At 57.2% G+C, this 105,982-nt stretch carries 105 protein-coding genes, 1 tRNA gene and 5 pseudogenes (1 of these 111 only partly in view); 63 read left to right on the plus strand and 48 right to left on the minus strand.

Annotated features, from left to right (window positions below; genetic code table 11):
- The 7 genes from TU84_RS11990 to TU84_RS12020 all read left to right on the plus strand — a co-directional run.
- On the plus strand, window positions 1-677 hold the 3' portion of the coding sequence (locus TU84_RS11990) for a hypothetical protein (protein WP_082148696.1). It extends 514 nt beyond the left edge of the window; the window shows 677 of its 1,191 coding nt (coding positions 515-1,191); its start codon lies beyond the left edge, outside the window; its stop codon occupies window positions 675-677.
- 398 nt (window positions 678-1,075) lie between these two features.
- Complete coding sequence (locus TU84_RS11995; RefSeq protein WP_048369394.1) at window positions 1,076-2,653, plus strand: sugar ABC transporter ATP-binding protein; 1,578 nt, start codon at window positions 1,076-1,078, stop codon at window positions 2,651-2,653.
- A gap of 1 nt (window position 2,654) precedes the next feature.
- Window positions 2,655-3,671 (plus strand): ABC transporter permease, encoded by a 1,017-nt coding sequence (locus tag TU84_RS12000; protein WP_088500386.1) that lies wholly within the window; start codon window positions 2,655-2,657, stop codon window positions 3,669-3,671.
- A gap of 30 nt (window positions 3,672-3,701) precedes the next feature.
- Window positions 3,702-4,757: a substrate-binding domain-containing protein gene (locus TU84_RS12005; protein ID WP_048369296.1), complete on the plus strand. Its 1,056-nt coding sequence runs from the start codon at window positions 3,702-3,704 to the stop codon at window positions 4,755-4,757.
- A gap of 120 nt (window positions 4,758-4,877) precedes the next feature.
- On the plus strand, window positions 4,878-7,262 hold the full coding sequence (locus TU84_RS12010; protein WP_048369297.1) for a TonB-dependent receptor plug domain-containing protein: 2,385 nt from the start codon (window positions 4,878-4,880) through the stop codon (window positions 7,260-7,262).
- 106 nt (window positions 7,263-7,368) lie between these two features.
- A complete protein-coding gene (locus TU84_RS12015; RefSeq protein WP_048369298.1) occupies window positions 7,369-8,739 on the plus strand; it encodes an APC family permease in 1,371 nt (456 codons plus the stop codon).
- Window positions 8,736-9,182, plus strand: a complete 447-nt coding sequence (locus TU84_RS12020) for a DUF3574 domain-containing protein (RefSeq protein ID WP_053225221.1) — start codon at window positions 8,736-8,738, stop codon at window positions 9,180-9,182. Before TU84_RS12015 ends, TU84_RS12020 begins: the two co-directional genes overlap by 4 nt.
- Here TU84_RS12020 and TU84_RS12025 read toward each other — a convergent pair.
- Complete coding sequence (locus TU84_RS12025; protein WP_048369299.1) at window positions 9,179-9,643, minus strand: DUF3574 domain-containing protein; 465 nt, start codon at window positions 9,641-9,643, stop codon at window positions 9,179-9,181. The genes TU84_RS12020 and TU84_RS12025 overlap by 4 nt on opposite strands.
- Before the next feature lie 299 nt (window positions 9,644-9,942).
- Between TU84_RS12025 and TU84_RS12030 the strand changes: the two genes are divergently transcribed.
- From TU84_RS12030 to argE, 4 genes are read left to right on the plus strand one after another with little or no spacing between them, the layout of a single operon-like run.
- Window positions 9,943-11,274, plus strand: a complete 1,332-nt coding sequence (locus tag TU84_RS12030) for a flavin-containing monooxygenase (RefSeq protein WP_162207686.1) — start codon at window positions 9,943-9,945, stop codon at window positions 11,272-11,274.
- A gap of 24 nt (window positions 11,275-11,298) precedes the next feature.
- A complete protein-coding gene (locus TU84_RS12035) occupies window positions 11,299-11,709 on the plus strand; it encodes a RidA family protein (RefSeq protein WP_047293191.1) in 411 nt (136 codons plus the stop codon).
- Between the two features lie 11 nt (window positions 11,710-11,720).
- Window positions 11,721-12,398 carry a DUF1028 domain-containing protein gene (locus tag TU84_RS12040; RefSeq protein WP_048369301.1) on the plus strand — a complete coding sequence of 226 codons (678 nt, stop codon included), beginning with the start codon at window positions 11,721-11,723 and terminating at the stop codon, window positions 12,396-12,398.
- Window positions 12,395-13,540, plus strand: a complete 1,146-nt coding sequence (gene argE, locus TU84_RS12045) for an acetylornithine deacetylase (RefSeq protein ID WP_048369302.1) — start codon at window positions 12,395-12,397, stop codon at window positions 13,538-13,540. The genes TU84_RS12040 and argE overlap by 4 nt, the downstream gene beginning before the upstream one ends.
- Window positions 13,541-13,629: 89 nt before the next feature.
- On the opposite strand, the gene TU84_RS12050 is transcribed toward argE, so the two are convergent.
- Window positions 13,630-14,541 carry a LysR family transcriptional regulator gene (locus TU84_RS12050; RefSeq protein WP_047294692.1) on the minus strand — a complete coding sequence of 304 codons (912 nt, stop codon included), beginning with the start codon at window positions 14,539-14,541 and terminating at the stop codon, window positions 13,630-13,632.
- A gap of 250 nt (window positions 14,542-14,791) precedes the next feature.
- Between TU84_RS12050 and TU84_RS12055 the strand changes: the two genes are divergently transcribed.
- A complete protein-coding gene (locus TU84_RS12055; RefSeq protein WP_047294695.1) occupies window positions 14,792-16,207 on the plus strand; it encodes a purine-cytosine permease family protein in 1,416 nt (471 codons plus the stop codon).
- A gap of 137 nt (window positions 16,208-16,344) precedes the next feature.
- Here the strand turns inward: TU84_RS12055 and TU84_RS12060 are convergent, their stop codons facing one another.
- Both TU84_RS12060 and TU84_RS12065 read right to left on the minus strand, forming a co-directional pair.
- Complete coding sequence (locus TU84_RS12060) at window positions 16,345-17,037, minus strand: pirin family protein (protein ID WP_048369303.1); 693 nt, start codon at window positions 17,035-17,037, stop codon at window positions 16,345-16,347.
- A gap of 73 nt (window positions 17,038-17,110) precedes the next feature.
- Window positions 17,111-17,551: a DoxX family protein gene (locus TU84_RS12065; RefSeq protein WP_048369304.1), complete on the minus strand. Its 441-nt coding sequence runs from the start codon at window positions 17,549-17,551 to the stop codon at window positions 17,111-17,113.
- A gap of 160 nt (window positions 17,552-17,711) precedes the next feature.
- Between TU84_RS12065 and TU84_RS12070 the strand changes: the two genes are divergently transcribed.
- Both TU84_RS12070 and TU84_RS12075 read left to right on the plus strand, forming a co-directional pair.
- Window positions 17,712-18,611 (plus strand): LysR family transcriptional regulator, encoded by a 900-nt coding sequence (locus TU84_RS12070; protein ID WP_048369305.1) that lies wholly within the window; start codon window positions 17,712-17,714, stop codon window positions 18,609-18,611.
- A 63-nt stretch (window positions 18,612-18,674) separates the two neighbouring features.
- A complete protein-coding gene (locus TU84_RS12075) occupies window positions 18,675-19,031 on the plus strand; it encodes a DUF488 domain-containing protein (protein ID WP_048369306.1) in 357 nt (118 codons plus the stop codon).
- A gap of 139 nt (window positions 19,032-19,170) precedes the next feature.
- Here the strand turns inward: TU84_RS12075 and TU84_RS12080 are convergent, their stop codons facing one another.
- The 5 genes from TU84_RS12080 to TU84_RS12100 form a co-directional block, all read right to left on the minus strand.
- On the minus strand, window positions 19,171-19,395 hold the full coding sequence (locus TU84_RS12080; RefSeq protein ID WP_048369307.1) for a hypothetical protein: 225 nt from the start codon (window positions 19,393-19,395) through the stop codon (window positions 19,171-19,173).
- 114 nt (window positions 19,396-19,509) lie between these two features.
- Window positions 19,510-20,247: a bestrophin-like domain gene (locus tag TU84_RS12085; protein ID WP_228392691.1), complete on the minus strand. Its 738-nt coding sequence runs from the start codon at window positions 20,245-20,247 to the stop codon at window positions 19,510-19,512.
- A 238-nt stretch (window positions 20,248-20,485) separates the two neighbouring features.
- A complete protein-coding gene (locus tag TU84_RS12090) occupies window positions 20,486-20,935 on the minus strand; it encodes an outer membrane lipoprotein (RefSeq protein WP_048369308.1) in 450 nt (149 codons plus the stop codon).
- A 132-nt stretch (window positions 20,936-21,067) separates the two neighbouring features.
- A complete protein-coding gene (locus tag TU84_RS12095) occupies window positions 21,068-22,027 on the minus strand; it encodes a tetratricopeptide repeat protein (RefSeq protein WP_048369309.1) in 960 nt (319 codons plus the stop codon).
- The gene (locus tag TU84_RS12100; RefSeq protein WP_157403797.1) at window positions 22,024-23,199 is read right to left on the minus strand and encodes a retropepsin-like aspartic protease; all 1,176 of its coding nucleotides are present in this window, start codon (window positions 23,197-23,199) and stop codon (window positions 22,024-22,026) included. Before TU84_RS12100 ends, TU84_RS12095 begins: the two co-directional genes overlap by 4 nt.
- 255 nt (window positions 23,200-23,454) lie before the next feature.
- Here TU84_RS12100 and TU84_RS25545 point away from each other — a divergent pair, with 255 nt between their 5' ends.
- Together TU84_RS25545 and TU84_RS12105 are read left to right on the plus strand one after the other, a co-directional pair.
- The gene (locus tag TU84_RS25545; RefSeq protein WP_082148698.1) at window positions 23,455-23,664 is read left to right on the plus strand and encodes a hypothetical protein; all 210 of its coding nucleotides are present in this window, start codon (window positions 23,455-23,457) and stop codon (window positions 23,662-23,664) included.
- A 20-nt stretch (window positions 23,665-23,684) separates the two neighbouring features.
- Window positions 23,685-23,891: a hypothetical protein gene (locus tag TU84_RS12105; protein ID WP_048369311.1), complete on the plus strand. Its 207-nt coding sequence runs from the start codon at window positions 23,685-23,687 to the stop codon at window positions 23,889-23,891.
- Between the two features lie 153 nt (window positions 23,892-24,044).
- On the opposite strand, the gene TU84_RS12110 is transcribed toward TU84_RS12105, so the two are convergent.
- A complete protein-coding gene (locus TU84_RS12110) occupies window positions 24,045-24,509 on the minus strand; it encodes a nuclear transport factor 2 family protein (protein WP_048369312.1) in 465 nt (154 codons plus the stop codon).
- Window positions 24,510-24,604: 95 nt separating this feature from the next.
- Between TU84_RS12110 and TU84_RS12115 the strand changes: the two genes are divergently transcribed.
- From TU84_RS12115 to TU84_RS12125, 3 genes are all read left to right on the plus strand, one after another.
- On the plus strand, window positions 24,605-25,018 hold the full coding sequence (locus TU84_RS12115) for a winged helix-turn-helix transcriptional regulator (protein WP_048369313.1): 414 nt from the start codon (window positions 24,605-24,607) through the stop codon (window positions 25,016-25,018).
- Between the two features lie 49 nt (window positions 25,019-25,067).
- Window positions 25,068-25,994, plus strand: a complete 927-nt coding sequence (locus tag TU84_RS12120; protein WP_048369314.1) for a LysR family transcriptional regulator — start codon at window positions 25,068-25,070, stop codon at window positions 25,992-25,994.
- A gap of 157 nt (window positions 25,995-26,151) precedes the next feature.
- A complete protein-coding gene (locus TU84_RS12125; protein ID WP_048369315.1) occupies window positions 26,152-26,907 on the plus strand; it encodes an SDR family oxidoreductase in 756 nt (251 codons plus the stop codon).
- Between the two features lie 70 nt (window positions 26,908-26,977).
- Here the strand turns inward: TU84_RS12125 and TU84_RS12130 are convergent, their stop codons facing one another.
- Entirely contained in the window at window positions 26,978-27,727 is a 750-nt protein-coding gene (locus tag TU84_RS12130) for a glucose 1-dehydrogenase (protein WP_048369316.1), read from the minus strand.
- A 192-nt stretch (window positions 27,728-27,919) separates the two neighbouring features.
- Between TU84_RS12130 and TU84_RS12135 the strand changes: the two genes are divergently transcribed.
- Window positions 27,920-28,825: an AraC family transcriptional regulator gene (locus tag TU84_RS12135; protein WP_048369317.1), complete on the plus strand. Its 906-nt coding sequence runs from the start codon at window positions 27,920-27,922 to the stop codon at window positions 28,823-28,825.
- Window positions 28,826-28,841: 16 nt separating this feature from the next.
- Here the strand turns inward: TU84_RS12135 and TU84_RS12140 are convergent, their stop codons facing one another.
- Genes TU84_RS12140 through TU84_RS12150 form a run of 3 tightly spaced genes read right to left on the minus strand, consistent with a single transcriptional unit; the run spans window position 28,842 to window position 30,979 of the window.
- Window positions 28,842-29,819, minus strand: a complete 978-nt coding sequence (locus tag TU84_RS12140) for a saccharopine dehydrogenase family protein (RefSeq protein WP_048369318.1) — start codon at window positions 29,817-29,819, stop codon at window positions 28,842-28,844.
- The gene (locus TU84_RS12145) at window positions 29,816-30,217 is read right to left on the minus strand and encodes a VOC family protein (RefSeq protein WP_048369319.1); all 402 of its coding nucleotides are present in this window, start codon (window positions 30,215-30,217) and stop codon (window positions 29,816-29,818) included. Before TU84_RS12145 ends, TU84_RS12140 begins: the two co-directional genes overlap by 4 nt.
- Before the next feature lie 18 nt (window positions 30,218-30,235).
- On the minus strand, window positions 30,236-30,979 hold the full coding sequence (locus TU84_RS12150) for an SDR family NAD(P)-dependent oxidoreductase (protein ID WP_048369320.1): 744 nt from the start codon (window positions 30,977-30,979) through the stop codon (window positions 30,236-30,238).
- Window positions 30,980-31,116: 137 nt separating this feature from the next.
- Between TU84_RS12150 and TU84_RS12155 the strand changes: the two genes are divergently transcribed.
- A complete protein-coding gene (locus TU84_RS12155) occupies window positions 31,117-32,004 on the plus strand; it encodes an AraC family transcriptional regulator (protein ID WP_048369321.1) in 888 nt (295 codons plus the stop codon).
- A 316-nt stretch (window positions 32,005-32,320) separates the two neighbouring features.
- On the opposite strand, the gene TU84_RS12160 is transcribed toward TU84_RS12155, so the two are convergent.
- Window positions 32,321-32,620, minus strand: coding sequence for an RcnB family protein (locus TU84_RS12160; protein ID WP_048369322.1), 300 nt, complete (start codon window positions 32,618-32,620; stop codon window positions 32,321-32,323).
- 447 nt (window positions 32,621-33,067) lie between these two features.
- Between TU84_RS12160 and TU84_RS12165 the strand changes: the two genes are divergently transcribed.
- A complete protein-coding gene (locus tag TU84_RS12165) occupies window positions 33,068-33,541 on the plus strand; it encodes a hemerythrin domain-containing protein (RefSeq protein ID WP_048369323.1) in 474 nt (157 codons plus the stop codon).
- Window positions 33,542-33,793: 252 nt separating this feature from the next.
- Here TU84_RS12165 and TU84_RS25235 read toward each other — a convergent pair whose 3' ends face one another.
- Complete coding sequence (locus TU84_RS25235) at window positions 33,794-35,371, minus strand: tyrosinase family protein (protein WP_053225222.1); 1,578 nt, start codon at window positions 35,369-35,371, stop codon at window positions 33,794-33,796.
- A gap of 535 nt (window positions 35,372-35,906) precedes the next feature.
- Between TU84_RS25235 and TU84_RS26460 the strand changes: the two are divergent.
- The 3 genes and pseudogenes from TU84_RS26460 to TU84_RS12185 all read left to right on the plus strand — a co-directional run.
- Window positions 35,907-36,065, plus strand: a pseudogene (locus tag TU84_RS26460) (tyrosine-type recombinase/integrase); the annotation flags it as partial.
- Between the two features lie 5 nt (window positions 36,066-36,070).
- A complete protein-coding gene (locus TU84_RS12180; RefSeq protein ID WP_153438652.1) occupies window positions 36,071-36,343 on the plus strand; it encodes a hypothetical protein in 273 nt (90 codons plus the stop codon).
- Between the two features lie 114 nt (window positions 36,344-36,457).
- Window positions 36,458-39,691, plus strand: coding sequence for a DEAD/DEAH box helicase (locus TU84_RS12185; protein ID WP_048369325.1), 3,234 nt, complete (start codon window positions 36,458-36,460; stop codon window positions 39,689-39,691).
- An 84-nt stretch (window positions 39,692-39,775) separates the two neighbouring features.
- On the opposite strand, the pseudogene TU84_RS12190 reads toward TU84_RS12185, so the two are convergent.
- Window positions 39,776-39,976, minus strand: a pseudogene (locus tag TU84_RS12190) (hypothetical protein); the annotation flags it as partial.
- A 224-nt stretch (window positions 39,977-40,200) separates the two neighbouring features.
- Here TU84_RS12190 and TU84_RS12195 point away from each other — a divergent pair.
- Together TU84_RS12195 and TU84_RS12200 are read left to right on the plus strand one after the other, a co-directional pair.
- A complete protein-coding gene (locus TU84_RS12195; RefSeq protein ID WP_048369327.1) occupies window positions 40,201-40,476 on the plus strand; it encodes a BrnT family toxin in 276 nt (91 codons plus the stop codon).
- On the plus strand, window positions 40,454-40,756 hold the full coding sequence (locus TU84_RS12200) for a BrnA antitoxin family protein (protein WP_048369328.1): 303 nt from the start codon (window positions 40,454-40,456) through the stop codon (window positions 40,754-40,756). Before TU84_RS12195 ends, TU84_RS12200 begins: the two co-directional genes overlap by 23 nt.
- A 3-nt stretch (window positions 40,757-40,759) precedes the next feature.
- On the opposite strand, the gene TU84_RS12205 is transcribed toward TU84_RS12200, so the two are convergent.
- Window positions 40,760-40,966, minus strand: a complete 207-nt coding sequence (locus TU84_RS12205; protein ID WP_048369329.1) for a tail protein X — start codon at window positions 40,964-40,966, stop codon at window positions 40,760-40,762.
- Window positions 40,941-41,063 (minus strand): annotated as a pseudogene (locus TU84_RS26465) (phage tail protein); the annotation flags it as partial. The gene TU84_RS12205 and the pseudogene TU84_RS26465, both read right to left, overlap by 26 nt.
- Before the next feature lie 140 nt (window positions 41,064-41,203).
- Here TU84_RS26465 and TU84_RS25555 point away from each other — a divergent pair.
- Window positions 41,204-42,277 (plus strand): RHS repeat-associated core domain-containing protein, encoded by a 1,074-nt coding sequence (locus TU84_RS25555; protein ID WP_082148703.1) that lies wholly within the window; start codon window positions 41,204-41,206, stop codon window positions 42,275-42,277.
- A gap of 10 nt (window positions 42,278-42,287) precedes the next feature.
- Here the strand turns inward: TU84_RS25555 and TU84_RS26470 are convergent, their stop codons facing one another.
- Window positions 42,288-42,464, minus strand: a complete 177-nt coding sequence (locus TU84_RS26470; RefSeq protein ID WP_241486406.1) for a tail protein X — start codon at window positions 42,462-42,464, stop codon at window positions 42,288-42,290.
- A gap of 23 nt (window positions 42,465-42,487) precedes the next feature.
- Window positions 42,488-42,640, minus strand: a pseudogene (locus tag TU84_RS26475) (phage tail protein); the annotation flags it as partial.
- 20 nt (window positions 42,641-42,660) lie between these two features.
- Here TU84_RS26475 and TU84_RS12215 point away from each other — a divergent pair.
- Window positions 42,661-43,237, plus strand: a pseudogene (locus TU84_RS12215) (tyrosine-type recombinase/integrase); the annotation flags it as partial.
- A gap of 79 nt (window positions 43,238-43,316) precedes the next feature.
- Here the strand turns inward: TU84_RS12215 and TU84_RS12220 are convergent.
- From TU84_RS12220 to thrS, 9 genes are all read right to left on the minus strand, one after another.
- Window positions 43,317-43,393 (minus strand) — tRNA-Pro (locus tag TU84_RS12220).
- A gap of 89 nt (window positions 43,394-43,482) precedes the next feature.
- Complete coding sequence (locus TU84_RS12225; RefSeq protein WP_019829202.1) at window positions 43,483-43,839, minus strand: MerR family transcriptional regulator; 357 nt, start codon at window positions 43,837-43,839, stop codon at window positions 43,483-43,485.
- A complete protein-coding gene (gene ihfA / locus TU84_RS12230; RefSeq protein ID WP_002553164.1) occupies window positions 43,820-44,122 on the minus strand; it encodes an integration host factor subunit alpha in 303 nt (100 codons plus the stop codon). The genes TU84_RS12225 and ihfA overlap by 20 nt, the downstream gene beginning before the upstream one ends.
- Before the next feature lie 3 nt (window positions 44,123-44,125).
- Window positions 44,126-46,504 (minus strand): phenylalanine--tRNA ligase subunit beta, encoded by a 2,379-nt coding sequence (gene pheT, locus TU84_RS12235; RefSeq protein WP_048369331.1) that lies wholly within the window; start codon window positions 46,502-46,504, stop codon window positions 44,126-44,128.
- 26 nt (window positions 46,505-46,530) lie between these two features.
- On the minus strand, window positions 46,531-47,547 hold the full coding sequence (pheS, locus tag TU84_RS12240; RefSeq protein WP_048369332.1) for a phenylalanine--tRNA ligase subunit alpha: 1,017 nt from the start codon (window positions 47,545-47,547) through the stop codon (window positions 46,531-46,533).
- A 107-nt stretch (window positions 47,548-47,654) separates the two neighbouring features.
- Entirely contained in the window at window positions 47,655-48,011 is a 357-nt protein-coding gene (gene rplT, locus TU84_RS12245) for a 50S ribosomal protein L20 (protein ID WP_048369333.1), read from the minus strand.
- Between the two features lie 30 nt (window positions 48,012-48,041).
- Window positions 48,042-48,236, minus strand: coding sequence for a 50S ribosomal protein L35 (rpmI, locus tag TU84_RS12250; protein WP_002553160.1), 195 nt, complete (start codon window positions 48,234-48,236; stop codon window positions 48,042-48,044).
- 60 nt (window positions 48,237-48,296) lie between these two features.
- Window positions 48,297-48,848, minus strand: a complete 552-nt coding sequence (gene infC, locus TU84_RS12255; RefSeq protein WP_173430611.1) for a translation initiation factor IF-3 — start codon at window positions 48,846-48,848, stop codon at window positions 48,297-48,299.
- Entirely contained in the window at window positions 48,848-50,770 is a 1,923-nt protein-coding gene (thrS, locus tag TU84_RS12260) for a threonine--tRNA ligase (RefSeq protein ID WP_048369335.1), read from the minus strand. Before thrS ends, infC begins: the two co-directional genes overlap by 1 nt.
- A gap of 361 nt (window positions 50,771-51,131) precedes the next feature.
- Between thrS and TU84_RS12265 the strand changes: the two genes are divergently transcribed.
- Together TU84_RS12265 and TU84_RS12270 are read left to right on the plus strand one after the other, a co-directional pair.
- Window positions 51,132-51,449 carry a hypothetical protein gene (locus TU84_RS12265; RefSeq protein ID WP_048369336.1) on the plus strand — a complete coding sequence of 106 codons (318 nt, stop codon included), beginning with the start codon at window positions 51,132-51,134 and terminating at the stop codon, window positions 51,447-51,449.
- 280 nt (window positions 51,450-51,729) lie between these two features.
- A complete protein-coding gene (locus TU84_RS12270; RefSeq protein ID WP_003179963.1) occupies window positions 51,730-51,942 on the plus strand; it encodes a cold-shock protein in 213 nt (70 codons plus the stop codon).
- Window positions 51,943-52,012: 70 nt separating this feature from the next.
- Here the strand turns inward: TU84_RS12270 and TU84_RS12275 are convergent, their stop codons facing one another.
- Window positions 52,013-52,324, minus strand: a complete 312-nt coding sequence (locus tag TU84_RS12275) for an I78 family peptidase inhibitor (RefSeq protein ID WP_048369337.1) — start codon at window positions 52,322-52,324, stop codon at window positions 52,013-52,015.
- A gap of 312 nt (window positions 52,325-52,636) precedes the next feature.
- Between TU84_RS12275 and TU84_RS12280 the strand changes: the two genes are divergently transcribed.
- From TU84_RS12280 to TU84_RS12295, 4 genes are all read left to right on the plus strand, one after another.
- The gene (locus tag TU84_RS12280; RefSeq protein WP_048369338.1) at window positions 52,637-52,837 is read left to right on the plus strand and encodes a hypothetical protein; all 201 of its coding nucleotides are present in this window, start codon (window positions 52,637-52,639) and stop codon (window positions 52,835-52,837) included.
- A gap of 304 nt (window positions 52,838-53,141) precedes the next feature.
- Window positions 53,142-54,221, plus strand: coding sequence for an asparaginase (locus TU84_RS12285; RefSeq protein ID WP_048369339.1), 1,080 nt, complete (start codon window positions 53,142-53,144; stop codon window positions 54,219-54,221).
- A gap of 204 nt (window positions 54,222-54,425) precedes the next feature.
- Entirely contained in the window at window positions 54,426-54,677 is a 252-nt protein-coding gene (locus tag TU84_RS12290) for a DUF1654 domain-containing protein (protein ID WP_048369340.1), read from the plus strand.
- Window positions 54,678-54,681: 4 nt separating this feature from the next.
- The gene (locus tag TU84_RS12295) at window positions 54,682-55,371 is read left to right on the plus strand and encodes an endonuclease (protein ID WP_048369341.1); all 690 of its coding nucleotides are present in this window, start codon (window positions 54,682-54,684) and stop codon (window positions 55,369-55,371) included.
- A 56-nt stretch (window positions 55,372-55,427) separates the two neighbouring features.
- Here the strand turns inward: TU84_RS12295 and TU84_RS12300 are convergent, their stop codons facing one another.
- The gene (locus tag TU84_RS12300) at window positions 55,428-56,273 is read right to left on the minus strand and encodes a GNAT family N-acetyltransferase (RefSeq protein WP_162207687.1); all 846 of its coding nucleotides are present in this window, start codon (window positions 56,271-56,273) and stop codon (window positions 55,428-55,430) included.
- Between the two features lie 321 nt (window positions 56,274-56,594).
- On the opposite strand from TU84_RS12300, the gene TU84_RS12305 reads away from it, so the two are divergent.
- From TU84_RS12305 to lpxO, 6 genes are all read left to right on the plus strand, one after another.
- On the plus strand, window positions 56,595-57,041 hold the full coding sequence (locus TU84_RS12305) for an NUDIX hydrolase (RefSeq protein WP_048369342.1): 447 nt from the start codon (window positions 56,595-56,597) through the stop codon (window positions 57,039-57,041).
- A 123-nt stretch (window positions 57,042-57,164) separates the two neighbouring features.
- Entirely contained in the window at window positions 57,165-57,887 is a 723-nt protein-coding gene (locus TU84_RS12310) for a GntR family transcriptional regulator (RefSeq protein WP_048369343.1), read from the plus strand.
- Entirely contained in the window at window positions 57,874-58,878 is a 1,005-nt protein-coding gene (locus tag TU84_RS12315; RefSeq protein ID WP_048369344.1) for an ADP-ribosylglycohydrolase family protein, read from the plus strand. The genes TU84_RS12310 and TU84_RS12315 overlap by 14 nt, the downstream gene beginning before the upstream one ends.
- Before the next feature lie 92 nt (window positions 58,879-58,970).
- On the plus strand, window positions 58,971-60,434 hold the full coding sequence (locus tag TU84_RS12320; protein ID WP_048369345.1) for a purine-cytosine permease family protein: 1,464 nt from the start codon (window positions 58,971-58,973) through the stop codon (window positions 60,432-60,434).
- Window positions 60,427-61,353 (plus strand): PfkB family carbohydrate kinase, encoded by a 927-nt coding sequence (locus TU84_RS12325; RefSeq protein WP_048369346.1) that lies wholly within the window; start codon window positions 60,427-60,429, stop codon window positions 61,351-61,353. Before TU84_RS12320 ends, TU84_RS12325 begins: the two co-directional genes overlap by 8 nt.
- 236 nt (window positions 61,354-61,589) lie before the next feature.
- Window positions 61,590-62,489, plus strand: a complete 900-nt coding sequence (gene lpxO, locus TU84_RS12330; protein WP_048369347.1) for a lipid A hydroxylase LpxO — start codon at window positions 61,590-61,592, stop codon at window positions 62,487-62,489.
- A gap of 93 nt (window positions 62,490-62,582) precedes the next feature.
- On the opposite strand, the gene TU84_RS12335 is transcribed toward lpxO, so the two are convergent.
- The 3 genes from TU84_RS12335 to copC form a co-directional block, all read right to left on the minus strand.
- Window positions 62,583-63,953, minus strand: a complete 1,371-nt coding sequence (locus tag TU84_RS12335) for a GntT/GntP/DsdX family permease (RefSeq protein WP_048369348.1) — start codon at window positions 63,951-63,953, stop codon at window positions 62,583-62,585.
- A 93-nt stretch (window positions 63,954-64,046) separates the two neighbouring features.
- On the minus strand, window positions 64,047-64,892 hold the full coding sequence (gene copD, locus TU84_RS12340; RefSeq protein ID WP_048369349.1) for a copper homeostasis membrane protein CopD: 846 nt from the start codon (window positions 64,890-64,892) through the stop codon (window positions 64,047-64,049).
- Window positions 64,893-64,896: 4 nt separating this feature from the next.
- The gene (gene copC, locus TU84_RS12345) at window positions 64,897-65,271 is read right to left on the minus strand and encodes a copper homeostasis periplasmic binding protein CopC (protein WP_048369350.1); all 375 of its coding nucleotides are present in this window, start codon (window positions 65,269-65,271) and stop codon (window positions 64,897-64,899) included.
- A gap of 113 nt (window positions 65,272-65,384) precedes the next feature.
- On the opposite strand from copC, the gene TU84_RS12350 reads away from it, so the two are divergent.
- Window positions 65,385-65,930 carry a histidine phosphatase family protein gene (locus tag TU84_RS12350; protein ID WP_048369351.1) on the plus strand — a complete coding sequence of 182 codons (546 nt, stop codon included), beginning with the start codon at window positions 65,385-65,387 and terminating at the stop codon, window positions 65,928-65,930.
- 113 nt (window positions 65,931-66,043) lie between these two features.
- Here the strand turns inward: TU84_RS12350 and TU84_RS12355 are convergent, their stop codons facing one another.
- Window positions 66,044-66,532 carry an Lrp/AsnC family transcriptional regulator gene (locus tag TU84_RS12355; protein ID WP_048369352.1) on the minus strand — a complete coding sequence of 163 codons (489 nt, stop codon included), beginning with the start codon at window positions 66,530-66,532 and terminating at the stop codon, window positions 66,044-66,046.
- 205 nt (window positions 66,533-66,737) lie between these two features.
- Here TU84_RS12355 and TU84_RS12360 point away from each other — a divergent pair, with 205 nt between their 5' ends.
- The 4 genes from TU84_RS12360 to lpdA are packed head-to-tail and all read left to right on the plus strand — an operon-like array spanning window position 66,738 to window position 71,708.
- Window positions 66,738-67,970: a 3-methyl-2-oxobutanoate dehydrogenase (2-methylpropanoyl-transferring) subunit alpha gene (locus TU84_RS12360; RefSeq protein ID WP_048369353.1), complete on the plus strand. Its 1,233-nt coding sequence runs from the start codon at window positions 66,738-66,740 to the stop codon at window positions 67,968-67,970.
- Window positions 67,971-67,974: 4 nt separating this feature from the next.
- Complete coding sequence (locus tag TU84_RS12365; RefSeq protein ID WP_048369354.1) at window positions 67,975-69,030, plus strand: alpha-ketoacid dehydrogenase subunit beta; 1,056 nt, start codon at window positions 67,975-67,977, stop codon at window positions 69,028-69,030.
- On the plus strand, window positions 69,031-70,317 hold the full coding sequence (locus tag TU84_RS12370; RefSeq protein WP_048369355.1) for a dihydrolipoamide acetyltransferase family protein: 1,287 nt from the start codon (window positions 69,031-69,033) through the stop codon (window positions 70,315-70,317).
- Window positions 70,318-70,319: 2 nt separating this feature from the next.
- Window positions 70,320-71,708, plus strand: coding sequence for a dihydrolipoyl dehydrogenase (gene lpdA / locus TU84_RS12375; RefSeq protein ID WP_048369356.1), 1,389 nt, complete (start codon window positions 70,320-70,322; stop codon window positions 71,706-71,708).
- An 81-nt stretch (window positions 71,709-71,789) separates the two neighbouring features.
- Here the strand turns inward: lpdA and TU84_RS12380 are convergent, their stop codons facing one another.
- Window positions 71,790-73,463 (minus strand): ABC1 kinase family protein, encoded by a 1,674-nt coding sequence (locus tag TU84_RS12380; RefSeq protein ID WP_241486407.1) that lies wholly within the window; start codon window positions 73,461-73,463, stop codon window positions 71,790-71,792.
- 155 nt (window positions 73,464-73,618) lie between these two features.
- Between TU84_RS12380 and TU84_RS12385 the strand changes: the two genes are divergently transcribed.
- Window positions 73,619-75,004, plus strand: coding sequence for a nucleobase:cation symporter-2 family protein (locus TU84_RS12385; RefSeq protein WP_048369358.1), 1,386 nt, complete (start codon window positions 73,619-73,621; stop codon window positions 75,002-75,004).
- Between the two features lie 153 nt (window positions 75,005-75,157).
- On the plus strand, window positions 75,158-75,418 hold the full coding sequence (locus TU84_RS12390; RefSeq protein WP_048369359.1) for a helix-turn-helix domain-containing protein: 261 nt from the start codon (window positions 75,158-75,160) through the stop codon (window positions 75,416-75,418).
- Window positions 75,419-75,428: 10 nt separating this feature from the next.
- Here the strand turns inward: TU84_RS12390 and TU84_RS12395 are convergent, their stop codons facing one another.
- The 5 genes from TU84_RS12395 to TU84_RS12415 are packed head-to-tail and all read right to left on the minus strand — an operon-like array spanning window position 75,429 to window position 79,863.
- On the minus strand, window positions 75,429-76,196 hold the full coding sequence (locus TU84_RS12395) for an ABC transporter permease (protein WP_048369360.1): 768 nt from the start codon (window positions 76,194-76,196) through the stop codon (window positions 75,429-75,431).
- Window positions 76,193-77,392 carry an ABC transporter substrate-binding protein gene (locus tag TU84_RS12400; protein WP_048369361.1) on the minus strand — a complete coding sequence of 400 codons (1,200 nt, stop codon included), beginning with the start codon at window positions 77,390-77,392 and terminating at the stop codon, window positions 76,193-76,195. The genes TU84_RS12395 and TU84_RS12400 overlap by 4 nt, the downstream gene beginning before the upstream one ends.
- A complete protein-coding gene (locus tag TU84_RS12405; RefSeq protein WP_048369362.1) occupies window positions 77,358-78,206 on the minus strand; it encodes an ABC transporter ATP-binding protein in 849 nt (282 codons plus the stop codon). The genes TU84_RS12400 and TU84_RS12405 overlap by 35 nt, the downstream gene beginning before the upstream one ends.
- Window positions 78,203-79,273 (minus strand): acyl-CoA dehydrogenase family protein, encoded by a 1,071-nt coding sequence (locus TU84_RS12410; protein WP_048369363.1) that lies wholly within the window; start codon window positions 79,271-79,273, stop codon window positions 78,203-78,205. Before TU84_RS12410 ends, TU84_RS12405 begins: the two co-directional genes overlap by 4 nt.
- A gap of 32 nt (window positions 79,274-79,305) precedes the next feature.
- A complete protein-coding gene (locus TU84_RS12415) occupies window positions 79,306-79,863 on the minus strand; it encodes a carboxymuconolactone decarboxylase family protein (protein ID WP_048369364.1) in 558 nt (185 codons plus the stop codon).
- A gap of 101 nt (window positions 79,864-79,964) precedes the next feature.
- On the opposite strand from TU84_RS12415, the gene TU84_RS12420 reads away from it, so the two are divergent.
- The 3 genes from TU84_RS12420 to TU84_RS12430 all read left to right on the plus strand — a co-directional run bounded on the left by TU84_RS12420 (window position 79,965) and on the right by TU84_RS12430 (window position 82,250).
- Entirely contained in the window at window positions 79,965-80,876 is a 912-nt protein-coding gene (locus tag TU84_RS12420) for an AraC family transcriptional regulator (protein ID WP_048369365.1), read from the plus strand.
- Between the two features lie 58 nt (window positions 80,877-80,934).
- The gene (locus TU84_RS12425; RefSeq protein WP_048369366.1) at window positions 80,935-81,273 is read left to right on the plus strand and encodes a DUF6388 family protein; all 339 of its coding nucleotides are present in this window, start codon (window positions 80,935-80,937) and stop codon (window positions 81,271-81,273) included.
- Window positions 81,274-81,758: 485 nt separating this feature from the next.
- Window positions 81,759-82,250 (plus strand): hypothetical protein, encoded by a 492-nt coding sequence (locus tag TU84_RS12430; RefSeq protein ID WP_048369399.1) that lies wholly within the window; start codon window positions 81,759-81,761, stop codon window positions 82,248-82,250.
- A 64-nt stretch (window positions 82,251-82,314) separates the two neighbouring features.
- Here TU84_RS12430 and TU84_RS12435 read toward each other — a convergent pair whose 3' ends face one another.
- Window positions 82,315-83,646 (minus strand): aminotransferase-like domain-containing protein, encoded by a 1,332-nt coding sequence (locus tag TU84_RS12435; protein ID WP_048369367.1) that lies wholly within the window; start codon window positions 83,644-83,646, stop codon window positions 82,315-82,317.
- Between the two features lie 98 nt (window positions 83,647-83,744).
- Between TU84_RS12435 and TU84_RS12440 the strand changes: the two genes are divergently transcribed.
- Window positions 83,745-84,656 carry a DMT family transporter gene (locus TU84_RS12440; protein WP_048369368.1) on the plus strand — a complete coding sequence of 304 codons (912 nt, stop codon included), beginning with the start codon at window positions 83,745-83,747 and terminating at the stop codon, window positions 84,654-84,656.
- A 291-nt stretch (window positions 84,657-84,947) separates the two neighbouring features.
- Window positions 84,948-85,754 (plus strand): lipopolysaccharide biosynthesis protein, encoded by an 807-nt coding sequence (locus tag TU84_RS12445; protein WP_048369400.1) that lies wholly within the window; start codon window positions 84,948-84,950, stop codon window positions 85,752-85,754.
- 5 nt (window positions 85,755-85,759) lie between these two features.
- Here TU84_RS12445 and TU84_RS12450 read toward each other — a convergent pair whose 3' ends face one another.
- On the minus strand, window positions 85,760-86,296 hold the full coding sequence (locus TU84_RS12450) for a tetratricopeptide repeat protein (RefSeq protein ID WP_048369369.1): 537 nt from the start codon (window positions 86,294-86,296) through the stop codon (window positions 85,760-85,762).
- Window positions 86,297-86,543: 247 nt separating this feature from the next.
- Between TU84_RS12450 and TU84_RS12455 the strand changes: the two genes are divergently transcribed.
- The 5 genes from TU84_RS12455 to cyoD all read left to right on the plus strand — a co-directional run bounded on the left by TU84_RS12455 (window position 86,544) and on the right by cyoD (window position 92,977).
- On the plus strand, window positions 86,544-88,817 hold the full coding sequence (locus tag TU84_RS12455; RefSeq protein WP_048369370.1) for an FdhF/YdeP family oxidoreductase: 2,274 nt from the start codon (window positions 86,544-86,546) through the stop codon (window positions 88,815-88,817).
- A gap of 131 nt (window positions 88,818-88,948) precedes the next feature.
- Window positions 88,949-89,893, plus strand: a complete 945-nt coding sequence (locus TU84_RS12460) for a COX aromatic rich motif-containing protein (RefSeq protein ID WP_048369371.1) — start codon at window positions 88,949-88,951, stop codon at window positions 89,891-89,893.
- Window positions 89,894-89,904: 11 nt separating this feature from the next.
- A complete protein-coding gene (locus TU84_RS12465; protein ID WP_409348704.1) occupies window positions 89,905-92,016 on the plus strand; it encodes a cbb3-type cytochrome c oxidase subunit I in 2,112 nt (703 codons plus the stop codon).
- Complete coding sequence (locus tag TU84_RS12470) at window positions 92,013-92,645, plus strand: cytochrome c oxidase subunit 3 (protein ID WP_048369372.1); 633 nt, start codon at window positions 92,013-92,015, stop codon at window positions 92,643-92,645. Before TU84_RS12465 ends, TU84_RS12470 begins: the two co-directional genes overlap by 4 nt.
- Window positions 92,642-92,977: a cytochrome o ubiquinol oxidase subunit IV gene (cyoD, locus tag TU84_RS12475; RefSeq protein WP_048369373.1), complete on the plus strand. Its 336-nt coding sequence runs from the start codon at window positions 92,642-92,644 to the stop codon at window positions 92,975-92,977. The genes TU84_RS12470 and cyoD overlap by 4 nt, the downstream gene beginning before the upstream one ends.
- A gap of 278 nt (window positions 92,978-93,255) precedes the next feature.
- Here cyoD and TU84_RS12480 read toward each other — a convergent pair whose 3' ends face one another.
- On the minus strand, window positions 93,256-93,771 hold the full coding sequence (locus TU84_RS12480; RefSeq protein ID WP_048369374.1) for a DUF1440 domain-containing protein: 516 nt from the start codon (window positions 93,769-93,771) through the stop codon (window positions 93,256-93,258).
- 212 nt (window positions 93,772-93,983) lie between these two features.
- On the opposite strand from TU84_RS12480, the gene TU84_RS12485 reads away from it, so the two are divergent.
- Entirely contained in the window at window positions 93,984-94,427 is a 444-nt protein-coding gene (locus tag TU84_RS12485) for a hypothetical protein (protein WP_048369375.1), read from the plus strand.
- Between the two features lie 59 nt (window positions 94,428-94,486).
- Window positions 94,487-94,969, plus strand: coding sequence for a DUF2867 domain-containing protein (locus tag TU84_RS12490; RefSeq protein WP_048369376.1), 483 nt, complete (start codon window positions 94,487-94,489; stop codon window positions 94,967-94,969).
- 59 nt (window positions 94,970-95,028) lie between these two features.
- Here the strand turns inward: TU84_RS12490 and TU84_RS12495 are convergent.
- A protein-coding gene (locus TU84_RS12495) for an IS3 family transposase (RefSeq protein WP_206541195.1) occupies window positions 95,029-96,212 on the minus strand; the annotation gives its coding sequence in 2 pieces (ribosomal slippage) (window positions 95,029-95,948 and window positions 95,948-96,212; 1,185 coding nt in all).
- An 89-nt stretch (window positions 96,213-96,301) separates the two neighbouring features.
- Complete coding sequence (locus TU84_RS12505) at window positions 96,302-97,609, minus strand: DUF2002 family protein (protein ID WP_053225227.1); 1,308 nt, start codon at window positions 97,607-97,609, stop codon at window positions 96,302-96,304.
- Between the two features lie 211 nt (window positions 97,610-97,820).
- On the opposite strand from TU84_RS12505, the gene TU84_RS12510 reads away from it, so the two are divergent.
- The gene (locus TU84_RS12510) at window positions 97,821-97,988 is read left to right on the plus strand and encodes a ribbon-helix-helix domain-containing protein (protein ID WP_228393816.1); all 168 of its coding nucleotides are present in this window, start codon (window positions 97,821-97,823) and stop codon (window positions 97,986-97,988) included.
- A 294-nt stretch (window positions 97,989-98,282) separates the two neighbouring features.
- On the opposite strand, the gene TU84_RS12515 is transcribed toward TU84_RS12510, so the two are convergent.
- Window positions 98,283-98,561, minus strand: a complete 279-nt coding sequence (locus TU84_RS12515) for a hypothetical protein (RefSeq protein WP_053225228.1) — start codon at window positions 98,559-98,561, stop codon at window positions 98,283-98,285.
- A 1,013-nt stretch (window positions 98,562-99,574) separates the two neighbouring features.
- On the opposite strand from TU84_RS12515, the gene TU84_RS12520 reads away from it, so the two are divergent.
- Window positions 99,575-102,322: a type VI secretion system Vgr family protein gene (locus tag TU84_RS12520; protein ID WP_053225229.1), complete on the plus strand. Its 2,748-nt coding sequence runs from the start codon at window positions 99,575-99,577 to the stop codon at window positions 102,320-102,322.
- The coding region (locus tag TU84_RS12525) for a DUF6531 domain-containing protein (RefSeq protein WP_048369380.1) at window positions 102,319-105,982 on the plus strand (3,664 nt) is incomplete at its 3' end. The genes TU84_RS12520 and TU84_RS12525, both read left to right, overlap by 4 nt.

Genomic DNA, 105,982 nt, shown 5'->3' on the forward strand with positions numbered 1-105,982 from the left:
TCGGGGCCCTGCTGGTCACACCTTGTTGCCTGCTGATGGTTAACTTCGTCTGTCTGCCGTTGGGGTTGCCCGTCGTGATTGGCAATGTACTGGGCATGGCGCTGGGCAGTGTGCTGGCTTTTGGCTTGTGCCGGTGTGTGCCAGTACTGGTCAAAAACCACGTCGAACCCGTCGTTGAGAAGCCCGCTGCCAGGCCCAAGCCTGACTACGGTGTGATCTGGACGTTACGCCGGGTATTGGCAGACTTTTCCGAAGCGCCTTTTTTTGGCAATGAGTGGGCCAGCCTGGGAATGTTGGCCGGGGTTTTACTGGCGTATGCATTGAACCCGTTGAGCCCTGCTTATGGTTCAGGCTTGCTGCTGCATTTGGTCGCAGCACAGGCATTCACCTCGTTAGTGGGCGTGATTATTTGGCGCAGCCAATGGCAGAAACTCGGCTGGTACCCCACGTATGTGCCGCTGGTGTCAGTGGTTCCGGCTGCGGTGCTGACTTACGGCGCCAGCGCGATGGTGATGATTGCCAGCGCTGTGCTGGGGGCTCTGGTCGCCCCGCCTTTGGCCCACGCCATTGCCCGGCGAATGCCCCAGTACATGCACCCTTACATTGGCAATGTGTTGTCGATGGCGATCAGCACGCTGCTGATTGTGCCGGTGATTGGCGTCTTGATGAATCTGTAGCAGTTGCCGCAGGCGACGTTCGAGTGCGAAGCGATCGTAAACTCAGACAATCCGGTTTTTCTGATGCACCGTGCAAGCCGGTTTGACGACTGCTTCGCACTCGAACGTGGCCTCGCGGTGCTCGTCAACTGCTACGAATGGGGAACACGTCGGGCAAGCAAACCTCGCCCAGGCTGAGGTTATTCATTGAATTTATGAGTGCGCGTGTGCGCTGAAGTTAAACATCCAACCCCCTCGTTTCATCCCCTCTGCGCCCGTCCGGGCGCATCCTCATATAACTAAAAGATATTTCATATTCGATACATATATTGGATTGTTCCTAGGGAAATGCTTTTAATCGCGGCCCCAACGTCTTGTGTTTGCTGATGTTTCAGCGACTTCTGTTTCGGTACTTTTTTATGAACGCGTCTGCCGCTGTGGCGCCTGATCCGCTGATTCGTGTGCGCGCTTTGAGTAAAGCGTTCGGGGCCAACCGTGCCCTGGATCGTGTGGACTTGCAGATTTACCCCGCCGAAGTCGTGGCGTTGTTGGGCGCCAATGGCGCGGGCAAATCGACGCTGGTGAAGATCCTCGCTGGCAGCCAGTCCCATGATGCGGGCGAGCTGTTGGTTGACGGGCAGTTGCAGCGCTTCAATTCGCCGCTGGCGGCGCGTGAGGTCGGGATTGTGGCGGTGCATCAGCACGTCAATGACGCGATTGCGCCGGGGCTGAGCGTGGCGGAAAACCTGCTGCTGGATGAGTTGTGCCAACCCGGTGCCGGGTTTTGGCTGGGGCGCAAACGCGTGTTGCAACGTGCCTCGGTAATCGCTGCCGGACTGGGGCTGAATCTGCCGCTGGAGCAGCCGATTGAGTACCTCGGTCAGGCAGAACGCCAATTGGTGGTGTTGGCCCGGGCTTTTGCCTTGCAGCCCCGTTTGTTGATTCTGGATGAGCCGACCGCCGCCCTTTCGGACACCGAAGCGCAGCGTTTGTTTGCCCTGGTCGATACCTTGCGCGAGCGCGGGGTGGCGATTGTTTATATCTCCCATCGTTTGTCCGATTTGCAGCGTCTGGCGGATCGCGCCGTGGTGTTGCGTGACGGCAGGCTGGCCGGTGAATTTGCTGCCGATCAACTCACCGAAGCGGTGTACGCCATGCTCGGTGAAGCGCCGGACACCCGGCCTTTTGAGCCGCGTGCGGGGGGCCGCGAGGTGTTGAGTTTGCGCGCAGCGAAGGTCACGGCGAACTCCGCTGAATTTGATTTGAACCTGCACGAAGGTCAGGTGGTGGCGCTAACCGGGCTGTTGGGCGCGGGCAAAAGTGAAATTGCCGAGGTGCTGTTCGGTTTGCGTCGCCCGGCTGCCGGAACGCTGCACGTGGAAGGCGTTGCCGGGCTGTTCAATTCGCCAGAACACGCAGTTAAAGCGGGAGTTTTTTACGCTGCCGAAGACCGCGCCAGTCACTCGTTGATTCCTGGCTTTTCGTTGCGCAAAACCCTGACCCTGCCCTTTTTGCAGCGTTTTACCCGCTACGGATTTATCAACACGCGGTTGGAGGCGCAGGCGGTAGAAGACGCCGTGACCGCGCTGGGGGTGAAGACTGCCGGTATCGAGTTGCCCATGGAGACGCTGTCTGGCGGCAACCAGCAGAAAGTCGTGCTGGGCCGCTGGCTGCTGGGCAACGGCCGTGTGTTGATGCTCGATGAGCCGTTCCAGGGTGTGGATGTGCGCGCCCGCCGCGAGATTGGCCATTTGCTGCGTAACAGCTGCGAAGGCCGGGCCACATTGGTGATTTGCACTGACGTTGACGAGGCCCTGGAGATCGCCGACAGAATTTTGGTGGTGCGTGATTTTGCCGTGGTCGCTGACTACGCCCGGGCCGGGTTGAACCGCGCCACGCTGGTGGCGCAGTTGGTGGGCAGTGACGCTCCATCCCCTTCCCCTTGCTCTTCCCCTTTAAACCGTACCGCAACGCCCGGGAGTAGTGCGCGTGGCTGATTTGATTTCCTCTTTGCCGGGCAGTGCCCCCAAGCCCAAGCGCGTGCTGGACGCGTTGATCCGTTATGGCCTGCTGCTGGTGCTGGCCGCCGTGGTGGTGTTTTTCAGCATTGCCGAACCGGCCTTTTTGCGGGTCAACAACCTGTTCATCATTTTGCAGTCAGTGTCCATCGTCGCCTTGCTGGCCCTTGGCGTGACCTTGACCATGGCCGTGGGCGGCCTCGATTTGTCCATCGGCGCGGTGGCGGCGATGAGCCTGATGATCGCCAGCTACGTGATGGTGGTGCTGGGCTGGGGCGCCGTGCCGGCGGTGTTGATCAGCCTGGCGGGCGGGGCTTTGGTCGGTCTTTTTAACGGCTGGCTGATCGTCAAAATGCGCGTGCCGGACATTCTCGCCACCTTGGGCAGCATGTTTTTGGTGATCGGTGTGCAACTGATTCCCACCGGCGGGCGCTCGATTGCGGTGGGCATGACGCTGCCCAACGGCGAAGAAACCGAAGGCGTGTTCAGCGCGGCTTTTCTGGCGCTGGGGCGCGGTCGGTTATGGGACACGGTGCCGGTTCCGGTGCTGGTAACCGCTGTCGCGGCGCTGGCCGTGTGGCTGTTTCTGGAGCGGGCGCGCATCGGCCGGTTGTTTTATGCCATCGGCGGCAACGAGCAAGCGGCGCACCTGGCGGGCGCTCCGGTGCATCGCTACAAACTGCTGGCGTACGTGCTGTCGTCCTTGCTGGCGTCAGTGGGCGGTTTGCTGCTGGCGGCGCGGCTGGGGCGCGGGGATGTCAGCTCCGGCAACGGGCTGGTGCTGGATGCACTGGGCGCAGCGCTGATTGGTTTTGCCGTGCTGGGCGCGAAGAAACCCAACGCGTTTGGCACGTTGATAGGCGCGTTACTGGTGGCCACCTTGCTCAATGGATTGACGATGCTCAACGCACCCTATTACGCCCAGGATTTCGTCAAAGGACTGGTGTTGGTGCTGGCGCTGATTTTTACCTTTGGTGTCGGACAGCGCGTGCGCTGATCTGGACGCCCTTACTTGCAAGGATCACCTATGTACACATCCATCAAAAGCGCCATTCGCCATGCTCTTGCCGGTGCGCTGTTGTCAGGCGCGGCTTTGGGCGTGCAGGCAGCCGGCTTACCGGGCGCCCCCGCGCCCTTCGACAAAGGCAATGTGCAGATTGCCATGGTCGGTTATCTGTTTTCCGGCGACTTCCCCGAGGCGTATCTGCAAGGCGTCGAGAAACAGACCAAAGCTCTGGGGGCGACGTTGCGAATTTTCGATGCGCGGCAACAGGCAGCCAGTCAGCGCGAGATGATCGAGCAGGCGATTGATCTGGGGGTCGACGGCATCATCGTGCAACTGGGCCTGGCCGAAACCCTCAAGGACTCGATCGATAAAGCCGTGGCCAAAGGCATCAAGGTGGTGACCTTTGACGTCGACCTGAACAACCCGAAAGTGACCCAGGTCGAGCAGGACCACCACGCATTGGCACGTCTGGCGCTGGAGCAGGCAGTCAAAGACAACGGCACGAAGTTCGACGCCGGGTATGTGTACATCAGCGGATTTACCCCGATGGAGTTGCGCAACGAGATCTGGACCCAGGTCAAGGCGGCCAATCCGGGCATTGTCGAGAAGGCTCGTTTTGGCACGCTCAACCCGCCGATTGCCAACTCGGTCGCCGACCAGGCCAGTGCCGTGTTGCGTGCCAACCCGGGCATCAGCGTGATATTCGCGCCGTTTGATGAGTTCGCCAAAGGCGCAAAAATTGCCGTTGATGAGGCGGGCCTGAGCTCCAAGGTGAAAATCTACAGCGCCGACATTTCCACGGCCGACATACAGATCATGAAAGAACCTGACAGCGCCTGGGTGGCGACCGCTGCGGTCAACCCGCAAGTGGCCGGGGCAATCAGTGTTCGCAGCCTGGCAATGCTGATTGCCGGCGAGAATCCGGGGCAAAAAGTATTGGTCCCGCCAACGCTGATTACCCGTCAGCAGTTGCTGGACCTTGATGTGAAGAACGTTCGCGATCTGGCGCAGAAACTACCTGCGTTTGGGGACACATCAGGGATTGCCACGGCGTCCTGGATACCGCTGGCCAAGTAACACGTTTCACACTCAACCAACACTCAATAACAACGATAGAGCAGTACTGCCGCGACGCTAATGCCGAAAACGCAAGTTCTCGGCAACGGGCGAGTATTAGCTGCAGTTCAGGAGTTGCATATGCATAACCGTTCACTTTCTTTACTGGCTGCAGTGATCTCAACCTTTACTTTGCTGCCCGCCTACGCCGACGATCCGGCACCCGGCGCCGACAGCAGCGAGCGTCTGGACACGGTGCTGGTCACCGGTACACGCGGTAAGGCCCGTACTGTGCTGGACTCACCGGTCCCGGTGGATGTGCTGACCGCTGCCGATCTTAAGTCGGCCGGAGCCAACAGCGGTGAGCTGGGCCAGGCGCTACAGACCTTGCTGCCCTCGTTCAACTTTCCGCGCCAGTCCAACTCTGGCGGTGCTGACCACGTGCGGGCCGCGCAATTGCGTGGCATGAGCCCGGATCAGGTGCTGGTGCTGGTCAACGGCAAGCGTCGACACACTTCGGCGGTGGTCAACGACTCGTCGAAAATCGGCCGTGGTACTGCGCCGGTGGACTTCAACTCAATCCCGATCAGCGCCATCAAACGTATTGAAGTGCTGCGCGATGGCGCGGGCGCCCAATACGGTTCCGACGCGATTGCCGGGGTGATCAACATCATTCTCGATGACGCCCCGGAAGGCGGCGAAGTGTCCACCACGTATGGCGCGTATCACACCCGTGAAAACGCCATCGGCAAGCGCATCACAGACGGCCAGAGCAGCCAGACTTCAGCCAAGATCGGCACCCGCCTGGGTGAAGACGGCGGGTTTATCCGCGTGGGCACCGAGTACAAGGACCGCAACCCGACCAACCGCGCCGGTTATGACGGTTTCGCCGACACACCGGGGCAACGCAACTTCGCCATGGGCGATGGTCTGGCGCGGGATGTGAACGTGTGGTTCAACTCTGAACTGCCTGTTGGCGACAGCAAAGCCTACTCGTTCGGCACCTACAACGAGCGCCATACCACCGGCTCGGATTTTTACCGCGAAGCTTCTGAGCACCCGGAGTTTTACCCCAACGGCTACCTCCCACAGTCCCTTGGCGACAACAAAGACTTGTCTTTGACCGCTGGTTTTAAAGGCATGCTCGATGACGACTGGGACTACGACAGCAGCCTCACCCACGGGCGCAACCGCTTCGATGGTTCAACCCAGCGCACCTTCAACCCCAGCCTCGGTGCAGACTCGCCGACGCGTTTTAACACCGGCGACTATGAGTTCCGCCAGACCACCGCCAACCTGGACTTGAGCCGCGAGGTGCGCTTTGCCGATCGCTCGTTCGTGCTGGCCGTGGGCGGTGAATACCGTTACGAAAACTACCTGACGTTTGCCGGTGACCCGGCCTCTTACTTCGGCAACGGTGCAGACGGCGCCAACGGCCTGCGCCCCAGCGAAGAGGTGAACCTGGACCGCAATGTGTTCGGCACGTACGCCGAGTTGTCCGGGGACCTCACCGACCGTTTGTTTGTCGACGTGGCCACACGTTTTGAGCATTACGACGACGCGGGCAGCAAACTCACCGGCAAGCTCAGCGGGCGCTATCGCCTGACTGACCAACTGGCCTTGCGAGGTGCGGTGTCGAACAACTTCCGTGCGCCGTCGCTGGCACAGGTCGGGTTCCAGAACACCACCACCAACTACGGTGACAACGGCGTGCTGACCGACATCCGTACGCTGCCGGTCAACAGCCCTATCGCCCGCGCCCTGGGCGCCCAGAAGCTCGACCCGGAAACCTCGAAAAACTTCAGCCTCGGCCTCACCGCTCAGCTCAACGACCGCTTTGATGCGTCGCTGGACGTGTTCCATATCGCCGTCAAAGACCGCATCACTCTGTCTCAACGGATTGGCAGTGACGCGCTGGAGCAGTACATCAACGACAACTTTGGTGTGCCGGGCGTGCATGACGTGAGCTTCTTCACCAACGCCGCCGACACCAGCACCAACGGTGCCGAGCTGGTGCTCAACTACCACCAGCCGCTGTTCGACGGCGTGTGGGGCGTAACTGGCGCCTACACCTACAACCACACCAAAGTCACCAAGACCCGTGGCACGCCTTCGCAGTTGTCGGGGCTGGGCATCGGCAGCGATGCGCTGGTGGGTGTTGAGGAGCGCAACACCTTGACCGACGCAGCGCCCAAGGACCGCATCGTGCTCTCGACCAACTGGGCCAACCAGCACTGGGGCCTGATGAGCCGCCTGACGCGTCAGGGCAAAACCACCCGCGTGTTCGATTTTGGCGATTCCTGGCCGACGCAAACCTACGGCGCGGTTTGGCAACTGGATGCTGAAGCGCAATACAAATTCACCCCGGCGTTCGACATCGCGGTGGGTGGCACCAACCTGACCGACAAATACCCGGACCGCTCCAACTCGCAAATCAACTACGGGGGCAACCTGCCGTATGACGTGCTGTCGCCGATCGGCACCAACGGCGCGTACTACTACACCCGTCTTACTTACGCGTTTTAAATCTTCTGTGTAGGAGCGAGCTTGCCTCGCGATCTTTTAAAACGTCAAAAGATCGCGAGACGAGCTCGCTCCTACAGGGGGATTCGGGTTTTTGGGGAACACTTTTATGAGCGAAGACGTATCTGCCATTGCCGGTGTTCAGCGCCATTTGCCGGTTTTCCAGGCATTGCTGGTCACCCTCGGCATGGTGATTACCACCGATATTTTGAAAACCGCACCCACGGTTGCGCTCAATGTGGGCAGCGACCATTTTTATTGGGTGTGGATACTCGGCGGGCTGCTGTCGATGGCGGGCGCCTTGTGCTTTGCAGAGATGGCCACGGCGTTTCCGCACCCCGGCGGTGACTACCATTTTTTGTGTCTGGCCTATGGCGAGCGCGTGGGGATGCTGTTTGCCTGGTCGCGTTTTTCGGTGATGCACACCGGCTGGATCGCGCTTTCAGCCTTTATGTTTGCCGATTACGTCAACGCGGTTCTGCCGCTCGGACCTTATGGTTCCGGGCTGTTTGCCGCCGGGGTGATCATCGCCCTGGTGCTGTTGAATTTGCTCGGCCGTGAGATTGGCTTTCTGACACAGACGGCCTTGGTGGTGCTGCTCGCCCTGGGGTTTCTGAGCATTGCGGCAGCAGGTGGCTGGCTGGCCTGGCAAGGTTTTGTACCCAAGGTGCCGAAAGTACTGGCGGTGCCTGAGCAAACCGGTTTTGCCGGTTTTTCTGCGGCAATGATTTTTGTTTTTCTGGCCTTTGGTGGCTGGAGCGATGCGGCCACGTTGTCGGCTGAGGTGCGTGATGGGCGGCGTGGCATGTTCATCGCCATGCTCGGCGCGCTGAGCCTGCTGCTGGCTATTTATCTGGCCTTGAACTGGGCCTTTATTCAGGGCCTGGGCTATGAGGGGCTGGCGGCCAGCGAGGCGCCGGGGGTCGAACTGCTGAACCGGGCATTTGGTGCCCCCGGTGTCGGCCTGATTCTGCTGGTGGTGGGTATTTCAGCGATTGCCAGTATCAATTCAACCCTGCTGGTGGGTGCTCGCACCACCTTCGCGGCGGCGCGGCAAGTGCCGCAATTGAGCGGCCTCGCGGTGTGGGACAAACGCCATGGCGTGCCACGTCGGGCGTTGCTGGCGATTGGTGCCGTGTCGCTGTTGTTGGTGCTGTTTGGCAGTTTTTCGCAAAGCGGCTTTAACACCATGGTGGAATACCTGACCCCGGTGTACTGGCTGTTTTTGAGCCTGAGCACCCTGGCCCTGTTGATCTTGCGGCACAAGTTTCCCGATGCGCCAAGACCGGTCAAAGTGCCTTTATACCCGGTGCTGCCGCTGCTGTTTTTCTCGCTATGCCTGTACATGCTGTATTCCAGCGTGGTGTTCGTCGGTTACGGCGCACTGCTGGGGATTGCCGTACTGGTGCTGGGCGCGATTTTGCTGGCGCTGCTGGGCAACACCAGCATCAAGCCGTCATCGACTGAGGAGCTGTTATGAAGAAGTGGGGTGTGTTTGCGCTGCTGCTGGTGGTTGCCGCCGTGGTCGCCGTGGGCGTCGCGCGAGATAAAAAACCGCTGGCGGGCGACCTTGATGGCCGCGCCATGGTGCGCAGTGAGCTGTACTTTGCCGCCGTGGACCCGCAGGCGTGGGATGAGTTTTTGTCTGCCGAGGTGACGCCACGCTTCCCGGATGGGCTGAGCTGGTACAAAGTCAACGGGCAATGGCGCGGGCCGTCCGGCAAGCCGGAAAAGCTGCCGTCGCGCATCATGATCCTGATCCATGCCGATAACAGCGCCAACCGCGAAGCGCTGGCCACCATCGGCCGGTTGTTCCAGGAGCGCTTCGGCTATGCGGTGTTGCAAGTGGTCAATCCGGTCCGGGCAAGCGACCCGGACTGGACAGCCGAACGTCTGGACGACAATCGGCAACTTTCACACTAGAACGACACCTGCGCCGGTTGTGACAGGCGCAGTACAGACAGATCGCCGGTGATGCGCTTCCAGGCCAGGCGAATGGCTTCGATGTCCTGCTCATGCTGCGCGGTGCCTTCGTGCAGGATGACGATCACCTTGGTGCTCAGCCGCTCCGGCTCGGGGGCACCGTGGTCGCGCCATTGGCCGTAGGCTTCAAGCACGCTGAAGCCGTCCGGAAAGCGTGTCGTGACTTCCTTGTCCAAAAACTCTGTCCAGCGCTGCGGGCTGATGACGTCAGCGCCGCTGCCGCCCAGGGTCCCCAATGAGAAATACAGCTCCGTGCGCAGCCATTGCGCCTGGGCGGGTCGCGTCGGGTCGCCGTGCAGTGATGAACTGGCCGGGTCTTTGGTGTGTACGGCAGCTGGCGGTGCACTGGCACAACCGGCAAGCGCCAGAAACAGTGCAGCGAACAGAAAACGTGACGGCATGAAGCGACCTGCAATCTTGGTGGGTGGGGGTGGAAAGGCCGACACTATAGAGGGCGTTTTGATGGCTCATCCAAGACTAAAAACAGCTTTTTAAATAGCTTAAAGGTATAAGAATCGCCCCCTGCTTGTGTAGGAGCGAGCTCGCCTCGCGATCTTTTGACCCTGACATTACAAGATCGCAGCCTTCGTTCCTCGACAGCTCCTACGGGGGGGATTGGGCCTCTGTATCTGATATTTATGCTCACATCCCAGCTTAATAATATTTTATTTAAAACAGCCCTCCCCCTAGCCTTGAAGTCATGCACGAACTGAATCCAACTGCATTACGCAAGGACAGAGACATGACGCTAGCGACAACAACAATAGACACCTTGGTAGTGGGGGCTGGCCAGGCGGGTGTGGCCATGAGTGAGCACCTGAGCAAGCAAGGTGTGCCTCATCTGGTGCTGGAGCGCAGTCGTATCGCTGAACGCTGGCGCACCGGTCGCTGGGATTCGCTGGTCGCCAACGGCCCGGCCTGGCATGACCGTTTCCCCGGCCTGGAATTCGATGACGTGGCCGCCGATGGCTTCGCCCCCAAAGAACGCGTCGCCGATTACTTTGAAGCCTATGCACGCAAGTTCAATGCGCCGATCCGCACCGGTGTCGATGTGCTCTCGGTGGTGCGCAATGTCGGCCGCCCGGGCTTTACCGTGCACACCAGCGAGGGCGTGATCGACGCCAAGCGTGTGGTTGCAGCCACCGGCCCGTTCCAGAAGCCGGTGATCCCGGCCATTGCCCCGCAAGACACTGCGCTGCATCAAATCCATTCAGCGGATTACCGCAACCCGGCGCAACTGCCTGCGGGCGCTGTGCTGGTGGTGGGCGCCGGTTCGTCCGGGGTGCAGATTGCTGATGAACTGCAACGCTCGGGGCGCCAGGTGTACTTGTCGGTCGGTGCCCACGACCGCCCTCCCCGCGCCTACCGTAACCGTGATTTCTGCTGGTGGCTGGGGGTGCTGGGTGAATGGGATCAGGCGGCGATGAAGCCGGGCCGCGAGCACGTGACGATTGCTGTCAGCGGCGCCCACGGTGGCAAGACCATCGATTTTCGTGAGCTGGCCCAGCAAGGCATGATCCTGGTGGGGCTGACTCAGGCGTTCAACAACGGCGTCGCCAGCTTCCAGCCCAACCTGCTGGAAAACCTCAAGCGCGGCGATGAAAACTACCTGGCGCTGCTGGATGCGGCAGACGCCTACATCGAGCGCAATGGCCTCGATTTACCGCTGGAGCCACAAGCCCGCCAGGTGTTCCCGGACGCCGACTGCGTGAAAAACCCGATTCTGCAATTGGACCTGGCGGTTGCCGGGATCACTTCGATTATCTGGGCCACCGGCTTTGCCGTGGACTACAGCTGGCTGCAAGTCGATGCCTTTGACGCCGCCGGCAAGCCGCAGCACCAGCGCGGTGTGTCGAGTGAATCGGGGATCTACTTCCTCGGATTGCCATGGCAGTCACGCCGTGGCTCGTCGTTTATCTGGGGCGTGTGGCACGACGCCAAATACGTGGCCGACCACATCAGCATCCAGCGCCAATACCTTGAATACCGCGACGCCGCACCGGTTGTTCGGCAATCGCCTGTCAGCGCCTGATTAACTATTTCTGGAGTTTTTTTGATGCCTACTCACACTCGCATCCGCATGTTCAACACCAAAGAAACCTACCCGAACCAGAGCCTGGACAACGACCTGTGCCAGGCCGTGCGTGCCGGTAACACGGTGTATGTCCGTGGCCAGGTGGGCACTGATTTCGAGGGCAACCTGATCGGCCTCGGCGACCCGCGTGCCCAAGCCGAGCAAGCCATGCGCAACGTCAAGCAACTGCTTGAAGAAGCCGGTAGCGACCTGAGCCACATCGTTAAAACCACCACCTACCTGATCGACCCGCGCTACCGCGAACCGGTGTATCAGGAAGTCGGTAAATGGCTCAAGGGCGTGTTCCCGATTTCCACCGGGCTGGTGGTGTCGGCACTGGGTCAGCCGCAGTGGCTGATGGAAATTGACGTGATCGCTGTAATCCCGGAGTAAGGAGGCTCGCCATGACCTTTTCAATCGTCGCCCGTTGCGCAGAAACCGGCCAGTTGGGCATCGCCATCAGCTCATCGAGCATTGCCGTGGGCGCCCGTTGCCCATGGCTGCGCCCTGGTGTGGGGGCGGTGTCGACCCAAAACATCACGCTGCCGGCATTGGGCCCGGATGTGCTCGACCTGCTGGAGCAAGGCCTCGCGCCCGGCGCGGCCATCGACACGGCGCTGACCCGCAACGGCTACAGCCAGTACCGGCAACTGACGGCGATTGATCATCAGGGCCGCTCCGTGCACTTCAGTGGCAGCGAAACCCTGGGCACGCACAATGCGCTGTCGGGCGAACAGTGTGTGGCGGCGGGCAATATGCTCGCTGACCACGCAGTGATTGCCGCAATGGTTCAGGCGTTTGAGCAAGGTGAAGGCCAGTTGGCCGATCGCCTGCTAGCCGCAATGCATGCGGCCATTGCTGCCGGCGGTGAAGCGGGCCCGGTGCATTCAGCCGCGTTGGTGGTGGTGGGCGAATTGACCTGGCCGATCATCAACCTGCGGGTGGATTGGGCCGATGAAAATCCCATCGGTGAGCTGCAAAAACTCTGGGACGCCTACCGCCCACAGGTCCAGGATTACATCGACCGCGCCCTCGCGCCTGACCGTTCCCCTGGTTACGGCGTGGCGGGAGATGATCGATGAGCAACAGCCGCAAACTGCTGCACACGCTGGTGGGGTTTGACACCACAAGCCGCGAGTCCAACCTGCATTTGATCGAGTTTGTACGCGATTACCTGGCAGGTTTTGGCGTGAGCTGCGAGCTGGTTTACAACGACGAACGCAGCAAGGCCAATCTGTTTGCCAGCATTGGCCCGAGCGAGGTCCCCGGCATTGTGTTGTCGGGGCATACCGACGTGGTACCGGTGGATGGCCAGCCCTGGACAACGCCGCCGTTCGAGCTGACCGAACACGACGGCAAGCTGTTTGGCCGGGGCACGGCAGACATGAAGGGCTATATCGCCTGCGTGTTGGCGCTGGTACCGACGCTGGTGCAGACGCCGTTGCGCATACCGGTACACATTGCCCTGTCCTATGACGAAGAAGTCGGCTGTCTGGGCGTTCGCTCGTTGCTCAGCGTGCTGGAGCAGCGCCCGGTCAAGCCGATGCTGTGCATTATTGGCGAGCCAACAGAACTCAAGCCCGTGCTCGGGCATAAAGGCAAGTTGGCGATGCGCTGTGATGTGCACGGTGAAGCCTGCCATTCGGCTTATGCCCCCTATGGCGTGAATGCCATCGAGCATGCCGCCGAGTTGATTGGCGAGCTGGGCCGTCTTGGCCGCCAGTTGCGCGAACACAAGGACCCACGCTTTGACCCGCCTTACAGCACCGTGCAGACCGGGGTGATTGCCGGGGGCAAGGCGCTGAATATCGTGCCCGCCGATTGCCGCTTTGATTTTGAGATTCGCGCCTTGCCGTCACAGGACCCGGGTGAAGTGGCCGAGGCATTGCAAACCTATGCCATGCAGCACGTGCTGCCACGCATGAAGGCGGTGAGCGCGCAGAGTGCGATCCGTTTTACCGAGTTGTCAGCGTATCCGGGGCTGGTCACCGATGAGCGCAGCCAGGCGGCTGAGTTGATTGCGGCGTTTTCCGGGTCTCGGGAATTCGGCACGGTGGCGTTTGGCACTGAAGGCGGGTTGTTCGATGCCGTGGGCATCCCCACGGTGGTCTGCGGCCCGGGCAGCATGGACCAAGGGCACAAGCCCGATGAGTTTGTGAGCGTGGCGCAACTGGCCGGGTGTGATGCGATGCTGCTGCGGATGCTGGATTCTATCCGCGCTTAAGTTTTGCCCTTGTAGGAGCGAGCTTGCCTCGCGATCTTTTTAAAGATCAAAAGATCGCGAGGCAAGCTCGCTCCTACTGGGTCGTGGGGTTAGCTGAGGACTCTGGCCAGTTCTTCGCGGCAATAATCGACAAACAATTGCACCGGCTTGGTCAGCGGTGCCCGGCGCAGCCAGACGGCTGAAAGCCCGGAGCCGGTAACAGTTTCGGCCAAGGGGATGCACACCAGTTTCTGCCCGTCGTAGGTGTATTCGGTGAAAGGCTTGGTGACCAGAATTGAAAACCCGAACCCCCGGCCGACCATGCCCCGCACCATCTCGATCGACGGCGAGCTGAAGACGATGTTCGGGGTCAGTCCGCGCTCTTCGAAGATGCTCACGAAGTAGGTCCGGCTCGGCAGCACGTCGAGCAAAATCATCGGTTCCAGTACCAGGTCGGCCAACGACACTTTGGCCTGCTGCGCAAAGCGGTGGTCTGCCGGTAACAGCGCGTACGGCTGCTGCGGCGGCATCAATGGCGTGGTTTCGATACTGCCGCCCAGGTCGTGTTCGAAAAGCATGGCCATGTCGATGCTGCCCGCCGTCAGCGCCTGCACCAGCTCTTGCTGCTCGCCGTCGCGGATGCGGATTTCCACCCCCGGCCAGCGCTTTTTGAACCCCGCAATCAGGCGCGGCAAATACAGCGGCGCGACAGTCTCAAAGCAGCCGATGTCGATCTGGCCCGACACCACATCATTGTCCGCCAGGGCGTTTTGCTCAAATTCATGGGCCACGCGCAGCAATTCCTGCGCCTTGCGATAAAACCGCGCGCCGCTGGGCGTCAGCGAAACGCCTTGAGCGTGGTGACGAATAAACAGCTGCACACCAAAGCTGTCTTCCAGTTGCTTGATGGCGGTAGACACCGAAGGCTGGGCGATATAAAGCTTGCGTGACGCCTCTGCGACGCTCCCGCATTCGGCCGTGGTAATAAAATATTTGAGTTGGCGCAGGTTGTAGGCAGCCATCCGGACCTCGATAAACGTGGGGTTTCGCCCCAAACAAGTGCAGAAAAAAGCCGATTTTTTCAGCGTTGGCGGTGTATGCAACATACCGGAGCAAAAAAAGGTATGAGCTATATTTTTTAAGGTCTATAGCAACAAACTTACTAATTTACCTGCTTGCCACCATTACAGATGATCACTCCAACAACAAAGCGCTGCCCTGAATGCGCACTGCGAAGTACGCCCACGTACTCTTCCTGCCTTGGAGTTCATCATGGTCACCACTGCAACATCCTCCGCACCACTCATCGAAAAGCACACGATTGGCTACGTGCCCCCGGAAGATCGCCATGGAAAGGTAAGAGACCTCTTCACCCTGTGGTTCGGCGGTAATATCGCGCCGTTGCCGATTGTGACCGGCGCACTGGGTGTGCAACTGTTCCACCTGAATCTGGTGTGGGGCATCGTCGCCATTCTGGTCGGCCACCTGCTCGGCGGCGTGCTGATGGCGCTGCACTCAGCCCAGGGCCCGCAAATGGGCATCCCGCAAATGATCCAGAGCCGCGCCCAGTTCGGTTCTCTCGGCGCGTTGCTGGTGGTGGTGATCGCCGGCGTCATGTACATCGGCTTCTTTGCCTCCAACATCGTGCTTGCCGGTAAATCCCTGCACGGCGTGGTCGACTCGGTGCCCGTACCGGTCGGTATCGTGATCGGCGCCATTGGCTCCGGGATCATCGGCATCATCGGCTACCGCTTTATTCACGTGCTCAACCGCATCGGCACCTGGGTACTGGGCGCCGGTATCGTGCTGGGTTTCGGTTATATCTTCACCCACATCCAGACCACCGACTTTCTGACCCGCGGTGAGTTCAACATCTCCGGCTGGCTGGCCACTGTATCGCTGGCGGCCCTGTGGCAGATCGCGTTTGCCCCGTACGTGTCTGACTACTCGCGCTATCTCCCGGCGGATGTACCGGTGGCGTCCACCTTCTGGGCCACTTACATGGGCTCGGTGCTGGGTTCCAGCCTGTCCTTCATCTTTGGTGCGGTGGCCGTGCTCGCAACGCCGGTCGGGATGGACACCATGGACGCCGTAAAACTCGCCACCGGCGCGATTGGCCCGTTGATGCTGGTGCTGTTTCTGCTCAGCGTGATCAGCCACAACGCCCTTAACCTGTACGGCGCCGTGCTGTCGCTTATCACCTTGATTCAGACCTTTGCTTATCGCTGGATTCCAACAGCCAAAAGCCGTGCGCTGATCTCTACCGTGGTGCTGGCAGCGTGTGCGATTGCAGCGGTCTTCGCCTCGAAAGACTTTATCGGCCATTTCGTCGACATGGTGCTGGTGCTGTTGGTGGTCCTGGTGCCGTGGACGGCGATCAACCTGATCGACTTTTACGCGATTCACAAAGGCAAATACGACATCGCTTCGATCTTCCGCGTCGACGGTGGCATTTATGGCCGCTACAACCCGCAGGCATTGCTGGCCTACGCCATCGGCATTGCGGTGCAGATCCCGTTCATGAACACACCGTTGTACGTGGGCCCGATCTCGGCACACATCGACGGAGCGGATTTGTCCTGGGTCGTAGGGCTGCTGGTGACGTCGCCGCTGTACTACTGGCTGGCGAGCCGGGACAGTGCGTACAAGCGCCGAATGAACGAATCGAAACTGGTGGGCAGCGTTTGATTAAAGGCCCGGCTTTTAAGCGCTGACGATGTATGAGGCTGCGATGGGATGTGAAAGCACTCATCGCAGCCTTCGTGCCTTGGCAGCGACTACAGGGTTTATGGGCGAGCCGCCGGTCATGGTGATCGTCTTTATCGTCAAAACACCTCAACCATGATCACTTCGGTATCGTCGATGGCCTCGACCAGCAGTTGGCTTTCATCGGTGATGGCCAGTCCGTCCCCTGCTTCCACCTGAACAGCGTTGACCTTTAACGCGCCCAGTGTCGGGACCAGGTAACCCTGCCCGGTCATTGAATAATTCAGGTGCTGCCCCGCCTTGAGCGTCGCTCCGAGCACGCGGGCATCGGCGCGGATTGGCAAGGCACCTTGATCGTCCGCCTTGCCGCTGGCCAGCACAGCCCATTGGCCGGCCCGCTCGCCTTTTGGAAACGGCCGGGAGGCCCAACGCGGTTGCCCGCCGTTTTGCCGTGGTCGCAGCCAGATCTGGAACAGCCTTAACGGGATGCTTTCCTCATTGCGCTCTTCGTGGCGGATGCCGCTGCCAGCGCTCATGACCTGCACATCACCCGCCACCGTGCGCCCGTAACTGCCGGTACTGTCGCGATGCGTCACGGCCCCTTCCAACAAGCAAGAGATGATCTCCATGTTTTGGTGGGGATGCATCGGGAAACCCGTGCCGGGGGCGATCACGTCATCATTCCAGACCACCAGCGCACCTAGCGGGCGGAGGGCAGGATTGCCCTCGGCCGTGACCCGGAAGTGATGGCGCGCATTGAGCCAGCCAAAGTCACCACCGCTGAGTTCAGATTTGAATCGATGTTCCAGCATGTCAGTTCCTTTTAGCTTGGCTCTGCTTGAGCGCTTGAGTTATCTGAACCCAGGCACAGTGGTTGAGGGCGTATCAGCGGCGGCGAGCGTCGAGGCTGAAGCGACCGACACCAAAGGCAACCACTTGCAACAGGCCACCGGCCATGGCGACGTTTTTAAAGAAGTGGATGAACTGGTTTTGGTCCGCCAATTGGTTATGGAAAGCCAGCGCCGTGGCCAGGCTAAACACTGCCAGCACTGCTGCGGCAACGCGGGCGCGGTAACCACTGAGCAGCGCCAGGCCACCACCGACTTCAACAACGATTGCCACGACCAAGGCCACTTGTGGAAGCGGCAACCCGACTGAGCCGATGTAACCGATCATCGCCGCCGGTGCAGCGAGCTTCGAGATACCGGAGAGGATGAAAATGATGCTGAGTAGCACGCGGCCAATCAAGGCTGCAGAGGCTTGAGCGGTGTCGGTTTGAGTGCCTTGGGCGCTGCCCGAATGGGCGATGGGTTGGGAGGTAGACATTGGGATTTCTTCCGTTGGATGCGGCTCGGTATGAGCCGCTCTGTTGAAGAAATGGTGCGCCTGCCCCGCTAATCTGAATAGCTGGTTAATTTAGATCATTAGATTCGATTTATTAGACAAGCTACTCTGCTGCCATCAACGAACATTCGATGAAACCTGCATGCTGTCTGAACCCGGCACACCGACACTGGACCAGTTGCGCGTGTTTCTGACCGTTGTGGAAGTCGGCAGCTTTGCCGCCGCAGCGCGCAAACTTCATCGAGCCACCTCGGTGATCAGCTACTCCATCGCCAACCTGGAAATGCAGCTCGGCGTGTCGTTATTTGATCGCCATACCACTCGCAAGCCGCAACTCACCGAGGCCGGGCGCACCGTGCTGGCAGAGGCCAGAACCATCACCAACGGCATTAATGGCTTGCGCGCCAAGGTCAAAGGCCTGCTCCAAGGGCTTGAAGCTGAAGTTCACTTGGTCGTGGATGTGATGCTGCCCGCCGAACGGGTAGTGGATGCCCTCAAGTCCTTTCGTGAAGCGTTCCCGACCGTGGCCCTTCACCTGCATATGGAAGCACTGGGGGCAGTAACTGAGCTGGTGGTGAACCGCGAAGCCATCATCGGCGTAAGCGGCCCGATGAATGAGGGCTTCATCGGCATCGAGCGCATTGCTGTTGGCAGTGTCGAGCTGATCCCGGTGGCTGCGCCGAATCACCCATTGGCCTGCGGTGAAGTTAACGCACGGGGCGCCGGGCGCGAACTCACGCAACTGGTGCTGTCCGATCGCTCGCACCTGACCAAGGACAAGGACTTCGCCGTCCTCAGTAATCGCACCTGGCGGTTGGCAGACCTGGGCGCCAAACACATGTTGCTACGTGAAGGTATCGGCTGGGGCAACATGCCCACGCCGATGGTCCAGGAAGACCTGGACAGCGGCCGGCTGGTGAAATTGAAAATTCCTGAATACGAGCGCGGCGACTACACATTTGACGTGATCTACCGCACAGACGCCCCACCCGGGCCTGCCGCGAAATGGCTGATAGAGCGGTTCGTTCAGCAATCGGCCTGAAAACGGCGTGCGCACCCTGCCCTGCTACGCTGTGTGTCTTATCGCGTGAACAGGGAGGACGCCATGAGCATTATGTTGAAGCGGGCTTATGAACAGCCGAGTGACACGGATGGCCAGCGCATTCTGGTCGACCGGCTTTGGCCACGGGGCGTGGCCAAGGCGAAAGCCAGGATTGATCTGTGGCTCAAGGAGGTCGCGCCCAGTACAGAACTTCGCCAATGGTTCGGACACGCGCCTGAAAAATGGCCCGAGTTCAAAAAGCGTTACTGCGAAGAACTTAAGAACAACCCCGCGCTGTCGCAACTCCAACAACAGGCGCAGCAAGGCGACATCACGCTGATCTATGCGGCCAAGGATCAATCACACAATGAGGCGGTGGTGCTCAAAGAGATGCTTGAAGGCCGCCTTGTGCTGGGTTGAGTTGCTGTTTTAGCGCGGTATATAGAATTCCACCTTGTGGGAGCGGGCTTGCTCGCGATACAGGCAACTCGGTGTGCCTGTAACAACTGGTCGGTGCAATCGCGAGCAAGCCCGCTCCCACAGGGTGCCAGGCTAACGACTACTTACGCGATTTGCCGAACATCATGCGCCAGCGATTGCGGTTGAGCAGCACCCAGCCGGTCAACTGCATGCACCCGGCCAGCACCAGACTGCGCATGAGGGCAGGCTCTGTAGGCTTTGGCCCGGTATAGATGCTGTACAGGGCGAAAAGGACGCCGAGCAGGCCGAGAATGAAAAAGATCAAACCGAGGATGGTGAGCCGATGCAACTTGAGCGAGGACATGGCGTAAATCGTTAAGGACTGGAGCGCTAACGTTACCCGGTAATGGGGCTGGCTGCCAATCGGTCAGCGATTCGAGGGGGCGACTCGCTGACACGCTCAGGCAACTTTAGCCCACTAGAACGTCAGCCCTCCTTGTTCGAGGGTCAAGATCAAGGCGTTCAAGTTATCGGGGGCCACGCGTATCAGACCTTTGCCCGGCACATCGATCTCCGCAATCATAAACAGTGCCAGCGCTGTAAAAATCGGCATGATGCACACCAACACATTACTCCCGGACTTGCCCCGCGCATTGTAGCCAATCAAAAAGTTGGAACAGACCGCACTTAACACAAGCAGTGCCCATGCAACGACCGGTATCTGATGCCGCCAGCTGGACATGGTCTTTTGCTGGGCTACATACAACTCACTGCTTGCATTAAGCACGGTCACAATGACCGGGTTGGGGTTAACCTTCGCGAGCTTGCTGATTTGAAACCACATATAGGCTTGTTTTTTGATGGATTCCATCCGGATATCCGCGCGTTTGGCGTCATCATCGGTGGCATAAAATGCAATCCGCAGGGCCAGGTATTCCTCCAGCAGTTTCTCTGCGGTCTCTTGCTGAGACTCGGTGAGCAACGTCGTGCGCTGGAATGCATTACCGATGGCGACAGCTTCATTTTCTTCGGCGGCCATGCGTGAGTTCAAACCGCTTATTGCAAAAGAAAGAATAAAACCCACCAACAAACCAAACATCGACAAGATGCAGCCTAATACAACTTTTAGCTCATCATCGAAATCAGCATTACGAACAGCTTTACCGCCCCACACCACCTTGCCTGCAAACGCTGCCAGGCACAAAACCAGCAGCATAGACACTAGAATCAACCACGAATACATATCAATGGGATGGAATATTGAGAGCATGTTTTAAATTTTTAAGTTGGGATTTGAACTAGGTATAGCACGCAAAAAAATCGCGCACGCATGATTTATCAGGCGCACCTGATGTCGGAAGGAAATGAGGATTTGTGGCAGTGACTGGTTTCGCAAAAAAGCTCAGGGGCATGCAGCCCTGAGCTTTTAAAATCGTGCGCCCGAACAGCGCACATCAGTTCTGCGGAATAACTCGCGCACCGCTGCCGGAGCCTTCGATGTACACGTGCATGCCGGGCGCCAAGGCCGGGTTAACCGGCTGGGTTACTGACACCAGAACACCGCTTTTCAGACGCACAATGAGCTGTTGCGCCTCACGGGGTTTGTCGTAATTTTGCTTCTCGGCGTAATTACCCCCCACGGCCCCCGCCAGCGCCCCGGCCACCATGGCCACATCACGCCCGGTGCCTGCACCGATCAAACTGCCCAGACCGGCACCTGCGATACCGCCCACAATGGCGCCAATACCACTGTCATGGTTTGACTTGACTTGCGTGAGTTCAACTTGCTCAAGCACGCCCGTACGGATTTCAAACTCCCCGCCGTTATTAGATCCACCAGTGACACAGGCGCTGAGCACTAGCGCTGCGAGGGTGATTGTTAACGTGGATATGATGCTTCTCATTGCGCACTCCCTGTTGAAAAGAAAGGTAGATTTAAACCCGAAAGAGCGTAGCACATGGTTTTCGCAGGTTCGGGGAGATGTGCGCAAGGTGGCTCGGGAGTGTTTTGGCCGGATGTTATTGAGGCAGACAGCCTATTGTTTGAAGAGAATTCCGTCACGTTGCCTGCCCAACTCGATGTTCTTGGCGAGTTCATCCTGCCATTGTTTTTTCTGCTGTTCCGTTGTCAGGTCCGGGTCCAGTTTTCCACTTTCGGTGAGGTTTGCGGCCCGTTGCGCCGCCGATGGAATCTTGTCAGCACTGAGCCGATACCACTTGTAGGCCTTGGCCATATCGGCGGAAACGCCATAACCCTTTTCATACATGTAGCCCAGATTGGCCTGTGCCATCGAGTCGTTGGCGAGTGCCGCGATTTCATACCAACGAAAGGCCGCCTTAAGGTCCTTGGCTTTTCCGTTACCCGTTGCAAAACACTTACCTGCCTGAAAGGCTCCTTGCGCCAATCCTACCTCACCTGCTCGCGCATAGAAATCGCAAGCCTTTTGCATCGACGCATCGGCTAGGATGTTGCGCTCATTGAGCAAGCCCAACTGTAATAACGCTTTTGCATAGCCAACTGCGGCTGCGAGATTGTAGAGATCGAGAAACTTCTGCTCAGAAAACTTAACTCCAAGTTCATGCTGGTACATAAAACCCAGGTTGTAGGTAGCTTCCGGATTTTTCTGCCTGACCGCTGCTTCCAGGTAGGTCTTGGCCAGGTCGAGATCTTGCTCGATATCGCCACCTGCCAGATACAGGGCGCCCAAGGTTGCGTTGGCCCGCTCATAATCCTTGGCCGCCAGCGCTTTCCAAATGTCCAGCGCGCCGGGAACATCCTTGGGCGTGCCTTTGCCCGTCAGCTTAAGACCCGCCATCATGTGCCTGGCCGCCAATTCATCGGGATTCGCAGCCAATTGCTGAGCCATGGAGAACGCGTTGTCATAGCGCCCTGCCGAGTACTCGGCGCGAGCATCCTCAATCGTTAACGCACTGGCAGAGGTCTGCAGAACAATCAGTGCTAACAAGCACGGGAGCAGTGTCTTAAGTGGTTTCATATCAAGCACGCCCTTGCAGATTTAACGTTGTAAACCAAGTGGTAGTGAGAGAAGCCCCTCCAGCCCAGCACATAGGGTGCAGGTAGCTTGCGAGTCCCCGAAAAGATCGCGGGCATCCGGATTGTTTTATTACCCGCCTCCACCTCGACCTCGGCACTGTAAGGTTGCTCGTAAGCCGCCCCGCGTGCGTCGTTGACGACACCACTGGATGTGATGTCCCGCACAGCACCTTGCGGCATGATCGCAGTCGCCAGATAGTCGCCCGAGTACCCGGAATCCAGTGCCACGATCGTACTTTTGCCATCCACTTTGGCGATGAAGTACAAGAATTGGTTAAAGCGCATGAAATCGCTGTTCAGGAACACCCTTGCTCGACACTCTTTTTCCAGGCTTGCAAGTTCATGAGCAGACAGGTTGATGGCAATACGCTCCGGCGAGAGATACAAACTGTCGAATCGCGAGATCATATCCAGACCAATAAGCGTCATCTGCCCTCCAACTAAAACCACAACATCGCGCATTTGCGTATTGCCGATCTTCAGTTCCTTGATCTGATACAAAGCCGCCTTCACTTTGCCAGCCCGATAATAAGTGCCTATCTCGGCGTCATAGTGCAGGGGCGTTAACTCAAGTTGCCTTGCATCCTGTTCGCTGATAAGGGTGACACTGGCACCGGTATCAAGTGCGCCGCTTACCTTCTGCCCATTTATTTCGATATCGACAACAGGCTTTGTGCTGTCTTGCAAAAAGCCCTCGCTCTCCGTACTCAAGGCAATATTGGTTTCAGCTTGGCTGATCAATCGCGTAGGCGATAAGGCTGCCAACTTTTCGAATAAAGCAACAGGAACGAGCTGGAACAACTGATTCTTTGCACGAGTATCAAGCGTTGCGAAAATACCTCGCAGATCATCGAATCTACCGTCACTGATCGCATTGGCGCTGACCAACAGCAGGCAACCCGACTTTAAACTGTCCTCTACTTGCTCACAGGGCGACCCTTGGGCGCCGTCAGCTCGTTTTCTTATCAGCGCCCTCTCCAGTATCAATGCCGATACAACATCCCCACCCTTGCGTTCGGCTGTCTTGGCGATGACTTCTTTTCGCGGGTAGGCCAACGCGACGGCAATCTCCTGCAACCCCTCTGCCAAAGCCGTCTGTGCCTGCAAGACCATGCACACGATCACTACCACTCGCTGAATCACCCTTATCACCACCCTCCTGGTCGTTTGATGTTGCGCCGGCCATTGCTTCACCGCATATCGGATTTATCCTACAACTGGATTTTTACAATTTAAGTGTCCAGCGAATTCACGCACACAGGCCTGCGCAAAACCTCATTACCACCGGGATACATAACGGGGCTGGCAAGCCAGGCGGATCAATGATAGTTAGATGGCTGCCCATCCAGAACTGCAGAAGTTGTGACAATGCCGAAGAAACAAACTGCAACATCTGCAGCCGCTACTGCTGCAGATATCGAGCGCTCCATTTTGACACTCAATAAAATGGCAGAACGTTTATGGGGCGATGGCAGAGAGACCGAGGCTAAAGCACTGCTTGAAGCACTTGATGCATTAAACCGGGCGTTAGACAGAATCCGCATTGGCGAGAGCCGCCGTGTTGTGACTCTCCACTGAACACAGCAGGAACCCACCCCATGAACAAGCCTTCAGGTAACGAGGGAATAGCCAGAGCCTCCGAAAACCTTTATGACCACGGCCAGAGGATGCGCGTCAAAGCCTGGCGACTGATTCAGGCAGGTGATCAAGAAGAGGCGCAGAAGCTACTGTCCATGGCCGATATGTGTGATCGGTCGCTGGTGCCGATGCTTTCGGGTAATGAGATGGCCTGGAAGCGGGAGTGAGGGATGGATGCGTGGCTTGGCCGGGCAACTCACCGGGTCTTAAACCATCATTCAGTCATTGTGGGGGGGCAGTAAACCCCACGGCGTGCCGTGAGGCTGTATGCCGACATCAACCAGTATTATCGCTGGCCGAAAAGCCTGAGCCCCTCGCTGTTAGATGCCCATGAGCACTGAGGGGTCGCCCGTGCGCCACACGTTGTCGACCGTCACCCGTTGAATACTCCAGACCTCACCGAGCCTGACCAAATTGATGTCGTAGCGGTTCTTCATCAAGTAGTGGCGCGCAGGATCGCTTTTAAGCACATGCTGTGCCTCCACCAATGCATCAAGATGTGCCGTGTCGCCCTCGATTGTCACTCGGGGATTGCTGACCGAATGGGTCGTATCAACTTGGCTTAGCGAACTGGATAACGCGCCAACGATGACGTCCCGACCTTCAAGCACCGGATATTCAAAGCCGGCCTTGGCTGCAGCAGGCCTGAAGTCGGAAACAGCATCCTGTGTGAAAGCCGAGCGAAGCAATGCTTCGTCACGCAAATCAATGCCAGCAGCGAAGCGGTAAAGAGTGTCAACGACAGCGAGATGATCGACTGTGTTTGTTTGATAGAGGGATGACATGGGCAACTCCGGATAGGTAGAAGTCCAATGGTATATTTTGTATACCTAATATCAATTACGCACTTTGAAGCTATCAGGTATACCCAAGGAAACCCATGCGCGAAACCACCGCTCAAACCGCAGCACACTCAGGCTCTGCATCCCCGGACCGAGGCGTAGATTGCTCCAGCCGCTTTCTGCTCGATCAGATCGCTGACAAGTGGTCGGTGCTGATTCTCGCAGCGCTGTGCGAGAAGCCATTGAGATTCAATGAGCTTAAACGGTGCCTGGACGGGATCACCCAAAAAGCCTTGACCCAGGCGCTAAGACGTCTGGAGCGCAATGGCATATTGGCAAGACGTGTCATTCCCTCCTCGCAGGTGGCGGTTGAATACAGCATCACCCCGCTGGGCAGGACACTTGAACACCCCTTCAACGCCCTGTATCTCTGGACGCTCGACCACTTGGCTGCGGTCATGCAGGCCCAGGCTGATTTCGACTCCCGAGAAATCGAGACACTACCGACTTGAATGTTAGAGAAATGTGAGCCATCCCCCTAAGTTTTCCTGGAGCGCAGCTGTGGATCAACTTCTCGCCATACGGGTTTTCATCCGAATCACTGACGCCCGCTCGTTTGCGAAAGCAGCCGATTCGTTGAACATTCCACGCTCCTCCGTCAGCAAACTGCTTCAGGACCTTGAACAACATCTGGGCACCAAGCTGATCGAACGCAGTACACGCTCATTCACTATTACCCAGGCCGGTGAAGCCTACCGGGAGCAAGCCTTGAACCTGCTCGCAGGGCTCGACGAAATGGATCTCGCCGCACGTCAGGCACGCGCCAGCCCCCGAGGCAGGCTTCGCGTGGACATTGGTTCATCGCTGGCCAATCTGGTCATTATCCCGGCACTGCCGCATTTTCATGCCCGCTACCCTGACCTGCAATTGCTGCTTGGGGTCAACGACCGCCCCGCGGATCTCATTGGCGATGGCGTCGACTGTGTCATTCGCGGCGGCGCATTACCGGACAGTTCGCTGATTGGACGCCACCTGTGCAATGCAGACTTCGTCACCTGTGCGACGCCTGATTACCTGTCCTCTTTTGGCATACCGACTCACCCACAAGCGCTTGAGCAAAACCACCGCACGATACGCTATTTCTTTTCGCACACCGGAAAGACACTGCCGCTTCACTTCGCCAAAGGTCATGAGACATACGAGGTCAATGGTCAGCCTGCCCTCAGCGTGAGCGAGAGTACGGCACTGACCGAAGCGGTGCTGACCGGGATGGGGATCGGGCAAATTTTTCGTTTTAGCGCGCGGGCGCACCTGGCTGCAGGGCGTTTGGTGCCGGTACTTGAGGACTGGGCCCCTGCCCCCCATCCACTGCAATTGGTCTATCCGGCAGCGCGCCACCCCAGCGCAAAATTACGTGCCTTTATCGACTGGGCAGTTGAGCTGTTCAACAACGAAAGTTGTAGCACTCAAGCCGTTGAGCGACGCTGAAGGCCCCGTTGCAATACACACGTCTGATTATCCATCCAGATGAATTATGTCTCTATTTTCACGGGCTTCTGCCCTAGAGACGACGCTCCTAGACTCCCCCCAAGTTGCTGACCTGAACCCTTCAGGCCAGGCTCTTAAGGCACCAGGAGTATTCATCATGTCCGACAGACTCGACGGCAAAATCGCACTCATCACCGGCGCCACCCAAGGTATCGGCCTGGCAACCGCCAAGCTGTTCGCCGCACAAGGTGCACATGTCTACATCACCGGACGTGACGCAGAGGCGCTAAAAACGGCGCACAACGCTATCGGCGCCAACGTCACGTGCATCCAGGCAGACTCGACCCGGATGGCCGACCTTGATCATGTGTTCGAACAGATCAAAACCGAGGCGGGGCGAATCGATGTGCTGTACGCAAACGCGGGCGGTGGCACGCTACTGCCCTTGGGACAGATCACCGAGCAGCAAGTGGATGAGACGTTTGGACTGAACGTCAAAGCGCTGATATTCACCGTCCAGAAAGCACTGCCACTGCTGGTCAGCGGTTCGTCAGTCATTCTTGCAGGATCTAGCGCCAGCATCGCGGGCACGGCGGCATTCAGCGTCTACTCTGCGTCCAAAGCGGCGGTGCGTAATCTGGCTCGCAGCTGGATTCTTGACCTCAAAGGCACCGGCATCCGGGTCAATGTGTTGAGCCCGGGACCTGTGCGCACGCCAGCTTTGCTGGGGTACGCGGGGGATGATCCGGCGCAGCAGCAAGGCATGATCGACTATCTGAGTACCCTCATCCCGATGGGCCGAGTCGCTGAAGCGGATGAGATCGCCAAGGCTGCTTTGTTCCTGGCGTGTGACGACTCCAGTTTCGTCAATGGTGCCGAGCTCTTTGCAGACGGCGGCATGGCACAAGCCTGATCCGGTCGTTTACCCGCCAACCGACACTTCAGGCGCACGCCAGCGTGGGCCTGAAGGTTTACCCGTCGCGCTAGTAACCGACACCGCGCACACCGCCCGCTGCGCGGATGGATTCGCCTGTCACCCAGTGCGAGTCTGCAGACGCCAGAAACACGGCCAGCGGCGCGATATCTTCAGGCTCTGCGAAACGTCCCAGCGGAGTTCCGGCAATAAGTTTCTCACCGAACGCTCCGGCGAAATTGCCGTCGGTAGCAGGAGTGTTCGTGTGCCCCGGCAAAATCGAATTGACTCTGATGCCACGCGGCCCCAGCTCTCTGGCCAGTGCGAAGGTCAATGTATCGACTGCGCCCTTGGTTGCCGAGTACACACTCGACGCGAGGTAGGGATCAGTACTCAGAATTGAGCTGATATTGATGATGCTGCCTGTCGGCCCCAACAGTTTGACGGCCTCACGTACCGCAAGCAGATAGCCCAGCACGTTCAAATTGAATTGTTTGTGAAAGGCCTCTTCGGTCAGGTCATCGATCATCTGAAACACCGCGACGCCGGCATTGTTGACCAAGATATCCAGGGAGCCGTACTTCGTGCGGACTGTCTCAAACAGGCGCGCAACATCAGTTGCCTGACTCATGTCAGCCTGTACGGCGAATGCTGAACCGCCGTGCTCTGTGATATGGCCCACCACAACATCTGCATCGGCCTTGCTGGAGGCATAGTTGACGATGACTGTTGCGCCCTGCGCGGCCAAAGCTTTGGCGATCCCGGCACCGATGCCTTTCGATGCGCCCGTGACAACCGCTATTTTTCCTTCGAGTTTCATGACCAGCCCTTTTGACGTTACGTGACAGAAGGCTTCGGTGCAGTCAGGCGATATACAACCGCAACGCATCGAGCCGCTTGCCATCAGTATTCGGGCATTGAAGCCACCGAGGTTTGCCGGTTAGTCGCACATACTTGCCTATTCTTATCAGTTGGCTTGCTATGCCCCGGGGTTTGGCTCACGGTGGAAGGCATGGAAAAACCAATGGCAGAACTGCGCAGCATCGTGATGCGCGCACAAGACAAGTGGACCGATACCGGATTACCCCGTGTGGCGATGGTGCGGGCCGAGGCCTGTGCCAACCAGGTTTATCAACCGATGCTGCATTTGGTGCTTCAGGGCACCAAGACCCTGTCAATCGGGGAAGAGGTTTACAGTTACTCGCCAGGCCACTATTTCCTGGTGCCTGTCGATGTGCCCGCTACGGGTCAGATTCACGCAAGTGCAGTAGATCAACCCTATCTCGCGGTCAGCCTGACGCTGGACGTTGAGGTGATCGCTGGGCTGTTGATGGACGAAGGCAAAACGCCAAGGGCGGCGCAAAGCGCATGTTTCGAGGGCGTGCTTGCACCCGCGCACATGATCGACGCATGGCTGCGCATGATGCGGCTCATGGATCACCCGTATGAGGCTGCGATTTTGGCGCCGATGATTGAGCGCGAAATTTTGTTCCGCGCGTTACAGGGGCCACTAGGGGGGATTCTTCGGGATGTCGCGCGGCCGGATGGCCGGATGATGCAGATCCGCCGTGTCACTCAATGGATTCGTGAACACTACACCGAACCTTTTCGGGTAGAGCCGATGGCCGTCATGGCAGACATGAGCGTGGCCGCTTTCTACCGGCACTTCAAATCGGTGACGGCCATGACCCCGATTCAGTATCAGAAGCGCCTGCGTTTGTTGAGGGCGCGATGGTTGTTGCTGTTCGACACACTAGATGCAACATCCATCGCCTACACCGTTGGGTATGAAAGCGCCTCTCAATTCAACCGGGAGTACGCGCGCCTGTATGGTCTGCCACCGGCGCGGGACGCGGCGCGATTCAAGCCCTCAAGGCCCGCTAAGGTTGAGAGCAAAGCGCTCGCAACAGCCTCATGAACAACTGCCCCAAGCCTTAAAAATCGGTGATCCGAGTCCCTTCGATACTCTCGGCAAAACCACTTCCAAACACCTTCGCCGGTGTTGCAAAACCCGACAGGCGCTCACCGTTCAATACCCGCCTTGCCGCTTCCACTGCCGCCAGCGGCGTGTAGGTATAGCCATTCACGGTTTCGATGACTGAGCGTGCAATGGCGCCATCGCTGCCTGTGACCTCAACTGCTGCACGGGCGCGATGCGCATCCCGCTGCTCAGGGGTGGGCCCCTCGGGCAACAGTGACAGATCGCCTTCTGGAAAAGCGTCCCCCGAAATATGCACAAATATCGCGATATTAGGGATGCCGGTCGAATGCCAGCCCGTCACCAGATCACCGAAAGACAGTGGCACGCAGAGAACCGGACCTTCACCAAAATCAAAATGACGGGGCGCCGCATCGGGTGTTGCAACGAGTTCGCCAGCGACCCTCGCGAGCACCCCCGCACCGATGATTTCGCTGACACTCATGGCTGATCCACGAGACATTGAGCCTGGCACCTGAAGTGCAATGCTCAGTGCAAAAGGCTGCTCAACACGCTTGGCCACCTGCACCGACAGCGCATCAGTTGGCACTACATCCCATCCGACGCCTGGCAACAGCATGACCTGCTGTAAAGCGGCTTCAGCGCCTAACCGTTCTGCCAAGCGGTACACATTGATCTCGGCCGTAATGTCCAGATAGTCGACCCCGGCCCTGATGCAGGCGCGCATTAAAACCTCAGCCGTGTGTGCAAACGGTCCCGCGAAATTGAGCAATACCGAGATGCCAGACAATGAGTTCTCGGCATCAACATCGGCATCGAACACACGAAACGGTACGCCCAGATGCGCTGCCAGTGCCGCCAGCCGGGTGTGGTTGCGCCCGGCGATTTCAAAATTCAGACCAAGCGCCTTCGCCCGCTCTGCCGCCATGCGGCCGGTGTAGCCTGTTGCTCCGTAGATCAGAAGAGTGCTCATTGGGTGTGCTGCCATTTTTTATAGACGAATTCCAGGCTGTATCCATCCGGGTCCAGCACATTGGCGGCGTAGTAATCGGGGTCGTAGTGCAAACGGGCACCAGGCGCACCATTGTCGACGGCGCCCTGCTCCATGGCTGCACTGTAGGCCGCGTCCACCTCGGCTTTATTGTTTGCAACAAAACCTACGTGAGCGGCACGCCCTTCGACGATCCCTTCGCGCAACCAGAAAAACACTCGCCCCCTGGCGCCAAAGCCTTTCAAGTCAGGATGCCCCGGCGGGCCGTCCTTACCGTCGTAGTCCAGACGCGCAGTGATACCCAACGGCGTCAACACTGCTTCGTAAAAGCGTACGGAGCGGCTGATATCGCTCACGGATAAAAAGACGTGATCTAACATGACAAAATCCTTCTGGGTTCAGATGATATAGCCGCCCGCGACTTCGAGGGTCTGAGCATTGATCCACGCACTGTCCTGCGACAGCAACATTGCAATGACGCGCGCGACGTCATCCGGCTCGCCGACTCTGCCCAGCGCAGTTTGCGCGGCCAGCATCGCTTCGAACTCGTCGTTCAATCCCCCGCCCAACTCAGTACGAATGGCACCGGGTGATACGGCATTGGCCCGTATACCCCGCCCGCCAAATTCCTTGGCCATATAGCGGGTCAGCACCTCTAGCCCACCCTTGAATGCCGCATAAGGTGCAACGCCGGCGGTGGCTACACGCGTCGTGGCGCTGGTCAGATTGACGATGCTGGCGTTTTCCGCCAACAGCGGCAGCAATGTTTGAGTGAGGAAAAACGGACCTTTAAGGTGCACCTTGAACAGTCCATCGAACTGCGCTTCGCTGACGGTTGCCAAGGGATTGAACAAACCGTAACCGGCATTGTTCACCAGCCCGCTCAACGTGGTGACAGCCCAAGTCTCGTGCAATGTCTCGACCACTGACTGGCGAAACGCCTCAAAACTGCCAACGTCGGATACATCAAGCTTGAGCGCTACCGCCTTGCCACCCGCCTTTTCGATGTGTTCGACCACCTTGGCGGCCGCCTCTGGATGAGCGTTGTAAGTGAGGATGACCCCTAGCCCCCGCTGAGCAATATGCTCGGCGGCACTGGCACCGATGCCGCGGCTGCCGCCCGTTATGACGATTACACTCATATGCTGTTCCTCTGTCACTCAAATGTATGACCAGAGTACTTATCGGTCCTGCCAGGAACGTACCTGTTCCTGCTCCAAACCTGCCTGTTTGTGCTTTTCGCTTGCAGGCTGCTGGCACCTGGCCTCAGCATGCCGGTATGGACAATCAACTGAACGAACTAAGGTCACTCGCGGCCACCGCTGAAAATCGCCGTACCGAAACGGGCATCCCCCGCGTGGCCATGGTTCAGGGGGAAATTCCTGAGCACATGCTCGCAGCGGTCTATGACCCGATGATCAATGTGATCCTGCAAGGCAGTAAAAGCATGACGGTAGGGGACAGAACCTTAAGGTATGACCCTGCGACATACTTTGTCATGTCTATCGAGTTGCCCGCTGTGGGCTCGGTACATCCTGCCAAATCCGGAGAGCCCTACCTGGCGGTCAGCCTGACGCTCGACCCAGTGGTGCTATCAGCGCTGTTCAGTGACCTGCCCAAACCTGCCAGCCGTATCGAGAGCAACCCTGGGTTTTCAGTTGCGTCAATGACCAGCGACCTCATGGATGCCTGGGTCCGGATGCTGAGATTAATGGGTGATCCGGACGCTATCGCTGCCCTGGCCCCGGTTTACGAGCGTGAAATTATCTTTCGGGTCCTCCAGGGGCCCCATGGCTGGATGTTGCGAGAGATAGCGGCGCCGGACAGTGCAATGGCGCGTGTAAACATGGCAATCCAATGGATCCGCCGAGACTTCGCGCAGCCCATTGGGGTTGAGCGCCTGGCAGAACGAGCGTCAATGAGCGTCTCGGCGTTCCATCGACACTTCAAGGCAGTAACCAACCTGAGCCCGTTGCAATATCAGAAACGCGTGCGCCTGCTTCAGGCCAGAACCCTGATGGTGGCAAGCGCGAAGAGCGTCATGACGGCTGCATACGAAGTCGGCTATGAAAGTGCAACACAGTTCAGCCGTGATTATGCAAAAGTGTTTGGGCTTCCCCCTGCGCAAGATACCAACAGAATTTTAGGCCGCACCAGAGCCAGATAGCGTTTCAGATAACAGTGACTGCCAGCTATTGCAAGATGCTCAGAGAATCCGGGCGATTCAAAGAGCCCGCCGCCGAGCGCAATGCTGTTCACATAAGCGAAAGCGAACCCTGTAGGAGCGAGCTTGTCTCGCGATCTTTTGACTTTTTAAAAGCTCGCGAGACAAGCTCGCTCCTACAGTTACCCGTACGCATCTCATAAGCGAACAGCATTATGCCGCCGAGCGGGCTTTTCTTTGAGTGGCAGCAACAGTACTGACCTGGCCGAAATGCATACGCTATGAAAGAAGCGCACGACCTCAGGCCAGCGCTATTTCATTACTTGTCGACCATCTCTTTAATGGTCCCGGTAGGGACGCTAATCAACATGTATTTGCCCTTGATCTCCACCCACTGCTCATGCTGCTCAGGTGCTTTAAGCTTGCGATTTTTCCAGTCTTTGATTTCCAGGCTCTCACGTTGATATTCAGCCGGGACTATATCGCCAATCTTCATTTCCACTGCGCCGGCACCTGGTCGATCAAGAGTCACGCTAGGCTCATCGGCGGCAAAGGACAGGCTGGACAGTGAGCAAAGCAGCCCGATGGTTAAAGCGGCAAATGGTTTTTTGTAAGTCATCAGTTATTCCCTCTGTGGACGTGGCGCAGCGAGTGCGTTGATCAATCCTCTGTCAGATCGGGCAGTGCTCAGGCAGGGCTTTCAGAATCCTTTAGCCCGCTCATAGCGAACACGTTGCTGACCCAATCAAGCAGAATTCATGAAGAAGTCACCACAGCTATGCGCTCGCTGGGGTGGTATGAGGTTGACCAGCCTGCACAGGAAGCGTTCATTAAAATGACGACTAAGTGAGAGGTAATCCTGTTTGACCAATTCAGTAGGGATTTATGCATCGTCCGAAAGACAGGATCGGGCATGCTGCATGAGTGCCATTAGCCACCCTCCACCGCAACCGACTGAATTTAAGCGGAAAAATATTCCCGGAAAACTGGCACGGCAAATGCGACAGTCATAGGGACATTGCCGGCAAAGATCGGCACCCACCATCCGTGATAGTGAGGGAATACCATGAACGCCATCGACCTTCTGAAAGCCGACCACGAAAAAGTAAAAAGCATTCTTAGTCAGTTAAGCGAGTCGACTGATCGGGCCGTCAAGAAACGCACGGAGCTTTTGGAAAAGCTTGAACTGGAAGTAAGCATTCATACTCAGCTTGAAGAAGAAATCCTTTATCCGGCCTATAAAGCTGCAGGCGGTAAAGCTGAGGCAGAAATGTACTATGAAGCCAAAGAGGAGCACCGCACAGTCGACTCCCTGGTACTGCCTGACCTGAAGGGCACAGATCCGACAAGCCCAGAGTTCGCCGGTCGCGTGAAAGTGATCAAAGAACTCTTGGAACACCACATTGAAGAAGAAGAAACCGACATGTTCCCTCACGCGAAAAAGATTTTGGGAAAAGCCAAACTTGATGAGCTCGGGGATCAAATGCTTACTCTCAAAGCAAGCCTGAAGAAAAGTTTGACCCCATCGAAAGCTGCTTGATAGTACCTTTTCGATTTGAATCCAAGCCCGCTACTCAGCGGGCTTTCAGTTACCCATCCTCAGACAAACCAATAGTGGCCGCACACTAGGATTGGTTAAGCTCAGCCCTGATTTATACACCGATCCAATGAAAGGCTTTGGTACGTTTGTCCTGGTTGTAGAGGGGCTACTGCTGAAACACCACACTAGAATGGCGTTTGCCCCTCTCGGTTCGAAAGCGCCAGTGTGACCTCAGACAGATTGGCGGCACAACTAGCCCACGACCCGAACCTGCATGCCATGGATCTGAAGTGCATTGCTTTGCGGCGGCCGTAGTCCGCTCAGACTTGCGTTCAGGGCAAGCTTGAGCGCGGTGTTTGGATCCAGTCCACCGGTGCCATGCAGCCGGCTCAATGCCGCATTCACGCTTAGAGCGAATGAACCTGCAGGGTGCTGTCCATGCTGATCGTTTGCATGCGGCATGCGCATGTCCAGAACTTTCAGCTTGCCGATCGATACGGAGGGCGCAGGAGAGCCGCTGTTTGGCATGAGCAGCAGCTCCAACTCCCAGGCACTGGCAGGTACCAGATACTCCATACGAACATCCACCAGCAGCGTAGCTCCATCCTGGTCCAGTGCATCCAGCAGCACCGCAGCGGGGACGTCCACCTGAGCATCTATGGTTTGGTCTGCGCCTATGCTGTTGGCGCTCAATATGGAATCGTACACCGTACCGCTGCGTACCGGCGCCAGTGGCAAGGGCCGCGTCTCACCCACAATCAACGGATGATAGGAATAGTCGAAACGATCAGCCTGCAGATAGTGCTGGAGCGGGAGGTCGCGTACCGGCGCGGCATGCTCGTCGCTGAAGAATTCAAAATACTCCCCCGCCCAGGCCTCGAATTGCTCGGGCTCGGGGTGACTAGGAAGGTCTTCGGACGTCTGCATTTCAGTCCACACCTGCCAGAGCCGATCGACATTGGCGTGGTGCAGATAGAACAGCGGATCAATAGGCGAGAACATCGAAAGCATCGTGCCGCCGACCGCGGCATGCACCGAATTATGCGGCAGGCTCTCCAATAAATCCGAGCCGCTGAACACGCTATGGTGCTGTGCCAGTTGGCCACCGAAGCCGACGAATTTTCGCGATGCCAATACTCGGTGAATAGACTCTGCGCTGGTGCCTTGTTTACTACCGTCGTCGAACTCCGGATTGGCCTGGCTAAGATCCCTTGAATTGTTGTGCTGCATAAAATACAGCCGCACCTCCGGGGCGAGGATCTCCAGTTCGGTGTAGCCGCGCAGCCCCAACAGCACGCGTTGTCGATCACTGAGTCCGCTCCAGATTCCGTCCAGGGTCTCGTCGAGCTTGTCCCTGAACACATACATGGATTGCTGGAACATATCACTAGTCGGGTCTAGCCCAGCTGAAAAAAATGCCTCGGGCGCACGCTGCACGTGGGTCCAGTTCCAGTACGGAAGTGCGAATGCACTGTTACCGCTCAAGTCCCGGCAGATTTTCTCGAACCAGCCAAGATAGACCTGATGCCACGGCAGAAACCACCAGTTGATGTGTGGGCAATCGAGAAGATGGACAAGCGCCTGGCGGTACCAGTTGCGTGGATCTTGCGGCGGCAGGCTCAACATCGTGGCAATGGCATTGCTGTAGTCCTGCAGAATGCCGACCGGGAAGTCTTGGGCACTGACATCCAGACGGGTAAATCGTGCGACCCCGGAGCGGGCAGCGGGCAGTGTTGGATTCATCGAGAACAGCGGACTGCTCCCAAACAGCACGCAAGTGCCAGCAACCCCGGCGCCAACGATAAAACGCCTGCGATTCATGCCATTCATTATCGACCTCCAGATCCAGGCTGAACAATCGTAAATTTGCGATACAAGCACGGATGCAGATTGTCCATCTGCGTACCTCCCTGCCAGCAACGCCACGGCGGTGAAACTAACGTTCACCGGCAACGATGAGCGTGAGCGTGTTTCCAATAAATCACAAACAGCGGTCAGTCCTTGATCTTGTGTCAAGGCCTGCAACCGGGCAAATCGCCGCCGCGGGTCACCCCGTCCCCCACCGATGCGTTGGAGGTGGTGATCAACCTCAACCATGCGCCTGCGGGTTTGGATTTCTGCAGAGCGTATACGTCCAACCGCACGGTCAATCAGGCCTGCCGGCCGGTAGAGCCCCATTTGCAGGGTGTGCTTTGGGCTGCCGCAACAGCATTGCGTGCAGATGCCGCTGAGAAATATCGACAACGGACAAGGCCAAAGGCGACACCCTCCTCTGCCAGCAAAACTCCGCCAGGATTTGTCGAAAAGTCTTACACATTCAGCACTGCGTACTTGTTTAAGCAGATGCCATATGGGATTGGGAGATAGCGGTGATGAGCGCCTGGTGATGCGCAACAGCGTGGTCAAGTCGATCGTCGGGAAACAGCGCGGTATCAGCAAGGAATGGGGGTTTCCTTACAACGGTACCGAAATGCATCGGATGAATGATTCAGTCTGGAAGAAGGCGCGAGTGAGAGCGGCGAAGTTCTCGTGCCCAGCCTGATGAATGCCTCCTATCGTGTTCCGAACCTACACGAAGGACTCGACGCGCCGGTCTATGTCATTGAGACTCGGCCACAGCTGCTGGCCTGGTGCCACAAATGGCAAGGCATGGCCTACGTGGTCCAAGTGCTAGCTGAGCGCGAATTGCGCCCAGCCTTCGACCGAGAACCGGATGTAGTACCCGGCATCCGCGAAAAAGTCATCGACCTGGAAGAGGATTACACCCACAACTACGCCACCTGGTTTCCCTCAGGTAAGTGACCCGGCTCACGATTAGCATCACTTTTGCGCGCCGGGCGCCATCAAGCGATGCAACATGCCTGATATCCTTCCCTGCCAGGAATCCAAGCCCCAGCGCTTTGAAGGACGTAGTGAATGAATTCGCAAAATATCGTCCGTTATTGGCACGCCGTCGAACTGCTGCAACCTCAGGCAGTCCCAAAGCTGAAAAAGCGCGACAGCGACTACCAGCCGTTTTTCCAAGATATCCCCACCTCGGCCCAAATCCTGCCGTGGATGCCAGCCAATCCTCTGAGCCGACAGCGCCTGCCGAACAAACGCGTATGGAGCCACACGCTCTACGCACACCTCTACAACAACCTGGATGTTTCTCGCCAGTTGGAGACTCTCTACGGCGCTGACGAAGGCTACAAGGAGCCACAACAAAGGCTCACCGCCCTATACGCACTCAAGTTCAACGATCAAGGCATGATGGTGGTTGATAGCTTGGTGCTATCCAGCGAGGCATGGTTCGTCGGCTGCGCCATCAACAAAAAAGATTGGACACGCGGCTTCGAGGAGACCCAGGACTCCCTCCGCGAACAGGCTAAAAGTCTGCTCAGTGGCGTGGTCCACGCTGCTGACCTGTCACGGCTGACAAGCTATATTCGCCAGACCTTGGGACTCGATGATTTTTTCGCAGACACGCCGCGCGAACATCGCTTCCGCTCAGCACCGATCAACCCGAACAAGCCCGAACAAGAAGACGATCCGCTCAACAGCTTCCTGCTAAGCGATTTGGCCGACATGGCCGATGCCCTGGCCCGTGGCGAAACCAGCGAGCCGTTGGCCCGCTACCTGAGTCATCACGACACCACTCAGCACCTGCACCTCGACAAGCCCGAAGCAGATCTGGCTCTGATTGATCGCCTCGCCCCCTCGCGCTATGCGACCGGCTGCTGGCCTGCCGAAAGACATTTGGGGTTGGTGCACTCCCAACAACTGGCAGTCAACAGCCTGCTCCAAAACCTCAGTAACAACACCGGCATAATGGGCGTCAACGGTCCGCCAGGTACCGGGAAGACCACCCTGCTCCGCGACCTGATCGCAGCAGTGGTGACACAGCGTGCCGACGTACTGGCCTCGTTGACCAAGGCCTCGGACGCCTTCATCCAGGATGGTCGCGAATCCGCCAATGATGGCGGACGAGAACGCTTTGCCTATCAGCTCAACCCCCGCCTGTTTGGCTTCGAAATGGTGGTAGCCTCCTCCAATAATGGTGCCGTGGAGAACGTTACTCTCGAGTTGCCCCAGCAGGATAAGGTTGACCCATCCTGGCTGCCCGATGCCGAATACTTCGGCGAACTGGGCGAACTCACCAGCGGCAAACCGGCTTGGGCAATGATTTCTGCGGCATTGGGCAGCAAAGCCAAACGTACCCAGTTCGTCGATCGCTTCTTCTATGGCAAGCGTCCACCCAATAAGACCCAAGACGAATCCACACTCTCCCAACCAGAGGCCTTCAACAACGGCACCTTGGACGAAGATCTCTACGACGGCGATCCAACGCCCGACGCGTCCGTAGCGAACAACACGCAAGACAAGCCAGCCCCCAAGGGCATGCGCGAATGGTTGTCCGAGCAAGTCCCACAAATGAAGTTGCTCTCGTCCGCCGAAAAAACCAATTTCTGGCGCACCGCCGTAAAGCAATACCAGGACGCCAAGAACGCCGAACAAGCGATACGCACTCAAGTCAGCGACATTCTGGAACGGGTTCAGGCGGTGATCAGTGCCAAAGCCCGAGTACAACAGAAGGAAAAGGAGCGCCAAGTCCGTCTTACCCAACGCAGCGGTCTCGATGACGAACAAGCTACGCTGGAAACACTGCAGCTCAAGCCCGCTCGCGAGCAACTGCAACGCGAACTCCAGGCTCTTGAAGCACACCTTGCAAAAAAACCGGGTTTTCTCGCCAACCTATTCAGCCTTTGGGGTGCTCATCGCACGTGGGCAGCTCGGCAACGACTGCTCAATAGCACTTGCAGCTTGGCCAAGGACGCCTTCGACTGTGCGCAACGCCAGGCACAGCGGCTAAGCGGCCGGCTCATCGAACTCAATCAACAATTGGCTAGAGACGAACAGGAGATCAATGAAGCCGTGCTCCACGCCGCCCTGCAACTCGACAAGGCTCGCAGCATTGCTCAGGCGGGCAAGGCCAGGCATTTGCAGGTCTGGCTCGAACAAGGTCAGATCGGCAGAGGCAGCGAGATCGAGCTGCTCGAACCCTGGATAGTCGAAGGCTGGCGTCAGGCTCGGGCACAGGTATTCATCGAAGCGCTCAAGCTGCACCGCGTCTTCTTCCAGATCGAAGCCTCGCGTTTACGCGCTAACCTGGACTTCATCACCAGCACGCTTACTGGCAGTCAGTATCGGGGGGTAACCAACTCCGTGGTACATTCTGCATGGGCCTCGCTGTTCATGGTAGTACCGGTGCTCAGCAGTACCTTCGCCTCGTTCGCCCGCTCCTTCGGTAGCCTTGGCTGCGCAGAGATTGGCTGGCTGTTGGTGGACGAAGCAGGTCAAGCCACACCGCAGGCTGCAGTGGGTGCCCTATGGCGTTCACGCCGGGCAGTGCTGGTCGGTGATCCGTTGCAATTGGAACCGATCGTCACCGTATCTGATGCCGTGCTCGAACACATGCGTACCCGCTATCAAGTCGATGCACACTGGCTACCCAATCGCCAGTCAGCCCAAACCTTAGCCGACCAGGCCACCCCTTGGGGTCGCATGGCTGGTCCCAAGGACAAGAAACACTGGGTCGGCCTGCCGCTGGTGGTGCATCGCCGCTGTGACAAACCAATGTTCGACCTGGCTAATCGCATCGCCTACGACGGAGCCATGGTCTATGGCACCATCGAGCCCTCTCCCGCCAAAGAAACTCCTGCCAGTCTACTCACCGGCTGGGTGCACGCGAGTGGCCGCTCCTCTGGCAATTGGGTCGACAATGAAGGTAAGGCGCTCAAACGTTTGTTGGCATTGCTTGATAGCGACGGAGTGCCGCTGGATAGCATCGCAGTTATCACGCCCTTTCAGGACGTGCGCAACCAGCTTAGGGATCGATTAGATACCAAGATCGTGCGCGGTACGATTCACACCATGCAAGGTAAAGAGGCTGCAATAATCATCCTTGTCCTGGGTGGGAGCAGTGAAAACGGCGGCGCTCGCGAATGGGCAGTGTCCAAGCCTAACCTGCTCAACGTCGCTGCCACCCGGGCCAAGCGCCGCTTGTATGTGATTGGCGATCGCAATGACTGGAAGCAGCGGAAACTCTTCTGTGACGTTATTGAGCTGCTACCAGCTCATTCCCAGATAACCACCGACAGCCATCTATGACAAATACCGACGCCTTAAGTACTTCTTCTAAGCTTTATACCAAATCAGAGAGCGGGTTGGGTTTGGGGTTTTGATGGTTAGAGGTCAACGATTTTGAGTGGTACCGCTGGCTTCAAACCACTGGCCTTTCCCTTGCTTCCCCCCGTTGCATTCAACGGTGGTGCTCCAGCCGCTTAGAGTGAAGACCTGCTCAACCGAGTCCACCAGGTACTCGCCATCGAGCCCTGTCTTGAAGCCTTGGGCGTTGATGCTGCGCTCGGCGAACAGGTCGGTACGCCCGGGCAGCAATTGCAGGCGGTCATTGATCAACGAGGTGATGTCGGTGCCGTCTGCGACGATACGAAAGGTGGGGGTCATAAATACTCCAAATTAGAAAATTCCCACACAAAACACAGAATCAGGGAAGGTTTAAAAAAAGCCCAAACAGGCTAGTTTCGCCGCTCGCCTTCTGTCTGCTGGTTGCCACAGTCGCCTTGCCCGCTTATTTATTTGTGAGTACGATAAAATAAATGATCGTTTTCGACGATACTAAGCGTCAAGCCAACCTTGCCAAGCATGGTCTTGACTTGGCAGATGCTGGCTTGGTGTACGACGCACCGAACAAGATCACACTCTGCTCGCCTCGACAGGATGAAGATCGGTTGCTGGACGTCGCTATGGTCGAGGTTATGGGGGTTGTTCTGGTGCTGGTTTACGTGGAACGCGACCAGGATGTTCGAGCTATCTCATTGCGCCGCGCTTCAAAACAGGAGAGAAAACACTATGCAAACCTCCAGCAAGACTGATTGGGAACGTGTCCAGCGTGAAGCCGCTGCCGATGAGCCTGTAACGCCAGAAACTGGTGAGTTGTATGACCCCAATGATCCGGCAGCCGTTGATGCGTTCTTTGCTCAAGCAACTGTTCGTCGTCGAGGCGAACGCGGGCCACAAAAAGCTCCGCTCAAAGAACGGGTCACGTTGCGGCTTTCTCCAGAGGTGGTGGACTACTTCAAAGCGGGTGGTAGCGGCTGGCAAACTCGCCTGGATCAAGCACTGCAACAGTATGTGCAAGAGCACAAGAGCTAAGAGTCACCCCCACAACATCACCCCCTCCTCACTCGCCCACACCACATCCGGCATGTGAATCACCACCCCGGCCCGATACGGTTGCACCTCATCAGCCAGCCCTTGGTCGGCATCGAGCCCGGCTTCGACTGTGCCGTTGAGATAGCCGTAGTAGTTTTGGCAGAGGGTGTCGAGCACGTCGCCGCTAGCGGTTCTGCAGGTCGTCGCCATAGCGCACAAACTCCAAGATAGAGCCCTGTTTACGGGGGATGCCGCCTTGCAGCAAGGCGGTTTGTTCTTCTTCGATGTTTTTTAAACACCAGTTGCCCTGTGCATGACGAAGCACTTAAAAACTCGCCAAGTAATGACTATGCCAAGCCTCTTCACCTATCACATCTGCTAGGTATACAACCACCAAACTCCCTGATAAACACTAGAAGCACAGCATCTTCAAACAGGTCTTAATGTATGCCAAATCTTCTTTGTTACTATCAGTACGATCCGCTTGATCGATTAATTGGATCAAACCAAAATAAACATTCAAACAGACAATATTTCTATCAAGAAAACCGTCTAACATTACACTTACACAACAAGGTGCTAACGAGTATCTTCCGCTACGGAAACTTACCTCTCGCACAAAAAAACACCTCCCAACATACGACAGCCTTATTTATTAACGACAACCACAATTCAACATTACACACCACCAGCCCCGACATTAACAGAACCTTATCTTATACTTGCTATGGCTACAACACACACCTAAAAAATTCAAATTGCTTACTAGAGTTCAGTGGAGAACACAGAGACTTCTTTACTCAACACTACATTTTAGGTAACGGCCACCGTGCCTACAGCCCAGTATTGATGCGTTTCAACACACCCGACAACTTAAGTCCATTTGACAAGGGCGGGTTAAATGCATACGCCTATTGTTTAAACGATCCAATTAATCGTAGCGATCCTAGTGGTGCAGCTTCTTTACTGGACCGAGTGCTGCGCTATCTCCCCATATTCAAAAGAAACAGAACGCCTATTCAATACAAAGCAATTGGCGCTACGCGTATAAAAAAAACATCCTCACTTATTGATCATGATGCCGATCCTTTTTATGATATCGCCGCAGATGTTGTTCTGAAGGGTAATCTAGCACTCAAACGCACTACAATCACAGTCCCAAAAACCGCAGATGATCTCAGCATACTAAATCAGCCAAACACAACCCACAAATACGTGCTCAACAAAAATAACGACTTAGCGATAGCTTCCTACCCTAAGGGAGACCCAGCGATAGCACCCTCACATCCGAGCATCACAAGATACATCTCAAATAAGTTAGGACTGAACAATGATGTAATCAGCGCTGGCTACATAGTCAACACCTGTAACGGATACATGGTTACCAACCACTCAGGCCACTACAGACCTAAAGCCAAACACACATCTCTTACAACTTTAAAACTAAAAAGTTTGGGCGCCCAAGCATTTTCTAAAAGCTTCGATTTGGCGCAGGAGATTAAGGTCGTGAGGGGAGCTTAGTGTAAAGATACTATTCAACCCCACACATCACCCCCTCCTCACTCGCCCCCACCACATCCGGCAAGTGAATCACCACCCCAGCCCGATAGGGTTGCGCCTCATCGGCCAACCCTTGGTTGGCATCGAGCACGGCTTCGACCGTGCCGTTGAGGTGGCCGTAATAGTTTTGGCAGAGGGTGTCGAGCACGTCGCCGCTAGCGGTTCTGCGTCGTCGTCGTAGCCAGTGGTCAGGCCTAGTGGCTGGAGCTTGGCGCCGATGCTGCGCAGGGTGTCGAGTTGTTTGAGGCCGCCTTTAAACCCGGCGTAGATAGCGCCTTTGAGGGTGATGCGTTCGCTGCCCATGCCGATGGCCTGCTGGGCTGGTCCGCTGGTAAATGGAGACTATGCTCAAGGTTAAAACTAAGTGTTGGGTGCAGGAAGTCCGCAAGATTCAATGGTATTGGGAGATTGCGGTGGTGGATTTGGTTACCGTGCTTTTTTGATTCCACTCGAACTCTCTGGTCGAACGTTAAGAACCGGGATAAACGCTTGGTGGTGTCCCGCACCGTGACCAAGTCGGTCATTGAGAAGCAGCGAGGCCAGCACAAGCTGTACGTCCTCCCTTTCGGCAAGCCAGACGGCGATGGGGACGAAACAATGGTTCACCGCATGAATGACGCAGCCTGGAAGAAGGCCAGGGTCAGGGCGGCGAAGAAATGGCAGGAGAAGTATTTGCGGCCAGCACATGATGGCTTTTCCAGAATCCGCATTCACGACCTGAAGCACACCTTTGGCAGAAGGCTGCGTGCAGCAGGCGTGACTGAGGAGGATTGCAAAGCATTGCTAGGACATAAGAACGGAAGCATCACCAGTCATTACTCAGCGGCAGAGCTGGATCAACTGATTGAGGCTGCATACAAGGTATCAGTAACCGACTCGCGCGGGTCGGTACTGACAATTCTGAAGAGGAAGCAGGCGTGAAATTTGGAGAAGTCACGCAAAAGTCCCCACACATGAAAAAGCCCAACTCGCGAAAGTTGGGCTAAGTCATTGAATAATATGGTCGGGACGGAGTGATTCGAACACTCGACCCCTAGCACCCCATGCTAGTGCGCTACCGGACTGCGCTACGCCCCGACTAGGCGTTACATCTGTGTTGCGTGTTGCTAGAACGTCGAGAAATATACCTTAAGCTTTTGAAATACGAAAGTATTTTAAATGCAGGTTTATTTGCGAAGTACCAGTAAAACGTCTTCCAATTCGGAGATCGTTTGGCGGATCAGTTGCTTGTATTGCGTGGTGTCGTCTTTAGCTTCATCGCCTGACAGACGCAGACGAGCGCCGCCGATGGTGAAGCCTTGGTCGTACAGCAGCGCGCGAATTTGCCGGATCATCAGCACGTCCTGGCGCTGATAATACCGGCGGTTTCCGCGACGCTTTACGGGGTTGAGTTGAGGAAACTCTTGCTCCCAATAGCGCAGCACGTGCGGTTTTACCGCACAGAGCTCGCTAACTTCGCCAATGGCGAAGTAGCGTTTGCCTGGGATCGGCGGGAGCTCGTCGTTATGACTTGGTTCCAGCATAGGCCTCTACTCGGGCTTTCAACTTCTGCCCTGGACGAAAGGTGACCACACGGCGAGCCGTGATCGGGATTTCCTCTCCCGTTTTCGGATTGCGGCCAGGCCGCTGTCGCTTGTCACGCAAATCAAAATTGCCAAAACCTGACAATTTGACCTGTTCATTGTCTTCAAGAGCGTGCCTGATTTCTTCGAAAAACAGCTCAACCAATTCTTTGGCTTCGCGTTTATTCAGGCCCAGCTCTTCATAAAGACGTTCCGCCATTTCAGCTTTCGTCAGAGCCCCCATACGTCACTTCCTTAACGTGGCGTTCAACCTGTTTTCGAGCGAGGTGAGGATATTTTGTGTCGTGGTGTTCACCTCATCGTCATTAAGAGTGCGCGATGGATGCTGCCAGGTCAAGCCAACTGCAAGGCTTTTTCTAAGCGGATCAATACCTTTACCCTGGTAAACGTCAAATAGCCTTAGGTCTGTGAGCCATTCGCCTGCATTTTCACGGATTACATTCAGCACGTCGCTGGCTGCAACGTCACGATCGGCCAACAGTGCCAGGTCACGACGGACTTCCGGGAAACGCGACAGTTCGTGGAATTTAGGCATTTTGCCCGAAGCCACTTCTGCCAATACCAGCTCAAACAGGAACACTGGACGATCCAGGCCCAAGGTTTTAGCCAGCTCAGGGTGGATCGCACCGACGTAGCCTACTTCACGGCCATCGCGCTCAATGCGAGCGGTTTGACCAGGGTGCAGAGCTGGATGGCTACCCACCACGAAGGTGAAGTCATCAAGCGCGCCAGCAAAACCCAGCACAGCCTCTACGTCAGCCTTGACGTCAAAGAAGTCGACTACATCGCGACCTTGCGCCCAGCCTTCCGGCAGACGGGTACCGCATACAACGCCAGCCAGCATCGGCTCTTGTTTCAAGCCTTCCAGTTGCCCTACAAACCGCAGGCCACTTTCGAAAAGACGAACGCGGTCTTGCTGACGATTGAGGTTGTGCTGCAAGGACTTAACCAGGCCCGGCCACAGGGAAGCACGCATGGCCGCCATGTCGTTGGAGATCGGATTGGCCAGCAACAGAGGCTCAACACCCGGGCTGAACAATTCGAACTGCTTCGGATCGATAAAACTGTAAGTAATTGCTTCCTGATAGCCGCGCGCGACTAACAGACGACGCAATTCTGGCAGTTCGCTACGCGCTTCAGCTTTCGCTTGTGGCGCAAGGCGAGCTTGCGGATAACGAACCGGAAGACGGTTGTAACCATAAAGACGGGCCAGCTCTTCGATCAAATCAACTTCAAGGCTGATATCGAAACGATGGCTTGGCACTTCTACGCGCCACTGCCCTGCCCCGTCGGCGGAGATGGTCAGGCCCAAAGCGCTGAGCAAACGCTCGACTTCAGCAGAGTCCATTTCCAGACCCAGCATTTGGGTGATACGCGCAGCACGCAGGGTGATCGGCGCAATGGATGGCAGGTATTGCTCGTTGACGGTTTCAACGATTGGACCCGCTTCACCGCCGGTGATTTCCAGCAGCAAGCCTGTGGCCCGCTCCATCGCTTCACGTGCCAGTTTCCAGTCCACGCCACGCTCGTAACGATGCGAAGCGTCAGTGTGCAATCCGTAAGAACGCGCTTTGCCTGCAACAGCAATTTGATCGAAAAATGCGCTTTCGAGGAACACGTCGCGGGTCGTTGCCGAGACACCACTGTGCTCACCACCCATGACACCGGCAATTGCCAATGCGCGGGAGTGGTCCGCGATCACCAGCGTATCGCTACGCAGGGCGACTTCCTGACCATCAAGCAGAACCAGCTTCTCGCCTTCTTCTGCCATGCGCACGCGAATGCCGCCATTGATCTCGGCGAGATCGAATGCGTGCAACGGTTGACCCAGCTCCAGCATCACGTAGTTGGTGATATCGACAGCAGCGTCGATACTACGCACGTCTGCACGACGCAGGCGCTCAACCATCCACAGCGGCGTAGGACGGGACAGATCTACGTTACGGATGACACGCCCCAGATAACGCGGGCACGCAGCAGGCGCAAGCACTTCAACAGGGCGGACTTCATCGTGCACGGCTGCAACAGCAGCGACCACAGGACGTTTCACCTCGGCTGCGTACAGCGCACCCACTTCCCGAGCCAGGCCCGCCAGCGACAGGCAGTCACCGCGGTTAGGGGTCAAGTCAACTTCAATGCTGGCGTCTTCCAGGTCCAGATAGACGCGAAAATCTTCGCCTACCGGCGCATCGACTGGCAATTCCATCAAGCCGTCATTGCCTTCGCCAACCTGCAGCTCAGCTTGCGAGCACAGCATGCCGTTGGACTCAATGCCCCGCAGCTTGGCTTTCTTGATTTTGAAATCGCCTGGCAGTTCGGCACCGATCATGGCGAACGGGATCTTCAGGCCTGGGCGCACATTGGGTGCACCGCACACAACCTGAAACGTCTCGGCGCCATTGCTGACCTGGCACACGCGCAATTTATCGGCGTCCGGGTGCTGTTCGGTGCTGAGCACCTCACCCACGACAACGCCACTGAAAACACCGGCGGCCGGCGCAACGCTATCGACCTCAAGACCGGCCATCGACAAACGAGCAACCAGCTCGTCGCGACCTACCTGCGGGTTAACCCAACCACGCAGCCATTGTTCACTGAATTTCATCCTGCTCTCCTAAGAATTCGTTACGACTAGCGAAATTGCGCGAGGAACCGCAAGTCGTTATCGAAGAACAGACGCAAGTCGTTCACGCCGTAACGCAGCATGGCCAGACGCTCAACGCCCATGCCGAAAGCAAAGCCCGAGAACTCTTCCGGGTCGATTCCAGACATGCGCAACACGTTTGGATGCACCATGCCGCAGCCCATGACTTCAAGCCAGCCGGTCTGTTTGCAGACACGGCAGCCCTTGCCGCTGCACATCACACATTCCATATCCACTTCGGCCGAAGGCTCAGTGAACGGGAAGTACGACGGACGGAAGCGCACGGCCAATTCTTTTTCGAAGAACACTCGCAGGAACTCTTCGATGGTCCCTTTCAGGTCCGCAAAGTTGATATCGCGATCAACCAGCAGGCCTTCGACCTGGTGGAACATCGGCGAGTGAGTGATATCGGAGTCGCTACGGTACACACGGCCTGGGCAGACGATGCGAATCGGCGGCTGCTGCGACTCCATGGTGCGGACCTGTACTGGCGAGGTATGGGTGCGCAACAACATGTTCGCGTTGAAATAGAAGGTGTCATGCATCGACCGGGCCGGGTGATGGCCTGGGATGTTGAGCGCCTCGAAGTTGTGATAGTCGTCTTCGACCTCAGGGCCCTCGGCAATGCCGTAGCCAATGTGGGTGAAGAACTGTTCGATACGTTCCAGAGTCCGGGTAACCGGATGCAGACCGCCGGAGGTCTGGCCACGGCCAGGCAGGGTCACATCAATAGACTCGGCAGACAGTTTGGCGGCCAGTTCAGCCTCCTCAAACAGTGCCTTGCGCGTATTGAGAACCTCTGTGACACGTTCCTTGGCAACGTTGATCAGGGCCCCCACTTGCGGGCGCTCTTCTGCCGGCAAATTCCCCAGGGTCTTCATCACCTGAGTCAATTCACCTTTTTTGCCAAGGTATTGAACCCGGATTTGCTCCAGGGCATTGATATCTTCAGCGCTTTGCACAGCCTCTAGTGCTTGAGAGACCAGCGCATCCAGGTTTTCCATGTACAGACTCCAGATACAAAATAGGGGAAGAGCTTGAAGGCTCTTCCCCTATTTAAGACGTTTAGCGCTTGCGCCCACACAGTGAGCGCAAGAACTGTCGGGGGTACTTAAGCCAAGGTGGCTTTAGCTTTCTCGACAATCGCAGCAAACGCCGCTTTTTCGTTCACTGCCAGATCAGACAGAACCTTACGGTCGATCTCGATGGAAGCTTTTTTCAGGCCAGCGATCAGACGGCTGTAAGACAGACCGTTGATACGAGCACCAGCGTTGATACGAGCGATCCACAGAGCGCGGAACTGACGTTTTTTCTGACGACGGTCACGGTAGGCGTATTGGCCTGCCTTGATTACCGCTTGCTTGGCAACACGGAATACGCGCGAACGTGCACCATAGTAGCCTTTAGCAAGTTTCAGAATTTTTTTGTGACGTTTACGGGCAATGACGCCACGCTTTACACGAGCCATGAGTTACTTCCTCTAGTCTTGATCCAAAAATTAACGAAGGCGCAGCATGCGCTCGACTTTTGCCACGTCAGACGGATGCAGCAAGCTGCTACCGCGCAGTTGACGCTTACGCTTGGTCGACATTTTGGTCAGGATGTGGCTCTTGAAAGCGTGCTTGTGCTTGATACCGTTTGCAGTTTTCAGAAACCGCTTAGCAGCACCACTTTTAGTCTTCATCTTTGGCATGTTCGGATACTCCGCATTCAGTTGATAAACATAACCGCAAGGCCTGCCGTGCCCTGGTGGTTACTTCTTCTTTTTCGGGGCGATGACCATAATCAGCTGGCGTCCTTCCATCTTAGGATGCTGTTCGACGGTCCCGTATTCGGCAAGGTCAGCTTCAACCCGCTTCAACAGTTCCATACCCAGCTCCTGGTGGGCCATCTCACGGCCGCGGAATCGTAATGACACCTTGGCCCTGTCCCCATCACTCAGGAAACGTACCAGGTTGCGCAGTTTTACCTGGTAATCCCCTTCCTCCGTCCCTGGACGAAACTTGATTTCTTTTACTTGAATCTGCTTCTGGTTCTTCTTCGCCGCAGCAATCTGCTTCTTCTTCTCGAAGATCGACTTGCCGTAGTCCATCACCCGGCAAACAGGCGGGACTGCGTCCGCTGAGATTTCTACCAGGTCCAGCTTGGACTCTTCAGCGATACGAAGCGCTTCATCAATCGAGACGATGCCAATCTGCTCGCCGTCAGCGCCAATTAACCGAACCTCGCGTGCCGAGATATTCTCGTTGATCGGGGCTTTCGGTGCAGCTCGTTTATCTTGTCTCATTTCACGCTTAATAATAATTACTCCGAATCTGGGCGACCACGCCGGGAAACCGCTTGCGCGAGGAACTCAGCGAACTGGGCGACGGGCATCGAGCCCAGGTCAGCACCTTCACGAGTACGCACAGCGACAGTCTGCATCTCGACTTCCCGATCTCCGATAACCAAAAGATAGGGAACCTTGAGCAAAGTATGCTCGCGGATTTTAAAGCCGATCTTTTCATTTCTCAAGTCAGACTTGGCACGAAATCCGCTCTGATTGAGAGTTTTTTCAACTTCGGCGGCAAATTCTGCCTGTTTATCAGTGATATTCATGATCACTGCCTGAGTTGGCGCTAGCCACGCAGGGAACGCACCTTCGTAATGCTCGATCAAAATACCGACAAAGCGTTCGAACGATCCGAGGATCGCGCGGTGCAGCATAACGGGATGCTTGCGACTGTTGTCTTCGGACACATATTCAGCGCCAAGACGGATCGGCAGGTTGAAATCGAGCTGTAAGGTACCACACTGCCAGACACGACCGAGACAATCTTTTAGCGAGAACTCGATCTTCGGACCGTAGAATGCACCTTCACCCGGCTGCAGATCATACGCCAGACCCGCGCTATCAAGCGCTGAAGCCAATGCACTTTCAGCCCGATCCCACAGCTCGTCGGAACCTACGCGCTTCTCAGGGCGAGTCGACAGCTTGAGCTCGATATCTTTAAAGCCGAAGTCTGCGTACACATCCAGAGTCAGCTTGATAAAAGCGGCGGACTCGGCCTGCATCTGCTCTTCAGTGCAGAAAATATGCGCATCATCCTGAGTAAACGCACGAACACGCATGATGCCGTGCAAGGCACCCGACGGCTCGTTACGGTGGCAAGCACCGAACTCAGCCAGACGCAGTGGCAACTCACGGTAGCTCTTCAGCCCCTGGTTGAACACTTGCACGTGGCAAGGGCAGTTCATCGGCTTGATCGCGTAGTCGCGGCTTTCCGACTCAGTGGTGAACATGTTTTCAGCGTAGTTGGCCCAGTGACCGGACTTTTCCCACAGACTGCGATCCACTACCTGAGGAGTCTTGATCTCAAGGTAACCATTGTCGCGCTGTACTTTGCGCATGTACTGCTCAAGTACTTGATACAGCGTCCAGCCATTCGGGTGCCAGAACACCATGCCCGGCGCTTCTTCTTGAGTGTGGAACAAGCCCAGACGCTTACCGATTTTACGGTGATCGCGCTTTTCGGCTTCTTCAATACGCAGAACGTAAGCAGCCAGCTGTTTTTTGTCGGCCCAGGCCGTGCCATAAATACGCTGCAGCTGCTCGTTTTTGGCATCGCCACGCCAGTAGGCGCCCGACAGCTTGGTCAATTTGAACGATTTCAGAAAACGCGTATTCGGGACATGAGGTCCGCGGCACATATCAACGTATTCTTCATGGAAGTACAGACCCATGGACTGTTCGTTCGGCATGTCTTCGATCAGACGCAACTTGTAGTCTTCGCCGCGCTCGGCAAACAGCTCGATCACTTCAGCACGCGGCGTCACTTTCTTGATGACATCGTAATCTTTTTCGATCAGTTGCTGCATGCGCTGCTCGATAGCCGCCATGTCATCCGGAGTGAACGGACGCTCAAAGGCGATATCGTAGTAAAAACCTTCGTCAATAACAGGACCGATCACCATTTTGGCGGTCGGGTACAACTGCTTGACTGCGTGACCGACCAAGTGAGCGCAAGAGTGACGAATGATCTCCAGCCCCTCTTCATCCTTGGGCGTAATGATTTGCAAGGTGGAGTCATGTTCGATCAGGTCGCAGGCATCAACCAGCTTGCCGTTGACTTTGCCGGCCACGGTGGCCTTGGCCAAGCCTGCACCAATGGAAGCAGCGACCTCGGCCACAGAGACCGGATGATCGAATGAACGTTGACTGCCGTCGGGAAGAGTAATAGTTGGCATGGCGCCTCCTCTCCTAGTGGTGACCCCTACCAAAGGTCACGTGGGTTGGGATGAGCCAGTACGCGATTCGGTGGTGTACCTGCCTCACAGTGGCAGGAGCCTTGCGGCCAACCGGAAACCGAACCAGAGTGACTGGAATTCAAATCAAAAGTTTATGGCGTTGTCGAGCGGCCCAAGAGCTCACCCTCACACAAATCGGCCAAGGGCAGCATGCTAACACAGATGCCTGAGCCTCGCCCCTCCCTCTTTTTTTGCGTAAAAAACAGCCAGCGAATTTTGCTAAATGATGAACTTGAGCTTAATTAGTGCCTCAGATAGTGAGTGACATCATTTCAGATTCAACGATCTCAAGGAGCATCACATGCGCATGACTCATCTTTTGGCTTTCGCCGCACCACTGGCACTGTTGATGCCGTTGAGCGCCCAGGCAGCCTGGCCCAAGGACACGGTCTTGAAAGATCAATTCATGGCCCAGTGTGTACCCGCAGCAGCTCAAACCATCGACGAAAAGGCTGCCAAAGTGCACTGTGAATGCGGCGCCACAAAAATCGGAGAGAACTTCACCCAGGCTGAAATCAAAGAATTGATGAGCAAGGAAGGCGCTAAAAATCCAGAGCTCCAGCAGAAAGCTTTGAACGCAATCGCAGAGTGCAAAGCCAGCCCTCAACCCAAGAAATAGGGTTTTGTATGGCAACAAACAAGGCTAAAACGCCCAAAATGCAGTTTTGAACTAAAAAATCCGCCTCATTAGTTGCTTTTTTTTAAGGCCGTTTTCGCCCTGAAACCCCCATAAAACGGGACCCCGCGGCTTTTTTAGCCCCAGACAAAAGCTAACAATGCTGCAAACTACAGCTCAGGGGGGGTCCCAAAGCGCACATTTCGACTATGATAGCCAAGTGTGCCCAGTTGGCCTGAGCAGCACAGTACTACTGAAAATATAAGTTTCTTGGAGATACACCATGTCTAATCGCCAAACCGGCACCGTAAAATGGTTCAACGATGAAAAAGGCTTCGGCTTCATCACTCCTCAAGGTGGCGGTGACGACCTGTTCGTACACTTCAAAGCTATCGAAAGCGACGGTTTCAAAAGCCTGAAAGAAGGCCAAACCGTTTCCTTCGTGGCTGAGAAAGGCCAAAAGGGTATGCAAGCTGCACAGGTTCGTCCGGAGTAAATCTCCCGCGAACTAAAAAACCCCGTCCATGTGACGGGGTTTTTTATGCCTGAAACTCGGCTACATGCCTTTAGCCGCAGTTAACGCGAGTAATGACAGCGTTGTCATCGGCATTCAGGTTCAAACGATCAGAACGGTACTCAAGGGTGATCATGTCGTGAGGCGACAAGATCCGTGCAGTCTGCGCGCCAGCCTTGATACGGGCTTGCTCCAGCAGGGCTGCAGAGGCTTTTTGACCAATCGCAAAATCGGCAGCTTTGGCATCGCAACGCGTATGCCCAGTGTCAGCAACAGGCTCTTTCACAGCATCGTGCGTGCTGCTGCACCCAGACAGCACTGCGACTGCCAACAATGAACCCAATGATGCTAGCTTCCAGGACATGAAGCCTCCTTAAGATAAATAGTCAGAACCCTTGCGACAGCGTTTGCGCATATAGGTTGCATGTGGACTGATAGCATTTTCAGATCAGGCCTACAGTCGCAAGAGTTTGCCCGACTGGATTACAACCGCACACGCCTAATCGTGACGAAATATGTACAACCCATAAACTGTCATCATTCAGGCATAACCGCCGTCGCAATAGGCAAAGACGGATAGGTCAGCAGCGAGCGACATGAATAATTTCACCATTCTGATCGTCTCGAGATGACATTTTGCTAAAATCGCGTTTTTGAAACCCCTCATGAGATACCCATGACAACAGTCAGCATCGATGCAGATATCAAAGCCAAGTGGCCGCAAGGGCAATGCTCTTATAGCCCAGGCAGCCCGGAAGAGCTGGCCATCATCGGCATTGATCTTCTAGTCAAAGAGCTGGGCACAGAGGCTGCAAGAGCGTTTGTTAGCCAAGTGTTTGAAAAATACAAACCTGCTGACAGCCCAAAATCAATCTGAGCTCCCCCTCCTCGCGCCCTCCAAAAGCATCGCCAAACTCCGTTTTGGTAGATCGCCACTCTGCATTTCAAAACACTGTAAGCAGTCGAATCCCCGAACAGACAACACCTCGAATGTTCGGGATTCCGTCACTGCGCATAAAACCAAATAAAAATTTCAAAATATCTCCTTACAAAACAACAGGTTACAAAAATACAAATTGGCACTGATAGTGGCATGGAGTGTGCTGCCCTTCCATCGGCTCATGCCTTTGCAATGACGTGCGCCGCGCCAATCTGCGCGCTTACTAATAAGAGAGAGAACAATGAAAACAGCAGTCTTGAAATCAATTATTCCGGGCGCCCTGGCCCTTCTTCTGGCCATGCCGGCAGCTCAGGCTCAAGAAGCCGCCGCCAAACCTAACGTGGTCATTCTGGCAACCGGCGGCACCATTGCAGGCGCAGGCGCCAGCGCAGCCAACAGCGCAACTTACACCGCAGCCAAAGTGGGCATCGACCAACTGATTGCGGGTGTTCCTGAGTTGAGCCAATTGGCAAACGTGCGTGGCGAGCAAGTCATGCAAATTGCCTCCGAAAGCATCACCAACGACAACTTGCTGCAATTGGGGCGCCGGGTTGCTGAGCTGGCAGACAGCAAAGATGTCGACGGAATTGTGATCACCCACGGCACCGACACCCTGGAAGAGACTGCCTACTTCCTCAACCTGGTTGAAAAAACCGACAAGCCAATTATCGTCGTTGGTTCCATGCGCCCAGGCACTGCAATGTCCGCTGACGGTATGCTCAACCTGTACAACGCGGTAGCGGTAGCCGGCAGCAAAGAAGCTCGCGGCAAAGGCGTACTGGTGACCATGAACGATGAAATCCAGTCGGGTCGGGATGTCAGCAAAATGATGAACATCAAGACTGAAGCATTCAAAAGCCCTTGGGGCCCGCTGGGCATGGTGGTTGAAGGCAAATCCTACTGGTTCCGCTTGCCGGCCAAGCGTCACACCATGGACTCTGAATTCGACATCAAAAACATCAAGTCCCTGCCTAATGTCGGCATCGCCTACTCCTATGGCAACGTAGACGACACCGCTTACAAAGCACTGGCACAAAACGGCGCCAAAGCGATCATCCACGTGGGCACCGGCAATGGCTCGGTATCGTCTCGCGTCGTCCCGACCCTGCAAGAACTGCGCAAAGATGGCGTGCAAATCATTCGTTCTTCCCACGTAAACAACGGCGGGTTCGTACTGCGCAACGCAGAACAGCCAGACGACAAATATGACTGGGTTGTCGCTCACGACCTTAACCCACAAAAAGCCCGCATCCTGGCCATGGTCGCCCTGACCAAAACCCAAGACAGCAAAGAGCTGCAGCGGATGTTCTGGGAATACTAAAAACCCGCGCCAAACGCCGCCCGGCGTTTGGCTTCCTACCACTCATTCGCCCGGATGAGTGGTCTATTTGCTTGATTCTCTTCTTGTTTTCGCACTAAACCGAAAAAACGCAGTCCCATCCCGGCAGCGCGAGCAGTGCAAACAGTTGCCAAATCTCTCGCAGTAAAATACTGTATGCGCATACAGCTAACCAAGGATTGCATCATGGCTAAAAAAGGGGCGAAAGAGCCTACCCTTCCAAGTCCGTACGAAGTTTTCGGTATGCGCATACAAAAAATCATCAGCTCGCCTAAAGCCCAAAAAGACCGGATGGCGGTGCTTGAACGGCAAGAAGGTGACAACCCGGAGTTCTGGGAACGCTTGCTGGAAGAAATCTCCGAAAACGACAACGTCACCATCGCTCACCGTGATTGTGGCGGCGTGAATGTTTTCTGGACCGTATCTGAGGAAGACTGAGTCAATGAGGGTTCGTTTACTGGCATTTGCCAGCCTCTTTACTGTGTTAAGCGCACACGCCGCAGCCCCGCAAACATTCAACGAAGCTAAAAAGGTCGCCTGGAAGCTCTACGCCCCGCAATCAACCGAGTTTTATTGTGGCTGCAAATACACCGGCAACCGCGTCGACCTTAAAGGCTGTGGTTACGTCCCGCGTAAAAATGCCAACCGTGCAGCGCGCATTGAATGGGAACACATTGTTCCCGCCTGGCAAATTGGCCATCAGCGCCAATGCTGGCAAAACGGCGGACGAAAAAACTGCACCCGTAACGACCCGGTCTACAAAGTGGCAGAAGCCGATTTGCACAACCTGGTGCCGAGCATTGGCGAAGTTAACGGTGACCGCAACAACTTCAGTTTTGGTTGGCTGCCCGCACAATCCGGTCAATACGGCTCTTGCCTGACACAAGTCGATTTCAAAGCCAAAAAAGTCATGCCGCGCCCGTCCATACGCGGGATGATTGCGCGCACCTACTTCTATATGAGCAAGCACTACAACTTGCGCCTTTCCAATCAGGATCGGCAGCTGTATGAGGCCTGGAACAAGACCTACCCGGTGCAAGCCTGGGAGCGCCAACGCAACCAAGCAGTCGCCTGCGTAATGGGCCGGGGCAACGAATTTGTCGGCCCGGTCAACCTCAAGGCCTGCGGCTAAAGTTGTTACATGCCCTTCAGACGCTGCAGGGCATGTAAAACGAACCGTTGTCCACTTTATGCCGATACGGCGCTGGGCACTTGCAGCACAGCGGGTTGCCGAGTGCCGTCAATGGTTTCGACCCAAAGGAACCCTTCGGCTTCGGTTGGTGGCTCAATCAGGCTGAAAACGCTTTTCAACGCCTCTACCGGCACCCTTTTGTCAGGCGCGCGACTGGCGTTGCGCAAGAGCGCTTGCTCAAGCGAGGCTTTAACGAAAATCGCAATCACCGGCACCCCGTGTTCACGGGCGATCGATAGCAATTTTTCTCGATGACGCCGAGCGGGCAATGCGGCGTCAAAGGCAATCGCACGATGGCCCAAGCGCCCCAAGTTTTGAGACATCCAATGGGATTTGCCCGCGCCCTGTACACCCATCACCAAATGCACAAACACGCCCGCAGGCGCCTGCGCCAACTGCTTCGAGAGCCATTCATAGGCATGCGCCCATGCTTCTTTATTACGTTCGGGGGTAAATTCACGCCCGAACGCGGTTTCGAGGTAGTCATCCGGGTTGATCACCTGGCTGTCGCCGGACACTTTAACTTTGGCGTGTTTTTGCAACTTGCGAACCGTTGGGTCATCGTCACGCGGGCCCAAATCTTCCCAGCCGTTACGCTGATAAAACAACCAAGCAGGCGTGTTGGTAGGGCTGGCCGACAAGCGCAACGAGGTGCACCCCAAAGCGCCCAGATACTTCCAGGCGTACGCTTCGAGCAGGGCGCCGAGCCCTCGCCCGCGGTATTGCGGTGTCAGATAGAACAAATTGACGTAGCCCACCGACTCAATGTTCGGCACCAGGCCCATCTCTATTTGCCCAATGATCTGCTCGCCATCCCACACATGGACGACTGATCCTGGCAATGCGGCCGCCTTCTCCTTTACCCACGTGACGTAAGACTCAACGCCCTTGCCATCTTCGCCATAAAAACGTTCAGCAGAGCCGAAGCCGCAGACAAAAGTGTCTGCTCTAAAGCGTATGCACGCTTCAAGGTGAGTATTTAAGTCCGCAGACCTGAATGTAAGTGCGCCAAAATCGCTGTGCTGCGTCATAAAGACTACCCCCTCTAAACATCAAAAACCGTCACACACGCGCCGCGCCCGTTCAAGCATACTGCCCCATCGCACACCAGCCGTGCCGCAACGCCTTCCTCTTTTAAGATCAATACCACAGTGAGCAGTCCAATGCGCCAGCGACCCTCCTCCCGATTACTGGTCATAAGCCCCGAGAATCGCGTACTCCTTTTCCGTTTCACCCATAAGACAGGCGCTTTGCAAGGTCAGGAATATTGGGCAACACCCGGCGGTGGAGTAGAGCCGGGAGAAACCTTTGAACAGGCCGCCATCCGCGAGCTGCAAGAGGAAGTCGGCATCGTCGCGGCCGATGTGGGCGCAGAGTGCGCACAACGGGTGTTTGAGATGCAACTGCCTGACGGCGCATGGGTGATGGCCGATGAACGCTTTTTTATCGTGCGCGTGGGCGTCGAACAGGTCAGCGATGGCGGCTGGACCGCTCAAGAACGCGAGGTCATGACCCAGCATCGCTGGTGGTCTCGCCAAGACTTGCAACAGACATCTGCCCTGTTCTTCCCACAAGACCTGTTGTCGATACTGGGCTTGCACCTGCCCTGAATCGCTTTGCACCACCCGGTACTACGGGCCCCGTACGACACCTTCGGTCATCGCCCATGCCCGTGAAAATTTCATGGAACTCCCGGGTTGCTGAACTGTCAGGCCTGAGCTATTACTCTCTGCATGATAAAACAAGCTCGATTTAACAAAAAACAACAGGTAGTCAATGAGCTCGTCCGCCAGATCGAAAGCGGGCTCATGGAAGACGGTTATGTCTTGCCCGGTGAAGAACAACTTGCTGAGGAACTGGGTGTCAGTCGCAGCACGCTGCATAAGGCGCTGATGGAGCTGGAGCGGCGTAAATACATCGCTCGACGCACTGCTGGAGGCTCGGTCGTGACCTTTGACGGTATCCCCCTCGATCAAAAAAAGGGTTGGGCGCAAGCCCTGGCCAGTACTGGCGCGCGTATCCATACCGAACAGCTCAAACTGGAGGCCGTAGAACGCCCGGACTTGAATCTTCAGTTTGGCTTGAGCCATTTCATTGTGCTGGAGCGCCGCCGTCGGCGCAGCGACGGGACAGCGATATCCCTGGAGCGCTCATTCATCCCCGCAATCGGCGGCCTTGAAGGTCTGCCCGGGGTCGGCATGATTGATGACTCACTCACCATTACCCTCGCCGCCTATGGCTTTATTGGCGATCACGGCGACCAGTGGATAGGCGCCGAACCCCTGAACGATGAAGACGCCTATTTGCTCGGCCGCCCGGCAGGTACGGTGTTTCTCAAAACGTTACGCACCACCTATGACCGCCATGGGCGACTGATGGAGCATGTCGAAAGCTGGCTTGATCCGACGCACTTTCGCATGCACCACTCCTTTGGAGCCCCCAATGAACTCGAATGATCGTGCGCTGGGTGCCTTTTATGGCCTGGCGCTGGGTGATGCCCTGGGCATGCCTACCCAGTCGTTCAGCCGCGCCCAGATCATCGCGCGCTTCGGGCAGATCACCGGGCTGGTAGACGCACCAGCGGACCAGCCGATCGCCCCCAACATGCCCAAAGGCTCAATCACCGACGACACCGAGCAAGCGATTCTGGTCGCCCAACTGCTGGTTGACGGTAATGGCGATATAGATCCAAACACCCTCGCGCAACGCCTGATCGCCTGGGAAGCCGTGATGCAGGCCAAAGGCTCTCAAGATTTACTGGGGCCCTCAACCAAGCGCGCAATCGAAATGATTCTGGCAGGCCACAGCCCTGAAGAATCAGGCCGCTATGGCACCACCAATGGCGCAGCGATGCGCATTGCCCCGGTCGGCATAGCCGCTGACATCAGCCAGCCAGACCTGTTCATCAAGGCGGTGGTACAAGCCTGCCAGGTCACTCACAACACCAGCCTGGGGATCGCCAGCGCAGCCGCTGTGGCAGCGGTAATCTCCAGCGGTCTCAACGGTAAAAAACTTGAGCATGCCCTCAATGCAGGGACAGAAATGGCCTACATCGCCGAACACCACGGCCACTGGGTCGCAGGTGGACGCATAGGGCCGCGGATTCGCTGGGCCCGGCATGCCAGCCATGAGTGCAACCCGGACAACCTCGGTGACTTGCTGTACGACGTCATTGGCACGTCAGTCGCTTCACAAGAATCTGTAGTGGCCGCCTTTGCCCTTGCGCAACGGGTTGCCAGCGGCAGCCTCAGCAGCTTTAACGCCCTGTGCATCGCCGCCAGCATTGGCGGTGACACCGACACCATTGCCGGGATCCTCGGCGCGATGCTGGGTGCATGTGCCGGGCTGGAACAATGGCCGCAGGCGTTGATCCAGCAAGTCAAAGAGGTCAATAACCTGCAGCTGGAACCCTTGGTTGAACACTTACTGATACTGCGCAACGCCTGAAAAACCGCGAAGGACCGCCCCACCCTCAGCGCTCACAGACAGCTGCGAGCGACTGTGTCCGAACGGCAAAACAGCACCAGGAGCAGCACCCCATGAGCAATCCCAACGTCGGGCACAGCGCCGGGCAACTGGAAACCCGTGGCATAGAGCCCGTTCCCGAAAACGAATGCAATGGCAACCCGTTGCAACTGTTTTGGGTCTGGTTTGCGGCAAACATCAGCATTCTCGGTTTGCCATTGGGCGCCACGTTGGTGGCCTTCCACCAACTGGCCTTTTGGCAGGTGATCATTGTTGCGCTGATCGGCGCGGCAGGCTCATTTGCCGTGGTCGGCGTCATTTCCATTGCCGGGCGTAGAGGCCGTGCGCCAAGTCTGACGCTGTCACGCGCGATCTTCGGTGTGCGGGGCAATATTGGCCCTACGCTGGTTTCCCTGATTTCACGCGTAGGCTGGGAAACCGTCAACACCACCACCGCCGCTTACGTCCTGCTGGCGTTGTCCGCCATTGTGTTCGGCACCCCCACCGAGGCGACCCACACCCCGTTGCTCACCCTGCTCTTTATCGCCATTTTTACCCTGCTAACGTTGTCCGTTTCGGGACTGGGCCATGCCACATTGCTGGTCATTCAGCAGTGGGCCACCTACCTGTTTGGCGCGCTCAACCTGCTGGTCGCGGGATTTCTCTGCGCCACCATCAACTGGCAGGCCGTGTTCAGCGCCCCTTCGGCGCCGGCCAGCGCCATGATTATCGGTATCGGAATCATGGCGGCCGGCACCGGGATCGGCTGGGCCAATGCGGGCGCCGACATGTCGCGCTACCAACACCGCAGCGTCAGTGCCCGGCAATTGGTGGCGTCTGCCGCCTGTGGCGCGGGTATCCCGCTGGTGCTGCTGATTACCCTGGGCGGCTTGTTGTCTGTCGGCAATCACGACCTCGCCTCGGCAACCGACCCCATTGCGGCCATACGCAACATGTTGCCGGCCTGGATGGCGGTTCCCTACCTGCTCAGCGCCTTTGGTGGCTTGCTGCTGTCCAATCACTTGTCTGTGTACTCAGCCGGGCTCACCACATTAACCCTGGGCATCAAGATTAAAAGGGTGCAGGCCGTTGTCGTCGATATCGTCGTCATATTCGCCGGTTCGACGTACTTCATGCTGTATGCCGACAGCTTCTACGCCCCATTCATTACCTTTATCTCCCTCACAGCCATTCCGATCACCGCATGGGTTGCCATCTTTATCGTCGACCTGATTCATCGCCACTACTACAGCCCCGCCGACCTGATGGACCTCAGCCGTCACAGCCGTTACTGGTACAACGGCGGCATTGAATGGCGGGCTCTGGCCTCCTGGGCGCTGGCACTGGTGCTGGGCTTTTGCTTTACCCAGGTCGGCAGTTCAGACGCCAACTGGTTCGTCGGGCCGCTGGCCGACTCATGGCTGGGCCATAACGGACTCGGCTGGGTAGTGACGTTTGTGGTGGCAGGGGGCTTGTATGCACTGCTGGGCGGTGCCAAAGACCGTCGCCCTGCCAGCACGGGGTCTGCCAATGCCTAGATTGCTGCACACAGGCCAAGTCATCATCGATCTGGTCATGGCCCTCGACACCTTGCCCCGCCCCGGCAGTGATGCGCTGGCCAGCAGTGCCAGCTTCCATGCCGGTGGCGGCTTCAATGTCATGGCCGCCGCCCGGCGCAACGGCCTGAACACCGTCTACCTGGGCCGTCACGGTCGTGGTCAGTTCGGTGACATTGCACGTCTGGCCATGCGTGACGAAGGCATCGAGTTCATCCAGCCGATTGACCCGCACAAAGACACCGGGCTGTGCGTAGCGCTGACGGAGGCCAACGCCGAACGCACGTTTATTTCCTGTATTGGTGCTGAAGGGACTCTGTCCAATGAAGACTTGGCAAGCGTCCAGGTCGCGCCCGATGATTACGTGTACGTCAGTGGCTACAGCCTGCTGCATGCGGGCAAAGCCCACTCCCTGCTCAATTGGCTAAATGGACTGCCTCGCAGCGTGCACGTCACATTCGACCCGGGGCCATTGGTGCACAACATTGACCCCGCCTTGATCAGCGCTTTATTGCCGCGTCTGCACCTGTGGACCAGCAATCGCAGCGAAGCGCTCGGCTTTATCTCCACCCGCACCGTTGCCGACGCCCTGCACGGCCTGCGAGCGCGCCTGCCCGGCGATTGCCTGATCGTGCTGCGCGACGGCCCGCAAGGCTGCTGGGTCAGCGACGCCCACGGGTCACAGCTGATTGCCGGGTTCAAGGTGCAGGCCATCGACAGTAATGGCGCTGGAGACGCTCATTGCGGGGTCATGATTGCCGCATTAAGCGCCGGCCACGCTGCGCCAGAGGCGGCCAAACGCGCCAATGCTGCGGCGGCTTTGGCCGTTACTCGCCGGGGGCCGGCGACGTCACCCAAAGCCGATGAAGTTGACAGATTGATCCAGAAAACCCGCATTTAGGCGCACATACATCGCTAAAACAGACCAAAACAAACAAAAACTGACTCGCAACCCGACCAAAGACTGTACGCACACAGACACTTATCTGTCGTCAAAGGCTGGAAAATGCTCAAACTGGTGTTTAACCTTACGCTTTGGCTCCCTTCCAGCTACACCAGTACCCGGCAATTCCTACAGGATGTCGGGCCACTTGCGTGCAAGTCGGGCAGTGTATTTCTTACTGTGTGACGATACTTTTGAAACTCATCATTATTGCTGTTTACGTCTTTTCCATCGCATACGTCCACTTGCGGGGCAACGTGCGCCACAAGCTAGGGCGTCAATTGAGCGACCACTCCACGTTTCTGGCGCCGCTCAACTGCTTCTTGTATCTGTTTTCCAAAGTGCCCAGCCAGCCTTACCTGAAGCCGGCGGACTTCCCGCAGCTCCAGGTCCTGCAGGACCACTGGCAAGAAATCCGCGAAGAAGCACGAAACCTGATGCAGGCCGGTGAAATCAAACGCTCCGAACAACCGAACGACGTGGGGTTCAACTCGTTCTTCAAGAGCGGCTGGAAGCGCTTTTACCTGAAATGGTACGGCGACAACCATCCTTCAGCGGTGGAACTGTGCCCACGCACGATTGAATTGCTCAATGGTATCGGCACCGTCAAGGCGGCGATGTTTGCCGAGTTGCCACCCGGCTCGAAACTGGTTCGCCATCGTGACCCTTACGCCGGTTCGTTGCGCTACCACTTGGGCCTGGACACCCCGAATGATCCGGGCTGCTACATCAATGTCGATGGTCAGAACTATGCCTGGCGTGACGGTGAAGCGGTGATGTTCGACGAAACCTTTATCCATTACGCCGAAAACACCACCGACAAGAACCGCATCATCCTGTTCTGTGACGTTGAGCGCCCAATGAAATATCGCTGGGCGGCGGCCTTCAACCAATGGTTCAGCCGCACCGTCATGGCGTCGGCCAGCTCACCGAACGATGACAACGATAAAACCGGCGGCCTGAACCGGGCCTTTACCCGGCTGTACAAGATCCGTCTGCGCGGCAAAGAGCTGAAAAAGCGCAATCGCACGCGCTACTACCTGGAAAAATGGGCGATCTTTGGTGGATTGCTGGCAGTGTTCCTGCTGATTTAGCCCACCCTCCTGTGGGAGTGAGCTTGCTCACGATCTTTTGATCTTTTAAAAGATCGCGAGGCAAGCTCGCTCCTACAAGGGTCAGTAACGTTTCTAGACCAGCAAATTCCACAGCAACAGCGCGCCCAGCAGCCCCACCAACGAGACGATGGTTTGCAGCACTGACCAGACCATCAGGGTCTGCTTGAGCTGCAGGCCAAAGTACTCGCGCACCATCCAGAAGCCCGCGTCGTTGACGTGGCAAAAGAACACCGAGCCCGCCCCGATTGCCAGCGCCACCAAAGAGCCTTGGACGCCTTCAAGGCCGATGATCAGGGGTGCCAGAATACCGGCTGTCGTGGTGGTCGCTACGGTTGCCGAACCCGTGGCCTGACGCAACGCCACGGCAATCAGCCAGGCCAGCATGACGTAGGACAGATGCGCACCGTTCGCCACTTTACTGATGGTGTCGCTGATGCCGGCTTGCAGCAGTGTTTCTTTCAGGCCACCGCCTGCGCCAATCGTCAGCAGCAACACGGCAATCGGCGCCAGGCTCTTGCGCAGCACACCGCCCACTTGATCGCGGGCCATGCCGATGGACCAGCCCAGGCAAATCACCGCCGCCAGCACCGCCAGCCCCAGCGCGATCAACGGCTCACCCAAAAACTTCAGGGTCACGGCCAAGCCGCTTTCCGGCGCCATGGCCACCTTGGCTAGCGTGCTGCCCAACATCAACAGCACCGGCAGCAGAATAATCAGCAAGGACACCGCAAAGGTTGGCTTGCGTCGGGTCGGGACCTTGGCGGAAAACAGCGCGCCCAATTCGGCTGGCTCCACCACATGCATGCGCTTGGACAACCAAATGCCGTACAGCGGCCCGGCCAGAATCACTGCAGGAATCGCCAGGCATAGACCCAGCAACATGGTCAGCCCCAGATCGGCGTGCAAGGCGCTTACCGCAATCAAAGGCCCGGGATGTGGAGGCATCAAGGCATGCAGCGCCGTCATGCCGGCCAATGCCGGGATAGCGACCTTAAGCAGCGGCTGGCCCGACTGCCGGGCGATCACAAAAATGATCGGCACCATCAGCACCAGCCCCACTTCGAAAAACAAGGGCAAGCCAATCACCATTGCCACCAATGCCATCACCCACGGCAAGGCGCGGCCCTTGGCATGGCGCAACAAAGTGGCGGCGATTTGGTCTGCCGCCCCGGACTCCGCCATCAAGGCCCCGAGCATAGCGCCCAGGGCAATGATGATCCCGGCCTCCCCGAGGATGCTGCCTGCGCCTTTGCTGAATGCCTTGGCGACCATTTCTGGCGGCAACCCGGCACCGATCCCGGCAATAAAGGTACCGATCAGAATCGAAAGAAAAGGCGTGAGCTTGCAGACGCTGATTAAAACGATGATGGCGACAATTGCCAGCAGGCAGCACACGATCAACTGCGTGTCGTGTGCCAGCCATAGCGGATGTGAAAGATCCAACGAAGAGCCCTCTCTTTGTATTTTTTTGTTACGAGAGAGGTAAATATAGCGGATGGCAAAACCGCTCTGGATGAAGATTGAGACAGATGCGCCCTAGCTGACGACCAGCGGTGGCAACGTGCCTAACAGTGAAACCGCGGCCACCGCCGACACCCCTAATAGCCACTCAATGGCGACACTGCGGCGTAAGACGCAGAAGTGCCCCGCGCGACTCATCAGCAGATTGAACAGGGCCAACAGCAGCATCAACCCGACCAGCACCACCTTGATCAATAGAATCAGCGCAAAGCCCTGAAACAGCGGCGTAGGCCAGAGCGCTCCGGTCAGCACCCGCGTATTGATCAGCCCTGTAAGAATGATCCCGGCCACCAGTACGAAACCGACATTACTGAAACGCCGCAACACCGCATCGACCGCTACCCCGGCAGGCCGCGTAAGGACCCACCACAACACCGGCAGCCCGCCCACCCAGGCACCGACACACAGCAAGTGGATCATCTGATTGAGGATCAATAACTGGCCCTGCCAACCATCGAGCATCGCGCCATGACCAACGGGCGCCAGCGTGGCCAGCAGCAAAAAGCTCACGACAGCGATCAGGCCGAAACGCGCCGTGGTGTACAACGCAATCAGCAACAACCCGTTGAACAGCAAATGGGCGGTCCAGACCTGACCGAAAAAGGTACTGCCCAGCACCAGCTTCAGGGTGGCCAGGTCCAGCGTGTCTGCCCAGCTACCGGCCATTGAGAACGTCGTCAGCAGTAACCAGGCAAGGCTACTGAACAGCGCCAGCCAGGCCAACCCGCGATAGGCGCCCTGCACCTGTTGCCGGGGACCTGACAGCGTCCCCGGCAACAACGGTCTGAAGACCCAGCCACCGAACAGCAGCAACACTGCACTGAAATGCACAAACCGGCAGACCACCATGGCGCTGAACATCAAATCAGTTGCTCACCGTGAAGCTGTATTCGCCGTTACTTTTGTGGGTATCAACCGACACCGCGTTCCACTTGACCTCGTACTGCCCCGCCGCCAAGGGCTGCTCAGGCGTCACGATCAATACTTTTTTATCCGCAGGTTCGGTTTTGACACTGCTCAACGCGACGGGAGCGCCGTCATGGCTGACAGCCACTTTGGTAAACGCCTGCTCAACACCTTCGCTGAACTGCAAACGCAATACCTTCACGTCGCTTGCGCTGCTATCAGCAGCCGGGGTCGCTTGTTCGAGATGCGCGTGGGCGAAGGCAGTGCTGGCTCCGGCCATCAGTGCCACCAACGCTGATGCATTGAGGATTTTTTTCAAGAAAGCAGCAGACATCGCGAAGTACCTTGAGATAGGAATACGCCGCAATAATACTCGCCTAATCTCATTTGGGGGGCGCCCAAACGCTGCCCGAGGGTTAACAACGCGTACCGCGCAAGGAATTGATAATGCCCACTCGCCTCAGTTTTATTTCTCACGCCCGCACTGAAGCGCAGCGTCAAGGGCACTTTGCACTGGATGAGCCGCCTGAACCCAAAGGCCTGGAAAAAGCAGCACTTATCGCCTCAGCCCTGAAAAAGCCGGTGCGCATCCTTTGCGCGCCCGAAGCGCGCACCTTGCAAACAGCCCACGCCTTGGGTGGCGAAATAGAAATCATCCCCGAGCTTGAGGATTACGACGCGGGGGACTGGAAAGGTCACAGCCTGGCAGACCTCCAACAGAATATTCCCCAGGCGCTCGCCGAGTGGATCAGCAACCCCGACAAGGCCCCCCATGGCGGCGAAACGGTGAATGAGCTGTGCGTGCGGGTTGGCACCTGGATCGACTCATTTCGCGAAGAAGGCCACTTTGCCGTGGTGACTCACCCCTTCGTCATCCGCGCCGCGATCTTGCATGCGCTGCAGGCCAGCACCGCCTCCTTTAACCTGATCGATATCGAACCGCTGGCGATTGTCGACCTGCGCTTCAATGAACGCTGGCGCCTGCGGTTTTAAAAGCATGCATCACACCCAATCCCCCCCGTAGGAGTTGCCGAAGGCTGCGATCTTTTGATCTTAAAAACACAATCAAAAGATCGCGAGGCAAGCTCGCTCCTACAGTTTGAACATCACTCTTCCAGGGTCAGGCCGCCCGGTGGCAAGGGCAGCGCGGTTTTGTAGCGCACTTGTTTGAGGGCGAAGCTGGAACGGATGTTCGCCACCCCCGGCACTTTGGTCAGAAAGTCCATCATGAAACGCTCCAGCGCCTGAATGCTCGGCACCAGCACCCGGATCAAATAGTCCGGGTCGCCGGCCATCAAATAGCACTCCATGACTTCCTGACGATCCGAAATCGCCGCCTCAAAGTGCTGCAACGCCTCCTCGACCTGCTTCTCCAGGCTGACATGAATAAACACGTTAACGTGCAGGCCCAGCATGTCGGCGTCCAGCAGGGTCACTTGTTCACGAATCAGCCCGCGCTCTTCCATGGCTTTGACCCGGTTAAAACACGGCGTCGGTGACAAATTAACCGAGCGCGCAAGGTCCGCATTGGTGATGCGCGCATTCTGCTGAAGGTTGTTGAGAATCCCGATATCCGTTCGATCTAGCTTGCGCATGAGATAAAAACACCTGTTTTTTATGTTTATGCAGAATTCTTATCCTTATTGAGCGCAAAGCACAATGAACTACAGATAAATATTCTTCACGGTCAGGCCTATGATTGTTGTAGGACAAGATTTGGCGTTTTAAACAGCCAGATGTTCGACTCACAACTAGCTCCCGCGCCTAATAAACACGACAAGATCGAGCGTAGAGAAAGCCATGACCGACTATGCACCGTTGCGCCTGCACGTTCCCGAGCCCTCCGGCCGACCAGGCTGCAAGACCGACTTCAGCTACCTGCGCCTGACCGATGCCGGCAAGGTCCGCAAACCCGCTATAGACGTAGACCCTGCCGACACGGCTGATCTGGCCAAAGGCCTGATTCGCGTGCTTGATGATCAGGGCCAGGCACTTGGCCCGTGGGCCGAAGGCGTCCCGACCGAGGTACTGCGCGCCGGTATGCGCGCCATGCTCAAAACGCGAATTTTCGACACCCGCATGGTGGTAGCCCAGCGTCAGAAAAAAATGTCGTTCTACATGCAAAGTCTGGGCGAAGAAGCCATTGGCAGCGCTCAGGCCCTGGCGCTGAACCTGGATGACATGTGCTTCCCGACCTACCGCCAGCAAAGCATTTTGATGGCCCGCGACGTGCCGCTGGTTGACCTGATCTGTCAATTACTGTCCAACGAGCGCGACCCCCTCAAGGGTCGGCAATTGCCCATCATGTACTCGGTGCGCGACTACGGCTTTTTCAGTATTTCTGGCAACCTCGCCACTCAATTCGTACAAGCGGTCGGCTGGGGCATGGCCTCGGCCATCAAAGGCGACACCAAAATCGCCTCGGCCTGGATTGGCGATGGTGCCACCGCCGAATCTGACTTCCACACCGCCCTGACCTTTGCCCACGTGTACCGAGCGCCGGTCATTCTTAACGTGGTGAATAATCAGTGGGCGATTTCGACCTTTCAGGCCATTGCCGGCGGCGAATCCACCACCTTCGCCGGTCGTGGCGTAGGCTGCGGGATTGCCTCGCTGCGGGTTGACGGCAACGACTTTGTGGCCGTGTACGCCGCCTCGGTGTGGGCCGCAGAACGCGCGCGGCGCAACTTGGGCCCCACGCTGATCGAATGGGTCACTTACCGCGCAGGCCCGCACTCCACCTCGGATGATCCGTCCAAATACCGCCCGGCTGACGACTGGAGCCACTTCCCGCTGGGCGACCCGATTGCCCGTCTCAAGCAGCACCTGATTGCCACCGGCAACTGGTCGGAAGAAGAACACGCGGCGGTCAGCGCCGAGCTCGAAGCCGAAATCATTGGCGCGCAAAAGGAAGCCGAGCGTTTCGGCACCCTGGCGGGCGGGCAAATGCCGAGCGCCGCGACGATTTTTGAAGACGTGTACAAGGACATCCCCGACCACCTGCGTCGGCAACGTCAAGAGTTGGGGTTATAACCAGATGAACGACAACAATAAAATTCAGATGGAGAACGCCGTGAGTATCAGCACCATGACGATGATCCAGGCCCTGCGCTCGGCCATGGATGTCATGCTTGAGCGCGATGACAACGTGGTGGTGTTCGGCCAGGACGTCGGCTACTTCGGCGGCGTGTTCCGCTGCACCGAAGGCTTGCAGGCCAAGTACGGTAGCTCGCGGGTGTTTGACGCACCGATCTCGGAAAGCGGCATTGTCGGTGCAGCCGTGGGCATGGGTGCCTACGGCTTGCGCCCGGTGGCTGAAATCCAGTTTGCCGACTACTTCTACCCGGCTTCTGACCAGATCGTCTCTGAAGCGGCGCGCTTGCGCTATCGCTCGGCGGGCGAGTTCATCGCCCCCATGACCCTGCGCATGCCCTGCGGCGGCGGCATTTACGGCGGCCAGACCCACAGCCAAAGCCCCGAAGCGATGTTCACCCAGGTTTGCGGCCTGCGCACCGTCATGCCGTCCAATCCGTATGACGCCAAGGGTTTGCTGATTGCCGCCATCGAAAACGATGACCCGGTGATTTTTCTTGAGCCGAAACGCCTGTACAACGGCCCGTTCGATGGCCACCACGAGCGCCCGGTCACGCCGTGGTCCAAACACTCCGCCAGCGCCGTGCCGGATGGCTACTACACCGTGCCGCTGGACTGCGCCGCCATCGTGCGCCCTGGCACCGAAGTCACCATCCTGACCTACGGCACCACCGTCTACGTGGCCCAGGCCGCAGCCGAAGAAACCGGCATCGACGCTGAAGTCATCGACCTGCGCAGCCTGTGGCCGCTGGACCTGGATGCAATTGTTACCTCCGTGAAGAAAACCCGTCGTTGCGTCGTCGTGCACGAAGCCACACGCACCTGCGGCTTTGGCGCCGAGCTGATTGCGCTGGTTCAAGAGCACTGCTTCCACTATCTGGAAGCACCGATTGAACGCGTAACCGGCTGGGACACGCCCTACCCGCATGCGCAAGAGTGGGCCTACTTCCCCGGCCCGGCGCGAGTGGGTGCGGCTTTGCAACGGGTCATGGAGGTTTAAATGGGTACGCACGTTATCAAGATGCCGGACATTGGCGAAGGCATTGCGCAAGTTGAGCTGGTGGAATGGTTTGTCAAAGTCGGTGACCTGGTCAGCGAAGATCAGGTGGTGGCCGACGTCATGACCGACAAAGCCACCGTGGACATTCCGAGCCCTGTGGCCGGCCGTGTACTGGCGCTGGGCGGACAGCCCGGCGAGGTCATGGCGGTGGGCAGTGAACTGATCCGCATTGAAGTCGAAGGCGCGGGCAACCTGCGTGAAGACGCCGCGCCCGCCCCCGCAGTAGCCGCCGAAGCACCAGCAGCCGCGCCCAAAGCTCCGGCGCAGGCCCGGGTTGAAGTGGCAGCGGTGTCGGTGGCGGCGGTCAAAACTGCGCCAACCCCGCGAGCGGCTCCTGTAGCCCGCGAAGCCAATGAGCGCCCGCTGGCCTCCCCGGCTGTACGAAAACGCGCATGGGACGCCGGGATTGAACTGCGTTTCGTGCAAGGCAGCGGGCCTGCGGGTCGCGTGCTGCATGACGACCTTGATGCCTACCTGGCACAGGACACCAGCACCAGCGCTGCACCTGCCAGCGGCTACGCCATGCGCACGGATGAACAGCACATCCCGGTGATCGGCCTGCGTCGCAAGATCGCGCAGCGCATGCAAGATGCCAAACGCCGCGCCGCGCACTTCAGCTACGTTGAAGAAATCGACGTGACCGCACTCGAAGAGTTGCGCGCCCAGCTCAATCAGAAATGGGGCGAAACCCGCGGCAAGCTGACCTTGCTGCCATTTTTGATGCGGGCCATGGTTGTGGCCTTGCGCGACTTCCCGCAGATCAACGTCCGCTATGACGACGAAGCGCAAATCATCACCCGCTTTGGCGCCGCCCACATTGGCGTGGCCGCGCAGAGCGATGGCGGCTTGATGGTGCCGGTAGTTCGCCACGCAGAAAGCCTGAATTTGTGGGCTGCCGCCGATGAAATCGCCCGTCTGGCCAATGCCGTGCGCACTGGCAAGGCGACCCGCGAAGAACTGTCCGGCTCGACCATTACCCTCACCAGCCTCGGCGCGCTGGGCGGCATTGCCAGCACCCCGGTGGTCAACCTGCCGGAAGTCGCCATTATTGGCGTCAACCGCATCGTCGAGCGCCCGGTTGTGGTCAAAGGCCAGATCGTGATCCGCAAAATGATGAACCTCTCCAGCTCTTTCGATCATCGCGTGGTCGACGGCATGGACGCGGCGCAATTTATCCAGGCCATGCGTGGCTTGCTCGAACAACCTGCCAGCCTGTTTCTGGAGTGACTATGCAACCCACTCATCACACTACGTTGCTGATTATCGGCGGCGGTCCTGGCGGCTATGTGGCAGCGATCCGCGCCGGTCAGCTAGGTATTCCAACGGTCTTGATCGAAGGCCAGTCGCTGGGCGGTACCTGCCTTAATGTCGGCTGTATCCCGTCCAAGGCGCTGATCCACGTGGCCGAACAGTTCCACACCACGCAGCGCTACAGCACTAACCAGTCGCCTTTGGGCATCAAGACCCAAGCTGCGACCCTGGATATCAACCAGAGCGTGCAATGGAAAAACGGCATTGTTGATCGCCTGACCACCGGTGTTGGCGCGTTGCTGAAAAAGCACGGGGTCAAGGTCATTCATGGCTGGGCCAACATCCTTGATGGCAAAGCCGTGGAAGTCGACGGGCAGCGCATCGAGTGCGAGCACCTGTTGCTGGCCACCGGCTCGCAGACCGTGGATTTGCCAATACTGCCGATTGGCGGGGCCATTATTTCGTCCACCGAAGCGCTAAACCCTGCCGCGATCCCCAAACGCTTGACTGTGGTGGGCGCGGGTTATATCGGTCTGGAACTGGGCATCGCCTACCGCAAACTGGGCGCAGAAGTGACAGTGGTCGAGGCCCGTGAGCGGATCTTGCCGACCTATGACAAAGACCTGACATTGCCGGTGGCTGAATCGCTCAAAGCGCTGGGCATTACTCTGTACCTTGAGCACAGCGTTGAAGGCTTCCAGGCCAGCAGCAAAACCCTGTCGATGCGCAATCGCATGGGCGAAAGCCAAACCCTGGAAACCGATCAGGTGCTGGTCGCCGTCGGTCGCCGCCCGCGCACCCAGGGCTTCAACCTGGAAACCCTGGCGCTGGCCATGAACGGCTCGGCAATTCGCGTCGACAACCGTTGCCACACCAGCATGCGCAACGTCTGGGCCATCGGCGACCTCACCGGCGAACCGATGCTCGCGCACCGGGCCATGGCGCAAGGTGAAATGGTGGCCGAGATCATTGCAGGCAAACAGCGTGAGTTCAGCCCGGCAGCCATTGCGGCGGTGTGCTTTACCGACCCGGAAATAGTCGTGGTGGGCAAGAACCCGGCAGACGCTGAAGCGGCAGGGCTGGACTTTATCAGCGCCAGCTTCCCGTTCAGCGCCAACGGCCGGGCCATGACCCTGGAATCCAAAGCCGGTTTCGTGCGCGTAGTCGCGCGGCGTGACAATCATTTGATTGTTGGCTGGCAAGCCGTGGGCGCCGGGGTTTCCGAGCTGTCGACCGCCTTTGCCCAGTCGTTGGAAATGGGCGCTTGCCTGGAAGACATCGCCGGCACCATCCACGCTCACCCGACCTTGGGCGAAGCCGTGCAAGAAGCCGCCCTGCGCGCCTTGGGGCATGCGTTGCATTTGTAACAGCCTCTTGTAGGAGCGAGCTTGTCTCGCGATCTTTTAAACGGTCAAAAGATCGCGAGGCAAGCTCGCTCCTACAGATCATTACGGGCTTTTAAACAGGCTCCATAGAAACGCCAGCAAACCTCCCAATGTGGCAATCCCGGCCAACCATCCCACCGCTGACAAGCCTTGCCAAACGGGCCCGGCCGCGGCTATTTGCGGGCCAAAAGCAATCAGCAGCGCGCTGATCAACAACGCCAGTGACAGACGGGTCGAGGCTAACCGCAGCGAGCGCTCCAGGCGTTCCAGCCCCGGCATATCGACCTTGAGGTCGACCACACCGTGCTTGAGCCGATGCACCATCAAGCGAGTCAGTTTGGGCAAATCCGCCAACACCCCGCGCCCCAGGTGCACCCCCTCAATGCCCAGACGCTTGGCGGCTTTCCAGTCAAATTGCTCACGCAGCATCATCTCTACTGCAGGCCTGGCCGTGGCCACCAGATCAAGCTCCGGATCCAGCTGTGTCAACACGCCATCCGCCGTAATCAGCGCTTTAAACAGCACCAGCAAATCCGCGGGCAGCGGCAAGCGGTATTCACGGATCAACTCAAGAAAGTCGGTGATCAAGGCGCTCATTTTCAGAGGCCCGCCCTTTTGTCTCGACATGTATTCACGGGCCGCCTGCTCGATCAGCGACAGGTCTTGCACCCGCTCGCCACTCCAGTCGATCAAGACGCTCACCAATACCTCGATGCTGCCTTCGGTCAAAGCCCGCATAAAGTTCATGACTTCAAGCCGACGGCGTTCATCAAGACGCCCCACCATGCCGAAGTCGATAAACCCCACGCGGTTCTCACTCATTGCCCGCAAGTTGCCGGGATGCGGATCACCATGAAACAGGCCATCTTCGAGCAACATTTTGATAAATGCCTGCGCTCCGCGTTTGGCCAGCAGGCTTGGGTCCAGCCCCTGCTCTATCAATGCCGCACGGGTCAGCGGGGTAAAGCTGGGCAAAAAAGCCTGAACCAATAAGCGCTGACTGCTGAACGCCCAATAAATAGTCGGGATGACGATGTGCGGGGTCTGCGCAAAATTCTGCGCCACGCTGTCGCAGTTTTGCCCCTCTTGAGTGAAGTCCAGTTCTTCGAGCATCGCCCTGGCCAACTGCCGAACCATCTGGCGCGGTTGATACAGCGCCAGCGCATCATTTTGCTCAATCAACTGCGCGAGGCTTTCCAGCAACTGCAAATCGGCGGTCATTTGTTGGCGCAAGCCGGGCCGCTGTACTTTGACCACCACCGCCTCACCCGTGAGCAACCGCGCGCGATAGACCTGAGCCATCGATGCCGCCGCCAAAGGCTGTGTGTCAAATTCGGCAAACGCCTGCTCCAGCTCACAGCCCAGATCTTCCAACACTTGGGCTTCAAGCTCACACCAGGGCAAGGTCGACGCCTGACTGTGCAAGGCTTGCAGTTCTTCAACCCACGCAGGCGGCAGGATGTCACTGCGGCTGGCGAGTATCTGCCCGCACTTGATAAACGTCGGCCCCAACGTTTCCAGGGCCATGCGAACCCGCTGCGGGGTAGTAGCGGGCAGCGAGTCGCCGGGTTCGGCCTTCACCTCGGCGAGCAAGCGCCCCAGCCCCAGGCGAATCAAGACGTCCTGCGCGCCAAAGCGCACCAGGGTCGCCACAATGTGCTGCAGCCGGCGGTGGTGTTTCAAGGCGGTCCAGGTGGGTTCAAGCATCAAGTCACGTCCCTTTAAAAGTGCTGCCATGTGCCCTTCGGGCCTTTAACTGCGACCACAGCACGGCCTAATCATTCGATTGATTTAAGTTCGCTTGAGTCCGGAGCGAAAGCCTGTGCAAGCAAACACTGGGCGTGGTGGCCTAACACCAGTAGAATCGCGCTCTTTTTTCCAGGGCGCTCGCCATGACCTCTCCCAAAACCCCGCATGAAGCCGAGTCCCAGACCAGCGAACTGGTCTTTGGCCTCGAAGACCGCCCCAAGCCGTGGATCGGCTTTCTGGCCGCGCTGCAACATCTGTTGGCCATCATCGTGCCAATCGTTACCCCCGGCCTGCTGATCTGTCAGGCGCTCGGGGTGTCGAGCCGCGACACCAACTTGATTGTCTCCATGTCGCTGGTGATTTCCGGCATCGCGACCTTTGTGCAATGCAAACGCTTCGGACCCTTTGGCGCCGGTTTGCTGATTGTTCAGGGCACCAGCTTCAACTTTGTCGGCCCGCTGATTGCCGGTGGCGCGTTGATGGTCAAGCAAGGCACCCCGGTCGAGGGCGTGATGGCCGCGATTTTCGGTGTGGTAATTGCCGGGTCGTTCGTCGAAATGGGCATCTCGCGGGTCTTGCCATTTGTTAAACGCATGATCACCCCGCTGGTCACCGGTATCGTGGTGCTGATGATTGGTCTGACGCTGATTAAAGTCGGCCTGATCAGCATGGGCGGCGGTTTTAGCGCCATGGCCAATGGCACCTTCGCCAACGGTGAAAACCTGATGCTGTCCGGCGTGGTGCTGGCCATTATCGTTATCCTCAACCGTATCCCGCTGGTGTGGATGCGCAGTTGCGCCATCGTCATCGCTTTGGCGGTGGGCTACGCGCTGGCGGGTTATCTGGGCCGTCTGGACTTCACCGGCATGCATCAGGCCGAAGTGTTCCAGGTGCCGGTGCCGCTGCACTTTGGCCTGGGGTTCTCGTGGGCATTGTTTATCCCGATGCTGGTGATTTACCTGGTGACGTCGCTGGAAGCGATTGGCGACGTGACCGCCACCAGCAAAATATCGCGCCAGCCAGTTGAAGGTCCGGTGTGGATGCAGCGCATCAAGGGCGGCGTGCTGGTCAACGGCGCCAACTCGTTGCTGGCCGGTGTGTTCAACACCTTCCCAAGCTCAATCTTTGCGCAAAACAACGGCGTGATTCAGCTCACCGGGATTGCCAGCCGCCATGTCGGTGTATGGATTGCCGGCATGTTGATCCTGCTGGGCTTGTTCCCAAGCGTGGCCGGGGCCATCCAGGCCGTACCGGAACCGGTACTGGGCGGCGCGGCCATGGTGATGTTCGGTGCGGTGGCCGCGTCGGGGATCAATATCCTGGCGAGCATTCAACTGGACCGTCGCGCACTGCTGATTATTGCCGTGTCGCTGGCCTTGGGCCTGGGCGTGTCGCAAGTGCCTGAGTTCCTGGCCCATATGCCAGCAGCCTTGCGCAATGTGCTGGAGTCCGGGGTCGCCACAGGCGGTATTTGTGCCTTGCTCTTGAACTGGTTCCTGCCAGAAACAGAAGCCAGACCAGCCGTCTGATACCCCGCCGTGCAGGATTGCTCAGCAGTAATCCTGCATGGAGTTGGCAAATATCCTACTTGTTAGTAGGCATTTACAGCTCCTACCCTTTCCCTATTTCATTGCTTGAATTACTCTTTTTTGTGACCCCTCTGGCTTTCACGGGCTGCATCTATGAGTACATACGGATCACGCTTAAAACAGGAACGTCTACGCCTGAAGCTGACGCAAGAACTTTTCGCCGACGCTGGCGGGGTTGGGCGTTACGCACAAGGCTGTTATGAGCGGGACCTGAGCATGCCTCGCGCCGATTATCTGGCCGCCATCACCTTGATCGGCGTGGATGTGCTGTACGTCATCACCGGCCGTCGCACCGTGCACAGACCGCACCCCTTCAGTGGCTCAGTACACAAAGGCTCTATGACCGAACACTAGGTGCAACGGCTCAGGCATGCACCCAGCGCCGGTGCAGGCTGCGCGCGCAAGCATCCAGGGCAAAACCCAGCACACCGATCAGCACCACCATGGCCATCAGTTCGGAGTAAGCCAAGCGGTCACGCGTGTCGAGAATGAAGTAACCCAAACCGGCACTCACACCAAGCATTTCGCACGGCACCAGCACGATCCACAAGATCCCTATCGACAACCGCACCCCGGTCAAAACATGCCCAAGAACCCCCGGCAGAATGACCCGGCGTAGGGTTTCCCATCGCGTGGCACTCAGACTTCGGCTCAGTTGCAGCCACCTCGGGTCCAGTTGCCGAACACCGGCGATGGTATTGAGCAAAATCGGCCACACGGCGGCAAACGTCAGCAAAAAGTAGATCGGCTGATCGCCCACGCCCATCAGCATCACCACCACCGGCATCCACGACAGCGGCGAGATCATCCGTAAAAACTGAAACGCTGGCGTGGTGGCCGCTTCGAGGTTGCGCGAGCCGCCAATCAACAAGCCCAGTGGCACGCCGATCAACAGGGCCATCAGCAAGCTGATCAGAATGCGCTTTACGCTCACCCAGACGTTGTCATAGAGCTGTGCACTGCCGAGCAAGTCAAACAGGCTGGCAAAGGTGGCCTGTGGCGAGAAACGCGCCGACAGCCCCTGCGCGCTGCCGAACAGCTCAATGCCCAGCCACCACAGCAGCAACAGGCTCAACAGCCCGGCGACGCCGAGCAGCCATTGGCGTGCAAGTGAAGGTGCTTGGGTTTTCAAAAGCCGAACTCCTCGGTGCGCTCAAAACTATCGGGCAGGCCGAAAGTTTTCAGGCCACCGACGCTGGCAATGCTGTTTTTGACGAAACGGTCGTCCACCAGGTCCTTTGCCACCTGTTTAGGGTCAAGGTCTGCGAGAAAACCGTTATCGCCCTGAATCAGCGTGTGTTTGAGGCGCGTGACCAGCTCTTCGGTGTAGCTCGGGAAAGGATAAGGCTGGAAGTCGATGCGCTGTTCATCCCAGTTCGCGTGCCGGATCGCACCGTCATGTTCATAGCCCGTGCGCTCCGTGGCCGCTGGGGACAGCACCCGTTGCAACACTTGCGAGCTGTGCGGGGTGTAGCGATTTTCGCCGTCTTTGGCCAACAGTTTGGCGGCCTGCTCACGGTTGTCGCGGGTCCAGACTTGCGCTTTAACAATGGCATTCACGACTTTTTGCGACCACTCGGGGCGATTGTTCAAATCATGCTCGTGCATAAACACCACGCAGCAGGCGTGGTTGCGCCACATGTCCCCGGTAAAGCGCTGTACTCGCCCAACCTTGAGGTCTTCCGCCAGGGCATTGAACGGCTCTGCAACGATGTAGCCAGCGATGCGCTGGGTGGCCAGTGCTGGCGGCATGTCTGAAGGCGGCATCACCACCAGGTTGACCTCGTTCGCGGCCAACGGGCTGTTGACGGGCCGTGTCACCGGCTGCAAACCGTTTTCACGGAATAACTGCTGCACCACCACGTTGTGGATCGAGTACCAAAACGGGATTGCCACCGATTGCCCGCCCAATTGCTTGACGTCGGTAATCTGCGGCGCCACGGTCAAACCGGAGCCGCCTACATGGTTCCAGGCCACGACTTTGGCCGGTACCTTGCTGCCATAACGCGCCCACACCGTCATTGGCGACAGCAAGTGGATCACGTTGACCTGCCCCGAAATAAACGCCTCGATCACCTGTGCCCAACTGCGCAACAGCACCGGGCGCTCGGCCTTGATGCCTTCGGCTTCAAACAGGCCATTGTTATGCGCAACCAGCAGGGGCGTGGCATCGGTGATGGGCAGGTAGCCAATGCGAACGGGCGCATCCGGCTCGGCAGCCGCCCGCGCTTGCAAGCTGGCCAGCATTGGCAAAGCGCCCGCTGCGGTGAGCATGGCACTGAGTTTTAAAATGTCACGTCGAGTGTGGGTAAAGTCGTCCAGGCACATGTTCACGCTCCAGCGAGTTGGGCAAAGGGTCAATAACTGCATCGGGTTTGCGGCTTGCCCGCCGAAGGGTTTTAAGAATGTCTATGCGCAAGGCACCCAGTTCATCGATCCGCTCGTCGCGCGGCTGCGCCAGATCAATGCGCCACTGCGCCACCGTCTGCGCCGGGCTGTGACCCAGTAGCAGAATTCGGTCGCTGAGCAGCAGGGCTTCGTCAATGTCATGGGTAATCAACAATGCGGCGGTGTTGTGCCGCTCGATCACTTTGAGCAAGAGCTGTTGCATGTCGGCGCGGGTCACTTCGTCGAGCGCGCCAAACGGCTCATCGAGTAAAAGCACGTGGGGTTGGCGTGCCAGACACCGCGCCAATGCGACCCGCTGCGCCATGCCCCCCGACAGTTGCGCCGGGTATTGGCCGCGTGCGTGCTGCAAGCCCACCTCGGCAATGGCCTGGTCCACCCGCGCCTTGCGTTCGGCGCCGGAGACTGTCGGCTGGCTGGCGAAATCAAGGCCAAACGCGACGTTGCTTTCAAGGCTCAACCACGGCAACAGGCTAGGGTCTTGAAAGGCCACCGCCACCCGCGGATGCGGCGCGCTGAGCGGCTGGCCCAGCACGCTGACGCTACCGCCGTGGGCCGTCTGCAAACCGGCCAGCACCCGCAGCAGGCTGGACTTGCCCACCCCGCTGGGGCCCAGCACCGAGACCACTTCACCGGGCATCAATTGCAGATCAAAGCCTTCCAGCACTGACTGCCAACCCGTGTCACGGGCATAGCCCAGGGTGATCTGGCGCGCCTCAAGCACCACCGCACTCATTGCGCACTGGCCTGGCTTTGACGCTGTAACTCGGCCCGCAGCTGTACCAGGCTTGGGGTCACAATCGGCACAAAGGCCGATTCGCGCCAGCGACGCGCAAACGCGCTGCCATAGGCACTCAGGTAAGCTTTGCCGCCGCTGGCTTGCAGTTCGAATTGCACGGCACTCGCGGTGGCCTCGGCCAGGGCGATGCGGATCTTGAACAGCGCTGCCGGTTGCGTCAGAAAACGCCCGTCCAGCAGCCCGGCCTTAAGCGCTGTGACGTGGCTTTCAAGGGCCGCCCGTTGTTCTTCCAGGAGTTCGAGCAAGCCTGCGCGTGGGCCTTGCAGATGCGCTTGCGCTTCGTTAAGCGAACGCCGCGCCAGACCAATCGCCATGGCACATTGCAAGCCCAGGAAGGCCGGGCGCACGGCCGGTAAAAACACTTTGGCATTGTCGTGTAGGAGCCACTCTTCAGCCACCTGCACAGCTTGCAAATCAATGGCTGCGGTATTGCTCGACTGCAAGCCCATCAGTTGCAGGTCCGCCGAGCGCGTCAGCCCCGGCAGGGCGTCAGGGATCGCCAGCACAAACGGCGTACCGCCCTCTTCCCGATCAATCGCTGCTGCCACCACAAACCCGCTTTTGCGCAGATTGGTCACCCAGTGCAAACGGCCGTTGAGGCTCCAGCCATTAGCCTCGGCCCGCGCCTGCACTTGCAGCGCCTCGACCCCCGACAGAAACTTCATGGCATTGGACAGGCCCGTAGCACCCGCCAGTTGACCGCTCAACAAATCGGGCAGCAAGCGCTCACCCAGGGCCTTGTTCGGGCTTTGCAGGACATATTCGATAAACGCGCGCTGGCCCCAAAACACAAACGCCGAGGCCAGCGAATGACTGGCGACACTGGCCACGCTTTCTATCGCATCGACGACGGAGCCGCCGCTGCCGCCCAACGCCGGGTCAACCCCGACCCGCAGCACATTGGCGGCCGCCAGCTGTGACAGAACGGTCTGCGGGTCGCTGTGGCCCAAGTCGAGCGCCTCGGCTTCGGTCTCCAGCCAATGACTGAGTACGGGGTCGAGCATGTGGGTTTCTCCTTAAAATCGTGGCCCGCTGATTACTCAGGTTTGTTCCAGCTGTACCGCGCCAGCTCAGGGTTCAACGGGGTCCGCGCGAAGACGTTGGCAAAGTTGCACAAGGTCGCCAGGCTCACGCCCAGAATCACTTCCAGCACTTGGCCTTCGGTAAAACCGGCGGCCTTGAAGGTGGCGTAAGTGCCGTCGCTGACATCACCACGGGTGGCAATCACTTCACGGGTGAACGCCGCCAGCGCTTCCAGTCGTTCAACTGGCAGCTCGGTTTGGCCGCGCAGCGCCGTCACCACTTCGTCTGGCAGCTTTGCCTTGTTTTGCGCCACGGCGGTATGCCCTGCGACACAAAAATCGCAACCATGACGCGTGGCAGCAATCAACTGCACCACTTCACGCTCAGGCAGGGTCAGCTCAGACTTGCCGTTAAGCGCCGAAACGGTGACATAGGTTTCCAATGCCGCCGGCGCATTGGCTAGAATCCCTAGCAAGTTCGGAATAAATCCTGAGTTTTTTTGCGCGTTTTCCAGAAATGGCTTGGCGGCTTGCGGTGCGGTTTCCAGGGTATGAAGGGTGACGCGAGACATGTGGTGACTCCTGCGTAAGGTGTCTAAACAGTCTGTTGGTTATAAAAAATTCATTCCATATTCTAAAGTAGCGATTACTTGCTCCTGAGTGTTTCCATTAGATGATTTCTTCCACCCCACTAATCGATTGGTTATTAGAAAGCCTTGAGCTGGATGCCAGTCTGTTTCACGTCGGCCGTTATTGCGGCGGCTGGCACAGCAGCACCGAGGGGTTGGCCCGTGCCAGTTTCCATATGGTCGTGCAGGGCCAATGCTGGCTGCATGTCGAGGGGCAAACCACGGGCGTGCAGCTCAACGCGGGGGATGCGCTGTTTCTGCTGCAAGACTTGAAGTACCGGCTGTCCAGCGCCCAAGACCCAAGCCTGGCCGCGCAACTGCCGCGCCAGACCATGCAAGCGCTCGACAGTCAGGCGGAAGATGGCGTGGGCCTGGTCTGTGGTTTCTTCCATTTTCAGCCGGGGCTTTCGGCGCTGATCATCGAAGCCCTGCCCGCGTGGATTCTCTTGCGCGCCGACGACCCGTCGTCCCACGCAGCGCGCACGCTTTTCCAGTTGATACTGGAAGAATGTCAGCGAACACCGGGGCCATCGTCAGCCCTGCTTGAGCGCCTGAGCCACCTGCTATTTCTCTATGTCTTACGCCAGCAAGTCGGCGACAACCCGAACCTCGGGGGCTTGGTCGCTTTGGCTCGGCAGCCGCTGTTTTCGAGCTTGCTGGAGCAACTGATCGAACACCCCGAGCAGCCCTGGACACTGGAAAGCATGGCCGCCTGCACTGGCCTGTCACGCTCGGCGTTTTTTAAACGGTTTAGCGAGCAGGCCGGGCAATCACCGGGGCATGTCTTGCTGGCGCTGCGCATGCGCCATGCCTGCCGTTTGCTACAAACCGGCCACACCGTCGAGCAAGTCTGTGGTGCGGTGGGCTATCAGTCGATTGCCGCCTTCACCCGGGCATTTACCAAAGCGATCGGCGTGCAACCGGGGGCTTATCGCAAGCAGCATGAGCGACGTTGAGCGGCTTGGCCCGCGCAGTCTATGCTGTGTTTACAACCTTCATTACGTGGAGATCTGTGTGACCGAACCTGGACCTCGGCATCAAAAAGCCCTTGACCGGTTCCTGGGCGAACGCCCGGAACTGGCCACAAAACTCGACAATCTAAACCCGCTGGAAGCCCGCGCGGCGGGCCTATCCATGGAGGAATATCGTCAGGAACGCCTCAACGAAGCCTTTGAAGCGGAGGCTGAAAAACTGGGCTTTTTTGCCTGGGAACTGACCCTGCAATTGACCAGTGAAACGCCCGAAGACTTTGAAGCGCAGCGCCTTGAAGTGCACCGCGAAGTGGCGCAAATGGCAGGCATGGAATGGGCCGAGTATTGCGAGTTGTATGGCCTTGAGGTTGAGGCGCATTAAAAGTGTAGGGGCGATCTTTTGATCTTGGCTCTTTTTACGGCCGCTGCGCGCCCGGACGTAGCCTCGCAAGGCTCGTCAACTGCTACGGGGGTGTTCGCTCGCAGCCTTCGTGCCTTGTCAGCGACTACAGGGTGTACGCGATACAACCGTCTCGCGATCTTTTGATCTTGGCCCTTTTTACGGCCGCTGCGCGCCCGGACGTAGCCTCGCAAGGCTCGTCAACTGCTACGAGGGGGTGTTTGTTCGCAGCCTTCGTGCCTTGTCAGCGACTACAGGATGTAAGCGATTCAAACTGTAGGAGCGAGCTTGCCTCGCGATCTTTTGATCTGGCTCTTTTTTCGGCCGCTGCGCGCCCGGACGTAGCCTCGCAAGGCTCGTCAACTGCTACGGGGTGTACGCGACTCAGCCCATCTTCAGGGCCTGTGCTATACCCATAAGGACAAATGTTTGAACGCGGCACGCAGCCGCCACTGGAAGAGGTTCGCATGTTCAAAGGATTTGCTGGTTCTGCCAAAGATAAAAGCACGCACGCCGTCAACGACCTGCCGCCCAACAACATAGAACTGTTCGACAGCTACACCGGCTTGATTCTCGGCCGCCTGTACCGCAGTTTCCCGCTGCCCATCACCCTGAGCGCAGAAGAATTCATCGACTACAACACCCTAGAAGACAGCAACCGCCAGCTACTGAGCCAAGAAGAAAACCTGTTTCTGGCTACCGTCAAATGGCTGGCCGACGTCGGCTACATCCACTTCGACGGTATGTCAGGCGTTTCTTTTTTTGAAGTCGTCCTCACGAGCAATGGTCTGCTGATCCTTCGAGCTTTTGCCGAAGGCCAGGACGGCACCCCCACTCTCGGAGAAAAACTGGCACAGCACGTCCAGGGTGAAAACCCGCTGGAATTGAGGAGCCTGGTGACCCAAGCCTTGAATCTGGGCAGTCAGATACTCAGCCCGATGACACGCTCAGGGATTTGAACCACCAGCACAGGTCGGCCTGCCACTGAAGAGCTCAGTGGCAGCTCAAACCCCGCGCTAAACCCTACGAATATGCATCAACCACCCACTTCACTTTAGCCAGCCCCTCACGCAGTGACGCCAAGTCTACTGACCCTAACGCCAGACGAATCGCACGCGGCACATGGGTCGAGGTAGCAAATGGCTGCGCGGACGACACCGAAACGTGCTCGCGCATCAGGGCTGACACGACTTGCTCTGCGCGGGCGTCTTCAGACAAAGGCAGCCAGATAAAGTAGGAGTACGGATGACGGACAGTGCGCAACCCAGCCAGGAGTTCGTCAGCAATGTTTTGTCGGGCATGTGCGTCTTGGCGCTTTTGCACTTCCAGACGGCTTACGGTTCCATCCTCCAGCCATGCGCTAGCAAGCGAAGTCATGACGCCGGGGGTGTTCCACGCGGTCACCCGGATCACGCGCTCCAACGCCGCAATCAGGTGGGCGGGGGCGGCCATAAAGCCGACACGCAAGCCCGCAGCAACGCTTTTGGAAAGCCCTGACACGTAGATTGTCCGTTCTGGCGCCAATTCAGCGATCGGCAGCGGTGGGTTTTCGACAAGAAAGGCGTAGGCCGCGTCTTCAATAATCTGCAGGTCATGGGTGCGCGCTATGGCGACCAGTTGCTGACGCTGCTCGATGCTCATCACCCAACCCAGCGGGTTGTGCAGTGTCGGCATGCTGTAAACCGCACGGACTGAACGGCTGCAGCAGAGTTTTTCCAGCGCGTTGAGATCGGGGCCGCAGTCGGTCACCGGCATAGACAAAACTTCCAGGTGCAGGGTCTGCGCAAGCGCTTTAAACCCCGGATAGGTCAGCGCATCAACCGCCACCACATCGCCAGGTTTTAACAAGGCCATCAGCGCCACCGTCAACCCATGCTGAGCACCATTGACGATCAACACCTGTTCGGCCGGGACGTTCAAGCCGCGAGCTGACAGATGCCTCGCCACTGACGCCCGCTCGTGCAGGCGGCCGCCATGTGGCTGGTAACGCAACAACGACTCCAGATCCCCGGATAACGCCAGTTGCCGCAACGCAGTGCGAAGCATGTCGGCTTGCCCCAACGCGGACGGGTAGTTGTAGTTGAGGTCCAGCATGCCCGCCGTGACTTTCGGCTGGTCAATGCCGTGACCTGGCGGCAGCGACGTCTCCCTGACGAACGTCCCGCGCCCGGTCTCTCCGCTGACCAGCCCCATGGCCTCAAGCTCTGCATACACGCGGCTCGCCGTGACCAGCGCCAACCCTTGTCTCGCGGCCAACTGGCGGTGCGTAGGCAGGCGTGTACCTGGAGACAATCGCCCTGAGCGGATATCGGCGGCAAACGAGTCGACCAGCGACTTGTATCGGGAACGGGGCATCGGAATATGTATCCATGACAATATTTTGATTGTCATCAATCTTCGGCCGTAGCATGCGTTTAAAGCAATCCTGCCTTTAGCCTTGAGCGTGAGACCCGATGGAACGCACCTCTAATTTGCACACCCCAGCGACCGAGAAAAACCTTTCCGGCTGGATCAACGGTTTTATCGGCGTGGTCATTTTCAGCGCCTCGTTGCCCGCGACCCGCGTCGCCGTGCAAGAGTTTAATCCGGTTTTTCTGACCTTTGCCCGAGCCTCCATCGCCGGGGTGCTGGCCCTGTGCATTCTGCTGGCGCTTAAAGCCAAACGCCCGGATCGAAGCCAGCTGTTTTCACTGCTGATCGTGGCGATCGGCGTGGTGCTGGGGTTTCCATTGTTGACCGCGTTGGCCTTGCAGCATGTCACCTCAGCGCACTCCATCGTCTTCCTCGGCCTGCTGCCGCTCTCGACTGCTGCCTTTGCTGTACTGCGCGGGGGTGAACGCCCGCGCCCGGCGTTCTGGTTCTTCTCGGTTCTGGGCAGTGCACTGGTCATCGCGTTTGCCGTCTCACAAGGGCTGACCGCCTCTGCCCGAGGCGACATGCTGATGCTGTTGGCAGTCCTGATCTGCGGCCTTGGCTACGCCGAAGGCGCCAAACTGTCGCGAACCCTGGGCGGTTGGCAGGTTATTTCATGGGCACTGGTGCTCTCGCTGCCAATCATGGCAACACTGGCCTACATCGTGGCCCCCGCCTCTTTCACAGGCATCAGCCCGCCTGCGTGGTTTGGCCTGGGCTACATCTCAGTGTTCAGCATGTTAATCGGCTTTTTCTTCTGGTATCGCGGCCTGGCCCTGGGGGGTATTGCCGCCGTGGGCCAGCTTCAACTGTTGCAGCCTTTTTTCGGGCTGGCCCTGGCCGCTACTTTTCTGCATGAAACGGTGACCCTTGGCATGTTTGGCGTGACCGGCGCGGTGATTGTGTGTGTTATTGCGGCCAAGAAGTTTGCCACAACTAATAAGGCCCAGTAGTTCAACAACACCACAAGTAGCAGGCTCCAACTCAGAGAGCCTGCTATAACTCAGCAATTAAAAACATCAACTAGCAATAAGTTTTTTAAACTTACGTTAAGACAACTAACACTTCTTTACAGTTGTGAAAATCTGGTGAAATTGCGCGCGATAATTGCTTCAAAACTACCAAACTGACAGATTTTTCATGAGTGAAGTCAATATCCCACACCTATACTGGAAAAGGACTACATATGCTCTGCACATATGAGCGTAAGGTTCTTCAGTTTCTGCTCCAGAGGGTTCAAAGCCATGGGCGTTGCCAGCACCTATATTTCCACCCATTCTCCTACGCCGCTTGCACTATCGGGTTGCAAGGATATCGCTGAGGGTGCTGTATTTATCATTGCTTCGGGTGCATCAGCCAAAAACTTCCCTCTAAATGAGTTTAAACACGTACCGATGATTGTCGTAAACGGTGCGATTTCGATGTTCCTGAATACTTCAATCAGACCTTATTTCTATGTCTGCACCGACTCTGGCTTCTTCACACAGCAAAGCCGCTTATTCCACGCAGGGCTGGCACTTAGCCAGCGCGTAGTGCTGCGAGAAGATTACGTACTGCATGACATCCCCCTGCCATCCGGCGAATTCTACGCCTTGAAAAAAGCCGCTAAATCTACCTGGAGAGATTTATTCTCAGCCGAGCCTGGTAATTTGATCCGCCGCTCTAAATTCCATACAGGCAGAAACAGCAGCATAGGCTTCAGTAAAGATTTGAGTGAAGGTTATTTCGACGCCAGAACAGTGGCCTATCTTGCTTTGCAAGTTGCTTATCACGCGGGCTTCAATGAAGTATTTATGGTCGGAGTAGATTTGTGCCCTGATACAGGGCGTTTTTATGAGACGCCTCAATCAGAGAAGTCACCCTGCGTGTTGGATGAGCATATGGAATCTCGCATTCTGCCCTCCTTTGAACTGATGGCAGAAAAGGTCATGGACGCTGACTTTAGCGTTTACAACTTGTCCAGCACCTCGAAACTTCCCAGCAGCCTGATCCCCTATAAATCAATTGAAGAAGTCAGGCAATTGGTCCCCCGCAAAGTGCTAAAAATCTGATGGGTTCAAGCCGAAGTACTGGGCTCATCAGTCTCAATACTTGAATTCTGCTGCGGGTTCCCGGCAGCCACTAACAGCTCATCCCGATACTCTGTCAGCGCTCGGGTATAGGGTGCGAGCCCGTTGCCATCCCCCGTTTTTAAAGCAGCCTCCAGCATGGTAGCGAGCGCCAATTTGGTCTCACCAACGGTGTGCAAAGCCAGCGCAGTGAACGCAGCAAGCGCCGGATTGTTTGGTTGTTCAGCCCTGGCGAGCTGTAACCACTCGAGCGATTCATGCGCGCACCCTACATTCCTGAGGGTGCTGCTAAACCCGATCAAAAACTGAAATCGGTGTTCTTCAGGCACGCCAAGCGCCCAGCCCTTGCGATAGTAAACCAGGGCTTGTTCTTCATCACCCACGCGGTCACACGCATAAGCCGCTGCTATTTGCGCAGCCACTGCATTGGGGTACTGCTGCGCAAGCGGAACGGCGTGTTCATAAGCGCCGTTAAAGTCAGCGGACTGCGTCATCGTTGCAATAATGGCGAGGGTGGCTTCCATACAGGCCTGCTCCTTCAAATGGGCTGAACTTAATAACATAAACACGCCCGGTCACTCATCTGCGCAGGCTTTATAAAGGGCAGCGGCGGCATTCTTGACAGATATAGATCGCTTACCTATGGTCAATCGAACCGCTAATAACCCTATAAAAAACAGACTTATAACCGTGAGTCAGTTTGTCGGGTTGCGCCCGGATTCAGGCTCAACACCGTCGTAGAGCGTGTTTTCTGGGGTTCAAGGAGTGAACATGTCCAAGCAAGGAAAGGTCGAGGGTATTCGTGATTACACAGCGCCCGCCGGAGGATGGGGCGCGTTAAAGGCCACTGCGAATGCCATTCGCGAACAAATGGAGAATGTGCAGGCCGTCAGCACGCTCCTGAGAACCAACCAACCCGATGGGTTCGATTGCCCTGGTTGCGCTTGGCCTGACAAAAAGCACAGTTCAACTTTCGAATTTTGTGAAAACGGCGCCAAGGCTGTGACGTGGGAGGCGACCAGCAAACGTGTGACACCGGAGTTTTTTGCCGAACACACGGTCAGCGCCCTGCTCAATCGCAGCGATCACGAGCTGGAAAACTACGGGCGCCTGACCTGCCCGCTGGTGTATGACCGCGCCTCTGACACATTCAAGCCCGTGGCCTGGGACACTGCGTTTGAACGTATTGGCGAGATCCTGCGCAGCCTCGATCCCACTCAAGTTGAGTTTTATACCTCGGGTCGAGCCTCTAACGAAGCCGCTTATCTGTTCCAGTTATTTGCCCGCGGTTTGGGCTCCAACAATTTCCCCGATTGTTCCAATCTGTGCCATGAACCCACCAGTGTCGGCCTGCCGCAATCCATCGGCATTGGTAAAGGCACGGTGTCTCTTGATGATTTTGATCTGTGCGAGTTGGTCATTTCTATTGGCCATAATCCGGGCACAAATCATCCGAGGATGATGGGCACTTTGCATGAGGTGTCACGCCGCAAAGTACCGATCCTGGTGTTTAACCCTATTCGAGAACGCGCCCTGGAGACCTTTGCCGACCCGCAGAACATGGTTGAAATGGCGACCTACGGTTCAACACCGATTGCCTCCACCTACCTGAATGTCAAAGCAGGCGGTGACGTGGCAGCGGTTAAAGGGGTGATGAAAGCTGTACTGGAACTTGAGGAGCGTGTCGGCGAAGTGCTGGATCACGCGTTTATCGCGACGCATACCCAAGGTTTTGAAGCACTGAAAGCAGACTTGGTCGCGACCGAGTGGGCGCTGATCGAACGCCACAGCGGGCTCACCCGCGCAGCGCTGGAACAGGTTGCGGCGGCCTATGCCAAATCCAATGCCACCATCATTACGTACGGTATGGGCATCACCCAGCACAATGCCGGCACTGAAAACGTGCGCTCGCTGTGCAATCTGCTGATGCTGTGCGGCAACCTGGGCAAACCGGGCGCCGGCATATGCCCGTTACGCGGGCACTCCAATGTGCAGGGCAATCGCACGGTGGGCATCACGGAGAAACCCTCGGCGAGCTTTCTGCAAAAAATTGAACAGACTTTGGGTTTTAAGCCCCCTGCTGCCCCAGGCCATAACGCGGTGCAAACCATGCAAGCCATGGTTGCCGGTACCTCAAAGGCGCTGATTTGCCTCGGCGGAAATTTTGCGGTGGCGCTGCCCGACCCCGAACAATGCTTTCCGGCCATGAAACAGCTGGACCTGAGTGTGCATATCGGGACCAAGTTGAACCGCTCACATTTGCTGGTTGCAAAAGAGACCTATATTTTCCCCTGCCTGGGCCGTACAGAACTGGACCTGCAAAATGGCATCGCGCAAGCGATTACCGTTGAAGACTCGATGTCCATGGTCCACGCCTCTGCCGGTCGCTTGCCGCCCGCCTCCGAGCACCTGCGTTCAGAACCGGCGATCGTGGCCGGGATGGCAAGCGCTGCACTGCCTCATTTGTCGATTGCGTGGCCAGAACTTGTGGCCAATTACGACCTGATCCGGGACCTGATCGAAAAAACCATCCCCGGTTTCGAAGACTACAACCAGCGAATCCGTGTGCCGGGAGGCTTCAGATTGCCCTTGCCGGCTACCGAACGCATTTGGCACACGCCCTCCGGTAAAGCCGAGTTTTATGTGTACCCAGGTGTGGATGAAGACTGGGTGGTGCAAGGCGAGGATGTGCTACGGCTCATGACCTTGCGCAGCCATGACCAATACAACACCACTATTTACTCCTTGGATGACCGCTACCGGGGCGTCTTCGGCCGACGCGATGTGCTGTTCATCAGCGCGCAAGACTTGCAGGCACGCGGTCTGGCCCACGGTGATCTGGTGGACATCGAGACGGTGACCTCCGGCCGGCAGATGCGTTACGAGAAGCTGACCGCCGTGGAACACGCCATCGCGCCCGGCTCGGTGGCCGCTTACTACCCGGAAGCCAACTGTTTGATTGCCCTGGACAACATTGACCCGCAAAGCGGTATTCCGGCTTACAAATCAGTGCCGGTGCGGGTCAAACGCTCCAGCCTTAACTGACACCCTGTACCAATCATTCACCCGGCAGTCGCCTGACGAACCCTGCACTGGAGGTCATCTGAACGCATGCCTTGACTAAAGCCCCCTCAACAAAGCGCTGATCAAGTTGTAAGACTCAAGGAGATTACCGCGTGAAAGGAATCACACCCTGCGCTCTGATTGTCTCGGGCCTTCTGCTGCCCGCACTGGCGCAAGCCGCTCCATCTGCTGACACGGCGATCGCCAACGCCGGTTTTATCGACGCCGCAGGCCCGATTGCGGCCGCGCAATTTGAGCACTTCAAGACGATTATTTCGCTGATGCTCATTGTCGTCGTGCCGATATTTATCCTCGTCCCTTGGGTGCTGTGGCGTTACCGCCGCGGCGGTCGGGGCGCGTATCGGCCTGACTGGGATTTCAACTGGGGTAACGAAGCCGTTTTGTGGGGCATACCGATCATTCTGATCATTGTCCTCAGCTCGGCGCTGTGGGCGCACACGCACAAATATGACCCGTACCGCCCACTTGGCAGCGACCCGCTGGACATTGAAGTGGTCTCGCTGGACTGGAAGTTCCTGTTCATCTACCCGCAGCAAGGCATCGCCACCCTCGATTACCTGGCACTGGAGCAAGACCGCCCGGTGCGCCTCAAGCTCACCAGCGGCACGGTAATGCAGTCCTTCATGATCCCGCAACTGGCCGGGCAGATTTACACCATGGCCGGCATGACCACTCAACTGAACCTGATGGCGGACCGCGCCGGTGAGTACCGGGGGCGTAACACGCAGTACAACGGCGATGGCTTTGCCACTCAATCGTTCCCCACGGTGGTGATGCCGGCCGGGCAATTCGACGCGTGGGTCCGTGACACCCGCCAAAGCGCGCAGACACTGGACCTGAGCACTTACCAAGAACTGCTCAAACCCAGCATCGAGCATGCGCCGCGCTATTACGGCAGTGTCGAAAGCGGCTTGTTCGAGCGGGTTCTCGGCAGTTTCACCGGTGGCCATGAGCACGCCAAAGCGGCTAGCGCCCAGCCATCACCAGGGCATGAACAGCATCTTCAACACACCAGCACAAAAGGGGCAGAACAGTGAGTTGGGAGACTATTTTCGGGCAACTTAGCTGGGACTCACTGGTGTTTGCCGGCGCCATCAAGCACCCCTCAACCAGCGAATTCGTGGCGTCCGGTGCGGGCAGCATTGTGATCCTCGGCGCGATCGGTGTGGTGGTTTTGCTGACCGTCATGCATTGGTGGAAGCCGCTATGGCGGGACTGGCTGACCAGTGTCGACCACAAAAAAATCGGCATCATGTACATCGTCATCGCCCTGGTCATGTTCTTGCGGGCCTTGATCGAAGCGGGTGTGATGCGTTCTCAGCAACTCGCGGCCGCCGATGGCGCGGGTTATCTCTCGGCTGATCACTTTGGCCAGCTGTTTACCACCCACGGCACGATCATGATTTTTTTCGTGGCCATGCCATTTATCACCGGCCTGATGAATTACGTGATGCCCCTGCAGATCGGCGCACGCGATGTCAGCTTCCCGCTGCTGAATGCGATTTCGTTGATGCTGACGGCGGCAGGCGCGGGTTTGATCATGGTCTCGCTGGTTGTCGGCGAGTTCTCAACGGGCGGCTGGAGTGGCTACCCGCCCTACACCGGCATTGAGTTCAGCCCCGGTGAAGGCGTGGATTACTGGATCTGGTCAGTCACCCTGGCATCAATCGGCTCAACCCTGACCGGGCTCAACTTTGCCGTGACCCTGTACAAACAGCGTTGCCCTGGCATGTCGATGTTTCGCATGCCGCTGTTCTGCTGGACCACGCTGTGCACCTCGATTTTGATGATCTTCGCCATGGCGCCGCTCACCGTCGCGACGATCATGCTGGCGCTGGATCGCTACCTCGGTTTCCACTTCTTCACCAACGGTGACGGCGGAAACATGATGAACTTTGCCAACCTCTTCTGGCTGTTCGGGCACCCGGAGGTCTACATCCTGTTGCTGCCGGCCCTGGGCGTGTGGTCTGAGGTGGTCTCGACGTTTGTCGGCAAACGGATCTACGGCTACACCTCGCTCGTCTACGCCACCATGTGCATCGCGGTACTCTCGTTCGGCGTGTGGCTGCATCACTTTTTCACCATGGGCCAAAGTGCCAACGTCAATGCTATTTTCGGTATTGCCACGATGATCATCGGCATTCCGACCGGGGTTAAGGTGTACGACTGGATCCTGACCATGTACCGCGGGCGGATCCGTATCACCACGCCGATGCTGTTTCACATCAACTTTCTGCTGACCTTTGTCCTCGGCGGCATGACCGGCATTCTGCTGGCCAACCCCACGGTCGACTTTCAGGTGCATAACTCGCTGTTTTTGATCGCGCACTTCCACAACATGATCATTCCGGGCGTTTTGTTTGGCATGTTTGCCGCCGTGCAGTACTGGTTCCCGAAAGCCTTTGGCTTCCGCTTGCACGAGGGCTGGGGCAAAGCGGCGTTTTGGTCAATGGCACCCGGCTTTTTGCTGGCGTTCTTCCCGCTCTACTGGCTCGGCATGAATGGCGCGCCACGGCGCACCGTGATGTGGTCCGACCCGTCGTTCACCCCCTGGTTTGCACTGGCCATGCTCGGCGCCGCATTGCTGCTGCTCGGTACGGTGTTCTTGCTGGTGCAGATCGCCGTGTCGATCCGCCAGCGCCGCCAACTCACGGTGCTGCTGGGCGATCCGTGGGACGGGCGTTCGCTGGAGTGGTCGATCCCCTCCCCTCCACCGGCGTGGAATTTCTCGGTCATCCCTCACGTCGACGGCCGCGACGCCTTTACCGAAGCCAAAAAAACCGGTCAGGCCTATCGCTCGCCCGCGGCCTACAGCGACATCGAAGTCCCGCGCAACTCCATGGCGGCGCCATTGATCGGCGTCTTCAGCTTCACCCTGGCGTTTGGCCTCGTATGGCATATCTGGTGGCTGGTGGTGTTCTCGTTTGTCGCCGCTTGGGCTGTGGTGATCGCACGTTCGTTTGTCTCACAGACAACCGAGATCATTCCGGCCAGCCGCGTCGAAGCGGAACACGAAGCCTTTTTGGCTGCCGTACGGGCCACGCCCGGCGTGACCCGCGACCTGGAAATGAGCCCGAAAAACCGGGGCAAGGCCGCCCCGGACAGAATCGGGCAGCCCGGCCAAAAACTCCCTGATGACGTGTTGGAGTCAGCCCTATGAATGCGCCCCACTCTCTGCACCCCGGGGTGAACCTGGACGTGACACACCGCGAGAGCCACGCCAAAGCCTCAGAAGTCATCTTCGGGTTCTGGATTTTCCTGATGAGCGACCTGGTGCTGTTTGCCGCGCTCTTTGCCACCTATGCCGCCATGAGCAGCCAAGGCATCGCCCATGGCCCGACGCCTGCCGAGGTCTTTGACCTGGGCTCGGCCTTTATCGAAACGCTCTTGCTGCTGTTGTCCAGCTTCACCTTTGGCTTCGCCATTTTGGCCATGAAATACAGCACCAGCCGCACCCGCCTGCTGGGCTGGTTGGGTCTTACCGCCGTGCTTGGCGCGGCTTTTGTGGCGTTCGAACTCCACGACTATTACGTGATGATCGAAACCCACGATGCGTGGCCGCAAACCAGTGGGTTTCTGTCCGCCTACTACTTATTGACCGGCACCCACGCCGTGCACGTGTCGGCCGGCATCCTCTGGATGATCGTGCTGGCGGTGCAAGTGATGACGCTGGGGGTCAATACACCGGTCAAACTGCGGCTTTTACGCCTCGCTTTGTTTTGGCACATGCTCGACATCGTCTGGGTCGGGATCTTCACCTTCGTCTACCTGTTCGGAGTCGCCACATGAACCCAGAAACCTCATCGAGCAACACTGTGCAGGCGCAACCGGGCAACGAGCAGCGCAGCTATTGCATCGGCCTCGTGTTGGCCTTGGTCCTGACCCTGATCGCCTTCGGCCTGGTCTGGCTCAAGGTCGTTACAGGCACCCAGGCCCTGGCGGTATTGGGCTTCCTGGCGTTGGTGCAAGTGGTGGTGCACTTGCGCTTTTTCTTGCACATCGACTTGGGCAAATCTCACCGCGATGACCTGATGCTCATACTATTTACATCGTTGATCTTGCTGTTGATCGTTGCAGGAACGATCTGGATTTTGTGGGACCAACATGCGCGCATGATGTAAAAGCGCAGACGCAAAAAAAGGGTGACCGGTTAAGGTCACCCTTTTTTTTTGTTCGATGTAAGGCTCAAACACCTGCGCGGCGTAAGCCGACTCAATAAATCAGAGTGATTGATCCCAGTTAGTCATCAAAAAACTGAACACAGCAAAGGCAATAAAAATAATTAAAAACACATGCTTTTTTTGAACCCGGTTTTTCATACCGCTCCCCTTTTGGTCTATTTCTGTCTTTTATAACCGACTGACGCCAGACAGTCATCGCCAGTCGCAGGAAACCAAATTTATAACTGATTGCGTGGAATGCTGTAGCGACGGTCACGCCTGACCGCCTCAATCGTCCAAATCCAGAACGCCGTGCCGACAAACTCCGAGATCAGCGCTTGCGAGCCCGCCAGCCACAACCACCCCGAAAGCCCCAACAACGGAACGACCAGACCGTGGGCAAACACCGAAACACCCACCCCAAAACCAACACCGTGCAGCAATCTTGCTCGGGGTAAAAACTCCACCGCCACGCAATAAATAATCGCCATCACGATTGAAAACAGGATGTGAACACCATTACCACCCCAGTTGATGCTGTACCCCATCCACTCATAGGTCATGAGGTCCACGTTAAAACCGAGCTTTTCCAGAAGCACGACCGGCGGCGGCGTGGTACTGAGGGTTCTGGGCGGAATTAAAGTCTCAAAGCCCGACTTCACCAGCGCCGATATAACGCCAGCCACTATGCCGGCCCAAATAGCCAGCTCTATGTTTCTTTCTGATTTGGGTCTCACTGCCAATAACGTTGACATTAAATAACTCCATATCCTTATCGAGTAACGTGCAGTACTGCCTTTATTAATACGCACACACCTGCACAGAGGATGACTGTAGTCGATGTTTTTTTCCTTTGCCTAATCATGACGCCTGCAAAGAGCTGAGCCAGAGTGAAGCCAGCCTGGCAGGAGCGAGCTACAATCCTGCTACCTCTTAGGCTGAGTGTCTGTTACCGGAGCCCTGCGACATGTCAGATACCAATATCGATAAATTCAATGACTTGGCTGGCAAAATTTTTGCCGAGCTGTACGAGCACTTCCCGATCCCCTACGACCTCGTCGCAAAAAAACTGGCGACGCCCACCTTCACCTCTGAAGGCAACGACCTGTGCCTGCTGGAGCTGCCCGCGAGCGACGCTGATTTTTTTAATGCCACCGTCCGCTGGCTTATCGGCACCGGCTACCTGACCGGCGAAATATGCCCCGACGCCCAAGTTTCGGGAGCCGTCCTGACCTTAAAAGGCCTGGAAACCCTGAAATCAACGCCGCACTGCCTCACCCACGGGCTTTCAATCCGCCAGCGCCTGGCCGAAACCATGAAAGAAGGCAGCAAAGAAACACTCAAAAGCGTGCTGGCCGAAGAAATCGCCCTGGGCGCCAAACTCATTACCCCTGTGGTAGAAATTCTCTAGGGCGCGAAGGGCTTAAGACGTTGTGATAAATAAAATCAGCCCATCGGAAGGGAAATAGTTTGGCCATCACCTCCCCTGCACCCACACTGCGCGCGCCGTCCGAACTTGACTACTACCACATCAGATCGGTCCAACTCCCGGTGCACATCAGCCCGCTTGACGCCTGGAACATCATCACCGCCGACTCGGGGCTGCTCATGCGAACAGCGTTCCAGATAAGGGACGCGATCTCCGCAAAATTTGGCGTAAAACGGATCGGCGGCTTCACGGGCGCCGAGCGCAAAGACGTACACGTCGGCGATCATCTGGATTTCTTTCTGGTGGAGCACAGCGACCCGCAGATGCTGATCCTGACCGAACGCGACAGACACCTGGACGTGATGATCTGCATTTCAATCGCAGATCGCTTGCTCACCATTACTTCGTCGGTTGTCACCCATAACCTGTATGGGCGTATTTATATGGTGCCGGTGGGGGTGGCGCATAAGGTGATTGTGGGGAGTTATGTGAGGCGTTTGGCGCGGGTGGTTGGGGGTGGATAGGGGCGGGTTCGCGCTAGGGTTGCAGCCCGCCAGGAACATGAATGGACTCAATGTAGTGGTCAACTAATTCCGGACACCTCGCTAGGTTGTTTCCACGCCATCGCCCGTTCGTAATCGGTCGGTGGCAGATAACCCAGTTTTGAGTGCAATCGCTCGTTGTTGTAAAACCCAACGATGTATTCAGTGATGTCGCGTATCGCTTCGGCATGGTTGGCATAATCGCGCCGCCATACTCGCTCCATCTTCAAGCTCAGGAAGAAGCGCTCCATCACTGAGTTATCCCAGCAATTACCTTTACGGCTCATGCTTTGCTGCATGTCGTTTCGAGCCAGCAGCGCTCTGTAGCTCACGCTGGCGTATTGACTGCCGCGATCCGAGTGGGCGATCAGGCCCGGTGGCGGTTGGCGCTGAGCGATAGCTAGCTGCATTGCGCTGCACACCAATTCTGCTGGCATGTTGGGGGCCATCGACCACCCCACTACCTTGCGCGAGAACAAGTCCAACACCACCGCCAGATAGAGCCAGCCACTGCGAGTTCTAATGTAGGTGATATCCGCCACCCAGGCCTTGTTCACAGCCTCAGGCTCAAACTGGCGGTTCAACACATTCTCGGCAATCGGCAGATCATGTTTGCTATCGGTGGTGTGCACAAACTTACGTTTCCAGGCCGAGCGCAAGCCATTTGAACGCATCAGCCCGCGGATTTTATAAAGCCCCACTTCGATGCCCTGGGCCTGCAAAACCTTACGCAAGCGGCGACTACCGTAGCAGCCACCACTCGCAGAAAACGAGGCCTTGAGCTGCACAAGGACAGGACAACTCTTCTGAGCAGGCGCTTCAGCACGCTTCTGTGCTTCGTAGAAACCGGATCGACTGACGCTCAATAAACGACAGAGATACGCCACCGAATAAGCCTTCTGTTGCAGTTGCCGAACCAGTCGATACGTCACTTCAGCTCGCGGGCAAAGAAGGCCGTAGCCTTTTTTAAGACGTCATTATCCATCTTGAGCTGCCGGTTTTCTTGCTCCAACTGCCGGATGCGCTGTTGCTCAGCCGTCAACGGCTTACCAATCCCAGCCTGCCCCAATTGCTCGGCATCATGCTGCTGCACCCAGCGTCGTACAGCTGTTTCACCGATATTCTGATCTCGACAAACCTGTGGAACGGTCAGCCCTTGATCCTTGATCATCTTCACGATTTCCAGCTTGTAGCTGTCATCGAATGTTTTGCGTTTTTTAGTCATGGAGAGTTCCTCGATAGATGTATTTTCCACCTATCGAGGTGTCCGGGGAAATTAGACCACCACACAATTCATCAAATCCACCATTGCACTCAAGTCTTACAGCACCACTCTCGATGGGCTCTCACTGCAGCCATTGAGAGTTCAGGAGTATTCGCCACTCTAGCCCTAATCTTTTCGCCCGCGAGGGAAGCGTACTCAGAAGTGTCCAGGCTGGGTTTAAGCTGCAACTTGAGTTCCTCACACAAATAAATTAACCCTCTGTCCCACAGTGTATGGAGGTCACTGCGCAGTAGAAGTCCGTTACTAATATGATTGGTTTCTTTACCTAAGTAGGGCGTGACATGGGCAGCTTCAAGCACCTGCTGAACTGCAGAACCTGAGATAGCGCAACGTCCTTCATAGGCGGTAAGTAACCCACTGCGAAATGCACCCTGCCCTTGACGTAGAGTTATCTCTTTCAAGGTTCGTGTACGGTTATCTTCAACGCCGTCTGGCGAAAAAGTAGACGATTCGTTTGCAGCACTAATGGTGATACCGTCCTCTGAGAGAGTCGTGCTTTCAAGCGTAAAGAACCCTTTTTTCCACGAAATAACCTTTGCTAGCCCTAATACTCTATATGTCGTGACTTGTGGTTTCTTAGTAAGCTGCACAAGAACAGCCACAGGCACTCCATCCTCCTTACACCTATACAGCCCCTGATTGGTAAAAAGTTTTGTGGAACTCCCACGCGGGCTCTCCTCTTGAGCATAGGTATAGTGCCAACTTCCATTCTCTTGATAAACGGGCATTTGATCGCTGTAAGGACTGTCTAGCCTTTGACTAATCGACAACGCATAGTCAGATTCCTTTGGCTTGTAAATGCCTTTTGCTGAAATCGCAACAGTAGATGGTGCATTCTGGAGTTGCTCCCAAGTAAGCACTTGCCCTGTACGCTGTTCAAACCACGCTAGCAACTCTGAATGGGTAACACGCTGACTTTCGGGGGCAGAAACCTCGCCTGCAAATGAGAGCCTTCCTGCATCAACCAGTTCGTCAGTAAGCGACGGATACACAATCTTCAACAAACCAATTAACGAATTTTCAGACTCTAGCGATACGGGTATACCGTAGTGAATCAACTCCCCACCTTGATTTAAGCGCTTTGGAAACACGGTCATATTGCTATGGTGAATATACTCGCCCCCGACGCTCACACCGTTAACACTCTGAAGTTCAGAAACTCGCGCCGCCAAACCGGGATCAATTACCAGGGCAGATTTTCCTGAAATATTCTTCACATTTACGATCAGGTACTCGCCATGTTTATAACGCCAAATGCAGATCTTATCCGTATGGCTGACGACGGAAAATTTCAAATTTTCAAGAAACTGATTGATTTGCTGGGGCTTCAATTTCATTTTTGCTAACACTTAACAATAGTAGGAGCGCCCGCCGACACAGGCTTGAGATTTTACCTGCGACGATAGCAGAAATATCCTACAAATTGCCCAGCAATGTACTGTGATGAAGCGTCATGATTTTTAGAAGACACGAAGCAAACCGCAGACCCCGTAATTTCGATAGCGGTCAGGTGTTTTTTTAAGGATGGGGAGGCACGGTAAGCACATCATGTGCAGCACTCAACACTTCAGCATCACTTGGCCCAATCAGATGGGCGAGGCGGTGAAAGCCAAAGTTGCTACTGGTCAATACCCCACTGAAAACGAAGTCATTCGTGATGGCCTTCGAGCGCTGATGGCCCGTGATCGTGAAATGGAAGGCTGGCTGGTCGTCTAGGTAAAGCTACAGCTTACAACCAGACACCTTGGAGAATAGATCGCATCTCAGAGGATGATGCGTTGGCTACCAATGAATGAATTGTAGGCAAGCCAGCCGCTACTTTTACCTAGAAGCCACAGTACTAACCCTGAGCTAATCAGCACTGCGCTACAAAGATAGCCGAAAAAATTCAGCGGCATTTAAACTTACCAAGCACTCTCAAAAATTTGTCAGTGATTAACTCGTTGTGTTGAAGCTGGTTCGAACAACAAGCAGAGGCAGTTATACGCAAAGATACCATTACTGCTCAAATCAACCAAAAATCTTGCTAACCAACACTAGCAAAAAAAGCAAACTTATTAGCACGATTCCAGCCCACTGCAAAAAAACTAGCCTACGCTTGAGCTGCACTGGAAACCGTCTGATATCTTCAGCATCAACAGTTCCGCGCCTAATATATAAACCGGGAAACGTAACAACCCCTGAAACACTACCAACCAGCAGTAACTTACCCCAAAGCCCGCCCTGCTTAAATTTCGCCAAACTATCAATAAAAGAGCAGTTTCGTAAAAACCCCAACATCAAATCCATCTGAGTAAATCCAATTCGAAGCGCAAAAGCTATCCAAACAAACAAACAAACAGATAATTACTGCACCACATAGACAACCAATGACAAAGTCGACAGTACTTATTTCACGATCTCGTAGATCACATCCCCAGCCAACTCCCCAGCAATGCCTCCTACGATACCTAAAGCTAAAGAGCCAGCCCCCACAACCGTTACCCCGCATAACGCTGTAAGCCAAGTAAAATACATAAACCTGCTACGACAGCGACCCTTAAAAGTGAACCGGCAACGACGCCACCTCCCCCCACAAAAGTCTCCGTTTTCAACAGCCTCTACGATTTGTTGGTCACTCATTGGCCGACCGAACACATCAACATGAAATAAGTTAAGAGGCGTATGGGGCAAGTGCAAAGCACGCTCTACGTTCGCTTTTGCAAAAAATGGTGATTCTATATTTCTGAAGCTAATTCCAAGTCGTTCGCGATCTTGTCGACGAATAAGGCGCATGCAGTATTTTCCCTGATTAAGACCGACCGCGCCGATTGATGCTGGCCAACTTATTTGAAGAGCGCGGACTGTATCGGCCAGTTCTGCTAGAGATCTGTCAGATCTTTCCTTTAATTGGGGAAGTTTTATCTATTCCATGCCCGGCCCGATATGGTTTCACCTCATCGGCCACATCCTTGCTCAGCACCATTCAACAGGAAACCTGGGCCTTTACAGCGTGCAACACCAGGATGACCAGATGCTGCAAAAAATTGCCCAACAAACTGCTGACCCTACTCTTCTGGCGGGATAATTCGCTCACACCCGCCCCAAAATCTGCTGCCCTCACATGATTACCGCACCCGAATAATTCCCGTAAATAACTTAATTACGGAATCTTCCTACGCAATATAAGGAATACGGAAGAGGACGAACTCAAAAGTCATCTTTAAAGTTCATGACATTCAATCTAAGCCATTGCCTATAAACCGCAATCTGCGCACAGAGCAACTTAACTCTGCCCCCTGTGCACGCACTCAGGAGCAACTATGTCCCGTCCACAGGATGTGCGGTTTACCTTCAGTTCAACAGCCGACATTGCCTTTGAGGTGGTGTCATTTGAACTGAGCGAAGGTATCTCTGAACTTTTCTGTTTAAACGTTGAATTGATCAGTGAATCCGCCAATGCCGACTTCGCAACCCTGCTGGACAAACCCGCCACACTGACCCTCTTTCAGGGCGGTATGCCCGTGCGGTACGTACACGGCCTGATCAGCCAGTTCGAGCAAGGCAAGACCGGCTTTCGTCGCACCTGGTATCGCGCCCGTATCGAGCCCGAGTTGGCCCGCGCCAACCTGCAATCGGACTGGCGCATCTTTCAGCAGCGCAGCGTGCCGCAGATCCTCAAGCAGTTGTTCAAGGATCGCCACTGGGGCGCGTGTACCCAACGCCTGACCGAGCCCCATCAAACACGTGAATTCTGCGTTCAGGCAGGCGAGCTGGACCTGGCGTTTTATCAGCGCCTCGCCGCCGAAGAAGGTTTGCTGTCGATCTTCCAGCACAGTGAAGCCGGGCATTCGTTGATCCTGGCTGACCACATCGCCACCTTCGGCATTTTGCAGGATGAGCCGTTGGTGTACGCGCCCAACCCCGGCGGCGATCCCGCGCAACCGGCACTGCACAGTTTTACCTACCGCGAACAGGTACGGAGCAGCGAGCAGACCCAGCGCGATTACACCTTCACCCACCCTCGTTACAACCTGGAACAACAAGAACAGGCGATGCATCTGGACCATCAATCCAGCGGCTATGAACGCTACGACTACCCCGGTCGTTACAAACATGACAACGCCGGTAAACCCTTCACCCGCACCCGCCTGCTGGTCTTGCGCAGCGATGCGCGCACGGTTGAAGTGACGGGTGATGATGCACGGCTGGTGCCGGGTTTGGCCTTTGATCTGGTCGGCCACCCGCGTGAAGACATGAATATCGGTTGGCGCGCCGTGCACATCCACCACAGCGGGCAGCAGCACACCGCCCTGGAAGAAGAGTCCGCCGACAGCCGTGTCGGCACTCGCTACAACCTGACCGCCACACTGATCCCTGACACCCTGCAATGGCAGGCCCCGCTGCTGCCCAAGCCGTGTATCGAAGGCCCACAGATCGCCACGGTGGTCGGCCCGGCCAACGAAGAAGTCTATTGCGATGAGCATGCCCGGGTGCGTCTGCAGTTCCCTTGGGACCGCGAAGACCGCAACGATGACCGCAGCTCCTGCTGGGTGCGGGTGTGCCAGAGCTGGGCCGGGGCGGGTTGGGGGCATGTGGCGTTGCCCCGCATCGGCCAAGAGGTGCTGGTGGCGTTCCTGCACGGGGACCCCGACCAGCCGATGGTGATTGGCCGCAGTTACCACGCCATCAACCGCACGCCTTACAAACTCCCGGAATTCAAAGCCATCAGCCCGATCCGCAGCAAGGAGCTGCACGGCCAACGCCACAACGAACTGCGCCTTGATGACACCCATGGCCAAATCAGCGCCACGCTGATGACCGACCATCAGCACACAGCGCTGAACACGGGCTTCTTGACCCATCCGCGCCCCGATGGCGGAGCGCCTCGTGGCGAAGGCTTTGAATTGCGTACCGACGCCCACGGTGTGGTGCGGGCGGGCGGCGGCTTGTTGCTTACAACCCAGCTTCGCGCCCGCGCCGTCGCCCATCACACCGATCTGCCCGAATGCGCCGAGCAACTCAGCATTGCGCAGCAACATCACGCCACTTTTTCCCACCTGGCCCGCGACCATCTGGCCCAGGAAAGCGGCGATCAGGATGACGTCGCGCAGGCACTCAGTGACCAGCATGCGGCCATTCGCGGCACAGGCGGCAACCCGAGTGCCAACCAGTTCCCGGAGCTGAGCGAACCCTATCTGGTAATGCACAGCCCTGCCGGAATCGCCAGCAGCACGCCGCAATCCACCCACTTGACCAGCGGCGAACACCTGGCCCTGACCAGTGGCGGCCACACCAGCCTGGCCATCGGCAAACGCCTGCTGATCAGCGCCAGCCGCGGCGTGCGCACTTTCGTCCAAAGTATGGGCTGGCGACTGGTCGCGGCCTCCGGCGACATCGACATTCGCGCCCTCAAAGACAACATCAACCTGCTGGCCAAGCTCAACATCACCGCCACCGCCGAACGCATCACCCTCAGCGCCAAAGAAGAACTGGTGATCAAGGCCGCAGGCAGCACCACCACCTATAACGCCGGTGGCATCACCCACACCACTAGCGGCCAATACATCGCCCATGCCAGTAACTTTGCCTATAAAAACGCGCAAAGCCAGGCCGCGGCGTTTCCGCAAGACCTCAAAAGCGGTGCCGGGAATCTGGAGTTGCTTCAGCAGTATGCCAATGGGTTGGCGTTCAAGGGGGGCCAATACCAGGTAGAAGATGCTCTGGGGCAGGTGTTCAAAGGCGTGCTGGATGCCAATGGATTTGCAGCCGTGGCGGGGTTGGCGCCCGGCCCGGCCAACGTCCAGTTCAACAAAGACCCGGTTGATGTCTGGACCGATCCGGGTTTCCCCGGGCCCCATGAACAAATCGAAACCACCACCGCTGACACCACCCGCACCCACCTGCCGGTTCAGGCCCGAGCAGTGCTTGAGACAGTACTCAACACCCCACCGTCTAAAAACGCGCTGAAGGCAGCAGCCCTCAGCAAAATGCCCTCGTCGGTCAAAACCCTCGCGGGCAGCATCGATGCTTCCAGACAGCGGCCCGGCAACCCGGAGAAATCATCATGAATTCTCCTGCCACTCGCCCACGGCAATCGGCCAACAGCCCAATCAATACGGTTACCAAAGACGATATCGAGGCAAGCAAGGAAAAGCTCGACCAATGGCTGCGCAAGCTCACCAACGATACGGTCAGCTGGAACATGGTGCACGCCGCTGGCTCGGTTATTCCCGGGGTCGGTACAGTCTTTGCGGGGATTGATGCCATTGGCGATCTGCTCACGCTGATCGAAGGTGACCGCGAGGATTTCCTCACCTGGGTGAGCCTGGGTATCAATGTGGTCGGGTTGGTCTCGTTCCCCGGCGTCGGTCCTGCCCGGCTGGCGGTGCGCACCACGCTGTCCACGGTGCGCAAGAACGGTCTGGCGGCCATCTCAGCAGCCATGCTTACCGCCCTCGAAGAGAATCTCAACGACAAAACCCGAGGCGCACTCGAAGACTTTGCCGCCGCCATTCAAACCCGTCTCAGCGAGCTGTTGGCGAAAATCGCCGCCGAAATCAGCAAAGCTTGCGCCGCCTTCGCACAGATGCTCAGGAGCATCGCCAGCGATGACGGACAGAAGACGCTGGCAAACAAGGCCAAGAAAGCTTCTCTGTTCGCAGGCCCGCTGTTTGCCATTGGGGCGCATTTTTTAATCGACGACAGAGTGCTCTCCAAAAGCACCTGCCAAGAGCTGCTCAGCGTGGCCAAGAGTGCCGACGATATCGGCAAGCTGGCCGCGCAAAAGGTCACGTCGCTGGGCGATGCGGGAAAAATCGGCAGCATTGGCAATTTGATTGCCGAACTGGTCAGCGCCCTCGCCCGCCGCAAGCGCCGCGGCACCCAGCCAGCAAGCGTCGCACCACAACATGTCAACCACGCCCAGGCCTACACAGGCCAAGGGGGTATGGTGACTCAAAACACTCAACGTCACACCGACAGAGATCCCGGCTGCAAAAACAAAACCGCCTCCAGCACCGGCTGCAGTATCAGCTTCGCCACGGGTAGCGAAACCGTCGCACACGCTGACTTTTCCCTGCCCGGACCCTTCCCGGTTGAATGGGTGCGCACCTACCGTTCAAGCCTCGACGCCCTGGATCACGGCAGCCTCGGCGCACGCTGGATCACCCCCTTTACGACCCGCATCGCGGTCAACGACACAGGCCTGATCTACCTCGGTGCCGACGGGCGCAACCACCGCTATCCCAACCCCAAGCTCGGCAAACATCACTACGACGCCGTTGAAGGCGTACTGCTGGTTCGCAACTCAGCCACCACCCTGGTCATCGCCCGCGGCCACGACAACCAGGAACACTACCAGCAGTTGGGCGATCACTACGCCCTCAGTGAAATCACCCTGCGCGGCGGCGCCCGCGTCACCCTGCACTATGACCACCTGCACGCAGGCCAGGCGGTGCTGTCGGACCTGATCACCCACCAGGGCGACACCCCGCACCAGCACATTCACACCCAGCTCGACGACCACGGCCGCATCAACGCCCTGTGGCTGATGCACGAAGGCGCGCCCTTGCGCCAACTGGCGGGCTACGACTATGACGAACATGGCGATCTGCGCGCAGCCCGCGACGAAAACGCCGCGCAGTGGGCGTATCAATACCAACATCACCTGATCACCCGCTACACCGACCGCACCGGGCGTGGCATGAACCTGCAATGGCAAGGCGACGGTCCGGACGCCAAAGCCGTGCGCGAATGGGCCGACGACGGCAGCTACGACACCCGCCTGGAATGGGACGCCAATATCCGTCTCACCTACGTCACCGACGCCCTGGGTCAAGAGACCTGGCACTACTACGACATCCTCGGCTACACCTATCGCATCATTTACCCCGACGGCAACGAAGAATGGCTGTTTCGCGACGCCGCCAAAAACGTCACTCGTCATATCCACACCGACGGCAGCACCGATTCATATGCCTACGATGAGCGCGGCAACCTGCTGCAACACACCCGCGCCGACGGCAGCAGCATTCACCACGCCTACGACGACCAGGACCAGCGCTTCAAGACCCGCGATGCCGAAGGCGGCCTGTGGAAATACGACTACGACCCGCGCGGCAACATCATCGAAACCCTCGACCCGCTGGAGAACACAACCTGCTACGCCTACAACAGCGACAACCTGCCGGTGCTCATCACCGACGCCCTTGGCGGCAGCAAACACCTGGCCTACAACGCCGACGGCCAACTGACCCGCTACACCGACTGCTCGGGCAAAGTCAGCCAGTGGCAGTACAACGCCCTCGGCCAGCTCAGCCGTTTTACCGACGCTGCGGGCAACATCACCACCTACCATTACAGCGCCGGGCAACTGGTGCGCCTGACCCTGCCAGACAACACCGAAGAGCATTTCGAGCGCAACGCCGAAGGCCGCCTGCTCAGCCACACTGACGCCCTGCGCCAGCGCACCGTGTGGCACTACAACGAAGCCGGATTAATCCAGCAACGCCAGCAGGCCGACGGCAGCACCCTGGCCTACCGCTGGGACAAGCTCGGCCAATTACTGGAACTGCGTAACGAGAACAACAGCACAGCTACCTTCGCCTACGACCCGGCAGGCAAACTGCTGAGCGAAACCGGCTTCGACCGGCAAACCATTCACTACCAGTACGAAAACGGTAGCCAACAGCCGACCCATCGATCCGACGGCGACCGGGTCTGGCGATACGACTACGATCCGCTCGGCCGCCTGAGCGCCCGCCACGCCGCCTACCAGGGTGGCAAGCAATGGCAGACCGAAACCTTTGCCTACGACGGCAACGGCAACCTGCTGCTGGCCACCAACCCGACCTGCAAACTGCAGTGGTTTTACGATGCGGCGGGCAACAACACCCGCGAACATCAGCACCTGCACCTCTACGAACCCTGCCACGTCGCCATCTGGCAGCACGAGTACGACGCCCTCAACCAACGCATTGCCACCACCCGCCCCGACGGCCACCGGGTCAGTTGGCTGACCTACGGCAGTGGCCATTTGTTGGCAATGAAAGTCGACGACATCGAACTGCTCAGCTACCAGCGCGACGACCTGCATCGTGAAATCGTCCGCCACCAAGGCAACGGCCTGCAACAACGCCAGAGCTGGACGCCCAACGGCCAGTTACAGGAACAGACCGTAGCCCTTAGCGGCTCAAGCACGCGCCTGCTGGTGCGCAACTACCGCTATGACGACGCCGGTCAGTTGACCGACCTGCACGACAACCGCCGTGGCGACATCAACTACCGTTACGACCCGCTCGGCCGTTTGCTCGGGGCCAGCAGCCAGCACAAAGAAGAAACCTTCGCCTTCGACCCGGCCAGCAACCTGCTCGACCCCAAGGCCCCGCGCCGGCCCATCCACCACCCGCCGCCCAAGCTTCTCGACAACCTGCTGCGCGACTACGTCGGCCAGCACTACACCTACGACGCCCGTGGCAACCTGCTTGAACGCCTCGACAACGGCAAAAAAGCCCGCTTCACCTGGGATCTCTATGACCGCCTGACCCGCTACGAAGACGACCGCCTGACCGCCGACTTCGCCTACGACGCACTGGGGCGACGGGTAGCCAAATACTCCAAAGCCCACTGCCCGCCCAGCCCCGGCGCCGGCCCGGCGTGGATCGAGCAGCAACAGCGCACGCTCAACGCCCAATACGACTGCGGCCAAAACATCTACGGCTGGGACGGCT

It is taken from the genome of Pseudomonas helleri, from assembly GCF_001043025.1.
GTDB classification, from domain to species: Bacteria; Pseudomonadota; Gammaproteobacteria; order Pseudomonadales; family Pseudomonadaceae; genus Aquipseudomonas; species Aquipseudomonas helleri.

Excerpts from the sequence above, each read along its gene's own strand:
- pheT (WP_048369331.1), bottom strand. The coding sequence starts at position 46,504 with ATGAAATTCAGTGAACAATGGCTGCGTGGTTGGGTTAACCCGCAGGTA.
- TU84_RS12485 (WP_048369375.1), top strand. The coding sequence starts at position 93,984 with ATGTCAGATACCAATATCGATAAATTCAATGACTTGGCTGGCAAAATT.
- TU84_RS12390 (WP_048369359.1), top strand. The coding sequence starts at position 75,158 with ATGAGTACATACGGATCACGCTTAAAACAGGAACGTCTACGCCTGAAG.
- TU84_RS12030 (WP_162207686.1), top strand. The coding sequence starts at position 9,943 with ATGCACGAACTGAATCCAACTGCATTACGCAAGGACAGAGACATGACG.
- TU84_RS12055 (WP_047294695.1), top strand. The coding sequence starts at position 14,792 with ATGGTCACCACTGCAACATCCTCCGCACCACTCATCGAAAAGCACACG.
- TU84_RS12050 (WP_047294692.1), bottom strand. The coding sequence starts at position 14,541 with ATGGCTGCCTACAACCTGCGCCAACTCAAATATTTTATTACCACGGCC.
- lpdA (WP_048369356.1), top strand. The coding sequence starts at position 70,320 with ATGCAACCCACTCATCACACTACGTTGCTGATTATCGGCGGCGGTCCT.
- TU84_RS12060 (WP_048369303.1), bottom strand. The coding sequence starts at position 17,037 with ATGCTGGAACATCGATTCAAATCTGAACTCAGCGGTGGTGACTTTGGC.
- TU84_RS12135 (WP_048369317.1), top strand. The coding sequence starts at position 27,920 with ATGGAAAAACCAATGGCAGAACTGCGCAGCATCGTGATGCGCGCACAA.
- TU84_RS12010 (WP_048369297.1), top strand. The coding sequence starts at position 4,878 with ATGCATAACCGTTCACTTTCTTTACTGGCTGCAGTGATCTCAACCTTT.
- TU84_RS12150 (WP_048369320.1), bottom strand. The coding sequence starts at position 30,979 with ATGAGTGTAATCGTCATAACGGGCGGCAGCCGCGGCATCGGTGCCAGT.
- TU84_RS12405 (WP_048369362.1), bottom strand. The coding sequence starts at position 78,206 with ATGAGTGCGGTGGTGCTTGAGGCGCGCCAGATCACCCTGGGCTATGCC.
- TU84_RS12305 (WP_048369342.1), top strand. The coding sequence starts at position 56,595 with ATGCGCCAGCGACCCTCCTCCCGATTACTGGTCATAAGCCCCGAGAAT.
- thrS (WP_048369335.1), bottom strand. The coding sequence starts at position 50,770 with ATGCCAACTATTACTCTTCCCGACGGCAGTCAACGTTCATTCGATCAT.
- TU84_RS12445 (WP_048369400.1), top strand. The coding sequence starts at position 84,948 with ATGGGCGTTGCCAGCACCTATATTTCCACCCATTCTCCTACGCCGCTT.
- TU84_RS12385 (WP_048369358.1), top strand. The coding sequence starts at position 73,619 with ATGACCTCTCCCAAAACCCCGCATGAAGCCGAGTCCCAGACCAGCGAA.
- TU84_RS12455 (WP_048369370.1), top strand. The coding sequence starts at position 86,544 with ATGTCCAAGCAAGGAAAGGTCGAGGGTATTCGTGATTACACAGCGCCC.
- rpmI (WP_002553160.1), bottom strand. The coding sequence starts at position 48,236 with ATGCCAAAGATGAAGACTAAAAGTGGTGCTGCTAAGCGGTTTCTGAAA.
- cyoD (WP_048369373.1), top strand. The coding sequence starts at position 92,642 with ATGAACCCAGAAACCTCATCGAGCAACACTGTGCAGGCGCAACCGGGC.
- TU84_RS12195 (WP_048369327.1), top strand. The coding sequence starts at position 40,201 with ATGATCGTTTTCGACGATACTAAGCGTCAAGCCAACCTTGCCAAGCAT.
- TU84_RS12015 (WP_048369298.1), top strand. The coding sequence starts at position 7,369 with ATGAGCGAAGACGTATCTGCCATTGCCGGTGTTCAGCGCCATTTGCCG.
- TU84_RS25235 (WP_053225222.1), bottom strand. The coding sequence starts at position 35,371 with ATGAATGGCATGAATCGCAGGCGTTTTATCGTTGGCGCCGGGGTTGCT.
- TU84_RS12065 (WP_048369304.1), bottom strand. The coding sequence starts at position 17,551 with ATGTCTACCTCCCAACCCATCGCCCATTCGGGCAGCGCCCAAGGCACT.
- TU84_RS12115 (WP_048369313.1), top strand. The coding sequence starts at position 24,605 with ATGCGCGAAACCACCGCTCAAACCGCAGCACACTCAGGCTCTGCATCC.
- TU84_RS12105 (WP_048369311.1), top strand. The coding sequence starts at position 23,685 with ATGAACAAGCCTTCAGGTAACGAGGGAATAGCCAGAGCCTCCGAAAAC.
- TU84_RS12295 (WP_048369341.1), top strand. The coding sequence starts at position 54,682 with ATGAGGGTTCGTTTACTGGCATTTGCCAGCCTCTTTACTGTGTTAAGC.
- copD (WP_048369349.1), bottom strand. The coding sequence starts at position 64,892 with ATGTTCAGCGCCATGGTGGTCTGCCGGTTTGTGCATTTCAGTGCAGTG.
- TU84_RS12265 (WP_048369336.1), top strand. The coding sequence starts at position 51,132 with ATGCGCATGACTCATCTTTTGGCTTTCGCCGCACCACTGGCACTGTTG.
- TU84_RS12420 (WP_048369365.1), top strand. The coding sequence starts at position 79,965 with ATGATTTCTTCCACCCCACTAATCGATTGGTTATTAGAAAGCCTTGAG.
- TU84_RS12285 (WP_048369339.1), top strand. The coding sequence starts at position 53,142 with ATGAAAACAGCAGTCTTGAAATCAATTATTCCGGGCGCCCTGGCCCTT.
- TU84_RS12365 (WP_048369354.1), top strand. The coding sequence starts at position 67,975 with ATGAACGACAACAATAAAATTCAGATGGAGAACGCCGTGAGTATCAGC.
- argE (WP_048369302.1), top strand. The coding sequence starts at position 12,395 with ATGAGCAACAGCCGCAAACTGCTGCACACGCTGGTGGGGTTTGACACC.
- TU84_RS12020 (WP_053225221.1), top strand. The coding sequence starts at position 8,736 with ATGAAGAAGTGGGGTGTGTTTGCGCTGCTGCTGGTGGTTGCCGCCGTG.
- TU84_RS12185 (WP_048369325.1), top strand. The coding sequence starts at position 36,458 with ATGAATTCGCAAAATATCGTCCGTTATTGGCACGCCGTCGAACTGCTG.
- TU84_RS11995 (WP_048369394.1), top strand. The coding sequence starts at position 1,076 with ATGAACGCGTCTGCCGCTGTGGCGCCTGATCCGCTGATTCGTGTGCGC.
- TU84_RS12480 (WP_048369374.1), bottom strand. The coding sequence starts at position 93,771 with ATGTCAACGTTATTGGCAGTGAGACCCAAATCAGAAAGAAACATAGAG.
- TU84_RS12380 (WP_241486407.1), bottom strand. The coding sequence starts at position 73,463 with ATGGCAGCACTTTTAAAGGGACGTGACTTGATGCTTGAACCCACCTGG.
- TU84_RS12125 (WP_048369315.1), top strand. The coding sequence starts at position 26,152 with ATGTCCGACAGACTCGACGGCAAAATCGCACTCATCACCGGCGCCACC.
- TU84_RS12410 (WP_048369363.1), bottom strand. The coding sequence starts at position 79,273 with ATGCTCGACCCCGTACTCAGTCATTGGCTGGAGACCGAAGCCGAGGCG.
- TU84_RS12270 (WP_003179963.1), top strand. The coding sequence starts at position 51,730 with ATGTCTAATCGCCAAACCGGCACCGTAAAATGGTTCAACGATGAAAAA.
- TU84_RS12145 (WP_048369319.1), bottom strand. The coding sequence starts at position 30,217 with ATGTTAGATCACGTCTTTTTATCCGTGAGCGATATCAGCCGCTCCGTA.
- TU84_RS12370 (WP_048369355.1), top strand. The coding sequence starts at position 69,031 with ATGGGTACGCACGTTATCAAGATGCCGGACATTGGCGAAGGCATTGCG.
- copC (WP_048369350.1), bottom strand. The coding sequence starts at position 65,271 with ATGTCTGCTGCTTTCTTGAAAAAAATCCTCAATGCATCAGCGTTGGTG.
- TU84_RS12430 (WP_048369399.1), top strand. The coding sequence starts at position 81,759 with ATGTTCAAAGGATTTGCTGGTTCTGCCAAAGATAAAAGCACGCACGCC.
- TU84_RS12095 (WP_048369309.1), bottom strand. The coding sequence starts at position 22,027 with ATGAAACCACTTAAGACACTGCTCCCGTGCTTGTTAGCACTGATTGTT.
- TU84_RS12225 (WP_019829202.1), bottom strand. The coding sequence starts at position 43,839 with ATGCTGGAACCAAGTCATAACGACGAGCTCCCGCCGATCCCAGGCAAA.
- TU84_RS12275 (WP_048369337.1), bottom strand. The coding sequence starts at position 52,324 with ATGTCCTGGAAGCTAGCATCATTGGGTTCATTGTTGGCAGTCGCAGTG.
- TU84_RS12140 (WP_048369318.1), bottom strand. The coding sequence starts at position 29,819 with ATGAGCACTCTTCTGATCTACGGAGCAACAGGCTACACCGGCCGCATG.
- TU84_RS12440 (WP_048369368.1), top strand. The coding sequence starts at position 83,745 with ATGGAACGCACCTCTAATTTGCACACCCCAGCGACCGAGAAAAACCTT.
- TU84_RS12075 (WP_048369306.1), top strand. The coding sequence starts at position 18,675 with ATGAGCATTATGTTGAAGCGGGCTTATGAACAGCCGAGTGACACGGAT.
- TU84_RS12165 (WP_048369323.1), top strand. The coding sequence starts at position 33,068 with ATGAACGCCATCGACCTTCTGAAAGCCGACCACGAAAAAGTAAAAAGC.
- TU84_RS12035 (WP_047293191.1), top strand. The coding sequence starts at position 11,299 with ATGCCTACTCACACTCGCATCCGCATGTTCAACACCAAAGAAACCTAC.
- TU84_RS12400 (WP_048369361.1), bottom strand. The coding sequence starts at position 77,392 with ATGTGCCTGGACGACTTTACCCACACTCGACGTGACATTTTAAAACTC.
- TU84_RS12470 (WP_048369372.1), top strand. The coding sequence starts at position 92,013 with ATGAATGCGCCCCACTCTCTGCACCCCGGGGTGAACCTGGACGTGACA.
- TU84_RS12130 (WP_048369316.1), bottom strand. The coding sequence starts at position 27,727 with ATGAAACTCGAAGGAAAAATAGCGGTTGTCACGGGCGCATCGAAAGGC.
- ihfA (WP_002553164.1), bottom strand. The coding sequence starts at position 44,122 with ATGGGGGCTCTGACGAAAGCTGAAATGGCGGAACGTCTTTATGAAGAG.
- TU84_RS12325 (WP_048369346.1), top strand. The coding sequence starts at position 60,427 with ATGCCTAGATTGCTGCACACAGGCCAAGTCATCATCGATCTGGTCATG.
- TU84_RS12200 (WP_048369328.1), top strand. The coding sequence starts at position 40,454 with ATGCAAACCTCCAGCAAGACTGATTGGGAACGTGTCCAGCGTGAAGCC.
- TU84_RS12280 (WP_048369338.1), top strand. The coding sequence starts at position 52,637 with ATGACAACAGTCAGCATCGATGCAGATATCAAAGCCAAGTGGCCGCAA.
- TU84_RS12110 (WP_048369312.1), bottom strand. The coding sequence starts at position 24,509 with ATGTCATCCCTCTATCAAACAAACACAGTCGATCATCTCGCTGTCGTT.
- TU84_RS12155 (WP_048369321.1), top strand. The coding sequence starts at position 31,117 with ATGGACAATCAACTGAACGAACTAAGGTCACTCGCGGCCACCGCTGAA.
- TU84_RS12005 (WP_048369296.1), top strand. The coding sequence starts at position 3,702 with ATGTACACATCCATCAAAAGCGCCATTCGCCATGCTCTTGCCGGTGCG.
- TU84_RS12070 (WP_048369305.1), top strand. The coding sequence starts at position 17,712 with ATGCTGTCTGAACCCGGCACACCGACACTGGACCAGTTGCGCGTGTTT.
- TU84_RS12510 (WP_228393816.1), top strand. The coding sequence starts at position 97,821 with ATGTGCAGCACTCAACACTTCAGCATCACTTGGCCCAATCAGATGGGC.
- TU84_RS12505 (WP_053225227.1), bottom strand. The coding sequence starts at position 97,609 with ATGAAATTGAAGCCCCAGCAAATCAATCAGTTTCTTGAAAATTTGAAA.
- TU84_RS12415 (WP_048369364.1), bottom strand. The coding sequence starts at position 79,863 with ATGTCTCGCGTCACCCTTCATACCCTGGAAACCGCACCGCAAGCCGCC.
- pheS (WP_048369332.1), bottom strand. The coding sequence starts at position 47,547 with ATGGAAAACCTGGATGCGCTGGTCTCTCAAGCACTAGAGGCTGTGCAA.
- TU84_RS12090 (WP_048369308.1), bottom strand. The coding sequence starts at position 20,935 with ATGAGAAGCATCATATCCACGTTAACAATCACCCTCGCAGCGCTAGTG.
- TU84_RS12160 (WP_048369322.1), bottom strand. The coding sequence starts at position 32,620 with ATGACTTACAAAAAACCATTTGCCGCTTTAACCATCGGGCTGCTTTGC.
- TU84_RS12350 (WP_048369351.1), top strand. The coding sequence starts at position 65,385 with ATGCCCACTCGCCTCAGTTTTATTTCTCACGCCCGCACTGAAGCGCAG.
- TU84_RS12025 (WP_048369299.1), bottom strand. The coding sequence starts at position 9,643 with ATGCCGTCACGTTTTCTGTTCGCTGCACTGTTTCTGGCGCTTGCCGGT.
- TU84_RS12320 (WP_048369345.1), top strand. The coding sequence starts at position 58,971 with ATGAGCAATCCCAACGTCGGGCACAGCGCCGGGCAACTGGAAACCCGT.
- TU84_RS12450 (WP_048369369.1), bottom strand. The coding sequence starts at position 86,296 with ATGGAAGCCACCCTCGCCATTATTGCAACGATGACGCAGTCCGCTGAC.
- TU84_RS12290 (WP_048369340.1), top strand. The coding sequence starts at position 54,426 with ATGGCTAAAAAAGGGGCGAAAGAGCCTACCCTTCCAAGTCCGTACGAA.
- TU84_RS12040 (WP_048369301.1), top strand. The coding sequence starts at position 11,721 with ATGACCTTTTCAATCGTCGCCCGTTGCGCAGAAACCGGCCAGTTGGGC.
- TU84_RS12080 (WP_048369307.1), bottom strand. The coding sequence starts at position 19,395 with ATGTCCTCGCTCAAGTTGCATCGGCTCACCATCCTCGGTTTGATCTTT.
- TU84_RS12355 (WP_048369352.1), bottom strand. The coding sequence starts at position 66,532 with ATGCGCAAGCTAGATCGAACGGATATCGGGATTCTCAACAACCTTCAG.
- TU84_RS12100 (WP_157403797.1), bottom strand. The coding sequence starts at position 23,199 with ATGGTCTTGCAGGCACAGACGGCTTTGGCAGAGGGGTTGCAGGAGATT.
- TU84_RS12085 (WP_228392691.1), bottom strand. The coding sequence starts at position 20,247 with ATGCTGCTGGTTTTGTGCCTGGCAGCGTTTGCAGGCAAGGTGGTGTGG.
- TU84_RS12520 (WP_053225229.1), top strand. The coding sequence starts at position 99,575 with ATGTCCCGTCCACAGGATGTGCGGTTTACCTTCAGTTCAACAGCCGAC.
- TU84_RS25545 (WP_082148698.1), top strand. The coding sequence starts at position 23,455 with ATGCCGAAGAAACAAACTGCAACATCTGCAGCCGCTACTGCTGCAGAT.
- TU84_RS12310 (WP_048369343.1), top strand. The coding sequence starts at position 57,165 with ATGATAAAACAAGCTCGATTTAACAAAAAACAACAGGTAGTCAATGAG.
- TU84_RS12315 (WP_048369344.1), top strand. The coding sequence starts at position 57,874 with ATGAACTCGAATGATCGTGCGCTGGGTGCCTTTTATGGCCTGGCGCTG.
- TU84_RS12515 (WP_053225228.1), bottom strand. The coding sequence starts at position 98,561 with ATGGATTTGATGTTGGGGTTTTTACGAAACTGCTCTTTTATTGATAGT.
- TU84_RS25555 (WP_082148703.1), top strand. The coding sequence starts at position 41,204 with ATGCCAAATCTTCTTTGTTACTATCAGTACGATCCGCTTGATCGATTA.
- TU84_RS12205 (WP_048369329.1), bottom strand. The coding sequence starts at position 40,966 with ATGGCGACGACCTGCAGAACCGCTAGCGGCGACGTGCTCGACACCCTC.
- rplT (WP_048369333.1), bottom strand. The coding sequence starts at position 48,011 with ATGGCTCGTGTAAAGCGTGGCGTCATTGCCCGTAAACGTCACAAAAAA.
- TU84_RS12435 (WP_048369367.1), bottom strand. The coding sequence starts at position 83,646 with ATGCCCCGTTCCCGATACAAGTCGCTGGTCGACTCGTTTGCCGCCGAT.
- TU84_RS12360 (WP_048369353.1), top strand. The coding sequence starts at position 66,738 with ATGACCGACTATGCACCGTTGCGCCTGCACGTTCCCGAGCCCTCCGGC.